Consider the following 115,343-nt stretch of genomic DNA (forward strand, 5'->3'; position numbering starts at 1 on the left):
TGAATATCGCTGCGACACACCACGATTCGCGGGTCGGCGGTCGCCGGCTGGTCTACGGCGGGCACACCATCGGGCTGGCGCTCGCGCAGGCGAGCAGGCTGCTGCCCAATCTGGTGACGGTCCTGAACTGGCAATCCTGCGACCACACCGGCCCGGTGCACGAGGGCGACACCCTGTACAGCGAGCTGCACGTCGAGTCCGCCGAGCCGACCGAGCACGGCGGCGTGCTGGGCCTGCGGTCGCTGGTGTACGCGGTCAGCGACACCGCCGGTGAACCGGACCGTCCCGTGCTGGACTGGCGGTTTCACGCGCTGCAGTTCTGACCAGGCTTTGCCGGTCGCCGCGACGCCGCGCACCGCGCGCACAATGGGGGCGTGAGTTCGGCGTCGTCAGTGGGGGAGTCCCGGCAGGTCAAGGAGTGGGGGAGCAGCGGGCTGGCCTACTTGACGGGCCTGCCCGACGGTCCCGCCGACTTTTCCCGCGCCGGCGTGCTGACCCGCGCCCGCGACGTCGCCGCGGCCACCGCTGACCGGCTGGGCATCGACGTCGACGCGGCGAGCCTGCTGACGGGGCGGGCCGCCTTGCTGGGGCTGACCCGCGGCGGGCGGGTGTCGCCGGGCGGCGCCACCCGGCTGCTCGCCGCCCGCGACGGCCGCTGCGCGCTCACCCTGTCCCGCGCCGACGACCTCGACACCGTGCCGGCGCTGCTGCAGGCCGACGAGGTGGCCGACAACCCATGGCCGGAGCTGCAACGCTGGGCCGCCACCCGCCCGGTGGCCGAGATCGTCGACCGGGCCGGGCTGCTGGACATTCCGGCGGCGGGCCTGGGTGAGGCGGCGCCCACACCGCCGCGGGTGCGCGCGATCGGAGCACCGGCGGCGCCGCGGACACCGCGGCAACTGCTGGTGGCCGATCTGTCCTCGATGTGGGCGGGACCGCTGTGCGGGCGGCTGCTGGCCCGCGCGGGCGCGACCGTCGTCAAGGTCGAAAGCCCCCGCCGCCCGGACGGCACCCGCGGCGGACACCCGGCCTTCTTCGACTGGGTCAACGGCGAAAAGCTCAGCTATGAAATCGATTTCGACCGCCAGGCCGACGAACTGGGTGAACTGCTGGCGGTCAGCGACATCGTCATCGAAGGCTCGCGCCCGGCGGCGCTGGCGCGCCGAGGCCTCGGGCCCGACGACGTCGCGCCGCGAGCGGGCCGAATCTGGTTGCAGATCACCGGATATGACGGCCTGCGCCCGGGATTCGGCGATGACACCGCGGTGGCCGGTGGCCTGGTGGGCACCAGCGCCGAGGGACCGGTGTTCTGCGGTGACGCCATCGCCGACCCGCTGAGCGGGCTGGAAGCCGCGCTGGCGGTGGGCGAATCGCTGGGCCGCGGCGGCGGCGAATTGATCGGCCTATCCATGGCCGGGGTCGCCGCGACCTACGCGGCCCTGCCGGTCGAGCCGTCGGCATCGTCGGCGCCGGTATCGGCGCCGACGGCCCCGCCCGCGCCGCATCCGGCGTCCGCGCCGGGCGCCGACAACGAGGCGGTGCGCCACCTGGTCACCCAAAGACGGCTGCTGCCATGCTGATTCAGCGGGCAACCTTGCTGGACGGCACCACGACAGACATCCGGGTGGGCGCTCTGATCGAGGAGATGGCGCCGCCGGGCGAAGGTCTGGTGCCGCGGGCGGGGGAGGGCGTGCTGTACGCGGGCGGCGGCGCGGTCCTGCCCGGGTTGCACGATCACCATGTGCACCTGCGCTCGGCGGCCTCGGCGCTGGATTCGTTCTTCGTCGGACCGCCCGGGGTCAGCACCGAGTCCCAGCTCACCCAGCTGCTGGCGAACGCCACACCGGGCCCCGACGGATGGATTCGCGCTGTGGGATACCACGATTCGGTCGCCGGCGAACTCGATCGGGGCGCCCTGGACGCCATCGTTCCGCACGTTCCGGTGCGCATCCAGCACCGCAGCGGGGCGCTGTGGATCCTGAATTCCGAGGCGCTGGGACGGGTCGGCCTGGCCGAGCATCCCGACGGGCGGCTGCGCAGCGCCGACCGCGGCTGGTCGCTGGCGCTGCAGCGACGCGAAACCGACCTGGCCGAACTCAGCCGCCGGATCACCGCCACCGGTGTCACCGGCGTCACCGACGCGACCCCCGATCTCGACGCCGGCGACATCGAGTCGCTGACGACCTCGCACGAGTGCGGCGAGTTCCGGCCCCGGCTGAGTTTCCTGTCGCCGGGCAAGAAGATCCTGCACGACGACCACCTTGACCTGGACGGCCTCACGGAATGGATTGCGCGCCAACACGACAGCGGGCAGCCGGTTGCCGTGCACTGCGTGACCGCCGCCCAGCTGGTGGTGACCATCGCGGCCCTGCGCGCGGCCGGCGGCCATCCGCGAGACCGCATCGAACACGCCGCCGTGGTGCCCGACGACAACCTGGCCGACCTCGCCGAGCTCGGGATCACGGTGGTGACGCAGCCCAACTTCGTCGCCGAGCGCGGCGACCAGTACCTCGCCGAGGTGCCCGCCGCCGAGCACGATCAGCTGTGGCGCGTCGCCTGCCTGCGTGACGCGACGGTGCCCGTCGCGCTGTCCACCGACATGCCGTTCGGCCACGGCGACCCGTGGACGGCGATGCGCGCCGCGGTGCACCGCACCACGCCGCAGGGCGCCGTGCTGGGCCCGCGCGAATGTGTCTCCGCGCGAGAGGCTTTGACGATGTTTCTGGGCCGGCCGGATCAGCCCGGCCGGCCGCGCACCGTGGAGGTCGGGCAGCCGGGGGACCTGTGCGTGCTGAACGAGCCGCCCACGATCGCACTCGCCGCCCTGGACGCGGGGCTGGTGGCGGCCACCGTCATCGGCGGTGAGCTGGTGTACTTCGCGATGTGAGGCGGATCAAGCGGTGGGCGCCAGCGCCGCGCGTAGGCTGTCGCATTGGCTCTCGAAAAACCGCCGAGACACTTGGGCTTTCGGCAACACCAGGTCGAAGCCGTGAAAGGCGCCCGGAATGGTTTCGACCTGGCACGGCACCCCGGCGGCCCGAAGTCGTTCGGCGTAGGCCAGGTCTTCGTCGTGGAACAGGTCGTGCGTGCCCACCCCGATCCAGGCCGGCGGCAACCCGCTGAGGTCGTCGCGGCGCCCGGGGACGGCGACCTGCGGGTCGGCGTTGCCGAGATACGCCGCCCAGCCAAACCTGTTGCTGCGGTTGTCCCACAGCCGGTAGTTCGGGCTCGGCGCGGTGGCCGAACTGCGGTCGTCCAGCATGGGATAGGTCAGCAACTGGAACGCCGGGCTCACCTCGGCGCGGTCGCGGGCCAGCAGGGCCAGCGCCGCCGCCAGCCCGCCGCCGGCGCTGGCGCCGCCGATCGCGATGCGGTAGCGGTCCACCGACGGCAGCCCGGCCAGCCACGTCAGCGCCGAATAGCAGTCCTCCAGCGGTGTGGGATATGGATGTTCGGGCGCCAGCCGGTATTCCACCGACGCGACGGTGATGCCCAGCCGCCTGCTGAACCCGCTGCAAAGCTGGTCGTCCTGCTGGGCGGTGCCGATGACGTAGCCGCCGCCATGGATCCACAGCAGGGCGGGCGTGGTCTCGGTGGGCCCGGCGGGACGGAACAGCCGGACGCCGGCCCCCGAATCGAGGGTGAGCGCCTCGACGTCGGCGACAGGCTTGCCGAGGCGCCCCCGCCACGCGATTCCCGCCCGCATGAGCGGCAGGGTCCGGGGGCCGACGAGCCGGCGCGGGGCGAAGCGGGCAAATCGCTGCAGGTCAGGATGAACATCGTTGTTCGTCACCGGACAAGTATCACCGACACGGAAAATCGGGGGGACGGCGATGCGGGATCTGCCGTGCGCCCTACGACGTCAGGAGGCAGCGTGACCGTCGACAAGCCCATGCTGGATTCGCGCTCGGTCCAGACGGCCCTCGGGACGATCCGGGTTCAGCTGAGCGCGGGTACCGGGCCGGCCGTCCTGATGTGGCCCAGCCTGTTGATGACCGGCGACCTGTGGGCCGGCCAGGCCGCGCACTTCGGCGAAACCCATCGCCTGGTGCTCATCGACCCGCCCGGCCACGGCGGCAGCGCGCCGCTGCGTTCGATGTTCAGCTTCACCGACTGCGCGCGGTGCGTCGTCGACCTGCTGGACGGCCTCGACATCGACCGGGCGCACTTCGTCGGCAATTCGTGGGGCGGGATGATCGGCGGCACCTTCGCCGCGCTGTATCCGGACCGGCTCGACCGCGCGGTGCTGATGAATTGCACGGCGTCGAAAGCCGGTGTCGCGCAGAAGATGCAGTATGCGGCCCTGGTGCGGTTGGCGACCGCGCTGGGTGGGATCCGGCCGCCGCTGACGCGCTCGGCCATCCGCGCTTTCCTGGGGCCGACGACGTTGCGCACCCGCCCCGACGTGGTCGACACGGTGCGGGCCAACGTGCGCTCGGTGAACACCGATTCGGTCCGCTGGGCGGTGCGCAGCGTGGTCTCGGCGCGACCGGACCAGCGCGCGCTGCTGGCCCGCGTCACGTCCCCGGTGCTGGTGGTCGCCGGCGCCGAAGACGCCACGTTCCCGGTGGCCGAAACCCGCGTCATGGCCGACTCGATTCCGGGGGCGTCGTTCACGGTGCTCGACGGCGTCGCGCACCTCGCGGCGCTGGAGGATCCGGCACGGGTGAACCAGCTGCTGGACGCGTTCTTGTTCGGCTGAAATGCCGGGCAGATCACCAGGATTGAGCCGCATCCGGTTCCCCGTCGGGGGTGGCGCCGGCGCCCGGAGGCCGCCGCTTAATGAACCATGCCGGGCGCCGCACCGTAGCCGCAGGAAGAGAAATGGATTAGTCGAGCCACGATCGGGGTATCGGAGCAATGCTGACGCGCGAACTTGGCGTCAGCTTGTTGTGTTTGCCGGTGCGTCGCCGCGACGTCCCGCACGGGACCGAGCGCCGCCGCGTCGCCCGATCGGCCAGGACGCGAGGGACGTGGAATGCTGGGGCAACTTTACGATCGGGCACTGGGCGGGGAGCGATGTTGGATCCGTCATGAGGACGGCGAACTGCGGCCACTGCCGGCGCACCGATGGTTGGGTGCGCGATGTCCCGGTGATGGATCTGGTGACGCCTTCGACGAGGTCTTCGACGAAGCCGTCACGCAGATGTGCACCGGGCCCACGATCGAGCTGGGCTGCGGTCCAGGCCGTTTGGTGGCCAGGCTGATTCAGCGCGGCATCCCCGCCCTCGGCATCGACCGGTCCGCGACCGCCATCCAGCTGGCGGGCCGGGGTGGCGCGCCAGCCCTGTTGGGCGACGTGTTCGAGCCGCTGCCGGGAACGGGTCTGTGGCAGACGGTTCTGCTGGTCGACGGCAACGTCGGGCTCGGCGGGGACCCGCGCCGAATTCTGGGGCGCGCCTTCGAACTGCTGGCCCGCGGCGGCCGTTGTATCGCCGAATTCGACGCCGAGGCCATCGGTATCTGTTCGCGATGGGTGCGGCTGGAGGCGGCGGGCGAGGTCGGGCCCTGGTTTCGCTGGGCATCCGTGGGAGTGGACGCCGCCGCCGCCCTGGCCGCGCAGGTGGGGCTGACGCTGACCAGCGTCAGCCTGGTCGGCGGTCGGGTGATCGCCGACCTGACGGCCCGCTAAGCGTGTCGCACACAGCAAAATTCGCCGAACTCAGCGAACCGCGAAAAACGGTTCAAACAGCGTAGATATCGAACTCAGCGAGCGGGCCGGGCAAAGCGATTTCGCCACGTTCGCCCGTTCTGCGGAAACGTCAGTTTGCGAATCCCCGCGAGGGGTACAGTCCCCTGCATGACGGTGAGTGGACCGGGCGTTACCGATTGCGTGAAATGGTTGCTGCGGGCCCGCGCCGGCGACTATGCGCTGGCGTTGAGTGTCGCCGGGGCTTCGCTACCCGTAGTCGGCAAGCACCTTGAGCCGTTGGGCGGTCTGACCGCCATGGGCGTGTGGGGCGCGCGGCACGCCCCGGAGGCGTTCTCCGCGGCGACCAAGGATTGGTTCACGCCAGGGATCAACGACGTCCGGCGCCGCGACCGGGAAAGCACCCGAGAGGTCTCCCTCGCCGCGCTGCGCGGGGTCGTTTCGGCCGCAGACCTCGAGACGGACTGGCCGGTCGCCGAGAAGACGCCGCCGATCTGGGACGGTCTGCGCCAGCGCCGCTACCTGTACCGCCGCGCCGTCCACTACGGCGACCACCCCGATCAGGTGCTCGACGTGTGGCGGCGCAAAGACCTGCCCGCGCAGCCCGCGCCGGTCCTGATCTTCCTGCCGGGCGGCGCCTGGGTGCACGGCAAGTGCATGGGCCAGGGGTCGGCGCTGATGTCCCGGCTCGCCGAGCAGGGCTGGGTGTGCCTGGCGGTCAACTACCGCGTCTCGCCGCACCACCGCTGGCCGCGCCACATCATCGACGTCAAGACCGCCATCGCGTGGGCCCGCGCCAACGTCGACAAGTTCGGCGGCGACCGCGATTTCGTTGCGATAGCGGGTTGTTCGGCCGGCGGCCACCTGTGCGCGCTGGCCGGGCTGACGCCCGACGACCCGCAGTTCCAGGCGAAGCTCCCCGAGGGCGCGGACACCTCGGTGGACGCCGTCGTCGGGATCTACGGCCGCTACGACTGGGAGGACCGCTCGACGCCGGAGCGCGAACGGTTCGTCGAGTTCCTGGAGCGGGTCGTGGTCAAGAAGTCGATCGCCCGTCGCCCCGAGATCTTCCGCGACGCGTCCCCGATCGCGCGCGTGCACCGCAACGCGCCGCCCTTCCTGGTCATCCACGGCAGCAAGGACACCGTCATCCCCGTCGAGCAGGCGCGCAGCTTCGTCGAGCGGCTGCGGGCGGTGTCGCATTCGATGGTCGGCTACCTCGAATTCCCCGGGGCCGGCCACGGGTATGACCTCATCGACGGCGAGCGCGCCGGCGCCGCAGCGCACGTCGCGTCGCTGTTCCTCAACCAGATCTACCGCACCAAGACACGCGTCGGGGCAAAAGAGGTTATCTGAACTGCCGGCGCTGAGTATGGTCCCTCTATGGGTAAGGGGCAGCGGTGAAGAGGCTTAGCGGGTGGGACTCTGTACTGCTGTACAGCGAAGCGCCGAACGTGCACATGCACACCATCAAAGTGGCCGTCATCGAGCTCGACGCCGACCGCCGATCGCTGGACGTCGACTCCTTTCGTGAAGTCATCGCCGGGCGGCTGCACAAGCTCGATCCGTTCTGCTACCAGCTCGTCGAGGTGCCGCTGCAGTTTCACCACCCGATGTGGCGGGAGAACTGTGAACTCGACCTGAACTATCACATCCGTCACTGGCGGGTGTCGCCGCCGGGCGGCCGCCGCGAACTGGACGAGGCCATCGGGCAAATCGCAAGCACGCCGCTGGATCGCAGCCGCCCGCTGTGGGAGATGTACTTCATGGACGGCTTGGCCAACAACCGGATTGCGGTCGTCGGCAAAATCCACCACGCCCTCGCCGACGGTGTTGCGTCGGCGAACCTGCTGGCCCGGGGCATGGACCTGCAACCCTGCCCGGAGGACAAGCCGTACCTTTGCGACCCGGCTCCCACCACCCGGCAGCTGATGGCGTCGGCGTTCGCCGACCACCTGCGCCACGTCGGGCGGCTGCCGCACACCATTCGCTACACCGCCCAGGGGCTGGGCCGGGTGCGCCGCAGCGCGCGCAAGTTCTCCCCGGAACTGACGCGGCCCTTCGAACCACCGCCGACCTTCATGAACCACAAGATCACCGCGGAACGGCGGTTCGCCACCGCCACGCTGGCGCTTGCCGACGTCAAGGAGACCGGCAAGCGGCTCGGGGCCACGATCAACGACATGGTGCTGGCCATGGCGTCCGGCGCGCTGCGCACCCTGCTGTTGCGGTACGACGGCCAGGCCGTGCCGCTGCTGGCGTCGGTGCCGATGAGCTTCGACTTCTCGCCCGAACGGATCTCCGGCAATCGCTTCACCGGCGTGCTGGTGGGCCTGCCGACCGATTCCGACGATCCGCTGGAGCGGGTGCGGTGCAGCCACGAGAACGCGATCGCCGCCAAGGAAAGCAACCAGCTGATGGGGCCGGAGCTGGTCAGCCGGTGGGCGGCCTACATGCCGCCCGCACCCACGCAGGCCTTCTTCCGCTGGGCGTCCGGGCGCGACGGGCACAACAAGATCCTCAACCTGAACATCTCCAATGTGCCCGGCCCCCGGGAACGCGGCCGGGTGGGCGGCGCGCTGGTCACCGAGATCTATTCGGTCGGCCCGCTGACCGCCGGCAGCGGCCTCAACATCACCGTGTGGAGTTACGTCGATCAGCTCAACATCTCGGTGCTCTCCGACGGGTCGACGCTCGAGGATCCGCACGAGGTTTCCGAGGCCATGGTCGCCGACTTCATCGAAATTCGCAGGGCCGCAGGGCTTTCCGAGGAGCTGACGGTCATCGAGGCCGCGATGGCTCCGGCATGATCGATCGGAATCACCTTCGGCGGTAAGCGGGATCTCGGGGCACGTTAACGCCATTTCCGCCGACCGTTACCATCGGTCCGATAGCGGGCACCCCCTACCGAAGGAGCTGTGCGGCACGTGAGCACTGGGAACGACGACGCCAACGAACCCGAAGTTCTGGTCGAACAACGGGATCGAATCCTCATCATCACGATCAACCGGCCGAAGGCCAAGAACGCGGTCAACTCCGCGGTGGCCAACGGCCTGGCCGCCGCCGTTGATCGGCTCGACAACGAGACCGGCCTCTCGGTGGGCATCCTCACCGGGGCGGGCGGCTCGTTCTGCGCGGGCATGGATCTCAAGGCGTTCGCCCGCGGCGAGCTGCCGATCGTCGAGGGCCGCGGCATGGGCTTCACCGAGCGTCCGCCGGTCAAGCCGCTGATCGCTGCCGTCGAGGGCTACGCGCTGGCCGGCGGCACCGAGTTGGCGCTGGCCACCGACCTGATCGTGGCCTCGAAGGACTCGGCGTTCGGCATTCCGGAGGTCAAGCGTGGCCTGGTCGCCGGCGGCGGCGGCCTGCTGCGGCTGCCGCAACGCATCCCGTCCGCGATCGCCATGGAACTGGCGCTGACGGGTGACAACCTGAGCGCCGAGCGCGCGCACGCGCTGGGCATGGTCAACGTGCTGGCCGAACCCGGGGCGGCGCTGGACGCCGCGATCGAGCTGGCCGAAAAGATCGCGGCGAACGGGCCGCTCGCGGTGGCCGCCACCAAGCGGATCATCGTGGAGTCCCGCGGCTGGAGTCCCGAGGAGATGTTCGCCGAGCAGAACAAGCTGCTGACGCCGGTGTTCTCCTCCAACGACGCCAAGGAAGGCGCGATCGCCTTCGCCGAGAAGCGCCCACCCAAGTGGACGGGCACCTGAGCCTCTGCGATCGCCGCTAGGCGGCCCGATCCTGTTCTGCCGCTGAGCCTTCCGCGTCCGCGCTGTCCTCGGCGGTGACGGGCCCGCCACCTTCGATGCGGCATCGATGGTCGGCAGCGGGGCCAGACCCGGCTCCGGGGTGAGCAGCATCGTCGCGCGCGCGTCCAGCACGTGGCCGATGAAGAAGTCGTAGAGGAAGATCCCGATCACGGCGCCGGCCAGGGGGCCGACGATCGGGATCCACCAGTACTGCGTGGTGCCGCCGTAATCGCCGGAGAAGGCCAGCTTGCCCCAACCCATGACGTAGGTGAACGCACGCGGTCCCAGGTCGCGTGCGGGGTTGAGCGCGTAGCCCGCGTTGGTGCCGTAGGAGCATCCGATCACCGCGACGACGAAGCCGATGATCAGCGGCGCCATGTTGCCCGCCGGCGCCTGGTTGCGATGGTCGATCAGCGCGGCGATCAGGGCCACCAGGATGGCGGTGCCCACCAGCTGGTCCACCAGGGGACCCAGATAGCCGCCGTGGAAGTACTGGGCGGGGAACGTCGCGAAGATCGAGTAGGTGTCCTGCGACTCCGGTCTGCTCAGGTGGTTGGCCGCGTTGTAGTTGTCGATGGCCGGGCCGTAGACGGCGTACACCGCCGCAGCGGCGCCGAACGCGCCGAGCAGCTGGGCGATCCAGTACGGAATGACGTTGCGCCAGTGGAACTTTCGCGCCACGGCGAAGGCCAGCGTGACCGCCGGATTCAGGTGCGCACCGCTGATGCCGCCGGCGACGTAGGCCGCGAGCATCACCGCGAACGCCCAACCGAACACGATGATCAGCCAGTTCGCCGGGCCGAACGGCACCGTCTGCCGGCCCGACCCGGGCAGGCCGACGACGTTGAGGGCGCAGGTGCCGAGTCCGAGCAGCAGCAGGATGAAGGTGCCGAAGAACTCGGCGAGCATGGCGCCGGGCAACCCGGCGCGCAGTCTGGTCACCGTGTCGGCGGTGACCCGGGTGTGTTCGGCAGGGCTTGTCGATGTCGATTCCACGTGCTTCCCAACTAGGTCGGCGGTCTACGCCGCCGGGCGCCTGCAACGGCGGCCCGATCGGGCTTCGAGGTGGGTTAACCCACCGCCAGCTGGGGGTAAACCTCGCCGGCACGCTCGGGTGATGTGGCGGGCTGACGGTGCTGGGCAGCAAGATAGTTGCGTGATCTAAACTACAGTCGAGCATGACACTTTTGGCCAGCTTTGTAACGTGTTGATACCGGAGAAAGATCGAGGATGAGCATTTCGCTGCTGCTCGAGATGGCCGCGTCCGGCGACGCCGAGCGCACCGCGGTGGTGTCGGGAGACCTGCGGCTGACGACGCAACAGCTCAGCGATCTCGCCGACGGCGGTGCGGGCGTCATCGCCGGATCGAACGCCAGGCACGTCGCGTATGTCGGCACCGGCGGCGCGATGCTGCCGGTGCTGATCTTCGCCGCGGCGCGCGCCGGGGTGGCCTTCACGCCGATCAACTACCGGCTCTCCGCCGAGGGAATCCAGGCGCTGATCCAGCGGCTGCCCGAGCCGTTGGTCATCGTCGACAGCCGCTACCGCGAGGCGGTCGGCGACGTGTCGGACCGGGTGATGATCTCCGACGATTTCCTTGCGGCCGCGCGCGCCGCCGAACCGGCCACCGAAGGTCTCGCGTTTCCCGACCCGGACTCCGTCGCGATCGTGCTGTTCACCTCGGGCACCACGTCGCAGCCCAAAGCCGTCGAACTCTCGCACAACAACCTGACCAGTTACGTCACCGGGACCGTCGAATTCGGGGCGGCCTCCGGCACCGACGCCGCCCTGATCTGCGTGCCGCCCTACCACATCGCCGGGGTCAGCGCCGCGCTGTCGAATCTGTATGCCGGCCGCAAGATGGTGTACCTGCCGAATTTCGATGCGCAGGAATGGGTTCGGCTGATCAACACCGAAAACGTCACCACCGCGACGGTGGTGCCGACGATGCTGGACCGGATCATCACCGTGCTGGAGAACGGCGACGGGCCGCCCATCGAGCTGCCGTCGCTGCGCAACCTGGCCTACGGCGGCTCCAAGGTCGGGCTGCCGCTGGTGCGCCGCGCGCTCGAGCTGCTGCCCAACGTCGGCTTCGTCAACGCCTACGGCCTGACGGAGACCAGCTCGACGATCGCGGTGCTGACGCCCGACGACCATCGCGCGGCGCTGGCGGGCGCGACCGCCGACGTCGCCCGCCGGCTGGGCTCGGTCGGCCAGGCGGTGGCGGGCATCGAGCTGCAGATCCGCGACGAGGCCGGCAACGTGCTGCCGCCGGGCGAGACCGGCGAGCTGTTCGTGCGGGGCGAGCAGGTGTCGGGCCGCTATACCGGGATCGGCTCGGTGCTCGACGAGAACGGCTGGTTCCCCACCAAGGACATCGCCATGCTCGACGACGACGGCTATCTGTTCATCGGCGGGCGCAGTGACGACACCATCATCCGCGGCGGCGAGAACATCGCGCCCGCCGAGCTGGAAGAGGTCCTGGTCGAGCATCCCCACGTGCGCGACGTCGCCGTGGTCGGTGTCGAGGATCCGCAGTGGGGCCAGGCGATCGTCGCGGTGGTGGTGCCGGCGGCGGGCACCGACCCCGACCCCGACGAATTGCGGGAATTCGTCCGCAAGAGTTTGCGCGGTTCGCGCACCCCCGACGAGGTAGTGTTTCGCGACGAGCTGCCCACCACCGCCACCGGCAAGGTGCTGCGGCGGGAGATCATCCAGACCCTCACGGGATTGCGCGCCGCACCGGCCCAGCAGTAAGCGATCAAGGACGGAAATTCAATGATCAAGAACGGAACTCGTCTCGCCAGCCAGGTCTGTGACACGCAGGTGATCGTGGTCAGGAGCGCCGACAGCCTGGACGACCTGCGCTGTGGCGGTGCGCCGATGGTGCCGGTCGGCGGCGAGCGCTCGGGTGAACTGGACCCGGCATTCTCCGACGGCACGGTCATGGGCAAGCGCTACGTCGACGACGCCGGCGCCGAGGTGCTGGTGACCAAGCCGGGCGCGGGCAGCCTGAGCATCGGGCAGACCGCCCTGCAGCTCAAAGAGGTCAAGCCGCTACCGGCCAGCGACTGAGCGGGTCACTGCGCGGCGTCCTGCTTGCCCGGGATCTTGTTCCGCGCCACGAATTCCTTTGCCTTGATCAGGAATTCGAGCTGTTCGCCCACCTGGTGTAGCGGACCCGCGTTGCGGGTGGAGCGGGAGAGCACGACGGCGCCTTCCAGCGCGGCGATCGACATCACGGCCAGCGACGCGGCGTCGGCGTCGTCGAACCCGTCGTTGACGAACGCGCGGCTGAGCGCGGTGCACCAGCGGTCCAGGATGGCGCCGGCCTCGGTGGACAGCCTGGGGCCGTCGTCGTCCGAGCAACCGATCGCCGCGGCTACCACCGGGCAGCCGGCGGTGAATCCGCCGTCGGTGAGCAGCCGCTCCCAGAAGTCGACGAACTCCTGCAGCAACACCCGGGCGCCGCGACCGGCGGCGTCGTCGATCATGGCGGTGATGGAGTCGCCGGAGTAGCGCAGCGCCTCGGTCAGGATCTGGTTGCGTCCGTCGGGAAAGTGGTAGTACACGGAGCCGCGTGGTGCGCCGCTGCGGGCGAGCACCGCGTCAATGGTGACGCCCGCCGCGCCGCGCTCGCGCATCACGTCGGCCGCGCTGGCCAGCATCTTGGTCCGGGTGCTCCCGCGTTTCGCCGGGGCTGCCTCACCGGTGGTCGGCATGGGCGTACCTCCGATGGCCGGGGTCATGCAGCGTGCGAGTGCCGCAACGCCGGCCAGTGCATATGACGTGGGCTGAAACGGAAAGTGCGGCGCCGCAAGTCTGGCATCTCGCGGGTGAACTGATAGCCGGCGACGTTGAGCTCGATGATCCACATGATGTTCTCCCGGCCTATGTACGGCCCTTGATTATGCTATGAACCATATAAGACATCCGTAAATTAAGCAATTTCTCAGGCAAAGTGTGACGCATACCGCATAAATGGGCGCCGGATCTGGTCGGCAGCCGCAGTTACGGCCGCGTCAACCGCCGTAAATTATGCTGTATTGCATAATCTCTACAACTCCGCTTCACTGGGCGGATGGTCAGCAACCCCGAGAACTCGCCGCCCGCCCTGCCGGGCCTGGAGACCGTGTCGCTGCAGCGCGACGGCCATGTCCTGCTCATCGGCCTGAACCGGCCGCACAAGCGCAACGCGTTCGACCGGGCGATGCTCGCCGACCTGTCGCGCGCCTACGGCCTGATGGAGTCCGATCCCTCGGTGCGGGCCGGGGTGCTCTTCGCCCACGGCGACCACTTCACCGCCGGTCTTGACCTCCTCGACGTCGGCACCGGCATCGCCGCCGGGGAGCTCTCCTTTCCCGACGACGGCCGCGATCCCTGGCGCCTCGACGGCGCCTGGACCACGCCGCTGGTCGCCGTCGCGCACGGCTGGTGCATGACGCTGGGCATCGAGTTGCTGCTGGCCGCCGACATCCGCATCGCCGCGACCGGCACCCGGTTCACCCAGCTGGAGGTGCAGCGCGGGATCTATCCGTTCGGCGGCGCGACGATCCGCCTGCCCAGGGCCGCCGGCTGGGGCGACGCCATGCGCTGGCTGCTCACCGGCGACGAATTCGACGCGGCCGAAGCGCACCGCATCGGGCTGGTCCAGGAGGTGGCCGAGGACGCCGCGGCGGGTCTGGCCAAGGCTCGCGACATCGCGCACACCATTGCCGATCGCGCCGCGCCGCTGGGCGTGCGGGCGACGCTGGCTTCGGCTCACCTGGCGGTCGAGCGCGGGGACGCGGCCGCCGTCGAACGGCTGCGGCCCGCCGTCGCCGAACTTTTCGCCACCCAGGACGCCGCCGAGGGTGTGAAGTCGTTCGCCGAACGCCGGCCGGCCCGCTTCGTCGGGTGCTAGCCCACCGAGCGTGACGGCACAGTCACGCTCGGTCTCGAACGTGACGGCACAGTCACGTTCGAGCGTTAGGCGTCGACGGTGTAGCCCATCGGCATCAGCACGCTCTTCTGCTGCGTGAAGTGCTCGACGCCCTCGGGCCCGTTCTCGCGGCCGATGCCGGAGTTCTTGTAGCCGCCGAACGGACAGCACGGGTCGAAGGCGTACCAGTTGATGGCGTAGGTGCCGGTCCGGATCTTCTCCGAGATGGCGATGCCCTTGGGGATGTCGGTCGTCCACACGCTGCCGGCCAGCCCGTACGCCGAGTCGTTGGCGATCTTGATCGCGTCCTCCTCGGTGTCGAACGGGATGATGCTCAGCACCGGCCCGAAGATCTCCTCCTGGGCGATCGTCATCTTGTTGTCGACATCGGCGAAAACCGTGGGCTGGACGAAGAATCCGTTGTCCAGGCCCTCGGGGCGGCCGCCGCCGCACACCAGCCGGGCGCCTTCCTCGATGCCCTTGGCGATGTAGCCCTCGACGCGGGCGCGCTGCTTCTCCGAGATCAGCGAGCCGATCTGGGCGGCCGGGTCCGACGGCGGGCCGACCGGCAGCGCCTGCACGAATTCGCTTACCGCGTTGACGATTTCGTCGTACCGCGAGCGGGGCGCCAGGATGCGGGTCTGGCCCACGCAGGCCTGCCCGGTGTTCATGATCCCGGAGAACACCAGCATCGGGATGGCCGAGGCCAGGTCGACGTCCTCGAGGACGATCGCGGCCGACTTGCCGCCGAGCTCGAGCGTGCACGGCTTGAGCATTTCCGCGGCGCGACGGCCGATCTCCTTGCCGACGCCCGAGCTGCCGGTGAAGGTGAACAGGTCGACGTCGGGGTTGGAGGTCAGCGCCTGGCCGGTCTCGATGCCGCCGGGCACCACCGACAGCACACCCTCGGGCAGGCCGGCCTCGGCGAAGATGTCCGCCAAAGCGTTTGTGGTCAACGGCGTTTCGGCGGCCGGCTTGAGCACCACGGTGCAGCCGGCCAGCAGCGCCGGGCCCAGCTTGTTGACCGCCAGGAACAGCGGCACGTTCCAGGCGACGATCGCGCCGACGACGCCGATCGGCTCGCGGTGCACGATGGTCTGCCCGTAGGAGCCATTGCGGATCTCGCGCCACTTGACCTGGTCGACGGCCGGGCCGGCGAAGAAGTTCATCGCGCCCATCGAACCCATCCAGTGCATCGTCTCGATGGTGGTCGGCGGCTGGCCGGTTTCCCCGGCGAGCAGCGCGCTCAGCAGTTCCTTGCGCTCCTCCATCAGCTTGGCCGCGTTGGCGATGACGGCCGCGCGCTCCTTGGGCGGCGTCGTGGGCCAGGGGCCGTTGTCGAACGCGGCGCGCGCCGCGGCGACCGCGGCGTCGACGTCCGCCGCCGCGGCCAGCGGCGCCTTGCCGAAGTATTCGCCGGTGGCCGGACAGTGCACCTCGATCACCTCAGAGGTTGACGGCTCCGTCCACTTGCCGCCGATGAAAAGCTTGTCGTATTCGGTCTTGATGTCGGTCATGTTCCGCCGCTCCTCCTACCCGTTGGGATTGCACTGCCCTGCTTATCGTCACCGGCGGGCATGGGCGCCACCCTACCCAAGCCGACGCAAAACGAGAACACGTTTCACTATTGGGGTTGCAGGACCAGCACCAGATTGCTCACCAGGAACTCGCGCAGCAGCGGCACGCGGGTCAGCCACCACGCCCATTGTGGGTGGTAGCGGGGAAATGCGGCCACCAGCGCGCCGGTGTTCTCGGCCCAGCGCAGTCCGTCCGCCGCCGACACCGCGAACAACGACGACCCGTAGTGGTTTTTGGCCGGATGGCCGTGCTTGCGGATGTAGCGGGCCGCGGCGCGCTCACCGCCGAGGTAGTGGGTCAGGCCCATCTCGTGGCCGCCGAACGGGCCCAGCCAGACCGTGTAGGACAGCACGGCCAGCCCGCCCGGCTTGGTCACCCGCAGCATCTCGGCGCCGAGCTGCCAGGGTCGCGGCACGTGCTCGGCGACGTTGGAGGACAGGCAGATGTCCACCGACCCGTCGGCGAACGGCAGCGCCATTCCCGAGGCGCGGACGAAGGTCCCGGTGTCATCGGCACCGGTGGGCCCGGCGGCGTGCATCTCGCTCGGGTCGGGTTCGACCCCGACGTAGCGGACGCCGGCCTCGGTGAAGGCCGTCGCGAAGTAACCCGGCCCGCCGCCGACGTCGAGTAGCGTGCGGCCGGAAAGGGGCTCGGCGCGGGCGGCCCGCCACAGGTCGCCCACCATCGCGGCGGTGTCCGCCGCCAGGGCGCCGTAGAAGCGGGCCGGATCCGGCTGCTCGTAGCGAAATTCCGACAGCAACCGCACCGAGCGGGCCAGCGTCGCCCGGCGCGCGAAGAGCTCGGTGACCGCCACCGGCCACACCCTACGGATGTCCGGCGCTGCCGGACGCACATCATCGCCGGTTAGGCTGACCCTCGATGTCTTCCTTGCGCTCCGTGCTGCTGCTGTGCTGGCGCGATACCGGGCACCCGCAGGGCGGTGGCAGCGAAGCCTATCTGCAGCGCATCGGCGCGCAGCTGGCCGCGTCCGGCGTCGCCGTCACGCTGCGCACCGCCCGCTATTCCGGCGCGGCGCGCCGCGAGGTCGTCGACGGGGTGCGGATCACCCGGGCCGGGGGCCGCTACACGGTGTACATCTTCGCGCTGCTGGCGATGGCCGCGGCCCGGCTCGGGGTCGGGCCGCTGCGCAAGGTGCGGCCCGACGTGGTGATCGACACCCAGAACGGCCTCCCATTCCTGGCCCGGCTGATCTACGGCCGCCGGGTGGTGGTCCTGGTGCATCACTGCCACCGCGAGCAGTGGCCGGTGGCCGGGCCGGTGCTCGGCCGGCTCGGCTGGTTCGTCGAGTCGACGCTGTCGCCGCGGGTGAACCGGCGCAACCAGTACGTCACGGTGTCGCTGCCGTCCGCCCGCGACCTGGTCGCCCTTGGCGTCGACGGCGCCCAGATCGCCGTGGTGCGCAACGGCCTCGACCGGGCTCCGGCGCAGTCGCTGTCGGGCCCGCGGTCGGCCGCGCCGCGGGTGGTGGTGCTGTCGCGGCTGGTGCCGCACAAGCAGATCGAGGACGCCCTGGAGGCGGTCGCGCGGCTGCTGCCGCGGACACCGGGTCTGCACCTGGACATCGTCGGTGACGGCTGGTGGCGCGAGCGGCTCGTCGAGCACGTGCAGCGGCTCGGCATCAGTTCGGCGGTGACGTTTCACGGTCACGTCGACGACGTGACCAAACACCATGTCCTGCAAGGGGCCTGGGTGCACCTGCTGCCGTCGCGCAAGGAGGGCTGGGGCCTGGCCGTCGTCGAGGCCGCCCAGCACCGGGTGCCGACCATCGGCTACCGATCCTCGGGTGGCCTGTCGGACTCGATCGTCGACGAGGTGACCGGGATCCTGGTGGACAGCCACGCGGAGCTGGTGGATCGGCTCGACGAGCTGCTCGCCGACCCGGTGCTGCGCGAGCAATTGGGCGCCAAGGCGCACACCCGCAGCGGCGAATTCTCCTGGGCGCAAAGCGCCGACGCGATGTGCGGCGTGCTGGAAGCGGTGCAAGCCGGCCGCACGGTCAGCGGGCTAGTCACCGGCCGGGGCTGAGCGGGCCCCGCGGCGCCACGCGCCGACCATCGCGCCGGCGCCGCCGCCGACCAGCATCGCCAGCCACGCCAGATGCGCGACCGTCGTCGCCGCCCGCCGCCACGACGCCACCCCGCCGGTGTGCCCGCCGATGCGGTACAGCGCAATCTCGTGGTCCCGATAGACCGGGGCCAGCGCGCTCAGGGTGCGCGCGGCCGCCCCCATGTCGCCGGCGCTGTCGGATTCGACGACCAGCCAGCCCACCCCGGCCGCGGCCAGCGCCGCCGGATCGGGCCCCGACAGCAGGAGCTCCTGCACCGCGCGGGCGTGCGCGCCCTCCCCGGCGATCGTGGTCCCCGAGATCACCAGGTCACCGGTGCTCAGCACGTCGGCGCGCACCCAGCGCGGCAGCGGGTCCAGTACCGGCACGGGGCCCGACCAGGAGAACAGCCGCATGGTGCCGGCGGGCAACACCGCTATCGATCCTGGATCCCCGCCCGGTTCGTTGATCGCCGCGGCGACGGCGGTCCAGCCGCGCGGATACCGCACCGGAGCCACCTTGCCGAACACACCCCAGGCCAGGTCGGGCAACGCCAGCAGCAGCACGAGGCAGCAGACGAACGCCGGGACCGCGGTTCCCGACAGCCGTAGCCACCGGCGCAGCGTCACCGCCGCGCCGGCCCCCGCCAGTGCGTAGCCCGGCATCGCCAGCGCCACCCATTTCTGGCCGTCGCGCAGCAGCCCGAAGCCGGGCACGGTGTCGACCACAGTGCTGAGCAGCTGCAGGCCCGGGCCGGTCGCCAGCGCCGCCGGGACCAGCACCGACACCGCCGCCAGCACCAGCAGTGGGACCGCACCCGGCCGCCGCGCGGCGGTCGGCAGGCCCACCGCCACCACGCCCAGCAGCACCACGGCCGAGCACACCGCGAAAAGCGTGGTGCGCGAACCGGGCACCGCGTCGCCGTTCCAGATGCCGCCGAGCCCGGCCAGGCTGCCCAGCGTGCCCAGCCCGGGCTCGGCGCGCGGCGCGAAAGCCTCGACCCCCAGCCGGTTGGCCGCCGTGTGGGCGGTCAGCGACGAACCCATCGCCGACGCCGTCAGCCAGGGCAGCGCCGCCACCAGCGCGGCGCCCGACGCGGCCGCGGCGCACCACCCGCGCGCGGTGCCGCCGCCCGGCGCCACCACGCAGACCAGCGCCACCGTCGCGGCCAGCAGCAGCCCGGTCGGGGTCAGCCCGGCCAGCGCGATCCAGAACGCCAGCCCGGCGAATCCGAACCGGCTCGCGTCCGTCGTGCGCAGCGTCAGCATGGCCGCGGCCACCCAGGGCAGGCAGCCGTAGCCGACCAGCAGGCTCCAATGGCCCTGCAGAAGCCGTTCCGCGACATAGGGATTCCAGATCGCCACGGTGGTGGCGACGAACTGGCCGGGCGCGCCCGCGCGCGGCAGCGCGACGGCGACCAGGCGGGCAGCGCCCCATCCCGCCAGCCACAACCCGAGGACCAGCAGGGTCTTCACCACGACGCCGCCGTCGACCAGACGGGACGCCAGCGCCACCGCGAAATCCTGGGGGGTGGCGCGCGGCGCCGACGTCAGCCCCAGCGCGGTGTCGGACAGGTACGACCGCGGCGTCGACACCGCGTCGCGCAACAGCAGGTATCCGGGCGCCAACAGCGGCCCCACCACCAGCAGCGCCAAGACCAGTGCGTACCCGGGCCGGGTCCAGCGCACGGTTAACGCACCCGGGCCGGGCTATTCCCGGTCGTGCGGGCCGGGCGGATGGGGCTCGGCCGGCCCCGCCTCGGTGGGCTCGTCCGGGCCCGGCGGGTCGGAGGCGGGCGTACCGCCCTCCTGACGCGCCTCGGGACGCTGGGTGGGCAGTTTTTCGGTCTCGGCTTCGGCGCCGGGCACCGGTTCCTCGAGGCCGCTGCGGCCGAAGAAGTCCTGGTCGCTGCGGTCCAGGCCGGGGTCGGTCAGCGCGCTTTCGCTGCGCAGGCTGAACGAGGCGAGCAGCCCGCCGCCGATCAGCGCGATCAGGCCGACCGCGGTGAACGTGATCGGCAGCACCCGCGACCACAGCGCCAGCCGGTCACGCTCGTCGCGGGCCGCGTTGATCTGGGACTCGACGGTGTCCTCGTTCGAGGTGACCTTGTAGTCGGCCAGCGTGAGCTCCGGCTTGAGCGGGTCGCGGGCGAAGTAGTGGTCGGCGCGCTCGGTCTGTTTGACGATGGTGCCCGACACCGGGTCCACCCAGAAGGTGCGCTGCGCCGCGTAATAGCGGGTCATGGTGATCTGCTCGTTCGGGTCGCCGCCCTGGACTCCCCACATCGAGGCCGACGTGGTCTGCTTGGCGTCCTCGTTGCCGGCCAGCAGCGACGGGTAGGCCACCGGCGCCACCAGCTTGCCGTCGGCGTTGAAGCCGATGTTCTGGGTGAACTTGTAGGTGGTCAGCCCGTTGACGTCTTCCTCGGTGTCGTAGTTGACGTCGAACGCCTTCTGCGCGATCGGATCGAAGTAGGGATAGGTCTTCTTCTCGGTGTGGAACGGGAACCGGTAGGACAGCCCCTCGTGCCGCAGCGGCATCGCGGTGGGCGGGTTCTCGTCGTTGACCGCGCGCGGCTTCTGGACCGAGCCGCCGGCATGGGTGTCGTCGGAGACGGCCAGCGCGGTCTTGCGGTTGAGCGTGACGGTGTCCACGATCGCCAGCAGCAGGCCGCTGTCCTTCTGCTTGTCGGTGCGCCGCAACGAACTTCCGACCTGGAGCGTGACCACGTCGGCGTTGGCGGGCGACTCGACGCTGATCTGCTGCTGGGAGACCAGCGGCACGTTCTGGTTGACGACGACGTGGTCGGTCGAGAGCGACCCCGAGTCGAGGGCGGTCCCGGTGCCGTCACTGACCAGCGTGGCGTCGACGTCCAGGGGGACCTTGGTGATCCTGCTGGTGGTGTACGTCGTCAAAAGCAGCGCGGCGATAAGCAGGGCAGCTCCGAGGCCGATGATCCCGCATGCGGCGAACCGCAACATGACTGCTCGGTTCACGTCGCTGTGCCCTCCTCAATTCCTTGCTTCATCAGCCGCGACCCGACCCGAGCGAGCTGCCCGGGGCAAACTCGTTTGACCCTAACAGCACAAAGTAAGGCGGCGACTTACGAACCTGTCGCTCGCGGGACGGGTCCATCGGGTGTACCCATTCGTCGGCAACGCAGCACAGGCAGACTGTGGTGGTGAGCGATGACCAGCGGGTGGGCGGGGTACGCAGCTTCCTGCCGGCCGTGGAGGGGATGCGCGCCTGCGCGGCCATGGGCGTGGTGGTCACGCACGTCGCGTTCCAGACCGGGCACTCCAGCGGCGCCACGGGCAGGTTGTTCGGTCGCTTCGACCTGGCCGTGGCGGTGTTCTTCGCGCTGTCGGGTTTTCTGCTGTGGCGCGGGCATGCCGCGGCGGCAAGGGATCTGGGGCCGCGTCCGCGCACCGGCCATTACCTGCGGTCGCGGGTGGTCCGCATCATGCCCGCCTATGTGGTGGCGGTCGTCGTGATCCTGACGCTGCTGCCCGACGCCGACCACGCCAGCCCGACGGTGTGGCTGGCCAACCTGACGCTCACCCAGATCTACGTGCCGCTGACACTGACCGGCGGGCTGACCCAGATGTGGAGCCTGTCCGTCGAGGTCAGCTTCTACCTGGCGCTGCCGATTCTCGCGCTGCTGGCCCGCCGCCTGCCGGTGCGGGCCCGGGTGCCGGCGATCGCCGCGTTGGGGGCCCTGAGCTGGGCGTGGGGCTGGGTGCCGCTCGGCGGCGAGTCCGGAATCAACCCGCTGAACTGGCCGCCGGCCTTCTTTTCCTGGTTCGCCGCCGGCATGCTGCTGGCCGAGTGGGTGCACAGCGGCGTCGGGTTGCCACACCGCATCGCGCGCCGGCGGTTGGTGATGGCCGCCGTCGCGGCGGTCGCCTATGTGATCGCGGCGTCCCCGCTGGCCGGTCCCGAAGGCCTGGTGCCCGGCAGCCCGGCCCAGTTCGCGGTGAAGACCGCGATGGGCTCGCTGGTCGCCTTCGCCCTGGTCGCCCCGTTGGTGCTGGATCGGGTGGACACGCCGCACCGCATCTTGGGCACCACCGCGATGGTGACCCTGGGCCGCTGGTCCTACGGGCTGTTCGTGTGGCACCTGGCGGCGCTGGCGATGGTGTTCCCGGTGCTCGGGACGTTCCCGTTCACCGGCAACATGCCGACCGTATTGGTGCTGACGCTGATCTTCGGGTTCGCGATCGCCGCCGTCAGCTACGCGCTCGTCGAGTCGCCGTGCCGAGAAGCGTTGCACCGCTGGGAGAAACGCGAGAGGCCAGCCGAGGCGGCGCAGGCCGTCGATGCCGAGGCGGACGCGATCGCGCCCTAGGAGGTGCGGGCGGGCGGGGGGTATACGGCCTCCGGCGGAAGCAGGTTCAGGGGGTACTCGTTTAGCGAGAGGACGAGCAAGTCGGCGGGTTCGGAGATGTCGACATAGTGGTGGCCCGAGCCGGGGTGATCATGCATTTCGGTCAACAGCTCGATGATTTCCGCGGCAACGGCTGCGTCCAATCGCCACACCACGGTGCCGTCGCGGAATTCGATCTCGGCCGCCCCCGGTTCGATGACGAACTGGTGAATCGTTGCCCCGTGGTCCAGCCGGGCCGAACCCTTTTGTGTGGCGTCAGTCAGCACCGCAAGGACAGTGTCGACGCCAGCGGCATCCATCGCCAACAACACCGCATCGTCGCCCATGTACAGCTTTTCGGCCAGTTCGGCGTGTATCACGCTCATATGCACCACGCTTTCTCACCATCGAGCATGAGGGTAATGGCCAGAGGCCGTTGGCTGCAGCGCTAGTACCCGGCGTGACGGTAGCGCAGTAGTGGGGGTTGGCCAGGCTTGATCGCCGGTGAGCTTTTCGCTCTCGCAAGTAGACCATCAGTGGCTACCGGCTGGGCCCTCCTCCCATTCTTCGATGTTGGTTTCACCGAGCCAATGTTGATGGGCATGCGTAGGCGGGACCACTTGCGGTCCGAAAGAAGGCCCGCCGCCGATCATCGGTCCCTCGCTGAGCTTGGGCGCTGGCGGCTTAGGCGCAGGAGTTGGGGGTTGTGGGACGACGGGTGGGGTGCCGACTGTGCCCGAGCGCGGTGGTGCTGCAGCTTGCGTATGGGTTGGAAGGCCGTTGATCCCGACGTTCCCCCACCTACTGTTAGGCGCGTTATGCGGGTTGTAGTCCCAGTGCGGGTAGTGATAACGATCCTGGCCAGGGTCGTATCGCCACTCGCCGCCGTTCTTGTCCCACAAGCTCTGGCCGCCCTTGGCCTCGATACTCGGCTTACTAGCTGGCCCGACGGTTACCGGGCCGTCCACAGGCGGGCGAAGGCCTTCGGGTGGCAAGCCCGGGCCTACGGGCTTCCCTTGTGGGTATGGCGGCGGCGGTGGTTGCCATGGCTGGGGGGCTGGATCGTCTTTGAAGGTGTGATTGTCGACGGTGTGGACGTGGCTGTCCTTCGGAGGCCTGTCGAGGGCCGGGCGTTGCGGGAAATTGTCGCCGATACCGGCCACCGCGGCGGTGATCTTGCTGGCGACCTGCTGGTCCAGGGCAACCAGTTGGGCGGCGCGCCAGCGGATGTCGCCGGCGAGGGCTTGCGCTTGTGCCTGGCGAGCGGCCCGTTGTGCTGTCGATCCGCCGCTCATGCGATCGGTGACCGAAAGGTCTTCGCCCACTTGATATCCGGCTGCCTGGGCATCTTGTATGGCGTAGCGGACTCGGGAGCGGGCTGCATATAAATCCGAGGCCCCGTTGCGCGCGACACGGGCGGCCGCCTGCAGCTGGTCGGCTGCTGAGCTGGTGGTTTCCATGTCAGCGTGCGTCGCGACGCGAAGCGCCGCGGCGCCGTCGCCTCGCCAATCGACGGACGCTGCGTCGCGCCACACCTGGTGAGAAAGCGCATAGCTGCGCTCGGCCACGGTCTCCCAATGGGTGGCCGCTTCCGTGAGATGGTCTGTGGGCCAGGTCAACAGCGCCGACGCGCCAGGAACCCCTGCGACCGCGGCCATCGCTACACGCTAGTCACGGGCTGCGCCACAGAGGCCAGCTGATGAGCCGATCGGGTCTCGTTGGCAAGGTAACGGATGTCTGCTTCAGACACGTGGGTAGCGGTAGAGCCTACCCGCGCGGCCAACGTCGCGGTGAAGGCCGTGACTTCGGCGTGGGCGGCGTTGACTGCCGTCGCGCTGGGCTGCCACGAAAAGCCGAGATTGGTCGGCGAAACTGTTGCGTTTAAATCGTCAGCAGAGGTGGCCCAGCGGGTGGCCATCGCGTGCACACCCACGGTATTCACCCGCAACGTCTCTTGCACAAGCGAAGTGTAGGCAACTGTGTCGGTGCGAGCCATTCACCGCGACCGCTCCGGCTTTGCCGCCTCGAAGCGCGGCGCGCCGGAAACTTTCCCGTCACTAAGCAGTGCAAGCTCAACTACTCAGTTGGTTGTGGCGGCTTCCGCACGGCCCGCCGCTACTGCGGCCGGCCGAGGCGGCGCAGGCCGTCGATGCCGAGGCGGACGCGATCGCGCCCTAGGAGGTGCGGTCCATCCACTCTTCGAGCGCGTCCGCGGACGGCAGGCTGACGGCCTGCTCGATCTTGGTGAACAGGTCGCGGCCGTACTCGACGGCCGATTTGATCAGGCTGCCCAGCGCCTCGAGGTGGATGCCGTCGCTGAGCAGGTAGGCGTTCTCACCCACCACGCTGACGTGGCTTGGTCGGGCGGTATCGCGCACGAAGGCCTTGGGCCAATGGGTGTCGCGGTTCCAGTCGTTCACCAGTTCCATCAGGCGTGGGCGTTCGGCTGCCGGGTAGTAGCCGGCCGGGCTGATCGAGATCTCCAGCAGGTCGCGCCGTACGCCGTCGATCCGCACGGTGATGTGCAGCCTGCCGCGCTCGTAGTTGGACAGCAGCAGGAATTCCTCGCCGTCGTCGCTGCGGAAGAACCGCAGCCGCCGCGACTGCAGGCAACGTTCGATCAGTTCGGTAGTCAACGGCTCGATCTGCATGACGCTGACGATGGGGCCGCGCCCTTGGAGGATCCTTGGCGTCTGCGATGCCCGCGGATCAGCCGGCTTCCGCGGCCGCCAGGCGCTCCAGGATCTGTTCACGCACCGCCGAGCGGCGGGCCTTGCCGGCGTCGTCGCGCAGCGGGGTGTCGACGAACTCGACGGTGTGCGGCACCTTGTACCCCGCCACGTGGTCACGCAGGAAAGCTTGCACACCAACGCAATCCAGCTCCGAGCCGTCGATCGGATGCACGAGCGCGTACGGCACCTGGCCGAGATCTTCGTGGGGCACGCCGACGACCAGACAGGACAACACGTCCGGGTGCGCCGAGAGCGCGTTCTCGATTTCGGCGGGGTAGACGTTGCGGCCGCCGACGGTGAACATGTCGACCCGCCGGTCCGAGAGGTACAGGAACCCGTCGGCGTCGAAATAGCCGAGGTCGCCCAGCGAGTCCCAGCCGTCGCGGCTTTTCGCCGTGGCGCCGACGTAGCGGTAGGTGGGCGCGGTGTCCGGGCCGGGCCGCATGTAGATCTCGCCGACCACGCCGGGCGCGCAGGGGCTGCCGTCGTCGTCGAGCACCTTCATCTCCCCGGCGACCACCACACCGACCGACCCACGGTGCGTCAGCCACTGGTCGCCGGAGATGAACGTCAGCGCCTGTAATTCGGTGCCGCCGTAGAGCTCCCAGACTTTCTCCGCGCCCAGCAGGTCGATCCACGCCTGCTTGATGGCCGGCGGGCAGGGCGCGCCCATGTGCCAGAGCCGCCGGATGGACGTCAGGTCGTAGGCGCCCGGGTTGGCCTGGTAGACCGGCAGCGTCCGCTGCATGATCGTGGGCACCGTGGTCAGGAAGCTGACGCGATGGTCGGTGATCAGCCGGAGAAACCGCTCGGGGTCGAACCGGCTCATCAGCACCAGGTGATGGCGCATCAGTAACGCGATCGTCGCGGTGCTGAAGCCCGTGTTGTGCGACAGCGGAATCGGCACCAGGGTGGTATCGCCCTCCTGGGCGCCCAGCGGATAGCCGATCGCCGCGGGTATCCGGCTGTCGCCGCCGGATTCGATCAGCTTGGGCCGGCCGGTGCTGCCGCCCGAACCCATCGCCTTCCATACCGGCGACACCGCCTCCGGCAACGCGCCGTCAGACAGCCCCGGATCAGGCGTGAAACCCATTGGCACGCTGGGTATCCCGTGATGTTCACGCCCGACCAGCAGTGCGGGAGGCCGCAAGTCCACCAAGCCCTGCAGCTCCGCGTCGGGCAATCGCGCGGACAGCGGCTGCGGCACGGCGCCGAGTTTCCAGCACGCCACCGCGACCTGGATCCACTCGATCGAGTTGGGCAGCGCAAAAGTCACGTAGTCGCCGACGCCCACGCCGCGTTCGGCGTAGGCGCGGGCCAGCCGGTTCGTCGAGCGGTCGAGCTGGGCGCGGGTCAGGGTAATGCCGTCGCAGGTGACCGCCGGCTCGTCGGGGGCGAGTTCGGCCAGCGCCGAAATCTGCGTGCCGATCGGCGGGATCGGCTCACTCATACGCGCCCTGCCGCTCGAAGATGCGGCGCGGGTTGTCCACCAGCATGGTGTGCAACTGTTCGTCGGTGACGCCGCGCTCCTTGAGCGCGGGGATGACGTCGTTGTGGATGTGCAGGTAGTGCCAGTTCGGCAGCATCTGCGACCCCAGCTCCTCGGGAATCGCGTCGAAGTAACAGTTGGCATCGTGCGAGAGCACCATCTTGTCGGCGTGACCGCGCTCGCACATCTGCACCACCGTGTTCACCCGATCCTCGAAGGGCAGGAACGCGTCGATGCCGAAGCGGTCCATCCCGAGGTAGGAGCCGGCGGCGATGAGCTCTTCAAGGTAGCCGATGTCGGTGCTGTCACCGGAGTGCCCGATGACCACCCGGCTCAGGTCCACGCCCTCCTCTTCGAAGATGCGCTGCTGCTCGAGCCCGCGCCGCAACCCGGCGTGGGTGTGCGTCGAGATCGGCACCCCGGTGCGCTTGTGCGCCTGGGCGACCGCGCGCAGCACCCGCTCGACGCCCGGTGTGACGCCGGGTTCGTCGGTGGCGCATTTGAGGATGCCGGCCTTGATGCCGGTGTCGGCGATGCCCTGCTCGATGTCGCGCACGAACATGTCGGTCATGATCTCCGGGCCGCCCGCCAGTGCGCCGGGGCCGAGGTAGTGAAAGTACATCGGTACGTCGTTGTAGGTGTAAAGGCCAGTTGCCACAACGATATTCAGTTCGGTCTGGGCCGCGACCCGGGCGATCCGCGGGATGTAGCGGCCCAGGCCGATCACGGTGAGGTCGACGATGGTGTCGACCCCGCGGGCCTTGAGTTCGTTGAGCCGGTTGACGGCGTCGGCGACGCGCTTGTCCTCGTCGCCCCACGCTTCGGGATAGTTCTCGGCGATCTCGGTGGTCATGATGAATACGTGCTCATGCATGAGCGTGACGCCGAGATCGGCGGTATCGATGGACCCGCGAGCGGTATTGAGTTCTGACACGCCACTGATGCTAAGGCGACGGGCACCCGACCAACAGGGTCGTTTTGTTCCGGTCGCCCCGACGGCCGCGGGATTGCAGTACCGTCACCCTCGTCTTGGTCGAGAACCCGCTGGGAGTCACGTCATGTTGCTCAATCCCAACCACCTGCAACGCCAGTACCCGGACCGCCGCTCGGCGGAGATCATGGCCGCGACGGTGGACTTCTTCGAGTCGCGGGGCAAGGCCCGGCTGAAGGCCGACGACCACGAACGAGTGTGGTACTCGGAGTTTTTGGACCACGTCGGCCGGGAGCGCATCTTCGCCTCGTTGCTGACCCCGAGCGGCTACGGGGCAGACGACTGCCGCTGGGACACCTACCGGATCAGTGCGTTCGCCGAGATCGTCGGCTTCTACGGGCTGAACTACTGGTACCCCTTCCAGGTCACCGCCCTGGGCCTGGGTCCGATCTGGATGAGCGCCAACGAGGACGCCAAGCGCAAGGCCGCCGCGCTGCTCGAGGCCGGCGAGGTGTTCGCCTTCGGCCTGTCGGAGCAGACGCACGGCGCGGACGTCTACCAGACCGACATGAACCTGACGCCGGCGCACCAGGGCTGGGTGGCCAATGGCGAGAAGTACTACATCGGCAACGCCAACGTGGCCCGGATGGTCTCGACCTTCGGCAAGTTCGACGGCACCGACGAGTACGTCTTCTTCGCCGCCGACTCGCAGCACGAGCGCTACGAGCTGATCAAGAACGTGGTGAACTCGCAGAACTTCGTCGCCAACTACGCGTTGCGCGGCTACCCGGTCACCGAGGCCGACATCCTGCACCGCGGCCCGGAGGCCTTCCACGCCGCGCTCAACACCGTCAACGTGTGCAAGTACAACCTGGGCTGGGGTGCGGTCGGCATGTGTACCCACGCGATGTACGAGGCGGTCACCCACGCGTCCAACCGGATCCTGTACGGGACCGTCGTCACGGACTTCACCCACGTGCGTCGCCTGCTCACCGACGCCTACGCGCGGCTGGTCGGGATGCGGCTGGTCGCCACCCGGGCGTGCGACTACATGCGCAGCGCGTCGGCCTCCGACCGCCGCTACCTGCTCTACAGCCCGCTCACCAAGGCGAAGATCACCAGCGAGGGCGAGCGCGTCATCACCGCGCTGTGGGACGTCATCGCCGCCAAGGGCGTGGAGAAGGACACCATCTTCGAGGCGATGACCCGCGAGATCGGCCTGCTGCCAAGGCTGGAGGGCACCGTTCACATCAACATCGGGCTGTTGGGCAAGTTCATGCCGAACTTCCTGTTCGCCCCCAACAGCGCGCTGCCGTTGATTCCCCGCCGCGACGATGCGGCCGACGACACCTTTCTGTTCGCGCAGGGGCCCACCGGCGGCCTGGGCAAAGTGCGCTTCCACGACTGGCGGGCGCCGTTCGACAGCTTCGGGCACCTGCCCAACGTCGCGCTGCTGCGCTCGCAGATCGACGTGCTCGCGGACATGCTGGCCGCCGCCACCCCGGATGCCGCGCAGCAGAAGGACATCGACTTCGCCTTCGCCGTCGGGCAGTTGTTCGCGACCGTGCCCTACGCCCAGCTCATCCTCGAGGAGGCCGGGCTGTCGGGTGTCGACGAGGGATTGATCGACGAGATCTTCGCCGTGCTGGTCCGTGACTTCAACGCCTACTCCGTGGAGCTGTCCGACAAGCCGGCGACGACGGACGAGCAGGCCCGCTTCGCGTTGCGGATGATCCGCCGGCCCGCGCACGATCCCGCGCGCTACGACCAGATTTGGAAGGACCACGTGCTGCCGCTCGGCGGCGCGTACCAGATGCGACCCTGAGGCTGGGCCCACCCCGCGAACGTGACGCTGCAGTCACGCTGGGGCTCGAGTGTGACTGTGGCGTCACGTTCGACACGAAGCGGGCGCTGCTACTCAGCGGCGGCGATTTTCACCTGCGATTCGGCCCGGATGAGCCCGCTGCCGACACCGTGCGCGATCATGCGCGGGTTTGATACGCCTTCCAGCGATCGGGGTCGTCTTCGAGCGCGGCGCGGTCCCAGCCGGCATGCACCGCGGCCGCTTCGTAGGTGTCTTGGAGAAACCCCAGGAGCGTCCGGTCGGGGTCGGCCGACCGCCGCACCGCCTCGTAGGGCAACAGGTATTCACCGAGATCCTTGTCGTAACCCGCCTCCTCGGGACCGACGGGATGGTCGGCGAAGCCATCGGGTTCGGGATAGGCGTAGGCATAGAAGGCGCCTTCGTCGCCCCCACCGGGAAAGAATCCGCAGCTGCTCAGTTCTCGCGAGTAGCCCTCCACCATCACCCAGTCTCCGCAATTGGGTGCGCCGCCCGGGTGGCGGGGCGCACCGCGCCCGGAGAATCTGGTGCACGCGAGATCCATTGCCCCCCAGAAGAAATGGACGGGACTTACCTTGCCCATGAACCGGGACCGAAACTGGCCGAGCACGCGGCTTGCCGCAATCAGCTGACGCCAGAACAGGTTTGCCGCATCGGGATCGTATGACGCGTGCTCGACGTCTTCGGCGAACGGCACGGCCGGGTCTACCTCGTTGGGGTGCGCTTGGATCCGCGTGGGGAAACCCAGCTCGTCGAGCGCCCGCATCGTCTGCGCGTAGAAGTCGGCCACCGACTTCGGTTCCAGGCGCACGCCGCGGGTCGCACCGGTGCTGCTGCGGATCATCAGCACGTGGTCGATGAAATCGAACTCGATGTCGAAGATCGCCGTCCCGTACGGGATCGCCGATGTCGTCAAGCCGCGCGGGGTCACATACGAGGTGACCTGCCACCAGTGGTTGACCAACGGCGAATGGGCCAGCCTGACCTTTCCGACAATCTGTGCCCACATGTGCAATGTCTGCCTCGTTGCGGTCCAGTCGTCTACCCGCAGGCTGGGCCACGCCATGCTGTCGTGGTGCGTCGTCACGATCACTCCTCGGCTCAGGTCGGCGTCCGGCTTTCACCGGGTCGGTATCACCGATAGTGCTCGCTTGCCAGGTTTCTCGCCCGGCATTCCGGCTGCCCGCTCAGCACCGGCGGCGCAGGCCGATGCGCCCTTGACTGTGGCGTGGCTCACAGTAGGATGACCAGTGGTCATTCACCGAAGGAGGGGCATTGCCAACGGTCACCTGGGCACGTGTGGATCCCGCTCGTCGCGCCGCGATCATCGAGGCCGCGGAGTCGGAGTTCGGGGCCCATGGGTTCTCCCGCGGCAGCCTGAACGTCATCGCCCGGCGCGCCGGGGTCGCCAAGGGCAGCCTCTTTCAGTACTTCGCGGACAAGCGCGACCTGTACGCGTTCATCGCCGACATCGGCAGCCAACGGGTGCGGGCCTACATGGAGGACCGCATCCGCGAGCTCGACCCCAGCCGGCCTTTCTTCGACTTCCTCACCGACTGGCTCGACGCGTGGGTGGCCTACTTCGCGGACCATCCGCACGAACGCGCGCTGCACGCCGCGGCGACCCTCGAAGTCGACACCGAGGCCCGCGTCAGCGTGCAGCACGTCATCCACCGCCACTACCTGGAAGTGATGCGCCCGCTCGTGCGTGACGCGCACGTCCGCGGCGACCTGCGCGCCGATTCCGACACCGACGCGCTGTTGTCGTTGCTGCTGTTGATCTTTCCGCACCTGGCCCTGGCGCCCTACATGCGCGGCCTGGACCCGATCCTGGGGCTCGACGAGCCCACACCCGAACAGCCGGCGCTGGCCGTGCGCAGGCTCGTCGCGGTGCTGGCGGCCGCATTCTCGGCTGCGCCGAAAACCCCGCCAATCAGCTCAGCCCCCAAACGATCTGAGGAGGTCACATGAATCGCACCCGAATCGCCTCGATGGCCGAGGGCGGCCTGAATTGGGACAGCTTGCCGCTCAAGCTGTTTGCGGGCGGCAACGCGAAATTCTGGAATCCGGCCGACATCGACTTCTCTCGCGACCGCGAGGACTGGGAACGGCTTACCGACGACGAACGCAGCTACGCCACCCGGCTGTGCGCCGAGTTCATCGCCGGCGAGGAGTCGGTGACCCAGGACATCCAGCCGTTCATGGCCGCGATGCGGGCCGAAGGCCGGCTCGGTGACGAGATGTATCTGACGCAGTTCGCCTTCGAGGAGGCCAAGCACGTCCAGGTGTTCCGCATGTGGCTCGACGCGGTCGGCATCACCGAGGATCTGCACTACTACTTGGAGGACGTCCCGACCTACCGCACGATCTTCTACGAGGAACTGCCGGAGTGCCTGGACGCCTTGACCGTCGATCCGTCGCCGGCCGCCCAGGTGCGGGCGTCGGTGACCTACAACCACATGGTCGAAGGCATGCTGGCGCTGACCGGCTACTTCGGCTGGCACAAGATCTGTGTGGAACGCGGCATCCTGCCCGGCATGCAGGAGTTGGTGCGGCGCATCGGCGACGACGAGCGGCGGCACATGGCGTGGGGCACCTTCACCTGCCGGCGCCATGTCGCCGCCGACGACGCCAACTGGGGCGTCTTCGAGACGCGGATGAACGAGCTCATGCCGCTCGGCCTGCGCCTGATCGAGGAGGGCTTCGCCCTCTACGATCCGATGCCGTTCGGCCTGTCGCTGGACGAGTTCATGCAGTACGCCTCCGACAAGGGGATGCGGCGCTTCGGCACCATCTCCAGCGCCCGAGGCCGACCCCTGAGCGAGATCGACCTCGACTACTCGCCGGTACAGCTCGAGGACACCTTCGCCGAGGAGGACGAGAAGCTGCTGGCGGGGGCCTCCGCCTAGCGTCGGCCCGCTGCGCCCGGCTACGCCGCGCTTGCGACCGCCGCGCCGCCTAGCGTCGGCCCGCTGCGCCCGGCTACGCCGCGCTTGCGACCGCCGCGCCGCCTAGCGTCGGCCCGCCGCGCCCGGCTACGCCGCGCTTGCGACCGCCGCGCCGCCTAGCGTCGGCCCGCTGCGCCCGGCTACGCCGCGCTTGCGACCGCCGCGCCGCCTCGCTGTCGGCGGCTTCAGGTCACAACGCTCACTCGACCTTGCTGTCGCCGGCCGAGGAGCCGCCCTCGGTTTCGCCCACCCACACGGTCTTGGCGTTGACGAACGCGCGGATGCCCAGGCCGGCGAGCTCGCGTCCGTACCCGGACCGCTTGACGCCGCCGAACCCCAGCTCGGGATAGGACACCGTCATCCCGTTGATGAAGACCTGGCCCGCCTCGATGTCGTCGATGAAGCGCTGCTGCTCGGCCTCGTCGTTCGTCCAGGCGTTGGATCCCAGGCCGAACGTGGTGGCGTTGGCGATCTCGATGGCCTCGTCGATGTCGGCCGCCCGGTACATCGACGCGACCGGCCCGAACACCTCCTCGGTGTACAGCGCCATGTCCTTGGTGATGTCGGTGACCACCGTCGGCGGGTAGTACCAGCCCGGGCGGTCGAGGGGCTTGCCGCCGAGCCGGACCTTCGCCCCCGCCGCGGCCGCGTCGTCGACCTGCTTGGCGATCTCGTCACGGCCCGACTCGGTGGCCAGCGGGCCCACATCGGTGTCCGGGTCGGTCGGGTCGCCGACGGTCAGCGCCTCCATCTGCTTGGTGAACTTGTCGACGAACGCGTCGTAGATGTCGGTGTGCACGATGAACCGCTTTGCGGCGATGCAGGACTGGCCGTTGTTCTGCACCCGGGCGGTGACCGCGGTCTTGGCGGCCTCGTCCAGGTTCGCCGAGGGCATCACGATGAACGGGTCGCTGCCGCCGAGCTCGAGCACGGTCGGCTTGATCTCGTCGCCGGCGATGGCCGCCACCGACTGCCCGGCCGGTTCGCTGCCGGTCAGGGTGGCCGCCGCGACCCGGGGATCGCGCAAAATGCGCTCCACCGCGCTGGAGGACACGAGCAGCGTTTGGAAACACCCCTCGGGGAAGCCGCCGCGGGCGATCACGTCCGCCAGGTAGAGCGCACTCTGCGGGACGTTCGACGCGTGCTTGAGGATGCCGACGTTGCCGGCCATCAGCGCGGGCGCGGCGAAGCGCACGGCCTGCCACAGCGGGAAGTTCCACGGCATCACGGCCAGCACCACCCCGAGCGGTTGGTGCCGGGTGTAGGCCTTCTTCGCGCCCACCGCCTCGGCGTCGGCGGCCTCGTCGGCCAGCAGCCGCTCGGCGTTTTCGGCGTAGTAACGAAAACCCTTGGCGCACTTGAGCGCTTCCGCCTTGGCCGACTTCAGCGTCTTGCCCATCTCCAGCGTCATCATGGCGGCGACGTCGTCGGCCTCTTTCTCCAGCAGGTCCGCGGTCGCGTTTGCCCACTGTGCGCGCTGGGCAAACGTGGTGTTGTGGCGATAGTCGAGGAAGCGTTCGTAGGCACGGGCAATCGCGGCGTCGACTTCTTGGTCGGTGGCCGGGGTGAAGGTCTTCACTGTCTCGCCGGTAGCCGGGTTAATCGTGGCGATGGGCACGTCGGCCCTCCTTCATCGGGTTGGTGTTGCTTAGCGGCTGAAAAGTCCAACATCTAGCCTGCCACTATCGTTCCCCTAAGGGAGGTGTCGGATGAGCAAAGCCGCTGAGCTGATCGTCAAGTGCCTGGAAAACGAGGGTGTTTCCGTCGTGTTCGGGGTGCCCGGCGAGGAGAACATCCGGTTCGTGCAGGCGCTGGCGTCCTCGACCATCCGCTACGTGCTGACCCGGCACGAGCAGGCGGCGTCGTTCATGGCCGAGATGTACGGCAGGGTCACCGGGCGGGCCGCGGTGGTGTCGGCGACGTTGGGGCCCGGCGCGATCAACATGCAGCTCGGCACGGCCGACGCCACGACCAACAGCACCCCGCTGGTGGCCATCTCCGCGCAGGTGGGTCACGACCGGGAGTTCAAGGAGTCACACCAGTACGTCGACCTGGTGTCGATGTTCGCCCCCATCACCCGGTGGTCGGCGGGCATTCCCACCGCGCGCGCCATCCCCGAGATGGTCCGCAAGGCGTTCAAGCTGGCCGAGTCCGAGCGCCCGGCCGCGGTCTACCTTGCGGTGCCCGAGCACATCGACGCCGACGAGACCGACTACGACCTGGGACCGTTGCCGCGCAACGTCGTCCGCGCCGATGCCCCGGCCCCGCGCCAGGTGGCGCGCGCCGTCGACGTCCTGCGCAACGCGAAGCGCCCGGTGCTGCTGGCCGGGCACGGCGCCGCCCGCGCCGACGCCACCAAGGCGCTGGTGCGCTTCTCCGAAGAGTTCGGCATCCAGGTGGCCAACACCTTTCACGGCAAGGGCGTCATGCCCGACGACCACCCCAACAGCATCGGCACGCTGGGCTTCATGCGGCACGACTACGTCAACTTCGGGTTCGACCACGCCGACGCCGTCATCGCCGTCGGCTACGAGTTGCAGGAATTCGACCCGGTGCGGATCAACCCGCAGGCCGACAAGAAGATCATCCACATCCACCGGTTCCCCGCCGAGGTCGACGCGCACTACTCGGTGGACGTGGGGATCATCGGCGACATCAGCGATTCGCTGAACGCCCTCACCGACGCGCTGTCGGGCCACACCTTCAACCACGCCGCCGAGGTGCCCGGCTCGGGCCTGCTGACCGAGGAATTCGCCCGGGGCCAACAGGATTCGCGCTACCCGCTGGCGCCCGCGCGGGTGGTCGCCGACACCCGCGCCGCCCTGGGCCGCAGCGACGTCGTCCTGGTCGACACCGGCGCCACCAAGATGTGGATGGCCCGGCTGTACCCGACCTACGAGCGGAACACCTGCCTGATTTCAAACGGATTGTCCACCATGAGTTTTGCGCTGCCGGGGGCGCTGGGCGTCAAGTTGGCGCAGCCGGAGGCCAAGGTGCTGGCGGTGGTCGGCGACGGCGCGTTCCTGATGAACTCGCAGGAGATCGAGACGGCCGTGCGCGAGCGCATCCCGCTGGTGGTGCTGATCTGGGAGGACGGCGGTTACGGCCTCATCGAATGGAAGATGGATCTCGAGCTCGGGGCGCACTACTACGTGAAGTTCAATAATCCCGACGTGGTGAAGTACGCGGAAAGCTTCGGCGCCAAGGGATATCGGATCTCTCATGCCGAGGAGTTGCTGCCGACGCTGCGGACCGCGCTCGACGACGACGGTGTCTCGCTGATCAGCTGCCCGGTCGACTACTCCGAGAATCTGCGGTTGACCGACCGCCTCGGGGAGCTGGACGAAACCCTGTAGCGGCGGCGGTACCGGTCAGGACGACTGCTTGATCTGTATCTGGTCGGTGTAGGAGTAGCCCGCCGGGTGCCCGCAGGCCGGGATGAGATACGTGTGGTCTGCCGTGCCCGCGAGCGTGCTCGGGTCCCACGTCAAATGCGAGCTGGTGGCGTAGAGGATGTAGGCGCCGTCGGAGCAGGTGACGTTGTCCATCGTGTCCAGGACCCATTGACCGTCGACCAGCCGCGCCTGGCTGCCGCCCACCCCGGCCTTGATGTAGACGCATCCGTCGCCGCAGGAGTTGACCGTCCAGGAGGTGTTGAAGGTCTTGCCCGACGGCGTTGTCGCCGTCTCGGTGTAGTTGCCGTTCATCGTCGGTGCGTCGGCCCACGCCGCGGCGGCGGTACAGACAGCTAAGCCGGCGAAGACAGCGGATGTCACAAAACCCCGCGCGAAAGCCATGACCGTGTTTCCTTCCGTCGAGCTCACCCAGGTGCCGAGCGTTCATGATGGTGTATCACAGGTTGCGGTTCGCCGCGATTCGGCAAACTTTTCCGCCGTGGGCGGTGTGGTTGGGGCATGCGCAGGGTGTCGGCCGGGGCGGTGAAATCCTCCTGCTGGCAACGGAATTGACAGGCCGCCAAGCGGGTCGGCACCGCGGCCCCGCAGTGGTAGAGAGCTGCGACCGGGCGTCGTGCCGGTGAGTGAATGAGGGCGCCACAGTGCGGTATTCGTCGAGGTTGTGCTCGGGACAGCGGGACGGGTGATGATGGATAGATGGCGCAGCGTGATCGCGACGAATCGGGCCGGCCGCGAAATGCCCGACCACGCGACGCTCTGGGCCGGCCACTTCCGCCCGGCAGCGCGGGTGTGCCACGCGTTCCGGATGACCTGGTGCTGGACCCGGCCGAAACACTCGCGTATGCCCAGGATCTGCTGAATCGAGGTCTCGCATTCAACGCTCATGAGGTTTTGGAGTCCGCGTGGAAGAACGGCCCAGCCAACGAGCAGGCACTGTGGCAAGGCCTGACGCAGCTCGCGGTGGGGATCACCCACATCCAGCGCGGCAACCCCAAGGGGGCAGCCGCGTTGCTTCGCCGCGCCTGCGACCATCTTGCCCGCGCGGACTTACCCGCGCCGCACGCTGTCGACGTCGCCGGGTTGGTGGAGTACGTCAACTCGCTGATCGACGATCTTGCTGCCGGCGTTCATGTCACCGCGTCGCGGCTGGTGCCCCGTCTCGTGGTCTGATGTGTCCTTGCTGGCGTCGGTCGCTCATGGTGGCGTCGTGCTCGCTAGTCGATCTTCGCCAAGGCGTCGCCTTTGTGCATCGCGATGTGGTCGGTTTTGTCGCTTCTGATTTCGTATTGCGGGTCGTCCTTGGTGCAATGCCGTTTGTGGCCTTTGTACTCGGTGTCGCGGGTGTGCTTTTTCACGATGACGCCGCTGACCTGGCCGGCTTCTGAGTTCCATCTGACGTGATCTCCGACCTCGAATTGCTTCGTCACTGTGCGTCTCCTTCGCATCCTGCTTGGTGTGACCAACCATGGCTGCCTGTCCGCGGCCACCAGGACGGGTACCCGGTCGCGGCCGGCGACATGATCGAATGGCACATGCTGTTCCGTCAGCTGGAGTACTTCGTCTCGCTCGCCCAAGAGCGTCACTTCGCGCGCGCCGCGAGGGCCTGTTACGTGTCGCAGCCGGCGCTGTCGGAAGCCATCCGCAAGCTCGAATCGGAGCTCAACGTCCCGCTGGTGCGGCGCGGTCAGAAGTTCGAGGGCCTCACCCCGGAGGGCGAGCGGCTGGTGCCGTGGGCGCGGCGCATCCTGGCCGACCGCGACTCCCTCAAGCAGGAGGTCACCGCGCTGCGGGCCGGCCTGACCGGCGAATTGCGGCTGGGCGTGGTGCCCGCCGCCTCGACCACCGTTGCGCTGCTGACAGACCCGTTCTGCGCGGCTCACCCGTTGGTGCGCGTCCAGCTCGAGGTCAACCTGCGCTCGGCGGGGATCGTCGAACGGGTCCGCAAGTTCGAATTGGACGCGGGCATCCTGTATCCGGATCAACAGGACACCGCCGATCTCTTGGTCACCCCGCTGTATCACGAGCAGCCGGTGCTCATCGCAGCCGCCGAATTGCTTGGCGGCGAAGCGAAAACGATGGCGTGGTCGGACGCCGTGCGGTTGCCGCTGTGCCTGCTGACGCAGGGCATGCGGGGCCGCCGGGTCATCGACGACGCGTTGGCCACCCATGGCCTGCAGGTCACCCCGCAGCTGGAAACCGATTCCGTGGCCGCGCTTTTCGCGCACGTCCGCACCGGCCGGTGGGCGAGCATCGTGCCGCAACCGTGGATCCACACCCTGGGGGCGCCGGCCGGGGTGAACGTGCTGCGGCTGCGGCGCCCTTCGGTCACCGCGTTGATCGCGCTGGTGACCAACCGGGCGGAACCGGGCTCGCTGCTGGCGCGCGCGTTGCGGCGGACCGCCCGCGAGGCGCGCATCGGCGCGACCCTCGGCGAACTGTCCTAGCCGCGCTGATCGGCGCCGCCTATCAGCCGGTCGGAATCTCGTCTTGGACAGCGCGGTGGGCGCGCTCCGAGACTGGCCTGAGCGCCGGTTTAAGGAGAACTGATGGCCAAGTGTGTGATGGTGCTCTATCCCGACCCCGTCGACGGGTACCCGCCGAACTACGCCCGCGACAGCATCCCGACCATCCGGGGATACCCCGACGGCAGCACCGTGCCGACCCCGTCGAAGATCGACTTCACCCCCGGCGAACTACTCGGCTGTGTCTCGGGCGCCCTGGGGCTGCGCCAATTCTTCGACGACGCCGGCCACGAACTGGTGGTGACGTCGGACAAGGACGGCCCCGACTCGGAATTCGAGCGTGAGCTGGCCGACGCGGAAATCGTGATCTCACAGCCGTTTTGGCCGGCCTACCTGACCGCGGAACGCATCGCCCGCGCCCCCAGGCTCAAGCTGGCCCTGACCGCCGGCATCGGCTCGGATCACGTGGACCTCGACGCGGCGCAGCAGCACGGGATCACGGTGGCCGAGGTGACCTACAGCAACAGCATCAGCGTCGCCGAGCACACGGTGATGCAGATCCTGGCGCTGGTGCGCAATTTCGTGCCGTCACACCGGTGGGCCGCCGAAGGCGGCTGGAACATCGCCGATTGCGCGGGGCGCGCCTACGACCTGGAAGGGATGGACGTCGGGTTGATCGCGGCCGGCCGGATCGGGCGTGCCGTGCTGCGGCGGCTGGCACCGTTCGACGTCAACCTGCACTACACCGACACCCGCCGGCTGGCGCCGGAAGCGGAGAGGCAACTCAACGTCACGTACCACCCCACCGTCGAGTCGCTGGTGCGGGCGGTCGACGTGGTGTCCATCCACTCGCCGCTGTACGACGACACCCGGCGGATGTTCAACGAGCAGCTGATCGCGACGATGCGCAGAGGCTCCTACATCGTCAACACGGCCCGCGCCGAGGAGACCGTCCCGGAGGCGATCGCGGCGGCCCTGGAATCCGGTCAGCTGGCCGGCTATGCCGGAGACGTCTGGTATCCGCAGCCGCCGCCGCCCGACCATCCCTGGCGGACCATGCCGAATAACGCTATGACGCCCCATGTTTCGGGCACCACCCTGTCCGCCCAGGCGCGCTATGCGGCAGGCACCCGGGAGATCCTGGAGAGCTGGTTCGCCGGCACGCCCATCCGTCCCGAGTACCTGATCGTGGAAGGCGGCAGGCTGGCGGGCACCGGGGCGCTGTCCTACCAGAAGTAGGGGCGACGTCGGGACTCAGTTGGCGCTGGTCGCCCTCGACAGGGCCATCGGCGGCACGTAACCGCCGATCAGGGCGCGATGCCACCACGCCCGGTCGCGGCGCAGCTCGGCCGGGGTGGTGAAGCGGTACTGGTAGAGCTGCGCCCGCACGTAGCGGGGCGGCGAATCGGGAAACGGGTTGTGGCGCAACAATCTCAGGGTCGTCCGGTCGTTTTCCAGCAGCCGCTGCAGGAACGGCCTAAGCCACGGCTGCGCGTAACCCGGCGAGATCGCGGCGAACCACATCAGCCAGTCCAGGCGCAGATGATAGGGGGCCCACTGCCGCGGCAGCCGCCGCGGCGCCCCGGCTTGCCCTTGAATTCGTATTCCTTCCAGACGGTTTGGCCGGTGATCTCTGCCTCGTCGGTGCCTTCGATCACCACCTCCCGCCGGACCCGCCCGATGCTGCCGAACGCGCCATAGGTGTTCACCAGATGAAATGAGTTGAACGACATATTCATTCGCTGCCGCGAGGACAACATGTTCGCCAGCGGCCAGTAACTCATGAACAGCACCGCGGCCGTGACGGCGGCCACCAGCCCGACGAACCACAGCGGTGCCGCCGCCAGGCCCGGGTGCGCAGGGACGAGACCTTTCGGCAGGACCAACGCGAACGACGCGTCGTCGATGGCGCTGAACGCCAACACGATCGTCACCCAGTTCAGCCACGCGAAATTGCCCGAGGCGACCAGCCACAACTGGGTGACGACGATGATCGCGGCGGCCACGCTGGCCACCGGCTGCGGCGCGAACAACCCGAACGGCACGATCAGCTGCGCGAAATGGTTACCCGCCACCTCGATCCGGTGCAGCGGCTTGGGCAGATGGTGGAAGAACCAGCTCAACGGCCCCGGCATGGGTTGCGTCTCATGGTGGTAGTACAAACACGTCAGGTCGCGCCAGCACGGGTCGCCGCGCATCTTGATCAGCCCCGCGCCGAACTCGACCCGGAACAACAGCAGGCGAATCATCCAGATCGTCAGCACCGGCGGAGCCACGTCGTGATTGCCCACAAAGATCATCAGGAACCCGGTCTCGAGCAGCAGCGATTCCCAGCCGAACGAGTACCAGGTCTGCCCCACGTTGACGATCGACAAGTAGAGCGCCCACAGCACCAGCCACATCGCCATCGCGGCCCACAGCGGCACCGCGTCGGCGGCGCCGGCGACGATCGCTGCCGACAGCGTCGCACCGAACCAGGAGACGGCCGCAAACAGCCGGTCGGAATAGCGCAGGTGAAACAGGCTCGGCGTGCGCCAAAAGGATTGCCTCGCCAAGAACTGCGGGATGGGCAGGATGCCGCGCTCGCCGATGAGCGCGCGGAACTGGATCGCGGCGGCGACGAAGCCGATCAGGTAAATCGCCGCGGCACCACGCTGCAGCACCAGTCTGCCCACCCAATACTCGGGTGCGGAAAACCAGTCCATGGCGCTAACTCCTCAGTCGATGACGGTTACGCCAACCCGCATATCCAGTCAATCAGCCGGTAAACGGGTAGCCAATAGCCCGGCCGACTATTCGCCGCGCGGCCTCCGCGCGCGTTCGGGGAGCGCAACCACCGAAGCGGCAAGCACCGCAAGCGAAATCAGCGCCAGCAGCTGGACGGCGGCGGAATGGCCGGCGTAGCCGTCGGGCGAGCGCCAGGGGTGCCGCGACAGCACGGCGCCGGCCAGGATCAGGCCGCCGGCGCTGCCCACTACGCTCAGGCGCTCCCAGGCCTCGCGGCGCAGCGCGTACCGCAGCCCCAGCGCCGCCCCCAGCACCGCGACACCGCCCAGGCCGGCGATCACGCCCGCCGCGGCTAGTGCCGGGACGGCCGCCCACGGGCCGGGCCGCCACGGCCGCGCGGGCTCGTCGCCGTCGTCCTTTCTCCGGCTGCGCCAGAGCGCGAGCATCGCCAGCAGCGGCAGCAGCGCCAGACCCACCGCCAGGCCGGCGCGGTAGAGCGAGTTGGAGGCGAACGTCAGGGTGATGGTGCCGGGGTCGCCCGCGGGCACCAGCCAGCCCTGCTGCCACCCGTTGACGACAATCGGCGTCAGGCGGGCGCCCGTGCTGGTGCGCGCCACCCAGCCCGGGTTGATGCTTTCCGGGACGACCAGCACCCTCGAATTCGGCGAGGCGGGTGCCTGCACTTCGCGACGATCCGGACCCCAGGCCCGCCAAGGCGAAACACGCAGCGGCCGTGCGACATCGGTGGCAGCCCGGGCGGTCAGCTCGGCTCCGTCCACGACGAACTGGGCGCCGGGGCTGATCAGCAGCTCCTGTTGGCCGGCCGGCAGCGCGATCGGCTCCCGCTCGCAGGGCACCGCGGCGACGGGCGCGTCGTCCAGGATCGCCCCGACGGTGGTGTGGATCGCGGTGTGCACGAACCGGCCCGCGACCGCGACGACGGGCCCGCGGTCGCAGCCGACGCTGATCTCCCGGGTGCGGTTGCGGGCCGCGTCGGCGGGCGCGATCGGCTTGCCGTCGGCGCCCAGCGCCGCGACCTCGGCCAGGCCGGGCGGCTTGAGCTGATCGAAACCCAAAGCGTTGCGGTCGATGACGTCCTGCCAATTCAGCAGGCTGATCGTCACGGTGTCGGTCACCCGGGGCCTCAGCGGCACCGTCTGCGCGCCGTCGGGTTTCAGCGCGGCGGCCTGCGGGCCATCGCCCAGATTGACGGCCACCATCGTCGGGTGGGTAGGCAACGCCGACCGGCTCGGCGTCAGCCGCACCCCGGTGACCTCGGTGGGGCGGGGCAGCGTGAGCGTCAGGGTCGGCGGGGTCTTGTGCTGCACCACCCGCTGCGGCGCCGTCCAGGCGGTGGCCGGGTCGCCGTCGGCGGCGGCATACGCCGAGCCCAACACATCGACGGTGTCCGAATCGCCGTGGGCGACGGTGGTATTCGGCTCGGTGATCAGGTCTGCCAGCTTGGGACCCTGGCGTGGGCGCACCCACACCGTCGGGGTCACCGACATCGGCGCCGGCACGGTCAGCGTCCGGCTGAAATTGACCGGTTCCTCCGGGGCCAGGGCCATCGACGGCGCGCAGCGCACACCGTCGGGCGCGGCGGCGCAGCCCGGCCTGCCCAGTAGCTCCGAGCCCAGGTCCCACCCCGCGATCGGCGAGCCCGGCGGCGGCCCGGGCACCCGCACGGTGTGCCGCAGGTCGACCTGGTGCGCGAATCCGGAGGCGTCGTATTGGGTGATCGACAGGTCGGTGATGCCGAACTGCACCCCGGCGGAGCCGTCGTCGGTGCCCGCGGCGGTGATCCGCACCCACGGGGTCTCGCCGTACGGGAGCGCCGCGGCCAGCGGTTTGCCCGGCTCGTCGAATCGCAAAGTGGTGCTGCCGGTGGCGGTTTCGATCAGGATGCGGCGCACCTGGGCGCCGACGGCGGTGGCGCTGGGCGTCAACGTGATCGCCGCGTTGGTCACCGGGTGGTCGAAATCGATCCGCATCCACTGACCGACGGCGGCCTGCAGCGAGTTGGACACCCAGGCGGTCGCCGAGTCACCGTCGATCGCGGCGGCCGGCGAGGTCGCGGGTGCGACGTCGGGCATCGCGGTGGAATCCGATGACGAGCTCGATACCGTGATCCGGCCGCCGGTCCACGCGCCGGTCACCGGGTCGGCGCCGGGGACGGGGTAGTCGGGCACCCGGTTGTAGGTGTGCCGCGCGTCGCCGGGGGCCCGGATCGCCGACGAATGTTGGTCCACCCGGCCGTAATCCGTCTCGCGGGCCACCGGGGTGTCGGTGATGGTCACCGCGGCGTCCGGCGGCAGCCCGGCGCCGCGCGCGTCGGCGGCCAGCAGCGCCGGCCCCAGCGGCGGCTGGCCCAGCAGCCGTCGCCGCTCGTCAAGACGCAGCAGCGCCTCGGGCCCGCCGTCGACCCGGGCCAGCCGGTCGGTGTCGACGAAATACGGTGTGCCGGGGTCACTCTCGTCGCCGACCCGATAGATCTCGACCGCCGGATACCGAGGCCGCAGGCCGCTGTCCGCGACGAAACCGGCGAGCGTGCCGGGCCCCACCGGCGCGCCGAACTGTGCGACCTTGTGCAGTCCGGGTGACCCGTCGATGGCGCGGTGCACCAGGATCGGGCGCGCCGACCGCGACGTGTCGGGATCCAGGTCGTTGCGCAGCGCTACGTAGGAAATGCCTTGGCGGGCAAGGGTATCGGCCAAGCCCGCGGAGGGACGGCCGGCGGCGAACAAGCGCTGCACCGAATCGAGCGCCCGGATGGTCTGAGGCGGGGTCAGCGGGATGGAATCGCGCACCCCCCACGGGCTGGATCCCAGCACCTGCAGTGGCTCGTCGTGGCTGGTGCCCCACACCTGGGTGGCGAACGGCGCCCCCGGGACCACGAGCACCCGCCCGGGGGGAGGCGTCCCGGCCCTGGAAGCGTTGTGCTCGGTGAGCCAGTCGGCGGCCTCGTGCCAATACTGCGGGATCGCGGTGAAGGTGCCCGGTGGGGCCAGCCGACCGGTCCAGGCCAGCGACGTGCTGACCATCAGCGCCGTCACGACCACGATCGCGGTGGCGAGCCGTTTGTCACGCTCGGGGTGCGCGAAGGCACGCAGCCACACCGGCATCGGCGCGCTGCCCGGCAGCGGTATCCGGCCCAGCAGCTGCGCGAGGCCCAGCACCACGGGGATCCTGATCACCGATCCCAGCTTGTGCACGTTGCGCAGCGGGGCGCCGCCGGCGTCCAGGAACGCCTGCACCGCGTGCGCTACCGGCGACCCCAGCCCGCCGCTGTATCCGGCGGCCATCAGCACCACCCCGACCAACAGCATCGTCACCAGCCGCCCGCGCGCGGGCGTGGCCCGGCCGGCCAGGCCCGCGAGTCCGGCCGCCGCGACCAGGCAGGTGCCCAGTACGGCCGCCGACCCGGTCACCAGCGGAGCGCCCGCGGTGGCGGTCGGCGCCACGTACGGGGTCCAGCTCTCGGTGCCGCGCAACATCTCGACCAGTGAGGACCACTGCGTCGTCACGCCGGAGGATTCGATGAAGTCCAGGAAGGGAGGGCTGATCGCGCGCAGCATCACCAGCGCCATCACCCACCACAGCGTGGCCAGCACCAGCGCCACCAGCCACCACCCGGTGTAGCGCCACCACAACCGGTTCGGCCGGTGGCACGCCCACCAGATCACCGCCGGCAGGCAACCGGCCGCGGTCGCGATGGCGTTCACCGCGCCCATCAGCGCGATCGCCAGGCCCGCCTGGCCGGCCAGCGCGCGCACCGAGCGGCCGCCGCCGGCCCGCAGGGCCAGGATGGTGGGCAGCAACACCCACGGCGCCAACATCATCGGCAGGGTTTCCGACGAGATCGAGCCGAGCGTGGTCAGCACTCGCGGCGACAGCGCGAACGCGGTCGCGGCGAGCAGCCGCGACGCCGGGCTGCCGATCCGCAGCGCCTCGGCGACCCGCAGCAAGCCCCAGAAACCGACGGTGAGCAGCAGCGCCCACCACAGCCGCTGGGTGATCCAGCCGGGCACGCCCAGCGCGTGGCCGACCAGAAAGAAGGTGCCGTGCGGAAACAGGTATCCGTAGGCCTGGTTCTGCGCCTGGCCGAACGGCAGCTCGCTGTTCCACAGATTGGTCGCCCGGGACAGGAAGCGCAGCGGGTTCGCGGTCAGGTCAAGCTTGGTGTCCGGGGAGATCCGTCCGGGGGATTGGGCGAACGTCAGGGCCAGCGCGATCGCACCGACCAACCACAACCACCGCCGCGACACCGGCCCAGCCGTCGAGCATGAGACCGGCGCTCCGGCCCCTGTCCGCGACTGGCTAGCTACGGTTGCCGTACTCGACCCGGTTGAGCACTGACGACTGCGGATCGCCCCCGGGGAGTGGCGGCTTCGTGTCTTGCTGGACCATCAGGGTGATCCCGAAGATCGCGGCCGCGCCGAGCAACAGGCCAACCACAACGCTCGCTGCGGCGGGCGCAACGATCCGGTTCATCGAAGGCTCCTGAGTGTCGGCTTGCGGTCCTGCTTTCGACCTAGCGCCAACCTAGCAGAAGGGCGCCCGGCCAACGGGGGCGCTGCTCACCAGTGCAGACAGTGCCCATGGAAACAGCGGTCGCCGTATTCCACCTGATAGGGACCGGCCGGAAGCGCAGGGCGCTGCAGGCTCGGCACCTGCACCAGGCTGTGGTCGGCCACGGCGAGCGTGATCCCGACGGTCGTCGCCACCCCGGCGGACAACCCGACCGCGACGCTGACCGCGGCGGCCAACGCGAAACCGTTAATCGCTGGCTCCTCCCTGCCAGTCAATGGGCGCCCCGACCAGCCCCAGGCCCCTGATCAGCAACGTACCGTTGATGCCCCCTGGAGCCCGGCGCGAAACGCCCGCCGTGAAAGCATGGCCCGATGGCATTTTCGCGCACCTTGGCCGTGCTCGCAGCCGCGTCGGCGCTGGTGGCCGGCTGCGGCCACCACGACGCGCACCCACCCAGCAGGTCCACGTCGACGTCGAGCAAGCCGGCGGCCGCTCCGGCGCCGCCGGTGTGTGCCGACCCGTCGGCGGTTCCGGCGACCCTGGGCATCCGCGACAAGCTCGCGCAACTGCTGATGGTGGGCGTGAAGAACGCCGACGACGCCCGGGCCGTCGTCAACGGCTACCACGTGGGCGGCATCTTCATCGGCAGCTGGACGGACCTGTCGATCTTCAAGGGGCCGCTCGCCGACATCGCCGCCAAGGCGGGCCCGCTGCCGCTGGCGGTCAGCGTCGACGAAGAGGGCGGCCGCGTCTCGCGGCTGAAGTCGTTGATCGGGACCTCGCCGTCGCCGCGCGAGCTGGCGCAGACGCAGACCGTCCAACAGGTGCACGACCTGGCCGCCGACCGCGGCAAGAAGATGCACGACCTCGGCATCACCGTCGACTTCGCGCCCGTCGTCGACGTCAGCGACGAGCCCGACGACGCCGTGATCGGCAACCGTTCCTTCAGCGCGGATCCGGCCACGGTCACCGATTACGCCGGCGCCTACGCGCAGGGGCTGCGCGACGCCGGGCTGCTGCCGGTGCTCAAGCACTTCCCCGGCCACGGGCACGGCTCGGGCGATTCGCACACCGGGGGCGTCGTCACGCCGCCGCTGGACGCTCTGCAGAACAACGACCTGGTGCCCTACCGGACCCTGGTGACCACGCCGCCGGTCGGGGTCATGGTGGGCCACTTGCAGGTTCCCGGCCTCACCGGCGACGACCCGGCCAGCCTGAGCCCCGAGGCGGTGCAGCTGCTGCGCAACGGCGTCGGCTACAAGGGCCCGCCGTTCACCGGGCCCGTCTTCAGCGACGACCTGTCCAGCATGGCGGCCATCTCCGACCGGTACGGGGTGGCGGAGGCCGTGCTGCGCAGCCTGCGGGCGGGCGTCGACGTCGCGCTGTGGGTCACCACCGACGAGGTGCCTGCGGTCTTGGACCGGTTGCAGCAGGCGGTGGCGTCCGGCGACCTGCCGGCCAAGCAGGTCGACGATTCGCTGGTGCGGGTGGCGACCATGAAGGGTCCCAGCCCCAGCTGCGGTCACTGATGGGCGTGACATCCCACCGCATTGCTTACTCTTGAGTCAGATATACGGGCTGAGAGGCAAGCGATGGCGGGTGGTACCAAGCGGCTGCCGCGTGCCGTTCGCGAGCAGCAGATGCTCGACGCCGCCGTGCAGATGTTCTCCGTCAACGGCTACCACGAGACCTCGATGGACGCGATCGCCGCCGAGGCGCAGATCTCCAAGCCGATGCTGTACCTGTACTACGGCTCCAAGGAGGACCTGTTCGGCGCCTGCCTGAACCGCGAGATGGGCCGGTTCATCGACGTGGTGCGCGCCGACGTGGATTTCCAGCAGAGCCCCAAAGACATGCTGCGCAACACCATTGCGTCGTTCATGCGTTACATCGACGCCAACCGGGCGTCATGGATCGTGATGTACACCCAGGCCACCAGCTCGCAGGCGTTCGCCCACATGGTCCGCGAGGGACGCGAGCAGATCATCGACCTGGTGGCAGGGCTGATGCGGGCGGGCAGCCGCAACCCGCGCTCCGAGCGCGAGCACGAGATGATGGCCGTGGCCCTGGTGGGCGCCGGCGAGGCGGTCGCCAACCGGCTCAGTACCGGCGACGTCGACGTCGACGAGGCTGCCCAGCTGATGATCGACCTGTTCTGGTACGGCCTCAAGGGCTCACCGGCCGAGCGGGAGGCCGCCGCGGCCCACCCCGACGCGGGCGGCTCGGACGCCGCCGCCGACTAGGCCTACATTCGTTCAGGTGGCCCGCAGGAGCGCCCCGGCTCGGACCGCGGCACCCTCGACTTCTTCTGCGCGGTAATCGTCGTCGGGTTGCTCGCCGGAGTTGCCGGCTTGGCGACGACCTATGTGCTGCGCCTCGTCCAGCACGCCACCTACAACTACAGCTTCGGCGCGCAGCTGGCCGGGGTGGCCGCCAGCAGCCAGATACGGCGCGTGGTGGGCCCGATGATCGGCGCCGCCGTGGCGGGCCTGGGGTGGTGGCTGTTGCGGCGCCGGGCGGCGGTACCTCCACTGGCGCAGACCATCGCCGCCCGCGAACCGGTGCCGCGGCTTTCCTGGAGCATCGACGCGCTGCTGCAGGTGCTGCTCGTCGGATCGGGGGCATCGCTGGGCCGGGAAGGTGCGCCACGCCAATTCGCCGCGGCGCTCAGCGATTTGGGCACCGGATGGCTCAAGCGGCTCTCACCGCGCGATCGTGAGGTCCTGCTCGCCTGCGCGGCGGGCGCCGGGCTGGGCGCGGTGTACGCGGTGCCGCTGGCCGGCGCGTTGTTCTCGATCAGGATCCTGCTCACCACCTGGCAGCCGCGCGCGGTGGGCGCGGCGTTCCTGTCCTCCGGCCTGGCGGTCGCCGTCGGCTCGGCGATCACCCGCGATCAGCCCAACCTGCAGTGGCCGGTCGAGGAGTCGACGTACCTGCTGACCGCGCACGGATTGCTGCTGGCGCCGGTGGCTCTCGCGGTGGGGCTGGCCTTCAACTGGTTGATGACCGTGGCACGCCCGCCCCGCCAGATGCGGACTCCGCTGCTGATCCCCGCGCTCGCCGGAGCGGGATTGGTGATGGGGATCTGTTCGCACTGGTGGCCCGAGCTGCCCGGAAACGGCCGCAGCATCCTGACGGTCAGCCTGGCCAGCGGCATGACCCTGCTGTCGGCGCTGGCGATCCTGGCGCTGAAACCCCTACTGACCGCACTGTTTCTGCGCGCCGGCGGGGCCGGGGGATTGCTGACGCCCTCGCTGGCCACCGGCGCCGCCGCCGGGGCGGCGCTGGTCTTGACGATCAACTGGGCGACCGGCGCGCACCTGCACGTGCCCGCGGTGTCGCTGGCCGGCGCGGCCGGCGTGCTCGCGGTGACGCAGGGCTCACCGATCTGGGCGGCGATCTTCGTGTGGGAACTCGCCCGGCCGCCGCTGTGGCTGTTCCTGCTTTTCCTGCTGACCGCGACCAGTGCGTACGGCCTGAAACTGCTTGCGCAGGGCCGCAGTTCGACGCAGGCGGGCTAGTGGCGGGCCGCCGGGGGCGCTAGAGCGCCCGGACCGTGCCGGTCAGGTGCGGGTAGCCCTTGGCGATGTTGCGCAGCGAGATGTCCCAGCCGCCGTCGTGCTCGTCGATGTAGAGCCCCGTCGTCGCGGGCAGCACCACCGGCTTGCCGAAGCGTACCGAATACCGGACCGCATCGGGAATCTGCGCCTCGATGTTGGCCAATACGGCTGCCGCGCTGAACATTCCGTGCGCGATCACCGTCGGGAACCCGAACAGCTTGGCCGCGACGGAGTTGGTGTGGATTGGGTTGTGGTCGCCCCCGACGTCGGCGTAGCGCCGGATCAGCCCCGGGCTGATGCGCAGCACGGTGGACGGCGGCGGCAGCTTGGGCTGCTTCTGCGGGGGCGGCTTGGGCTCGTCGGACAGGCTGGTCCGCTGCTGATGCAGGAAGGTCGTCACCTGATGCCAGGCGGTGTCGTTGCCCACGCTGACGTCGGTCACCAGATCGACCAGCAGCCCCTTGCGGTGCTCGCGCAGGTTCTCGGCGTGCACGCGCACGCCGACGGTGTCGGTGACCGCGATCGGGCGGTACTGCGTGATGTGGTTTTCGGTGTGCACCGATCCCATTGCGGCGAAAGGGAAGTCGAAACCGGTCACCAGCGACATCAACGCCGGAAAGGTCAGCGCGAACGGGTACGTCAGCGGCACGTGATTGCCGTAGCGCAGGCCGGTGACCCCCGCGTACTCGGCCACGTTCGCCCGGTCGATCGGCAGTTCCTCGATGGTCACCGAGCGGGTGGGCAGGTCGCTCCCGCGGGACACCACGGGCAGGGCCCCGGCCGCCGCGCGCAGCATGTTCTTCAGGCCGCTTGGCTGATTCATGACGTTCTCCTATGCGCCCAGCATGGCCTGGCCGCAGACACGAATGACGTTGCCCGTCACCGCATTCGAAGCCGGGCTGGCGAAGTAGGCGATGGTTTCCGCGACGTCGACGGGCTGCCCGCCCTGCAGCAGCGAGTTCATCCGGCGTCCGACCTCGCGGGTGGCCAGCGGGATGGCGGCCGTCATCTGGGTCTCGATGAATCCCGGCGCGACGGCGTTGATCGTGATGCCCTTGCCGTACAGCTCCGGGGCCAGCGACTGGGTGAGGCCGATCATGCCGGCCTTGGTCGTCGCGTAGTTGGTCTGGCCGCGGTTGCCTGCGATGCCGGCCATCGACGACAGGCCGATCACCCTGCCGCCCTCGCCGATGGTGCCGTTGGACACCAGCCCTTCGGTAAGGCGCAGCGGCGCAAGCAGATTGACGGCCAGGACGGCATCCCAGCGGGCGTCGTCCATGTTCGCCAACAGCTTGTCGCGGGTGATGCCGGCGTTGTTGACCAGCACGTCGGCGTGGCCGCCGTGGTGTTCGCGCAGATGCTCGGTGATCTTGTCGACGGCGTCGGGGGCGGTGACGTCGAGCCACAGCGCGGTGCCGCCGACCCGGCTGGCCGTCTCGGCGAGCGCCTCGGCGGCCGACTCCACGTCGATCGCGACCACGCGCGCGCCGTCGCGGGCGAACACCTCGGCGATCGTCGCACCGATACCGCGGGCCGCGCCCGTGACGATGGCGACCTTGCCGTCCAGCGGGCGGTCCCAGTCGGCCGGGGGAGTGGAGTCCGCGTCGCCGACGTAGAAGACCTGGCCGTCGACGTAGGCGGACTTGGCCGACAGGATGAACCGCATCGTCGATTCCAGGCCCGTCGCGGCGGGTTTGGCGTCCGGGGACAGATAGACCAGCGCCACCGTGGCGCCGTTGCGCAGCTCCTTGCCCAGCGAGCGGGTGAAGCCCTCGAGCGCCCGCTGCGCGATCCGCTCGTGCGGGGTGGCGGCGGCGTCGGGAGTGGTGCCGACCACGGCCACGCGCGCGGAATGGCCCAGATTGCGCAGCAGGGGAGTGAAGAACTCGTACAGAGCCTTCAGCCCCTCGGGCGTGGTGATGCCGGTGGCATCGAACACCAGGCCGCCGAATTTGTCGGCCCACCGACCGCCCAGGTTGTTACCCACCAGGTCGTAGTCGGCGTCCAGCGCCGCGCGCAGCGGTTCGACGACCCTGCCCTCCCCGCCGATCAGCAGGGCCCCGGCCAGCGGCGGATCACCGGCTCGGTAGCGACGCAGCGTCTCGGGTTGGGGAACGCCGAGCTGCTTGGCGAGAAATGATCCAGGACCGGAATTGACGATCTGAGAGAACAGATCGGACGAAGCCTTGGGAGCCACCGGAGCTACCTTCCATGTTCTTTCGAAGTCGGGGTATGCCTACAGCACAACCGTATCGAGGACGAACTTACTGCAGAGTAAGAACAGTGAGTAGTATGGCCCCAGACGGGCGATTCCCAAACCGATAGACCGCAGAAACACGGAGAAGAATAGTGGCCCCTGCAAGCTCTGACGCAAGCAAACAGCGCAGTTCCGAGCGGCGGCGCGTGGCCGTCCTGGGCGGCAACCGCATCCCGTTCGCCCGGTCGGACGGGGCTTACGCGGAGGCGTCCAACCAGGACATGTTCACCGCGGCCCTGGGCGGGCTGGTGGATCGCTTCGGCTTGGCCGGCGAACGGCTGGGCGTGGTGGTCGGCGGCGCCGTGCTCAAGCACAGCCGGGACTTCAACCTCACCCGCGAATGCGTGCTCGGGTCCCAGCTGTCCTCCTACACGCCCGCATTCGACCTGCAGCAGGCCTGCGGAACCGGGCTGCAGGCGGCCGTCGCCGCCGCCGAGGGCATCGCGGCCGGGCGCTACGAGGTGGCCGCCGCAGGCGGCGTGGACACCACCTCCGACGCTCCCATCGGCCTGGGCGACAACCTGCGCCGCACCCTGCTCAAGCTGCGCCGGGCCAAGTCCAACGTGCAGCGGCTGAAGCTGGTCGGCACGCTGCCCGCGACCCTGGGCGTCGAGATCCCGGTCAACAGCGAACCCCGCACCGGGCTGTCGATGGGGGAGCACCAGGCGCTCACCGCCAAGAAGATGGGCATCTCCCGGGTGACCCAGGACGAGCTGGCCGCGGCCAGCCACCGCAACATGGCCGCCGCGTACGACCGCGGCTTCTTCGACGACCTGGTCACGCCGTTCTTGGGGCTGTACCGCGACGACAACCTGCGGGCGGACTCGTCGGCGGAGAAGCTGGCGAAGCTGCGTCCGGTGTTCGGCGTGAAGGCCGGCGACGCGACGATGACGGCCGGCAACTCGACTCCGCTGACCGACGGGGCGTCGGTGGCCCTGCTGGCCACCGACGAGTGGGCGGCCGCTCATTCGCTGACCCCGCTGGCCTACCTGGTCGATTCGGAGACCGCGGCGGTCGACTACGTCAACGGGCGCGACGGCCTGCTGATGGCCCCGACTTACGCGGTGCCGCGGCTGCTCGCCCGCAACGGCCTGAGCCTGCAGGACTTCGACTTCTACGAGATCCACGAGGCCTTCGCGTCGGTGGTCCTGTGCCACCTGCAGGCCTGGGAGTCCGAGGAGTACTGCAAGGAGCGGCTCGGCCTGGACGCCGCGCTGGGCTCGATCGACCGGGCCAAGCTCAACGTCAACGGGTCCTCGCTGGCCGCCGGCCACCCGTTCGCCGCCACCGGCGGGCGGATCCTGGCGCAGGCCGCCAAGCAGCTCGCGCAGCGCAAGGCCGAACAGAAGGGCGGCGGCACCGTGCGCGCCCTGGTCTCGATCTGTGCGGCCGGCGGTCAGGGTGTCGCCGCCATCCTGGAGGCGTGACGGGTCGTCCGCACGTCGCCGCCGGTGACTCGGCCCGCTTCATGAGTTGGGTCACATCCGGTTAGCCAGCTGGGGGTGCGGGTATCCGACCCACCGGATGGCCCCGTGTTGTGGTCTGACCCCCCGACCCCGACGGCAATACGGGGCATCCCCCGAATGCGAGCGCTGGTCCGTTTCGGCGGACCGGTGTACGAAAAGGGCCGCCGCTGGAGTGAGGGGATCCAGCGGCGGCCTTTTTGACTGTCGACCTGCTTTTCTGCGTTCCGTGAAGCGACAAATCCCCCGCTTCGCGGGCGAAGCGGGGGATTTGCGCCTGTCGCTCGCGTCGGCCTAGAAGGCGGCCTCGTCGAGCTCCATGATGTCGTTGTCCAGCGTGTCGATGACCTCACGAGTGCTGGTCAGCAGAGGCAGGAAGTTCTTCGCGAAGAACGACGCCACCGCGATCTTGCCCTCGTAGAAGGACCGCTCCTCGCCGCTGGCGCCGGCGTCCAGCGCCGCCACGGCGACCGCGGCCTGACGCTGCAACAGCCAGCCGATGACCAGGTCACCGACGCTCATCAGGAAGCGCACCGAACCCAGACCCACCTTGTACAGGCTGGTCACGTCCTCCTGCGCCGCCATCAGGTAGCCGGTCAGCGTCGCCGCCATCGCCTGCACGTCGCTCAGCGCCTTGGCCAGCAGCTCCCGCTCGGTCTTCAGGCGGCCGTTGCCGGACTCGCTGTCGACGAACTTCTGGATCTGCTCGGACACGTGAGCCAGCGCCACACCCTTGTCGCGGACGATCTTGCGGAAGAAGAAGTCCTGCGCCTGGATGGCGGTGGTGCCCTCGTAGAGCGAGTCGATCTTGGCGTCGCGGATGTACTGCTCGATCGGGTAGTCCTGCAGGAAGCCGGACCCACCGAAGGTCTGCAGGCTCTCGGTGAGCTTGGCGTACGCCTGCTCCGAACCCACACCCTTGACGACCGGCAGCATCAGGTCGTTGACCTTGACCGCCAGCTCGGCGTCCACACCGTGCAGCGCCTCGGCGACGGCCGAGTCCTGGTAGGTCGACGTGAACAGGTACAGCGCGCGCAGACCCTCGGCGTAAGCCTTCTGGGTCATCAGCGACCGGCGCACGTCCGGGTGGTGCGTGATGGTCACCCGCGGCGCGGTCTTGTCGGTCATCTGGGTCATGTCGGCGCCCTGCACGCGGGACTTCGCGTACTCCAGCGCGTTCAGGTAACCCGTCGACAGGGTCGCGATGGCCTTGGTGCCCACCATCATGCGGGCCTGCTCGATGACCTCGAACATCTGCGCGATGCCGTTGTGCACCTCGCCGACCAGCCAGCCCTTGGCGGGGACGTCGTGCTGGCCGAAGCTCAGCTCGCACGTCGCCGATACCTTCAGGCCCATCTTGTGCTCGACGTTGGTGACGAAGACGCCGTTGCGCTCGCCCAGCTCACCGGTCTCGAAGTCGAACAGGAACTTGGGCACGAAGAACAGCGACAGGCCCTTGGTGCCCGGTCCGGCGCCCTCGGGGCGTGCCAGCACCAGGTGGAAGATGTTCTCGAACAGGTCGTCGGAGTCGGCGGAGGTGATGAACCGCTTCACACCGTCGATGTGCCAGGAACCGTCCTCCTGCTGGACCGCCTTGGTGCGCCCGGCGCCCACGTCGGAGCCGGCGTCCGGCTCGGTGAGCACCATGGTCGAACCCCAGCCGCGCTCGGCGGCCAGCACGGCCCATTTCTTCTGCTCTTCGGTACCGAGGTGGTACAGGATGTTGGCGAAGCCCGCGCCACCGGCGTACATCCACACGGCCGGGTTGGCACCCAGGATGTGCTCGTGCAGCGCCCACAGCAGCGACTTGGGCATCGCGACGCCGCCGAGGGCCTCGTCGATGCCGACCTTGTCCCATCCGGCCTCGATGACGGCGTGGACCGACTTCTTGAATGATTCGGGCAGCGTCACCGAGTGCGTCTTCGGGTCGAAGACCGGCGGGTTGCGGTCGCCCTCGACGAACGAGTCGGCGATCGGCCCTTCGGCGAGCCGGCTCATCTCGTTCAACATTTCGCGGGCCGTGTCGACGTCCAGATCGCTGTATTCGCCTTGGCCCAATGCCTTGTCAACGCCCAGAACCTCGAACAGGTTGAATGCCTGGTCGCGGACGTTGCTCTTGTAGTGGCTCACTACGGTCCTCCTCGTTGAGAATGCCACTTGTGGTTGGGTACTAGGTCTAAGTTACCCACCAGTAACAAGACCTAAAATATCGCTCGCGTCAGTGGTATGCAAGTCAATGTGAGCTAGATTTCATTGCCTAATTAACCAACCGGTTGGGAAGCTGCTGGTCATGCCGTCGGAATCCGATCTACCTGCGGCGATGGCGGGCGCATGACCGGTGTGCGTGGCGTCACTGCGCCTATGGAGCTGCCGACCGTGGACCTGCGGGCCGAGCCGGGCCCCCTGCGCGACGGTCTGCGCGAGGCCGGCCACCAGGTCGGCTTCTTCTACCTGACCGGTCACGGCGTGCCGCCGGACCTGGTGACGCGCGTCCTGGACGCGGCGCGCCGGCTCTTCGCGCTCCCGCAATCTGAGAAGGACGACGTCGCGATGGTGCGCAGCCCGCATTTCCGCGGGTACACCCGGCTGGGCGGCGAGCTGACCCGCGGGCAGGTGGATTGGCGCGAGCAGATCGACGTCGGGCCGCAGCGCCCGCCGATCGGCGGCCTGGACAAGACCGACTACCGGTGGCTGCAGGGCCCCAACCAGTGGCCGGCCGCCCTTCCCGACCTGCCCGGGATCGTCGAGGAATGGGATGCCGCGCTGTCCGCGGTGGCCCGCACCCTGCTGCGGCACTGGGCGGCCGCGCTGGGCAGCCCGTCCGACGTGTTCGATGCGGCCTTCGCCGAGGCGCCGGCCACGCTGATCAAGATCATCCGCTATCCGGGCAGCGCCGCCAGTGCCCAGGGCGTGGGCGCGCACCGCGACTCCGGCGTGCTCACCCTGCTGCTGGCCGAGCCGGGCAGCACGGGTCTGCAGGTGCGGCCGGCCGGAAATCCGGCGGACGCTTGGATCGATGTGCCCCCGCACGAGGGGGCGTTCATCGTCAACATCGGTGAACTCCTGGAGGTGGCCACGCGCGGCTACCTGCGGGCCACCGAGCACCGGGTCAACCTGGCGGGGCCGGCGCGCGAGCGCATCTCGGTGCCGTTCTTCTTCAACCCGCGCCTGGACGCGCGGATACCGGTGCTGTCGCTGCCCGACGAGCTCGAGGCGCGCGCGCAGCGCGTGGATGACCCATCGGATCCGATCTTCGCGGTCTACGGGCGCAACGCCTGGAAGAGCAGACTGCGGGCCCATCCGGATGTGGCCGCGGCGCACGGATATTCGGCAGAGCGCTGAGAAAACGGGTGAGGCTGGCCGTGCCGGGGTGACCGGCGCCGGGTAGGGTCGTTTCCGACAAATCCCGTCTCCGGCACTAGGGGCGAACAAGACCGGTGAACTCGAACAACAAGCTGACAGCGTCGTCACTTCGTGAGGCCTTCGGTCATTTCCCGTCCGGCGTGGTGGCCATCGCCGCCGAGGTGAACGGAACCCGGGAAGGCCTGGCGGCCAGCACCTTCGTCCCCGTCTCGCTGGACCCGCCGCTGGTGTCGTTCTGCGTGCAGAACACCTCGACCACGTGGCCCAAGCTCAAGGATCGCCCGATGCTGGGCATCAGCGTGCTGGGCGAGGAGCACGACGAGGCCGCGCGCACGCTGGCAGCCAAGACCGGCGACAGGTTCGCGGGTTTGGAGACGGTGTCCCGCTCGACGGGCGCGGTGTTCATCAAGGGCACCGGCCTGTGGCTGGAGAGCGCGATCGAACAGCTCATCCCGGCCGGTGATCACACCATCGTGGTGCTGCGGGTCAACGAGGTCACGGTGGACGCCGAGGTGGCGCCCATCGTGTTCCACCGGAGCGTTTTTCGCCGGCTCGGCGCGTAGTCGCCTCGGCCGGCGGCCGGCCGGCTAGGGGCGGTGGCTCAGCTCGTCGCGAAAGCCCTGGATGCGGCTCTCGAGTTCGGCGGCGTCGCTGTACCGGCCTTCCTTGTTCGCGAGCTGGGCGCGGACCGACAATTGACGAATCGCGGTGCGAATGTTGTTGATGCTGGCGGTTTCTCGCCTGGGTTCCATGGACTGCCTTTCCGGTCGTGGCTAGCTGGCCGCACGCGGCGGCCCGACAGGATGCAGTGGGGTTACCCGGGTCTCGCCACGGCCTAACGTGCCGTGACGGGATCGGTCCGGATCAGCGCGGCGTAAATCTCAGCGACGGAACAGCTTGTTGCCGAGCCACACCACCGGGTCGTACTTGCGGTCGGCGACCCGCTCTTTCATCGGGATCAGCGCGTTGTCGGTGATCTTGATGTTCTCCGGGCAGACCTCGGTGCAGCACTTGGTGATGTTGCAGTAGCCCAGGCCGTGCTCGTCCTGAGCGTCGTTGCGCCGGTCGCGGGTGTCCAGCGGGTGCATCTCCAGCTCGGCGATCCGCATCAGGAAGCGGGGCCCCGCGAACGCCTTCTTGTTCTCCTCGTGGTCGCGGACCACGTGGCACACGTTCTGGCACAGGAAGCACTCGATGCACTTGCGGAACTCCTGGGAACGCTGCACATCCTCCTGCGCCATCCGGTACTCGCCGGGCTGCAGGTCCTTGGGCGGCGCGAAAGACGGGATTTCGCGGGCCTTTTCGTAGTTGAACGAGACGTCGGTGACCAGGTCGCGGATCACCGGGAACGTCCGCAGCGGCGTGACGGTGACGACCTCGTCCTCGGCGAAGGTGGACATCCGGGTCATGCAGAGCAGCCGCGGCTTGCCGTTGATCTCCGCCGAGCAGGAGCCACACTTGCCCGCCTTGCAGTTCCACCGGACGGCCAGGTCGGGCGTCTGGGTCTGCTGCAGGCGATGGATGATGTCGAGGACGACCTCGCCCTCGTTGACCTCGACGGTGAAGTCCTGCAGACCGCCGTCGGCGTCGTCGCCGCGCCACACCCGCATCGTCGCGTTGTAGGTCATTTGCCACTCCGTCCTGGGTGCCCGGCGAGTTCTTCGTCGGTGTAGTACTTCTCCAGCTCACCGATTTCAAACAGCTCCAGCAGATCGGGCCGCATCGGCGTCTGCTCCTTCTTCGTGATGGTGATGTCGGGAATCACCTCGTCGCCGCCGGCCGCCTCGCAGACCAGCAGCACCTTGCGCCACGACGAGTCCATCGCCGGGTGGTCGTCGCGGGTGTGCCCGCCGCGGCTCTCGGTGCGCTGCAGCGCGGCCTTGGCCACGCACTCGCTGACCAGCAGCATGTTGCGCAGGTCGATGGCCAGGTTCCAGCCCGGGTTGTACCGGCGCTGCCCCTCGACGTGGAGGTTCTTGAACCGCTCCCGCAGCTTGTCCAGCCGCGCCAGCGCCTCCGCGACCTCGTCGGCGTTGCGGATGATGCCGACCAGGTCGTTCATCGACTGCTGCAGTTCCAGCTGCAGGGTGTACGGGTTCTCCGGGGTGCCGCTGGCCGGCGCCTCGAAGGGGGACAACGCCCGCTTCGCCGCCGCGTCGAGGGCGCCTTCGGCGACCGTCGGGCGGCTGCTGAGGGCCCGCACGTAGTCGGCCGCGCCCAGCCCGGCCCGCCGGCCGAACACCAGCAGGTCCGACAGCGAGTTGCCGCCGAGCCGGTTCGAGCCGTGCATACCGCCGGAGCATTCGCCGGCGGCGAAGAGCCCGGGCACGGTGGCCGCGCCGGTGTCGGCGTCCACCTCGACGCCGCCCATCACGTAGTGGCAGGTGGGCCCGACTTCCATCGGCTCCTTGGTGATGTCGACCCCGGCCAGTTCCTTGAACTGGTGGTACATCGACGGCAGGCGGCGGTTGATCTCCGCCGGCGTCAGCCGCGAGGCGATGTCCAGGAAGACGCCACCGTGTGGGCTGCCGCGGCCGGCCTTGACCTCCGAGTTGATCGCGCGCGCGACCTCGTCGCGCGGCAGCAGGTCCGGAGTGCGGCGGGCCGAGTCGTTGTCCTTGAGCCACTGGTCGGCTTCTTGTTCGGACTCGGCGTATTGCCCCTTGAACACCGACGGGATGTAGTCGAACATGAACCGCTTGCCGTCGGAGTTCTTCAGCACCCCGCCGTCGCCGCGGACACCCTCGGTGACCAGGATCCCCTTTACGCTCGGCGGCCAGACCATGCCTGTCGGGTGGAACTGGACGAACTCCATGTTGATCAGCGACGCGCCCGCCCGCAGGGCCAGGGCGTGGCCGTCGCCGGTGTACTCCCAGGAGTTCGAGGTGACCTTGAACGACTTGCCGATGCCGCCGGTGGCCAGCACCACCGCGGGCGCCTCGAACAGGATGAAGTTTCCGCTTTCGCGGATGTAGCCGAACGCCCCGGCGATCGCGTCGCCGTCCTTGATCAGCTCGGTGATCGTGGTCTCGGCGAACACCCGGATCCGGGCCTCGTAGTCGCCGAGCTCGGCGTGATCCTCCTGCTGCAGCGAGACGATCTTCTGCTGCATGGTGCGGATCAGCTCCAGCCCGGTGCGGTCACCGACGTGGGCCAGCCGCGGGTAGGTGTGCCCACCGAAGTTGCGCTGGCTGATCTTGCCGTCCTTGAGGCGATCGAACAGCGCGCCATAGGTTTCCAGCTCCCAGACGCGGTCCGGAGCCTCCTTGGCGTGCAGTTCGGCCATCCGCCAGTTGTTGAGGAATTTCCCGCCGCGCATCGTGTCGCCGAAGTGGGTCTTCCAGTTGTCCTTCGGGTTGGTGTTGCCCATCGACGCCGCGCAGCCACCCTCGGCCATGACCGTGTGGGCCTTGCCGAACAGGGACTTACACACCACCGCGACCCGCAGACCCCGTTCGCGCGCTTCGATCACCGCACGCAGTCCGGCGCCGCCGGCGCCGATCACGACCACGTCGTACGTGTGCCGCTCGATTTCAACCATGAAACCCTCGCTAGCTAAATTCTGATTATTTCGAGATGGCTTGTCAGCCAACAAATCTCAGGTCAGGAATGGTGCCAGAGGCGACCAGTGCGATGTAGAAGTCGGTGAGCATCAGGGTGCCCAGCGTGATCCACGCGTACTGCTTGTGCCGGGTGTTGATTTTGCTGACCTGGGTCCAGATCCAGTACCGCACAGGGTGCTTGGAGAAGTGCTTGAGCCGCCCGCCGGTGATGTGCCGGCACGAGTGGCAGGACAGCGTGTAGACCCACAGCATGATGACGTTGCCGACCATGATCACGTTGCCCAGGCCAAACCCGAATCCGCCGGGCCCGCTGTCGGAGTGGAACGCGACGATGGCGTCGTAGGTGTTGATCACCGAGATGATGCCGGCGATGTAGAAGAAGTAGCGGTGTGAGTTCTGAATGATCAGCGGCAGTTTGGTCTCGCCGCTGTAGTGCACGCGGGGCTCGGCCACCGCGCAGGCGGTGGGCGACTGCCACACCGTACGGTAGTAGGCGCCGCGGTAGTAGTAGCAGGTCAGCCGGAACAGCAGCAGGAACGGCAGTGTCAGCGCCGCGAACGGCAGCCACCAGACGTTCGGCAGGATTTGCGGCCAGAAGTCGCTGGCGCCGCCGCAAGCGTTGCTGAGACACGGTGAGTAGAACGGCGTCAGGTAGTGGTATTGCGCGACGAAGAAGTCACCCCGCTGGAACGCCCGGGCCGTCGCATAAATAATGAATGCGGCGAAGCCGAGATCGATTCGCAGCGGCGACATCCACCACCGGTCGGTGCGAAGGGTGCGTTGCTGGATACGGGCGCGCGTGGGTGAAAAGACACCGGACGCAGGACGGTTCGCCGTAGGTGCGCTCATTTAGTGTGTTCCTCTTCGAACGGGCTGTAGGTCGAAGGGTACACAGAACCAAGCCCCCCTTTTCTGGGGGGCTTAGGTTGTTCAGGACCTGTTCTGACCGCCGACACCCTCGTCGTCGACGTCGCGCCAGAATTCGCTGTCGTACTGGGTGTCTGGAATGACGATCTTCTCGCCGGACTGCTGCACGGTGGCGCCGGCCAGGTCCAATTCGGACACATCGGTGTCGAGCAGGTCGACGTCGGACATGATCCGGTCGGCGTCGATGACGATGCGCCGCATGGCCGGGCTGTCACCGTAGCGGGACCGCAGCGAGCTCACGCAGCGCCGCAGCCCGCCGATGAGGTCGTGCAGCTCGGCGAATTCGGTCGTGCCAGTCGCGCTCGTCGTGCGAGTCAATGGATCTCCTCGGCAGTGTTTCGGATCACAGTACGCCCTCGATACTATCCACGGCACACGCCGGACGTCAGTCCGCCCGAGCCCGGATGCCGAGGGAGCAAACACGTATGACGGGACCCACCACGCCTGCCGAGCGCGCCGCCACGCTGCTGGAACTGCACCGGCCGGGCAACCCTGTCATCCTGCCGACCGTGTGGGATGCCTGGTCGGCGCGGCTGGCCACCGGCGCCGGATTCGCCGCCCTCACGGTGGGCAGTCACCCGATGGCGGACTCGATCGGCAAACCCGACAACGAGGGCATGTCGTTCGACGACGTCCTCGCCCGGGTCGGGCAGATCACCGCCGCGGTCGACGTCCCGGTGTCGGTGGACATCGAATCCGGCTACGGGCAGCCGGCGGGCCGGCTGATCGAGGGCCTGCTGAGCGTCGGGGCCGTCGGGCTGAACATCGAGGACACCGTGCACTCGGAGGGCAAGCGATTGCGGACCGCCGACGAACACGCGGAGTTGGTGGGCGAGCTGCGGTCGGCCGCCGACGCGGCGGGGGTGCATGTCGTGATCAACGCCCGGACCGATCTGTTCCTGCGCCAGGACGGCGAGGCGTCCGACCGGGTCGACCGCGCGGTGGCTCGCCTGAATCAAGCGGCGGCCGCGGGCGCCGACGTGCTGTATCCGGTGGGTCGTCACGACCCCGACACGTTGCGGCGCTTGACCGCCGAGCTGGAGCTGCCCGTCAACGCGATCGCGCTGCCCGACCAGGACGACCCGGCGTCCTTCGGCCCGCTGGGCGTGGCGCGGATCAGCTTCGGGCCGTTCCTGCAGGCGGCGCTGACGGCCCGGGCCAAGGAGCTGCTGGCCCGCTGGGGCTGATGCGCCGAATCCGGCGAAGCCGTTGCGGCTCCGCCGGATTCAACTGCCTACCTCCGAACTGGCCGGAGGTTATTTGGTGATCTCGATGCGCTGCGCCTGGCTGCCGGCTGGATCTTTCAAGGCACCGGCGACCCGCACCGTCAGCACGCCGGCGTCGTAGGTCGCAGTGATGGCGTCGCCGGTGACGTGGGTGGGCAGCTGGAACGACCGGCGGAACGATCCGTACCGGATCTCCCGCAGCGTGCGGCCTTCCTTCTCTTGGGCGCGCTGATCGCGGTGCTCGCCGTGGATGACCAAGCGCCCGCGGTCGACCTCCACGTTGACGTCCTGGTCGACGTCAACGCCCGGGAGCTCGACACGTACGATCGCGTCGTCGCCGTCCTTGACGATCTCGGCGGCGGGCTTGAAACCGCTGGTCGCCGGGGTGTTCCAGTCCGCCGCGGCGGCGGGGCCGAAAAAGTCGCGCAACCACCGGTCGGTGTCCCAGGCCGGTCGCGACCACAGTGCGAGGTTACTCATGGCGCTTCCCTTCTAATTCCTTGAGCTTGATTGTGAGATTCCTGTGACCGGCGCCCGTGCGACCGGCTACTAGTAGAAACATGAGTCGACCACGCTAAAGTTCCACCTCGTCGTTCGCCGGCAGCGAACGACCACTCACAGGCCTTCCTGTGAGTTGTGAGATCCTCGTCATAGGACCGTCACATTGCGCGAAAAGAACGTAATTTCTGGCCGTTACTCTCAAAGCCATGTCTGCAGACGGGATTTCGCGCGCCAGCTGTGCGCCTCGTCACATCATCGTAGTCGGACATGGCATGGTGGGGCACCGGTTCGTCGAGGCGCTACGCGCTCGTGACACCGAGGGGCTGTGGCGCATCACGGTTTTCGCCGAGGAGACGGACGCGGCCTATGACCGCGTGGGGCTGACCTCCTACACCGAAAGCTGGGATCGCAAGCTACTGGCATTGCCCGGCAACGAATACGAGGGTGACGAGCTGGTTCGGCTGGTGCTCAACCAGCGGGTGACCGAAATAGACCGCGCCGCAAAGACGGTGGTCACCGCCGACGGCCAGCGGCACGGCTATGACACCTTGGTCCTGGCGACCGGGTCGTACGCCTTCGTGCCGCCGGTGCCGGGCCACGATCTGCCCGCCTGCCACGTGTACCGCACGCTGGACGACCTCGACGCCATCCGCGCCGACGCCCGCCGCACGGTCGAAACCTCGCACGCCACCGCGGGTGTCGTGATCGGCGGCGGCCTGCTCGGGCTGGAAGCCGCTAATGCGCTGCGCCAGTTCGGGTTGCAGACCCACGTCATCGAGATGATGCCGCGGCTGATGGCCCAGCAGATCGATGAGGCGGGCGGGGGCCTGCTGGCCAGGATGATCGGCGAGCTCGGCATCTCGGTGCACGTCGGCACGGGCACCGAATCGATCGAGGCCGTTGACCATCCGGACGGCACCACCTCGGTGCGGGTAAGCCTGACCGACGGGCAGGTCATCGACGCCGGCCTGGTGATCTTCGCCGCCGGCATCCGGCCGCGCGACGAGTTGGCCACCGCCGCCGGGCTGGCGCGCGCCGAGCGCGGCGGGGTGCTCACCGATGTGGCTTGCCAGACAAGTGATCCCGACATCTACGCGATCGGTGAAGTCGCCGCGATCGACGGCCGCTGCTACGGCCTGGTGGGGCCGGGTTACACCTCGGCGGAGGTGGTGGCCGACCGGCTGCTCGACGGCGTCGCGGAGTTCGGCGAGGCGGACCTGTCCACGAAGCTCAAACTGCTGGGCGTCGACGTGGCCAGCTTCGGCGACGCGATGGGGACGACCGAGAACTGCCTCGAGGTCGCCATCAATGACGCGGTCAATCGGACCTACGCCAAGTTGGTGCTCTCCGATGACGCCAAGACGCTGCTCGGCGGCGTGCTGGTCGGCGACGCCTCGTCCTACGGGGTGCTGCGGCCGATGGTCGGCAGCGAGCTGCCGGGTGACCCGCTGGCGCTGATCGCGCCCGCGCAGTCCGGCGGCGGTGCGGCGTTGGGCGTTGGGGCGCTGCCGGATTCGGCACAGATCTGTTCGTGCAACAACGTCACCAAGGGCGACCTGAAGTGTGCGATCGCCGAAGGCTGCGCGGATGTCTCCGCGCTCAAGGCGTGCACCTCGGCCGGCACCTCGTGTGGATCGTGCGTCCCGCTGCTCAAACAGCTGCTGGAAGCCGAGGGCGTGGAACAGTCCAAGGCGCTGTGCGAACACTTCAGCCAGTCGCGCGCCGAGCTGTTCGAGATCATCTCGGCCACCGAGATCCGGACCTTCTCGGGTCTGCTGGAGCGTTTCGGCCGCGGAAAGGGTTGCGACATCTGCAAACCCGTGGTCGCCTCCATCCTGGCGTCCACCGGCTCGGAGCACATCCTGGAAGGCGAGCAGGCCTCGCTGCAGGATTCCAACGACCACTTCCTGGCCAACATCCAGAAGAACGGCAGCTACTCGGTGGTGCCGCGGGTCCCCGGCGGCGACATCAAGCCCGAGCATCTGATCCTGATCGGCCAGATCGCCCAGGACTTCGGGCTTTACACCAAGATCACCGGCGGGCAGCGGATCGACATGTTCGGCGCCCGGGTCGACCAGCTGCCGGAGATCTGGAAGCGCCTGGTCGACGGAGGCATGGAATCCGGACACGCCTACGGCAAGGCGTTGCGCACGGTGAAGAGCTGCGTGGGCACCGACTGGTGCCGGTACGGGCAGCAGGATTCGGTGCAGCTCGCCATCGATCTGGAGCTGCGCTACCGCGGACTGCGCGCGCCGCACAAGATCAAGATGGGCGTCTCGGGTTGCGCGCGCGAATGCGCCGAGGCCCGGTCCAAGGACGTCGGCGTCATCGCCACCGAAAAGGGCTGGAACCTCTACGTCGGCGGCAACGGTGGCATGACACCCAAGCACGCGCAGCTGCTGGCCAGCGACCTGGACACCGAAACGCTGGTCCGCTACGTCGACCGGTTCGTCATGTACTACATCCGCACCGCCGACCGGCTGCAACGCACGGCGCCGTGGGTCGACTCGCTCGACGGCGGGCTCGATCACGTGCGCGAGGTCGTGTGCGAGGACTCGCTCGGCCTGGCCGAGGAATTCGAGGCCGCAATGGAGCGGCATGTCCAGAACTACAAGTGCGAATGGAAGGGCGTGCTGGACGACCCGGACAAGCTGTCGCGGTTCGTGTCGTTCGTCAACGCCCCGGACGCCGTCGACTCGACGGTGGCGTTCACCGAGCATGCCGGCCGCAAAATCCCTGTGTCCATTGGCATGCCGCGGGTCCGTTCAGCGACAACTCCGGAGGAATGAGGAAGGGATCATGACACTTCTCAACGACATTGCGGTGTGGACCAGCGCGTGCGCTTACGACCACCTCATTCCGGGTCGCGGCGTCGGCGTGCTGCTCGACGACGGCTCCCAGGCGGCGTTGTTCCGGCTCGACGACGGCTCGGTGTATGCGGTCGGCAACGTCGACCCGTTCTCCGGTGCCGCGGTGCTCTCCCGCGGAATCGTGGGTGACCGCGACGGCCGCGTCACGGTGCAGTCGCCGATTCTGAAGCAGGCGTTCTCGCTCGAAGACGGTTCCTGCCTGGACGATCCGACCGTTTCGGTGCCCGTGTACCCGGTGCGGATCACCGATGACGGCTACGTCCAGGTCGCGCGCGACTACCAGCCGCGGGCTGCCTGAGCCCGGCCTCCGGGTTCACCGGGTGATGTCGCCGACCAGGTAGCGCTGCATCGTCGGCCCGATCGCGTCGACGAGGGCATCGACCGACATCGAGTGCAGCGGCTCGGAGCGGATGCCGTAGCGCATGATGCCCAGGCCCACCAATTGCGAGGCGCACAACGAGGCCCGCAGGGCCACCTTGTCGGCGCCCAAAATCTTCAGCACCGGGCCAAAGACCGGGCCGATGAACATGCCCTGCACGATTTCGGCGGTCTTCGCCATCCCCGTTGACGCGATGGCGCTGGCCGCGAACGGGCCGCCGCCCGCGGCGTCCCACGTCGTGATCAGCGTGCGCAAGGTCCGCCGGCCCACCTGGTTGACCCCGCCGGTGACCATCCGGTCGATGAATTCCGGTGTGCCAAAGGGCAACCGCAGCATCTTGGCGACCGGGTCGAGGATCCCAGGCGAGGGCTCTTCGCGGCGGGGCATGGTGCCAGGATCACCCGTCCGCGACCAAAGATCAAGGAACGCGGACACCGGCGCGCCTCGCCGGCAGGCGTTTTGCGCTAGGACGCGGACCGGACGGTGCGCCCGTGAGCCAGCTGGTGTGGGCTCGACCGGCGCGACGAGCGCCGGGCGGTGGGGGCGAGGACCGGCGGCAGAGCCCGCCGAAATCGGTTCGCGACCAACCGTGCCAACCAGGGATGGGTGCCCAGCGGCTCACTGACCAGATCGGCGCCGCAGCCGTGCAGCCGTTGCTGGAACAGGCCGTCGGCCAATAGGTATGAGGCCACGACGACGCGCCCTCCGCTACGGCGCGCCCGATCCACCGCCTCGGGCAGCTGCGGATCGCCGGTGGCCGCGAACGCCAGGCTCACCCGCGATCCGGTCAGCGCCGACACCAGCGTCGCGGTGGTGTGCAGGTCGGCGCGCGCCTTGACGTCCGAGGTACCCGCCGCCGCGAGGATTACCGAATCACCGGGTCGCCAACCGCATTTGAGCAACTGGTCGCCGACGATCCGGGCGATGTGCCCACTCGGGCCCAGCGCAGGGGTGACGATCGCGTTCGGGTGCCCACTGATCTCGACGTGCGCGGGCAGATCGGTCCGGACGTGATAGCCGCGCGACAGGAACGCGGGCACCACGATGGCGGGGCGGTCGGCTGCCTTGGCGCGCATCAGGACTTCGCTGGGGGTGGGCCCCAGCACGTCCACGAAGGCAACGTCCACGGTGCGCCGCATCAGTGTACTCACCTGTGCCGCAAGGTCTTCGATCATCGTCACGCCACCCGCCCTGCGGGTGCCGTGTGCGACCAGAATCAGTGCCATGGGGAATCTCCCGAATGGTCGATCGCCAGCCGGTAGCCGCGCTTGACCACCGTCGCGATGATGTTCTTGTCGCCCAGGGCCGTTCGCAGCCGCAGCACCGCGGTATCGACGGCGTGTGGGTCGTTGCTGTTGCCGGGAAGCACCCGTAGCAAGTCGTTGCGCGCCACGACGTCGCCGGGGCGCTGAGCCAGCGCGCGCAGGGTTGCCATGCCCGATCCCGACAGCGCCTTCACCGAACCGTCGACCAGCACGCAGGTTCCACGGATCTCGATGTCGTGACCGGCCGCGCGGATGGTGCACGACCGCAGCGGCGGCAGCTCCTGGGCGATATGACGGGCCAACGCCCCCAACCGCATTCGCTCGGGCGACGACGTCGGGATGCCCGCGCGGATCAGCGGCTGCGCGGTGACCGGGCCTACGCACATCGCATGCACGTCGCTGCGAAGCGCTTGCAGCAGTTGGTCTTCGATGCCCAGCTCGCGGCTGCGCTCCAGCAGCGCCGCCCCGGCGGGCGCCGAGGTGAAGGTCACGGCGTCGAACTGCCGCCGCGCGACCGAGGCGACGAGATGGTCGAAGTCGCCGCCGGCCGGCGTCGGCTTCCAGCGGTATACGTGGATGGGAACCACCTGCGCGCCCGCCGCGCGCAATCCGTTGATGAACTCCGGAAACGGGTCCCACCCGTCGGCCGCGCCGTGCAGCTGGACGGCGATCCGCTTACCGGCGACATCCGATTCGAGCAGGTAGCGCAGGACTTCACGCGACGATTCGGATTTGGGTGACCACTCCTCATGCAACCCGGCGGCGCGCAGCGCCCCGGTCGCCTTCGGCCCGCGTGCCACGATCCGCGACTTGGCCAGCGACGCCAGCAGTTGGGTGGCCAGCCCCCAGCCGTCGGCCGCGGCGACCCAGCCGCGGAAGCCAATGCCGGTGTGCGCCACCAAGATATCGGGCGGATCGGCAATAACCGCTTCGGTGTGGCTCTGCAGTTCGTCGTCTTCGGGCAGCGCGATGATGTTGATGGCCGCGGCGCTGGAGACCTCCGCGCCGTTACGGCGCAGCAACGCGCACAGCTCCTCGGCGCGGTTCGCCGACGTGACGGCGATCCGGTAGCCGGTCAGCGGCGCGGAGTCTGGTGGGGCCAATTGCGGGGCCATATGAACTGTGTATGCCTGCGACGTTTCGGTTGCGTTACCGGTCAATTGCTGTGGCATTGCCCGTGTTGCGAGTCCGCTCACACACGCGCGGCCTCGGTTTCCGGCGCCGCCGCGGACAGGCCCGGAGCCGTCGCGGGACGGCGCACATAGACCGCCCAGGTGATGACCGCCGCGACGACGTAGGAGGCGAGAAACGCCCAGTATGCCGTCGTTTCCGTGCCGGTGCTCAGGTAGGACTGGCGTAGCGCCAGGTTGATGCCGACGCCGCCCAGCGCCCCGACGGCCGAACAGATGCCGATCAGCGATCCCGACATCGCCCGGGCCCAATGACGGCGTTCGTCCTCGCTCATGTCTAGCGAGCGGCTGCGCGCCTCGTAGACCGAGGGGATCAGCTTGAACACCGACCCGTTGCCCATGCCGGACAGGATGAACAGCACCATGAAGCCGGCCACGTAGCCGATCATGCTGGTGGCGTGCGACGCGGCGTGGTGATCGTCGAACGTGCTGATGGTGACCAAAAGTCCGGCGCCCAGGGTCATGCCGGCCAGCACGCCCAGGGTGACGCGGCTGCCGCCGATGCGGTCGGCCAGCCGGCCGCCGTAGATGCGCGCCAGCGAGCCCAGCAGGGGTCCGATGAAGGCCAGCTGCGCGGCGTGCAGCGCCGCATGCTTGGGGCTTTCCCCGCTCTCCGCGAAGTTGACCTGCAGCACCTGCCCGAAGGCGAAGGAGAAGCCGATCCACGAGCCGAACGTGGCGATGTAGAGCAGCGAGATCACATGGGTGTCGCGCTCGAACAGGATCGAGCGCATCGTGCTCAGCTGGGTGCCGTGGTTGACGTTGTCCATGAACAGCGCGGCCGCGATGCCCACCACGACCAGGAACACCAGGTACACGGCGCAGACCCAGTAGGGCGCCTCGTGCCCGGCGGTGGCCAGCACCAGCAGGCCCACCAGCTGGATCACCGCGACCCCGAGGTTGGCGACGCCGGCGTTGACGGCCAGCGCGGCGCCCTTGAGCCGCTGGGGGTAGAACGCGTTGACGTTGGCCAGCGAGGCCGCGTAATTGCCGCCGCCCAGCCCGGTCAGGGCCGCGCACAGCACGAACGGCCACAGCGGCAGGCCCGGGTTGGCCAGCAACACGATCGTGCCGGCCGTCGGAATCAGCAGCACGAACGCCGAGAACGCCGTCCAGTTGCGGCCGCCGAAGGCGGCGATGCCCAGCGTGTAGGGGATCCGCGCGCACCCGCCGACCAGGGTGGCGACCGCGCCCAGCAGCAGCTTGTCGCCGGCGGAGAAGCCGTAGACGGACCCCGGCATGAACAGCGCCATGACGGGCCACAGGGTCCAGATCGAAAACGCCACGTGGTCACCGGCGATGGTGCACAGCAGGTTGCGCCGGGCGATCTTCTTGTTGCCGGCCTCCCAGGCCACCGGGTCTTCCGGATTCCAGTCCGCGATCCGGTGGTTGCGCCCAGGCCGGCCATTGCCCTTGTTGTCGCTCATGCGCGGCCCCTCATCGCGGAAACCGCTTGCTTCCCAACGACATCAATCCGATTGATGTGCATACAGCTCCCTCTAGTCAGGCCCCACGAACCGCCGCATCCGGCCGCCGCCACGCCAGGGGTCACCGCGCTCGCCCGGTAACGGGAAAGCTGTTCGGAGGCTGGCTTTCGACGCTTGGGCGCCCCGAATGAGGGGGCGTGCCCCGTCGCACGGTCCGATGCTCACATTTACGACGTGAGCGGGTCAACCGGAACGGACCGAAATCGCCTGCTAGTTCTTTACCAGTTGTCTGGTAAATGCCTGAGGGGCAACCGGTTCGCGGACAGGAAGCTCATCGGGCCCGAATGCGAGCCGCCGTCAAGTGATTTCACACATACGCTCGGGCCCGTGTGAGCTGGAATACATCGCGCTGCGGCGGCGACGAAACCGCGCACGAATTGCGTTAGGAAACGGGCCAACTCGCGGCGCCGGCGTGCGCGCCCACCAACGCCCTGGGCCGCGCCCAGTGCAGGCGCACCGTCTGGCCGGGCCGCACCTGGGCGAGCTTGTCGACGTCCTCGTCGACCACCACGCCAACCACCGGGTAGCCGCCCGTGACGGGATGGTCAGGACCCAGAATCACCGGTAAACCGTTGGGCGGCACCTGAATTGCGCCGCGTGTGGCACCCTCACTGGGCAGCTGCCGGTCAGGGTAGCAGTGCTGCAGTGGCCGCCCCATCAATCGCATCCCCACCCGGTCGCTGCGATCGGAGACCACCCAGTCGGTGCGCACCAGGACGTCGGGATCGACGAACCAATCGTCGCGCGGCCCGGGAACCACGAAGACATCGACCACATGGGTGGTGAGGGCAGCCACCGGCGCCTGGTCCAGTTCGGGGTAGGCGTCGGTGTGCTCGCCGATCGGGAGCCGGTCCCCGGCCTGCAGCGGCGCCGGGCCGATGCCCGACATCACGTCGTAGCTGCGCGAGCCCAGCACCGGCTCCACGCAGATACCACCGCGGATCGCCAGGTAGCTGCGCAGGCCGGCGCGGGGTAAGCCCAACGAGATCACCTCGCCGTCGCGGACGTGATGAATGCTGTTGGTACCGAACTTGATTCCGTTGACGGAGGGATCGGCGTCGGCGCCCGTCACCGCGATGTCGACGTCACCGCCGGACACCCTGGCCGCGAAACCGCCGAATGTCACCTCCACGGTGGCTCGGTCGTCGGGGTTGGCCACCAGCCGGTTGGCCAGCCGGTGGGCGCGGCGGTCGGCGGCTCCGGACCGGCTCACCCCCAGATGGGCCAGTCCCGGGCGGCCGAGGTCCTGGACGACGGCGAGCGGCCCGGTGCGGAGGATCTCCAGGATTGCCACGCTTGTCTCCCTTTCTCTGGTGGCGACCCGCTTTGCCCGGCTGCGCCGCGCTCGCGATCGCCACCGGCTAGACGGCCCGGAACTGAACCCACATGCCCTGCGTCAACAACGCCGGGTCGGGCCGCTGCAGGTCCCAGAGCACCGCGTCGGTGCGGCCGATGAGTTGCCAGCCACCGGGGGATTGGCGCGGGTATACCGCGCTGAAGTCGCCGGCCAGGGCCACGGAGCCGGCCGGCACCGAGGTCCTCGGCTCGGCGCGGCGTGGCACCCGCAGCCGCGGGTCTCCGTCGACCAGATACGCGAAACCGGGTGCGAATCCACTGAATCCGACCCGCCACAGCGTGGAAGTGTGGGCGTCGATCACGCCGGCGATGGTCAGGCCGGTATGCCCGGCGACCTCGGCCAGATCCGGACCGTCGTACACGACGTCGATGACGACGTCGGCGCTCCGGTCCGCCGCGGGATCGGGGGTGGCGGTGACATCCATCTTGCGCAGCCGCTGGTGGATGGCGCCCTGGTAGCGCGGGCCGTCCAGCTTCACCAGCACCGTGCGGGCCGCGGGGACGACGTCGACCACGCCCGGGATCGCCGCCGCGCGCAGCGCGTCCGTCCACGCCAATACCTCAGCGGTACTTCCGCATTGCACCATCAGCGCGCGGTCGCCGTAGTCCACGACGGTGTTGCCGACGAGCTCCGTCGGCAGGTTGTGGGCCAGGTCGCCGCTAAGGTCCGTCACGCTCATTACTCGACGGTAACCCCGGGATCGGGGCATGTGCGAGGGGCGCCGACGGATTTTCGAGCACTGCCAGAGCTGCCTTAGCAAACGCTCAAACAGCCCCGGCATGCCCGCGCGGTCAGCCCAGGATCTTCGTGATCAGCGGCGGCAGTTGATCGGCGATGACGGGGTAGCTCAGCGGCGACGCGAACGCGATCGCGCCGGCCTGGTCCTTGGTGGTGAAGATGTGCCGGTTCTGCGCGGTGGTCAGCGAGCCCGCCACCTCGGGGTCGGCGAGTATCGCCTTCTGATCGTCGGGGCTCTGCGTCGTCCAGATCACCACGTCGGCCGACTCGAGCACCGATTTGATGTGATCGCGCGGGATGACGGCGCGCTGGTCGGTGCCGAACGGCTTGATGGTGTCGGAGATGACCAGTCCCATCTGATTGAGAAAGTCCGTCCGCCAGCCCGCCATGGTCGCGACGACGGTGCCGTGCCACAGCGCGCCGTGCATCAGCAGCGCCTTCTTGCCGGTCCACTGCTGATTCTTTTTGCCGATGTCGGTGAACTTCTGGTCGACGCCGTCGATCAGTGATTTCATCTGGTCGGACTTGAAGACCGCCTGCCCGACGGTGGTGGCCTGCTCTTTCCAGGGCTCGAAGAAGGCGTCGCCGTCCGATTGCGCGACGGTCGGGGCGATCGCGGACAGTTTCTGATACGTGTCGGCGTCCAGGCCGGCGTTGACGGCCACGATGAGGTCCGGCTTGAGGCCGGCGATCTGGTCGACGGGAATGCCGTTGTCCAGGTTCAACACCGTCGGCTGCTCGCCGCCGAGTTTGGGTGTCGCCCAGGGCCAGACGGCGGAGGGCTGGTCACCGAACCAGTTGGTCACCGCGATCGGCACCACGCCGACTGCGAGCAGGTCGTCCTGCTCGGTGTAGCCGGCGCTGACGACGCGTTTGGGTGGTTCCTTGATGACGGTCTCACCGAACAGGTGGGTGACCGTCACCGACCCCGGGGTGGCTCCCGGAGCCGATTTGCGTGACGAGCATCCCGAGGAGAACGCGGTCGCACCGCCGATCGCGGCAACCCCGGCAGCCCCTGCGAGCTGCAAGAATCCCCGTCGATTCCATCCCTGTCGCATCGCGTGAGAGTATCGCGTTCCGCCCGCTCAGATGCATCGCCGCGCTGTTGAGCCCCGTCAGCCCAGCGGCATGCCGGCGTCCATGAAGTCCAGGGCGCGAAAGATCGTGTCGGTGGTCTTCGGTGCGTTGTCGAAGGCGGCCATCATCGCGCCCGTCAGCGCCCCCGCGCACACCCGGACCTCGAAATCGTCTGCGGCACGGCCGATCCGGTGCGCGATCGCCTCGGCGACCACGGTCACGGTGCGGTAGTACTCGTCATACATTGCCGCCTTGAGCTCGGGTATCGAGAACATCAGCCGCTGTCGGGTGCTCTCGAACTCCAGCTGGTCCTCCGGGAGCTCGGCGAGGACGGCCTCGTAGGCGCGGCGGAAGGCCTGCGCCAGGGACAGGTTGAGCGGCTGGACCTTCAACGCGTCGAGGATCAGCGGATCCAGGTCGTCGGCGAGCAGCAGCGATTCCTTGGACGGGAAGTAGCGGAAGAAGGTGCTCGGGGACACGTCGGCGGCCTCGGCGATCTGTTCGACCGTGGTCGCGGCGTAGCCGTTCTCCTCGATGAGGCGAAACGCCTCGCGCCTGATGGCGCGGCGGGTCTTGATCTTTTTGCGCTCCCGCAGGCCCAGGGGAGCATCAGTCACCTGCATGGCGCCGATTGTCGCGCATCCGCCGCCGCCGTGCGGTCGAAGCGTCGTTGCGTTGCCGACTTCTGACAAACGAGACCGGGCCGTTGCGATTTCTGCGTATCGCCCACGTAACTGTGCACACCCAGTCCGGTAACAGTGCGTCTTTAGCGTCGAGTGGTCACTGTCCGCGCCCCCATTCACCTCAGGAGTCCCACCAGATGACCACGACCATCAGCCCCGCATCGCAGCCCGCGCCGCCGCGCGAGCGTCATGCGGGACGGCACTGGATCGACGACTGGCGGCCCGAAGACCCCGAATTCTGGGAGACGACCGGAAAGCCGATCGCCCGCCGGAACCTGATCTTCTCGATCTTCGCCGAGCACGTCGGGTTCAGCGTGTGGATGTTGTGGAGCATCGTGGTGGTTCAGATGACGGCCGGCGCGCACGGGCATCCCGCCGCGTCCGGGTGGGCGCTGACCGCCAGCCAGGCCCTGTGCCTGGTCGCCGTGCCGAGCGGTGTCGGGGCGTTCCTCAGATTGCCCTACACCTTCGCGGTGCCGCTGTTCGGCGGCCGGAACTGGACGACCATTTCGGCGGCGCTGCTGCTCATCCCGTGCGTGCTGCTGGCGTGGGCGGTGAGCCATCCCGGCCTCCCGTTCGGCGCTCTGGTGGCGATCGCCGCGACCGCCGGCTTCGGCGGCGGCAACTTCGCTTCGTCGATGGCCAACATCTCGTTCTTCTACCCGGAGAAGGACAAGGGCTGGGCGCTGGGGCTGAACGCGGCCGGCGGCAACATCGGCGTGGCGGTGGTGCAGAAGATCATTCCGCCCATCGTCATCGCCGGCGGCGGGGTCGCGCTGTCGCGCGCCGGACTGTTCTACGTGCCGCTGGCCGTGGTGGCCGCGGTCTGCGCGTTCCTGTTCATGAACAACCTCACCGAGGCGAAGGCGGACGTGAAGCCGGTGCTGGAGTCGCTGCGCCACCGCGACACCTGGATCATGTCGCTGCTGTACATCGGCACCTTCGGCTCGTTCATCGGTTACTCCGCCGCGTTCCCGACGCTGCTCAAGACGGTGTTCGGGCGCGGCGACATCGCCCTGACGTGGGCGTTCCTGGGCGCCGGCATCGGATCGGTCATCCGGCCCCTCGGCGGCAAGCTCGCCGACCGGATCGGTGGCGCCCGCATCACCGCGGCCAGCTTCGTGATGCTGGCGGTCGGGGCGGCTGCGGCGCTGTGGTCGGTCAAGGCGGTGAACCTGCCGGCCTTTTTCGCCAGCTTCATGTTCCTGTTCGTCGCGACCGGGATCGGCAACGGCTCGACCTACCGGATGATTTCGCGGATCTTCAAGATCAAGGGCGAGCTGGCCGGGGGCGAGCCCGACACCATGGTCGCCATGCGCCGTCAGGCGGCCGGGGCGCTGGGCGTCATCTCGGCGGTGGGGGCCTTCGGCGGGTTCGTGGTTCCGCTGGCGTATGCGTGGTCGAAGTCGGAGTTCGGCAGCATCGAACCGGCGCTGCGGTTCTACATCGCGTTCTTCCTCGGCCTGCTCGGCGTCACCTGGTACTGCTACCTGCGCAAGCACAACGCGATCACGCGGGTAGGGATCTAGGCGCGGGCGACGTCAGGTCGACGGCTTCTGTTTTCCGCCGTATCCCTCCCAAGGGCTGTAGTCGGCGATCAGCTCTTCCTGAGGTGGGCGCTGATCTTCGGGGACGTGCTGCAGATTGATCCGGATCCGGTACCAGATCGAACTGGGCCCGCGCATCCCGTCGACCAGGATGTCGACCGGCTCCAGCCGGCGGGCCGCCGCGGGATAGCGGTCGCGCCACACGTCCAGCGCGGCCCACGCCTCGTCCTTGGTCTTGGTGCGGGCGATCTCGATCAGCGGCATCGTGGACTGGCGCCTGCCGTCGGAACGCTTGCCTGACCCCTTCGGCGCGCGCTCGGGCGGTCCCATCTCCTCGGCCAGCACCAGCAGCCGGTCCAGCTCGCCGACGGCGTCGTCGATCCCCGCCCAGGGGTCGCCGATCTCGGCAAACCGGGCGGGCACGGTGTCGATGGTGAACGCCCCGGGGTCGCAGCCGGCGACCTCGTCCCACTGCAGCGGCGTCGAGACCCGGGCGTCGGCCGTCGCCCGCACCGAGTACGCCGAGGCGACGGTCCGGTCCTTCGCGTTCTGGTTGAAGTCGACGAACACCCCCTCGCGTTCTTCCTTCCACCAGCGGCTCGTTGCCGCCTCGGGCACCCGCCGCTCGACTTCGCGGGCCACGGTCTGCGCGGCCAGCCGCACCTGGCGGAACTCCCAGCGCGGGGCTATGCGCGCGTAGATGTGAAAGCCGCGCGATCCCGACGTCTTCGGCCACGCGGTCAGGCCGTAGTCCTCGAGCACCTCGCGCGCCACCAGCGCGACGTCCACGATGCGCCGCCACGAGACGCCGGGCATCGGATCCAGGTCGACCCGCAGCTCGTCGGGGTGATCGAGGTCGTCGGCCAGCACCGGATGCGGGTTGAGGTCGACGCAGCCCAGATTGACCGCCCAGGCCAGGCCCGCGGCGTCGTGGATCACCGCCTCGGCCGCCGAAGTGCCTCGCGCGTAACGCAGTTCGGCAACATCAACCCAGTCCGGCCGCTTGGCCGGCGCCCGCTTCTGGAAGACCGCCTCTTCGGTGATGCCCTTGACGAAGCGCTTCAGGATCATCGGGCGGCCGGCCACACCGCGCAGCGCGCCGTCCGCCACTGACAGGTAATAGCGGACCAGGTCGAGCTTGGTGTACGGGCCCGAAAACGTGCCAGTGGTTTCGCCGGTGCTGGCGCGGGGGAACACCACCTTGTCCGGATGGGTAATGGTGACCTGGCGCCCGGCCACCTCCAGCGAAACCGGACGGGTCATGCGGTTCATGCTAATTCGCCAGAATTTCTGGCCGTACTGAGACGGACGTCACATAAGGTGGATTTCATGCCTAACCTCCTCGGCCTGCCCGGTCAGGCCGCCGCAAAAGTTCAGCAGTACGTCGAGCGTGGCTCCGCTGAACTGCACTACGTGCGCAAGATCTTCGAGTCGGGCGCGTTCCGGATCGAGCCGCCGCAGAACTACGCCGCGATGGCCGCCGACATCTACAAGTGGGGGGAGTTCGGCATGCTGCCGTCTCTCAACGCGAGACGCCACCCCGACCGCGCCGCGTGCATCGACGAGGAGGGCGAGTTCTCCTACCGGGAGCTCGACGAGGCGGGGCACGCCGTGGCGCACGGGTTGCTCGAGAAGGGCATCAAGGGTGGGGACGGCATCGCCATCCTGGCCCGCAACACCCGCTGGTTCCTGGTCGCCAACTACGGCGCCGCCCGGGTGGGCGCCCGGATCATCCTGCTCAACAGCGAGTTCTCCGGCCCGCAAATCAAAGAGGTGTCCGAGCGCGAGGGCGCCAAGCTGATCATCTACGACGACGAGTACACCAAGGCCGTCAGCAAAGCCGAGCCGGAGCTGGGGAAGCTACGGGCGCTCGGCACCAACCCGGATGCCGACGAGCCGTCCGGCAGCACCGACGAGACGCTGGCCGAGCTGATCGAGCGGAGCAGCAAGGACCCCGCCCCCAAGGCGGCCAAGCACGCCTCGATCATCATCCTGACCAGCGGAACCACCGGCACCCCGAAGGGCGCGAACCGCAGCACCCCGCCGACCCTGGCGCCGGTGGGCGGCATCCTGTCGCACGTGCCGTTCAAGGCCGGCGAGGTGACCTCGCTGCCGGCGCCGATGTTCCACGCGCTGGGTTACCTGCACGGCACCATCGCGATGTTCCTCGGGTCGACGCTGGTGCTGCGCCGCAAGTTCAAGCCGCCGCTGGTGCTGGAAGACATCGAGAAGCACAAGGTCACCGCGATGGTCGTCGTCCCGGTGATGCTGTCGCGGATCCTCGAAGCGGTCGAGAAGATGGACAGGAAGCCCGACCTGTCCAGCCTGAAGATCGTGTTCGTCTCGGGGTCGGCGCTGGGCGCCGACCTGGCCGAACGGGCGCTCAAGGACCTCGGCCCGGTCATCTACAACATGTACGGCTCGACCGAGATCGCGTTCGCGACCATCGCCGAGCCCAAGCACCTGGAGTACAACTCGTCGACGGTCGGCCCGGTGGTCAAGGGCGTGCGCGTCAAGATCTACGACGACAACGGCAAGGAGCTGCCGCAGGGCGAGGTCGGCCGCATCTTCGTCGGCAACGCCTTCCCGTTCGAGGGCTACACCGGCGGGGGGAAGAAGCAGATCATCGACGGGTTGTTGTCCTCGGGCGACGTCGGTTACTTCGACGAGAACGGGCTGCTGTACATCAGTGGCCGCGACGACGAGATGATCGTCTCCGGCGGCGAGAACGTCTTCCCGGCCGAGGTCGAAGACCTGATCACCGGCCATCCCGACGTCGTGGAGGCCACCGCGATCGGCGTCGAAGACAAGGAATGGGGCCACCGCCTGCGCGCCTTCGTGGTCAAGAAGGACGGCGCCGACCTCGACGAGGACACCGTCAAGCACTACGTGCGCGATCACCTGGCCCGCTACAAGGTGCCGCGCGAGGTGGTCTTCCTCGACGAGCTGCCGCGCAACCCCACGGGCAAGATCCTCAAGCGCGAGTTGCGCGAAATGGACGTCGACTAGCCCGTTCGGGCTGGCGGGTCACGCCTGATGGGCGGGATCAGCGGCGATCTTTGATGGCGCGGGTGATCTGTGCCGTCAGCTTGGGGTCGACAAGAAGTTGATCGATGAGCGCGGTGAGGACCTCTTGCCCGGTCACCCGGGCGACGCCCAACCGGTCGGCCGCCTCGCGCTGCCAGATGTCGAGGGCCCGGTGGGTGGCCGCCGGCAGGTCGACGGTCCGGCGCGTCCGCTGGGTGCGTCCCTGCTGGCCGGCGGTCGGCTGGCTGGCGATCCGTTGGCCGCCCTGGTGCCCGAGACTGGTGAGACGCTCGGTGGGGGCGGCGTCCCCGGAGGGCCCGGCCGACCTGGCGGCGCGAAAGGTTCCGGCGCTGGGTCCGCTGTGGCTGTTGTTGAAGTTCACTTCGGTGTCTTCCTCCGTGAGTGCCAATCAGTAAATCAGCGCTCGGTGCCGTTGTGTCAATACTGATTCTGTCACCGACGCCAGCGTAAGTCGCGTCGCCGGGCCGCCCACCTCCCGGTCGGCGGCCCCACGGCTGGGAACGCAGTTGCGCGGCTGCGCGCCGCCTCGCCCCGCAGATCGTGCCGCAAATCGACCAAAGTAGCTGCCTGGCCTGGAATGCTCCTTTTGGTGAAGGGAAATGGCGCGGCTTGGGGCGCCTGAAAACGGGGGGAAGTCAACATTTCCTGCAATGCGCAAAGCCGGACATCAGTAGGTACGTGATCCGTAGGCCAGTAGATCAGTAGACAATGTTTGAGCTGCGGTGATTGCTGGGCTGCAGGCTCCCGCATCAGTATTTGCAGATAAATGAATTACGGAAATACGGGCAACAACGACTGGATTATTAGCGTGGTTCAACGCCGTTGTTATGCAATTCACAATAGCCAAATAGCGAATTGATCTTGTTTGCTCGGAAATGTCCAACTAACGTTTTTGCTATCGGTGGTAAGTGGTTGGAAAGGAAAACTTTGATGATCCTCGGGCGATCATTATGCGGCGCGGCCGCAGGTGTCCTAGGTGCCGGGGCTGTGGTCGGCGCGCTGCTTTTCGGCGGCGCCCCCACTGCTCAGGCCGCTCCTGCGCCCGCTGCCACCACCAGCTTCGCCAGTGCTGGGCCGCACAGCGGACCGGGCTTCATCCCCGATCGCCCCGGCGGTCGCGGATGGGGCGGCCATGATGGTCGGGGAAATGGCAATTGGGGGCACGGCAATTGGGGCCGTGGCGGTGGCTACTGGGGCCCCCAGCACTGGTGGAACTGGTGGTGGTGACCACCATCTCCGCGCGGTAGGGCCATCGCCGACACGCCAACCCTCGGGATGGCCGACCGCGTAATGGGGGGATCCATGCCGGCCTGACTTAGTCAGGTCGGCATGGCCCTGTCTGGGGCCCTTTTGCCTTACGGGTCGCGGGGCAGGCCCAGCAGCCGTTCGGCGATGATGTTCAGCTGCACCTCGGAGGTACCGCCGTAAATGGTGGTGGCGCGGCTGGCCAACAGGTATTCGCCCCATTTGCCGGCTGATTGGTCGGGGTCGCCGATCGCGGCGTCGGTGCCGAACGACGAGACCGCGAATTCGGCGTATCCCTGGCCGGTGCGCATGGACAGCAGCTTGGAGATCGCCGCCGACGGCATGGCGTCCCCACCGGCCAGCGTCAGCAGCGTCGAGCGCAGGTTGAGCACCTTGGCCGCATGGCCCTCGGCGATCAACTGGCCGGCTCGGTGCTGGGCGATCTGATCGAAGTGCCCGTCACGAACGAACTCGACGAACTGGGCCAGCGTGGCCAGGAAGTTGGCCTCGCTGCTGCCGATCGACACCCGCTCGGCGGTCAGCGTGTTGCGGCTGACCTCCCAGCCCCGGTTGACCTCACCGAGCACACACTCGTCGGGCACGAATACGTCGTCGATGTAGACGGTGTTGAACATGGCGTTGCCGGTGAGCTCACGCAGCGGCTTGACCTCGACGCCCTCGCTCTTCATGTCCAACAGGAAATAAGTGATGCCGGCGTGTTTCGGGGCACTGGGATCCGTCCTGGCCAACAGCGCGCCCCACTGCGAGAACTGCGCGGCGGTGGTCCAGATCTTCTGGCCGGTGATGCGCCAGCCGCCGTCGGTCCTGGTGGCCTTGGTGGTGAGGCCGGCCAGGTCCGATCCGGCGCCAGGCTCGGAAAACAGCTGGCACCAGATCATTTCGCCGCGGAAGGTGGCCGGGAGGAACCGCTGTTTTTGCTCCTCGGTCCCGAACGCCACGATCGACGGGACGATCCAGGTCGCGATTCCCGTCTGCGGCCGCTTGACCCGCCCGGAGGTGAACTCCTGGGCGATGATGATCTGCTCCACCGGGCTGGCGGCCCGGCCCCACGGCTTCGGGAGATAGGGCAGTACCCAACCACCCTCGGCGATCGCGACCTTGCGCTGCTCCCGCTCCATCTCCTTGAACGCGGCAACCTCGGCGCGGATCTCCGCCCGCAGCTTCTCGGTGTCGGGATCGAGGTCGATGTCCACCGCGCGCATCCCGGTGGTGGTGGCGGTGTCGACGACCTTCTGCGGGTAATCCGAACTGCGGCCGAAGGAGGCGGCCAGCATCAGCGCCCGGCGGTAGTAGACGCCTGCGTCGTGCTCCCAGGTGAAGCCGATTCCGCCGTGCACCTGAATGCAGTCCTGGGCACAGCGCTGGGCGGCCGCGGGCGCCAGCGTCGCCGCGACGGCGGCTGCGAAGTCGACGTGCGAACCGACTGTGTCCCAACCATTCTCGCGGGCCTCGTCGATCGCGCGGGCCGCGTCCCACACTGCCGCGGTGGCCCGCTCGGTGTCGGCGATCATCTCGGCGCACTTGTGCTTGATGGCCTGGAACTGGCCGATCGGGCGGCCGAACTGCTCGCGGACCTTGGCGTAGTGCGAGGCGGTGTCGGTCGCCCAGCGCGCCACCCCGGTCGCTTCGGCGGACAGCAGCGTGGTCATCAACGCGTGGGCCGTCGCCATGCTCAGGTTCGTCAGCACGACGTCCTCGCCGACCTCGACGGCGTTGGCCCGGACGTCGGCGATGGGCCGCAGCGGATCCAGGCTTTTCACCGGCTCGATCTCGAGCTGGTTGGCGCGCAGCACCACCCACGCCTCGCCGCTGTCGATCGCGACCGGCAACACCAGCAGCGTGGCCTGCGCCGCGGCGGGGACCGCACGGACCTCGCCGCGGATCACCAGTGAGTTGCCCTGCCGGGTGGCGGTCAGCGCGCAGCAATTCAGGCCGTAGGCGGCGATTTCGGCGCCGGACGCCAGCTCGCAGAGCACCTTCGCGTCGGGGTCGTGCGCGGAGATCAGGGCGCTGGCGATCGCCGAGGGCACGAACGGCCCCGGCACCGCCCCGTAACCGAATTCGGCCAGCACGATGGCCAACTCGAGAATGCCGAAGCCCTGCCCGCCGACCGACTCGGCGAGATGGACGCCGTGCAGTCCCTGGTCGGCGGCGGCCTGCCAATACGGCGGCGGGTTCTCTACCGGCGTCTCCATGGCCGCGTGCAGCGTCTCGGACGGCGCGATGCGCGCCACCAGCGAGCGCACGGAATCGGCCAGGTCTTGATGCTCGGGATTGATCGCGATCGGCATTGGTCGCCTTCCGTTGCTGCAGGAGGCCGTTTCGGCCCAGTACCTTCCAAGCTAACAACCAGTCGGTTGGTTGACGATAGGGGCTAGCGGCCGCCCGCCGCGGGCGGCCGGACGACGTCGGCGCGCACTGTCAGCGCCACCGCTTGCCGATCCATTGGGTGATGATGTCGGCCTGCTCACCGCGTGCCCCCGGGGTGGTGAAGTAGTGATCGGTGTCCACCGAGGCCCGTGTCTTGTCGGTGCCGGCGAGGGCATCGAAAATGCGTTGGGCGTCAGAGGGAAACACCCCGGTGTCGGCCTCGGCGTTGATCACCAGGGCCGGACAGCTGATCCGGGCCAGGTGCGGTTCCGCGCGGGTTTGCGCCACCCGCAGGCTCCACATGCTCAGCCAGTTGCGCAGCGTGCAGGCCGCCGCGATCCCGTGCGCCGAGCGGTTCGCCTTGGCCGGCACGCCCGCGTAGCACATGTTGGGTTGTCGCTTGGTCGGCTCGATGCCGGGGTCCACCATGCGGGGATCGGCCCAGGTCCGCATCACGCTGAACGGGCGATCGGAAAAGCCTGCCGCCCGAACGCGTTTGAGCTCGGTTTCGGCCCAGTCGGTGATCGCGTGGTTGCGTGCCGTCTGCGCGGTGCGGTAACGGGCGAGGAACTCGGCGGAGAACGGCGGGCCGTTGCGCTCGTTGAACAGGTCGAGGTCGGCGTCGGTGGCCACCGGGTCGTTCTCGTCGACGACGGCGGCGTCCATCCAGGCGGTGAGCACCTCCGGGCGCCCGGGGTGGGCGGCGGTGGCGACGTAGCCGTCGGCCGGTGGCAATTCGGTCAGCCCGGCGGCCGGGCGCATCCCGTCCAGCGGAGTGACGTTCGGTGAGACCGCCTGCGACTGGTAGGCGGCCATCAACGAGCCGCCACCCGAATTACCCAATAGCACCACGGTATCCACGCCCTGGGCCTCACGTAGCCAGCGGACCCCGACGCCGATGTCGACCAGCGCGTGGTCGAGCAGGAAGCTGCTCTCGAAGCCGCGAAACCTGGTGTTCCACCCCAGGAAACCGACGCCGCGCGTGGCCATGTAGTCGGCGAGGTAGTGCTCGGAGAAGTCGATCTGATAGTGCGTGGCGATCATCGCCACCTTGGGTTTGCGCCCCACCCCCCGGTGGTACAGGCCCTGGCACGGGTGCCCGCCCGCGCCGGCGCGCCCCGCGGTGGGCGACGGCACCCCGATGAATTCGCGGATCACGCCGGCACCGGTACGACGAGTCAATTCAGCTGTCCCCCTTACGCATAGATGGCCCGGTAGTAGATGTTGGCGAGGGTCTGGATGCAGGCCTGATCGTCGGGTTGCGACGCACGCGCCCCGCCGAGCTGCACGTAACAGAACTGGTTGAACATCGCCACGATGGCCTCGGCGATCAGCCGGGGATCGTCGCCGCGGCAATGGCCCTCGGCCTGGGCGCGCCGGACCGATTCGGCGATGAAAGAGATTGGTATCTCGCAGATCTCGGCCCAGTACTGGGCGAAGTCGTCATTGATCATCGCCAGCTGCGACACGCTGATCACCTCGGCGAGCCGGTGCCGGTAGGTGTGCCAGTGCGCGGCGGCCGCGGCGTGGGCCCGCTCCCGGTCGGACAGGCCGTGTTCGGTCACCGACAGCGCTCGCTCGTTGGCCTCGTCGCGGAAGCGCAGCGCCCACTGGCGCACCATCGCCTCTTTGGACTCGTAGTAGTTGTAGAACGACGCAGCCGACCGTCCGGCCTCGGCGGCGATGTCGGCGATGGTCGTGGCGAGGACGCCCTTGCGCGCGATGACGGTGCGGGCGGCCAGGTCGATGGCGGCCTGCGTGCGCCTGCCGCGAACGGTGGGCAGTTCCGCGGGCCGACTGGTCCGGTCGGCAGGGGACGCCGCGGTCGACACCTGCGCACCTCCCTGGGCCAAAACTGAAACTGATGTTAGATTCAGATTTGGATCTTGGCCAGGATCGTCAATCCGGGGACCGAGGGGAGCCACCAGATGATCAAGCCGCACAACACCAACACGGAATTCGAACTCGGCGGGATCAACCACGTCGCCCTGGTCTGCTCGGACATGGCGAAAACCGTGGACTTCTACAGCAACATCCTCGGCATGCCGCTGATCAAATCGCTGGACCTACCCGGCGGTGCAGGCCAGCACTTCTTCTTCGACGCCGGCAACGGCGACTGCGTCGCCTTCTTCTGGTTCGCCGACGCCCCCGACCGGGTGCCGGGCATCTCGTCGCCGGGCGCCATCCCGGGCATCGGCGACATCACCAGCGCCGTCAGCACCATGAACCATCTCGCCTTTCACGTACCGGCCGAGAAGTTCGACGCCTACCGCCAGCTCCTCAAGGACAAAGGGGTGCGGGTCGGGCCCGTGCTCAATCACGACGAAAGCCCCATGCAGGTGTCCGCGACCGTGCATCCCGGGGTCTACGTGCGCTCGTTCTATTTCCAGGATCCAGACGGCATCACCCTTGAATTCGCCTGCTGGGTGAAGGAATTCGAGAGCGGCGACGCCCGGGCGGTGCCCAGGACGGCGGCCGACCGGCGGCCCTCGGTGGGCGCCGCCCACTGATCCGACCGGATCGAGCCGGAGGATGTTTTCATGACCGACGGCATTCTGACCGACGCGCAGATCGCGGCGCTGACGCCCGAGCAGCGGCGGGATCTGATCACCCGGCTCGAGCAGCCGCTGGGCGACGTCATCGACCCGGAGTTCCTGGCGCGGGTGCGGCGGATCCGACTGAGCCTGATGGTCGGTGGCTCCATGGCCATGGTCCCGTGGCTGGGTTATCTGTCGGTGACGCTGCCGGAGAACTACGTCGCGCACAACTGGCCCGTCACCTGGGTGGGTTTCGACGTGCTGCTGGTGGGGTTCATGCTGACGACGGCGGTGCTCGGGTACCTGCGCCGTCAGTTGCTGGTGCTCGCCGCGTTCACCACCGGGGTGCTGCTGATCTGCGACGCGTGGTTCGACCTGATGACCGCGGGGCCGAAGGACATCTGGCTGTCGGTGATCACGGCCCTGCTGATCGAGATGCCGCTGGCCCTTTTCATGATCACCAGCGCGGTACGCATCATGCGGCTGACGATGATGCGGTTATGGCTGCTGGATCCCGGCATGCGGCTCTGGCACCTGCCGCTGTTTCCCTGATGCGCCGCGGATTTGGCCCGAGCCGCTGGGGTTCGGGCCCACGCCGGCCCCGCGGGCTGGCCGAACAATGGTATCCCGAGTTCTCGACGCGGACGGGCGAATCGTGAACAAACCGTCCATCATTCGATACTTTTTGGTACGCACGAGCCACTCGCCGGGCCGGCTACGCGACCGGTAAGCGAAACAGGCTACCGCCGCGGAGACGATCGCGCGGGAGAATGCGAGTCTTCGCAAAACCGCGAAATCGTCGCCTCCGTCAGCTAGCGTCCTGAGCAGCGACATAGGGGGTGTAAGCGACGCGGTAGTTCAGCCGAAACAGGCGGAAAGTACGTCGCGAAATTCGAGCGCGAGACCAACACGAGATGCGCCAAAAGCCAAGCGCTAAATGCACTTTCACCACCCCCCAGACCGCACAACAGATGTCGGTATCTCACAGCACAAGGACTCGACGAATGGTCGCACTCGGAAGCATCAACGAATGGCAACCGCCACATGGCCCGGTTACCATGTGGATGGCCGCGCCCACGGCGCTGGAAGCGGCACGCGCCGCGCGGCGAAGTGAGCTGGCACCGAGTTATCAACAGAACCAACACCTCTGGGCCTCGTACCACGGCAAGAACCTGAACCGGCAGCTGCCCCGGCTGATGATCGTCGCGTGGGACATTCCCGGCACCTGCGACATCGAGGCGATGACCGCGACGATCAACGCCCATGTGCGCCGCCAGGACACGTATCACTATTGGTTCGAATTCGACAACGGAATGTTCGTGCGCCGCGAAATCGAGAATCCCGAAGACATCGATCTCGTCCCGGTGGCGCTCGGGGAGATGACCCCGGAGCAGGTGCGCAACCACGTCCTGACCGCGACTCCGGGGACCCTGGAATGGGGCTGCTTTACCTACGGAATCGTCCAGCACGCGGACTATTTCACGTTCTATGCCAGCGTCGACCATCTGCACATCGACGGCCTGTCCGCCGCCCTGATCTTCCTCGACATCCACCTGATGTATCAGGAAGTGGCGCAGAGCGGGCACCGGGCCGCCACGCTGCCCGAAATGCGGAGCTATCGCGCCTACGTTGCGCGGCAGCGCGAGAAGGCCGCGGCCCTGGACCTGTCGTCGCCCGAGATCCAGGACTGGATCGCCTTCGCGCGTGACACCGACGGCGACTGGCCGAGTTTCCCACTGCCGCTGGGCGATATCTGGGCGAGCACCAAGGGGGATCTGCTGACGGTCGAACTGATGGACGCCGCCGCGACCGAGGCCTTCGACGCCGCCTGCGTCGCGGCCGGCGCCCGGTTCATCGGGGGAGTCCTGGCGTGCGCCGGTTTCGCCGAGCACGAATTGACCGGCAAGGACACCTATCACGGGTTCACGGCCAAGGACACCCGAAGCGCCGGCGTGGACACGATGACCGTGGGGTGGTTCGCCAGCCTGATCCCGATCACCGTGCCGACCGCCGGCGAGACGTTCGCACAGGCGGCCAGGGCCGCGCAGAAGTCGTTCGACGACGCCCAGCGCCTCGCCGACGTGCCCGTCGAGCGGGTCCTGGAATTGGCCACACCGGACGAACTGGGCATCAAGCTGCCCACGCAGCTGCCGATGATGCTGTCCTTCCTCGACTTCCGCAAGATCCCGCTCAACGGGTTGTGGGCGGAGACCAGGTTCGGCACCTACGGTGACAGCCTTTCCCACGGTGGGATCAACATGTGGATCAACCGGCAGGCCGAGAACACCACGGTGACGATGTCTTTCCCGGACAACGCCATCGCACGCGAGTCGGTGCTGCGCTACATCGCGACGCTCACCCAGGCGTTCGTGCGCGTCGCCATGCCCACCGCCGACGAGTCTGTCAGGGTTGCGCCCCAGGCGAATTCGGAAGATTCCTACTCGCTCGCGCCGGACGCGGACGATCACGAAGCGGCATAAAGATGAGCAACGTGCTGGACCTGGCCGACCAGACCCTCTTCCTCGGCGAGCGGGCGACGGGAGCCACCAGCCTGCTGCAGTGTGTGTGGGTGTATGACCACGCCATCGACATCGACGGAGTGCGCGAATTCCATCACCACCTGGGGAAGGGCCGCTTGTCGCGCCGGATCGAGCGGTCTCCCTTGCCATTCGGCCGGCATCGCTGGGTAGCTCCGAACGACCGGTGCGCCCTCGAGATCGTCGGCGCGCCGCGGCGACGCGACGAGATCGATGCGTGGCTGGCCGAGCAGGCCACCAAGCGGCCGGACGCCGAGCACGGACCCGGCTGGCACCTGGCGCTGCTCCCGCTCAGCGGCGGCGGCGCGGCCGTCAGCCTGGTCACCACGCATTGCCTCACCGACGGCGTCGGGCTGTGCGAGGCGTTGGCCGACGCGGCGTGCGGGCGTGCCGACGCGCTTCGCTGGCCGGCAGCGGCGGCACGCGGGCGGTGGCGGGCGGTGCGTGAGGACGCACGCCAAACCGCGCACGACGCCGGCGATGTCGGTCGCGCCATCGGCGCGGCGGTCCGGATACTCCGGCAGGGCCGCGACGCCGTGCAAGCGGCATCGGCCGAGAAGCCGGCCGCGCCGGCCCCCGCGGGGGACGACCGCATCACCCTGCCGATGACGACGTTCTTCGTCGATGCTGACGAGTGGGACCGCCGCGCCGGCGCCCTCGGCGGAACCAGCAACGCGCTGCTCGCGGGACTGGCGGCCCGGCTCGCCCAGCGGGTGGGGCGCGTCGCCGCGGACGGCTCGGTCAACGTCGGTATGCCACTCAACGAGCGCATGCGGGGCGACACTCGCGCCAATGCGGTCACCAACGTCGATGTCACGCTCGGGCCCTCGGCGATCGACACCGACCTGCGGGAGATCCGGGCCGTGATCAAGAGGGCGTTGATCCGTCATCAGGACGTGCCGGACGAGCGCTGGGCGTTGCTGCCGCTGGTGCCGCTGATCCCCAAGCGGCTGTTCCGACGACTGATCAGCGTGGTCACCGGCGGCGCCACCACCGTCGTATCGTCCAACCTCGGTGTCATCGACCCGGCGGTGAACCGCCCGGACGGCAGCGACGCCGACTATTTCGCGATGAAGTCGGTGTACCCGGGCGTGACCGGCGCGACGATGCACCGCACCAATGGAGCGCTGGCGTTGTTGTCGGGGCGGGTGCACGGCCGGGTATTCGTGTCGGTCCTCGGCTATCAGTTGGGTCGCCGAAACTCGAATGAAGATCTGCGGCGAGCCATCTCCGGCGTACTGGGCGATTTCTCGCTGAGCGCCACCACTGGCTGGCGCACCTTCAGCCGGGTGTAAGTCCGAGGTGCTAGGGCACTGGAACGTGTTGCAGTGAGACGTCATCGGTTTGTCGGCGAGCTAAGTGGCGCCGAGGACCAGATCCTCCGCAACTCTCGAATCCACGCGCTTCTCCAAGTCAGAAGTTTGGCTGCGACCGATCGGCAAACAAGTCACGGCGTGGCGGACCCAGCTGTACTGTGACGATCATCACAAGTGGGCTACGTTTGTGACCTAATTCGACTAGCGTCAACTTCCGCGACACAGGGGGCGCATAGCAACGCGGCAACTCAGCCCAACATGCCGTGACATGCCGTCAAGGTTCCTGTTAAGGAATTGATGCTGCGCGAAGGGCCATCGGCCGGCGGCTGATGACTAATTCGCTGTTCCCTTGCTGCGCAACAAATGTCGGTATCAACGGGAGGGACGACTTAAGCAGATGGTCGCACTCGGCAACATCAGCGAATGGCAACCACCGAGCGGTCCACTGACGATGTGGACGCCCGCGCCCGCGTCGCATGACGCGGCCCGCGCCGCGCGCCGCTCTGAGCTGGCTCCGAGTTACCAACAGAATCAACATCTTTGGGCCGCCAACATCGGTAAGGCGATGAGCAGGCAGCTACCCCGCCTGATGGTCGTGGCGTGGGACATCCCAGGTTCCTGCGACATTGCGGCGATGACGGCGACCATCAACGCGCACGTCCGTCGCCAGGACACCTACCACCATTGGTTTGAATTCGAGGACGGCCACATCGTGCGCCGCACGATCGACGATCCCGCCGTCATCGATCTGGTCCCGGTGCCGTTCGGGCGGATGAGCGCCGACGAGGTGCGCACCCACGTACTGACGACCACCCCGGAGACGCTCGAATGGGGTTGCTTCACATTCGGTGTCGTCGAGCACGCGGACTATTTCACGTTCTATGCCAGTGTCGACCATCTGCACATCGACGGCTTGTCCGCCGGGCTGATCTTCGTCGACATCCACCTGACCTATCAGGAACTGGCGCAGGGCGGACATCAGCATCCGCCCCAGCTCCCCGAGGTCAGGAGCTATTCCGGCTACTCCGCGCGGCAACGCGAGAAGGCCGCGATGTTGGATCTGTCCTCTCCCGAGATCAAGGACTGGATCGCATTCGCCCGCGACACCGACGGCAACTGGCCGAATTTCCCACTGCCGCTGGGCAATACCTGGGAGAGCAGCAAGGGCGACTTGATAACGATGGACTTGTTGGACGGCGCCGAGACCGAATCGTTCGACGCCGCCTGCCGGGCGGCCGGCGCCCGCTTCATCGGCGGCGTCCTGGCGTGCACGGCCCTGGCCGACCACGAATTGACCGGCAACGAGACCTATCACGGGTTCACGGCCAAGGACACCCGGATGCCGGGCGTCGACTCGATGACCGTCGGCTGGTTCGCCAGCCTGATCCCGGTCACCGTGATGACCGGCGGCGCCTCGTTCCGCGAAGCGGCCCCCGCGGCCCAGAAGTCCTTCGATGCCGCGAAGGGGCTCGCCGACGTCCCGTTCGAGCGGCTGTTGGAGCTGGCGACACCGGACGACCTCGGGATCAAGCTACCGACGCAGCTGCCGATGATGCTGTCCTTCCTGGACTTTCGCAAAATTCCCCTCGCCGGACTGTGGGCCGAGACGAACTTCGGCACCTATGGGGACAACCTGTCGGCCGGTGGCATCAACATGTGGATCAACCGGCACGCCGAGAAGACCACGGTGACAATCTCGTACCCGGACAACGAGATAGCGCGCGAGTCCGTGCACCGCTACATCGCGACCTTGACCGAAGTGTGTGCCGGCGTCGCCCACAGCACCGACGTCGACGCGGAAGGTGCTGCACCCCGGGAGGATTCGGGTACCCAGCAGGGCTTCGCCGACGAAGACGACACCGAGGCGGCCTAGGCATGAACAACGTGCTGGACCTGGCCGACCAGGCCCTCTTTCTAGGGGAGCGGGCGACGGGCACCACCAGCCTGGTGCAATGCATCTGGGTCTACGACAGACCCGTCGACATCGATGGCCTGAAAAGGTTTCATCACCACCTGGGCAGGGGGCGGTTGGCGCGCCGAATCGAGCGGTCCCCGTTGCCGTTCGGCCGGCACCGCTGGGTGTCGCCGGGCGAGCTGCCCCGCCTCGAGATCGTCGCGACGCCCCGCCCGCGCGAGGAATTCGACGACTGGTGCACCGAGCAGGCCAGTCGGCGGCCGGACGCCGAGCACGGACCCGGGTGGCACCTCGCGGTCCTCCCGTTCACCGACGGCGGGGCGGCGGTCAGCTTGGTCATCACCCATTGCCTCAGTGACGGCGTCGGACTCTGCGAGGCGGTGGCCGATGCGGCATCCGGCCGCGACACGGCGGAGCGCTGGCCCGCCGCGGCGGCACGGCGGCGGTGGCGGGCGGTGCGCGAGGACGCACGCCAAACCGCCCGTGACACACCGGATATCGGTCGCGCAGTCGCCGCGGCGGCGCGCATGGCCCGCGCCGGTCACCCGGGTGGCGGAGCCGTCGCCCCGCCGGCCGCAAAGCGGCGCGCGCCGTCGGCCGGACCGGACCAGAGCATCACGCTTCCCGCGGCGACGTTGTTCATCGACGCCGACGAATGGGACGCGCGCGCCCAGGCGCTCGGGGGAAGCAGCAACGCGCTGCTGGCGGGCATGGCGGTCCGGCTGGCCCAGCGAGTGGGGCGGGTCGCCGCGGACGGTTCGGTCAGCGTGGGGATGCCGGTCAACGAGCGCACCCCGGGCGACACCCGGGCGAACGCCGTCACGAATGTCGACATCACGATCGAGCCCGCGCACGCGATGGAACTGGGCGAGATCCGCGCCGCGATCAAGCGCGCACTGGTTCGCCATCAGGATGTCCCCGATGAGCGCTGGGCGTTGCTGCCGCTGATTCCGTTGATACCCAAGCGGATCTTCCGCCGGCTGATCAGCGTGGCCACCGGCAGCGCAGGGGCCGTCGTGTCGTCCAACCTCGGCGCGCTCGACCCGGCGGCCAACCGCCCGGACGGCACCGACGCCGACTACTTCGCCATGAAGTCGCTCTACCCGGGCGTCACGCGTGCGACGATGCAGCGCACCAACGGGGTGCTGGCATTGCTGTCGGGACGGATACGCGGGCAAGTCTTCGTCTCGGTGCTCGCCTACGAGCCGGGCGGAGACAACTCGGACGCCGGCTTGAGACAACATATTTCGAACACGTTGTCCGACTTCTCGCTGACCGCCACGACGGGATGGCACGCGGTCAGCCGGGTGTGAGGCCGTGCTCGGACGCTACGCGCCGGCTCGTGTTTCGGTGAGGCGGTACAGGTTTGGCTCGGCGAGCTCGTCGAGCAGCGCCGCCAGCTGATCGACGAGCTGGTCCGGTTCGAGTTGGACGTCACCGGCCAGCCAGGCGCTGATGGTCTGACCGACGCCGCCGACCACGAAATGCGCGGCGGCCTTGATGCGCTCGTTCGCCGGGACCTGTAACGCGTGGCCGACGTGCTGGCCGGACAGCATGGCGAACAGCGCGCTGGACTCGGCGCGTTTGCGCACGATCACCGGATCGGCCAGCTGGGTGCTGAACAACAGGCGCCCCACGCGGGGGTTCTCGGTGATGGTCCGGACGATGTTCGCCATGCCCGCGCGGGTTTGCTCACCGGCCGGCACCGCGGCCACCGCCGCCTGCGTGGTGGCGGCCAGTTCGGCGACCACCCAGTCGAATACGCACGCGACGAATTCGTCCTTGTCGGCGAAGCTCTCGTAGAAGTACCGGGCGGCCAGGCCGGCGGCGCGACATACGCCACGGACGGTGACCGCCGAGATGTTCTGCTGCTCCGCCCCGAGCAGGTCCAGGCCCGCGGCGAGCAGCCGGCTACGGCGGGTGGCCAGGCGATCGGCGGCCTCGACCCCGCGGTACGGCCGCGCGCTGGGCGTCTCGCTCATGGCAACCATCTTGACACTTGCGCCCGGCCACGACAATATCGGGAAACAAGCGTTCGCACATTAGCGGACATGCGCTGCGGAGGGACCTGACGATGGCAATTCACGAGCCGGTGCACCAGCCGATCGGGCATGTCGAGCGCCGAGCCGCCGACCCGCCCCGCCCGCAGCGGCGCCGGCGGCGGCGGGAACTGGGGATCGACGAGGGTCTGATGGGCGTCGCATTGCTGGCGGGCCCGGCGAACGTGATCATGCAACTGTCCCATCCCGGCGTCGGGTACGGCGTGATGGAGAGCCGCGTCGAAAGCGGCCGGGTCGACCTGCACCCGATCAAGCGCGCCCGCACCACCTTCACTTACCTGGCCGTCGCGACCAACGGCAGCGACGCGCAGAAGGACGCCTTCCGTCGCGCGGTGAACCGCGCCCACGCACAGGTGTATTCGACCCCGGAGAGCCCGGTGTCCTACAACGCTTTCGATCCCGAGCTGCAGCTGTGGGTGGGGGCCTGCCTGTATAAGGGCGGGCTCGACATCTACCGCATGTTCATCGGAGAACTCGACGGCGAGGACGCCGATCGCCACTATCGCGAGGGCATGACGCTGGCCACCACACTGCAGGTGCCGACGCAGATGTGGCCCGCCGACCGCGCGGCGTTCGACCGTTATTGGGAAGAATCGCTGGCCAAGGTGCACATCGACGATGCCGTGCGCGAGTATCTGTTTCCCATTGCGGCCAATCGGATCCGGGGCGTGAGGCTGCCGCGCGCGCTGCAGCGCCTCTCGGACAACTTCGCACTGCTGATCACCACGGGGTTCCTGCCGCAGCGGTTCCGCGACGAGATGCGCCTGCCCTGGGACGCGACCAAGCAGCGCCGCTTCGACCGGCTGATCGCAGTGTTGGCCACGGTGAACCGGTATCTACCGCGGTTCGTTCGGCAGTTCCCCTTCAACGTCTTGCTGCACGACCTGGACCGCAGGATCAAAAAGGGCCGTCCACTGGTGTAGCGCGCGAGCGGCAACCCGCGGCTGTTTGAAAACGACAATCATATTCATTAAGCTCCTCAGTCTGGTAACCCTTCCAGCCTGAGGAGTGCCTATGACGGCGCCAATTTGGATGGCCTCGCCACCCGAACTACATTCCGCGCTGCTCAGCAGCGGCCCCGGACCCGGACCGTTGCTGGCCGCGGCCGGCGCCTGGTCACAACTGAGCGCCGAATATTCCACTGCCGCAGAAGAATTGAGCACAATGCTGGCCGGAGTCCAGGCCGGCGCATGGCAAGGACCCACCGGTGAGTCCTACGCGGCCGCACACGCGCCATACCTGGCCTGGCTGGCGAAATCGAGCGCCGACAGCGCCACGGCCGCCAGCCGGCACGAGGTGGCCGCCGCGGCGTACACCGCAGCCCTGGCCGCCATGCCCACGCTGCCGGAGCTGGCCACCAACCACGTCGTGCACGGCGCGCTGCTGGCGACGAATTTCTTCGGGGTCAATACGGTTCCCATCGCGGTCAACGAGGCCGACTACGCGCGCATGTGGACCCAGGCGGCCGCCACGATGTCCACCTACCAGGCGGTGTCCACCGCCGCGGTCACGTCGGCACCGTCACCGGATCCCGCGCCGCCGATCGTGAAATCCGATGCCTCAAGCGGTGATTCGTCGAACCCGGACCACGACCCGACGATCGACAATCCGTTCAACGACTTCATTGCCAACATCCTGAAGAACTTCGGGATCAACTGGGATCCCGCCCAGGGCACGGTGAACGGGCTGGACTACGACGCCTACACGAACGCCGGGCAACCCATCTTCTGGGTGGTGCGCGCCCTGGAACTGCTGGAGGATTTCGAGCAGTTCGGCTATTACCTGGTGCACAATCCGGCGTTGGCCTTCCAGTATCTGGTCCAGCTCGCACTGTTCGACTGGCCGACTCACATCCTCGAGATCTTCACCAGCCAGCCGGAGCTGCTGGCTCCGGCGCTGCTCCTGGCGGCCGCTCCGTTCGGCGCCGTCGGCGGTTTCGCGGGGTTGGCCGGCCTGGCCGCCATACCCCATCCCGCGGCCGTCCCGGTGCCGGCGGCTCCCCCCGCTCCCGCGCCGCCCGCCTTGCCCGCCGTCGCCGCGGCGCCCAGCCCCGTCGCACCGGCTGCGGCTCCGGCCCCGGCCCCGGCGCCCGCGCCCACCGCCACGACGAGCACGGTGGCCGGTGCCCCACCGGCACCGCCCGCGCCGGCCGCGCCCGCACCCGGATTCTTCCCGCCCTATGTCATCGGCCCGCCGGGAATGGGGACCGGTTCGGGCATGGGCGCGGGCGCCAGCTCAAGCGCCCAAAGAAAAGCACCAGAACCGGATAGCGCCGCAGCCGCGGCGGCCGCCGGCGCGCGAGAAGCAGCCCGCGCGCGCCGGCGCCGGCGTGCGACACAGCGCGGGCACGGCGACGAGTTCATGGACATGAACGTCGACGTCGATCCGGACTGGGACGCCTCGCAGGCTTCGGAGCACGGCGCCGGCACGCTGGGATTCACCGGGACCGCCCCGCGGGAGACCGCCGCTGCGGCGGCCGGGCTGACCACCCTGAGCGCTGACGAGTTCGGCGGCGGCCCAACGCTGCCGATGATGCCCGGCACCTGGGACCGGGACGGCGCCGGCCATCGCGGGCCCGGCGGCGACGGCTAGCCCGAGCGCCCCGCCGGCCTCGTCGATTCGTCGCGGGGTCCCGCGCTGGTGGGCGCTGCGATAATGGCGCGGTGGAGACGCTGAGGACCGGGCGCAGGGTGCGGCTGGGGTCGATGGAAGTGCTGGTGGCCGTCCTGTTGGCCTGCGCACTGGCCGCGACGACCCTGCGCAATGCCGTCTTCAACAGCGCGGCGCTTTCCACGATGGGCACCGTGTTCTGCGGGGTCTTCGTGCAGGCGGTGCCGTTCCTGGTGCTCGGGGTAGTGGTCAGCGGCCTGATCGCGACATTCGTGTCGCCGCAGCGGTTGGCGCGCTGGTTGCCGCGGCGGCCGGCCCTGGCCGTGGTGGCCGCCGGTGTCGGCGGCGTCGCGCTGCCGGGCTGTGAGTGTGGGTCGGTTCCGTTGGCGCGGCGGCTGTTCGGTGAAGGCGGCGCGACGGGAGCCGCGGCGTTGACGTTCATGCTGGCCGCGCCGGCGATCAATCCGGTCGTGCTGGTCGCCACGGCGGTGGCGTTTCCGGGCGCACCCAGGATGGTCTTCGCCCGCATGGGGGCGTCGCTGCTGACCGCTGTCGTCATGGGCTGGGCGTGGTCGCGGTGGGGTCGCCCGGAATGGATCACCCGCCGGCTGCCCGCCGCGGCAACGCAGACCGAACCGAGATGGGTGGTGTTCACCGAGGCCGCCCGCCACGACTTCCTGCAGGCCGCATCGTATTTGGTCCTCGGCGCGGCCGCGGCGGCCCTGCTGCACGTAGTGGTGCCGCAGTGGGTGTTCGCGCATCTGGCGAGCGACCTCGTCCTCGGCGTCGCGCTGATGGCGACCCTGGCGGTGGTGCTGGCGCTGTGCTCGGAGGCGGATGCGTTCGTGGCGGCGAGCATGACGATGGTGCCGCTGGTGCCCCGGCTGGTGTTTCTCGTCGTCGGTCCTGCCGTCGACGTCAAGCTGTTCGCCATGCAGGCGGGTATGTTCGGCCGGGCGTTCGCCGCGCGCTTCGCGCCCTGCACTTTCGTGGTGGCCACCGCGAGCGCCTGTGCGATCGGGCTTTTCGTGTTGGGAGCCCGTTGATGAGCCGCGAGGCCGAGAACACCGTGCTCCTGCTGGTGGGCATCAGCATCGCCATGATCGCCGGGTCGGGCGTGTTCACCCGTTACGTCAAGCCCGGGCTGCTGCCGTGGCTGATCGTGTCGGCGGTGGTGCTCATCGGTTTGGCGCTGGTGGCGATCGTCGGCGACATTCGCCGGGGCGGCCCGCGGACGAGTGAGTCGGATGCCGATCACGGCCACGGGCATTCCCACCGGAGCGGCATCGTCTGGATGCTCGTGGTCGCGGTCCTGGTGCTGATGTTCGTGGCGCCTCCCGCGCTGCGGCCCTCGGCGGCCGCCCCGTCGGTGACGTCGGTATCCAATGAGGTTCTGAACAAGGCATTTCCGCCGCTGCCGCCCGGGCCGAACCCGGACGTCTCGCTGCCTGAGGTGCTGATGCGCGAGGCGCACGACACGACCGGATCGCTGACGAACCGGCCGATCAGCGTCACCGGCTTCGTGCTCAACGAAGCACAGGGCGTCGACCTCGGTCGCATCGTCATCATCTGCTGCGCGGCCGACGCTCAGCTGGCCCGCATCCACCTGCGCGGACCGGCGGCCGGGGCCGCGGCCGGGCTTCCGGACAACACCTGGATCCGGGTCCAGGGCCAGGTCATACCCGCACCGCGGCAACCGGATTCGCCCGCGATTCCCACGCTGCAGGCCACCGCGGTCACCCGCATCGACGCCCCACCCAACCCGTACGCCTATCCGCGCTGAGCCATCAGTTGCGTCGGCCGGAGCCACGCGTAAAGCGCTCATGCCGCCCGAGTTGGCTTGGGACGGGCGTGTTTTCCCACTGCCCACGCTCCAGCCAATCGCGAAGTTCGGCGGCCGCGGCGCTGTCGGTGATAGGCCCTATCCAATGGGCCGGCCCGCAGGCCACCCGGTCGTTCGTGCAGGGTTGTACCACGGCCATGACGCCGCCGCCGGTCGGTCGGGATGCGCAGGTGAGCGGCCCGAGCATGCAGCCGGCCGAGACCAGCATGGAGTGCGGACAGCGCCGGATGGTCGGGCGCAGTTCGTCGATCATCGACAACTCGCAGCCGACCGCGCAAGCGGCGCAGACGATCACGGTGAAGGGGCGATCGGTGCCGCGGGGCGGAGGCGTCATCGCGCCGAGTGCCGGCCGGGGTAGGGCAGCAGAGCCATTTCGCGGGCCGTCTTGATGGCCGTGGCGACCTGCCGCTGTTGCTGAACGGATAGGCCGGTGACGTGGCGCGACCGGATCTTGCCGCGTTCGGAGATGAACACGCGCAGCGTCGCGGTGTCCTTATAGTCCACCGCGTCCAGCCCCAGGCTGTGTAGCAGATTTCTTTTCGGTGAGGGTCCCGGCGGTGGCGCGGGCCGGCGGGTGCGCGCGGATTTCCCGGCCATCACCAGCTCGCCTTCCGCACGCCGGGAAGCTGCCCGGCATGTGCCAATTCCCGAACGCGCACCCGCGACAGCCCGAACTTGCGCAGGTGGCCGCGGGGACGACCGTCGACGGCGTCGCGGTTGCGCACCCGGACCGCACTGGCGTCGCGGGGTTGGCGCGCCAGCTCGTCCTGGGCAGCGGCCCGCTGCGCGGCGGTGCTCGCCGGTGAGCGGATGGTCTCTTTGAGTTCGGCTCGGCGTTCGGCGTAGCGCGCCACGATCGCGCGGCGGCGGTAGTTCTTGACGACCTTGGATTTCTTGGCCATGTCAGCGGTCCTCGCGGAACTCGACGTGGCGGCGGATGACGGGGTCGTACTTGCGCAGCACGAGGCGGTCGGGGTCGTTGCGCCGGTTCTTGCGGGTGATGTAGGTGTATCCGGTTCCGGCGGTGGAGCGCAGCTTGACCAGGGGGCGAATTTCGTTGCGTGCCATCAGATTCGCTGCCCCCGCCGGCGCAGCCCTGCCACCACCGACTCGATGCCGTCGCGGTCGATCACCTTGATGCCCTTGGCGCTGACCCGCAGGCGGATCCGGCGGCCCTCCGAGGGCAGGTAATAGGTCTTGAGCTGGACATTGGGGTTGAAGCGCCGAGACGTTCGGCGGCCCGAATGCGATACGGCGTTACCGAAACCCGGTCGCCGTCCGGTCACCTGGCAATGAGCGGACACCGCGCACCTCCGTTGCAGCTTATCGAAAATGGTTGTCGATAAGGCCCGTCATGAGCGTAGCGTATGGGGAAGCTAGATGAAAATGATTACCAATAAGGAGTGGCAATGCGGACGCCAGTCATCCTGGTCGCCGGCCAGAGGGACACCGACCCGGTCGTAGGTGCGTTGTTGCGCGCCCGAGGAACGCTGGTGGTAGAGCACCGGTTCGACGGTCAGGTGGTGCGCCGAACGACCACCACGCTCTCCGGCGGCGTCCTGGCGTCCAACGAGACCGGCCTGGAACTCGCGCACGGCTGCGTCTCGTGCACCATCCGCAACGACCTGATGGTGTTGTTGCGCCAGCTGCATCGGCGCGACGACGTCGACCGGATCGTCGTCCACCTGGCGCCCTGGCTGGAGCCCGAGCCAATCTGCTTGGCGATCAATCACCTTCGGGTGCGCGTGGCACCGGGCTACATCGACGGTCCCGCGGCCCTGGATGTGTCGATCGCCGCCGTGGTGACCTGTGTCGATTCATCGGCGTGGCTGAACCAGGCCCTGGGTGAGGACGAACTGGACGACGGGCGCACCGAGGCTCAGGTGGTGATCGGCCAGGCCGAATTCGCCGATGTGGTGGTGCTCAATCAGCCCAACCCGTTCGTCGCCGCGGTACTGCGCCGCCTGTCCCCGCGCGCCCGCGTTCGGGTGGGCGCCGACGGCATCGAGGACGCGCTGAACGATCTGTATCGCGACGCGCGCCGCGGCCGCAGCGACGACCCACACGGTCCGCTGCTGGCCGGTCAGCCCCCGCTGGAGTCCCGCGGGCCAATCAGCTTGGTGGAGTTCAATTCCCGGCGCCCATTCCATCCGCAGCGCCTGCACGCGTGCCTGGATCTGCTGCTCGATGGCGTGATACGGACCCGCGGGCGGCTCTGGCTGGCCAGCCAACCGGACCGGGCGATGTGGTTGGAATCGGCCGGCGCCGGGCTGCGGGTCAGCTCGGCGGGCAAGTGGCTGGCCGCCCTCGACGACCTCGAGCTTGACGGCATCGACACGGAGCGAAGGGCTTTCGCCGAACTGAGCTGGGACGACCGGCACGGCGACCGGCACACGGCGATGACCATCCTAGTGTGCGGCGCCAAACCCGCCGACATTCTCGACGCCCTGCACGGCGCGCTGCTCACCGACGAGGAGATGCGGCGCCCGCGCGACTGGATCGACTACGACGACCCGTTCGGCGACTGGCACGAGGAGCCGTGCGCGGACCGGACGGAGGCCGCCGACAACGCGGCCCGCCATACCCGGCAGGACGGAGATTTCTCATGAAGCCCGGCGCCCATCCCGACTACCACCCCGTCGTCTTCCAGGACGCCACCACCGGTGCGATGTTCCTGACCCGATCGACCCTGACCAGTTCGCGTACCGTCGGATGGCAAACGCCGCACGGCACCCGCACCTATCCACTGGTCGTCGTCGAGGTCACCTCGGACTCGCACCCGTTCTGGACCGGCGGCCGTCGCATCGTCGACAGCGCCGGCCAGGTGGAGAAGTTTCATCGCCGCTACGGCCGCAGATGACAGCGACGTGCGCCATTGCCCTTGCGCGACACCGGAAAAGGCGTGTCGGTGGCGCGGCGTACTCTGGATCGGGTGCGTAGCGAAGGCGATACCTGGGACATCACCACAAGTGTTGGTTCGACCGCGTTGTTCGTGGCGACCGCGCGGGCATTGGAGGCGCAAAAGCCCGAACCGCTGGCCGTGGATCCGTACGCGGAGGTCTTCTGCCGCGCCGTCGGCGGGTCGTGGGCCGACGTACTCGACGGCAAGGATCCCGACCACCAGCTGAAGACGGCCGACTTCGGCGAGAACTTCGTGAACTTCCAGGGCGCGCGCACCAAGTACTTCGACGAGTATTTCCGCCGCGCCGCGGACGCCGGTGTGCGTCAGGTGGTCGTCTTGGCGGCGGGTCTGGATTCGCGCGCCTACCGCCTGGACTGGCCGGCCGCGACGACGATCTTCGAGCTTGACCAGCCGCAGGTGCTCGAATTCAAGCGTGAGGTGCTCGCCGGCGCCGGCGCCCAACCGCGTGCCGAGCGGCGTGAGATCGCCATCGATCTGCGTGAGGACTGGCCGCAGGCCTTGCGCGACACCGGCTTTGACCCCGCCAAGCCGTCGGCGTGGATCGCCGAGGGGCTGTTGATCTATCTCCCGGCGAAGGCCCAGGAGCAGCTGTTCACCGGTATCGATGGCCTGGCCGGCCACGGCAGCCACGTCGCCGTCGAGGACGGTGCCCCGCTGCCCCCGAGGACTTCGAGGCCGCCGTCGCGGAAGAACGCGCGGCCGCCGAGCAGGGTGACGGGCGGGTGTTCTTCCAGCTGGTCTACAACGAGCAGCACGAGCCGGCCGCCAAATGGTTCGGCAGGCACGGCTGGAATGCGGTCGGCACTCCGTTGGCCGACTACCTCCGGCAGGTCGGCCGCCCGGTGCCGGGGGCGGAGACCGAGGCCGGCCCGATGATCGCGCGCAATACCTTGGTGAGCGCCGTCCGGGCCTGACGGGGAATAACCGGCCGCGATCGCGGCCCGCTTTCGATGAGTTCTGCCCGAATCGGCTCCCCGCCGGAACTTCTTCGGGCCGCCGCCCGACTACTACCGGGCTCATCCTTGTGCCGCCGACAGCCCCGGCGGTCAGTGACATCGCCCGGCGAGGAGTCTCCGGCATGGCGGCACGCGTTTTTCCCTATCGCACGGTCGCGCCGCCGCCCCCGGGGGAGGGGACATGACCGCACCGATCTGGATGGCGTCCCCCCCGGAAATCCACTCGACGCTGCTGACCAGCGGACCGGGCCCGGCCGGCCTCCTGGCGTCGGCCGCGTCGTGGAGCTCGTTGAGCGAGACGTATGCGTCGGCGGCCGACGAGCTCAGCGCGACGTTGGCCGCGACGCAGGCCGGGTCGTGGGAGGGGCCCACTGCCGAGCGGTATGTGGCCGCGCACCTGCCCTACCTCGCCTGGCTGGAGCGGGCAAGCGCCAACAGCGCGGCGGTGGCCGCCGAGCAGGAGACCGCGGCCACCGCTTACACGACGGCGCTGGCCGCTATGCCGACCCTCCCGGAACTGGCCGGCAACCATGCCACGCACGCGGCACTGGTGGCGACCAATTTTTTCGGGATCAACACCGTGCCGATCGCGGTCAACGAGGCCGACTATTCGCGGATGTGGGTCCAGGCGGCGACCACCATGTCGACCTATCAAGCGGTGGCAGGCACGGCCGTGGCGGCGGCACCGCAGACCGACCCGGCGCCACCGATCGTGAACTCCAGCGACAGCAGCGGCGAGGACAGCGACGATACCGGCATCGTCGACAATGACGCCGGCAACCCGTACCAGCTGAGCTGGTGGGTCAACCGCTTCCTCGAGATTTTCCAGACCATTGGAAAGGACTTGGCGGAATTTCCCGAGGACCCGGCCGACGCACTCGAGGATCTAGCAGAGGACATTTTCGGGCCCGCCGGACTCATCGCGGACGAGTTCACCCACCTGGGCGAGGCCCTTCAGGCGTTCCCCCAGCTTGCTGCCGTTCCGCTCATCGTGCCGGGCGGATTCGCGGGAGGCATAGCGGGCTTGAGTCTGATGGCAAGGATCCAGCCAGCCCCGACTCCGGCGCCCGCCGCTGCGCCCGCACCGATGCCAAAGGCGCCCACTGCGCCTGCTGTCAGCGGCGCGCCGGTCGTCAGCGCTGCTCCCGTCGCCGCGCCGGCGCCGTCACCGGTCTCCACTCCCGCTCCGGCGCCCGCGCCGGCCTCGGCCCTCCGCCCGCAGCGCCAGCGCCGCCGCCCGTGACCGGCGGCGAGGCCGTCGCCTTTCCCTATTTGGTCGGTGGGCCCGGTATCGGCACCGGCGCCGGCCTGGGCAGCGGCGCCCAGCGCAAAGCGCCCGAGCCTGATCGGACCGCGGCAACGGCGCCGGCTGCGGCATCCGTCGCGGACAGGCAGCGCGCCCGACGCCGCCGTCAGGCGGCGATGAACGACCACTACCGCGGCTACGAATACGTGGATCTGGAACCGGACGCCGGCCCGATTCCCGACCCCGGCCGGCCGGAGGCATCGGATCGCGGTGCGGGATCGCTGGGCTTTGCCGGAACCGCGCCCGTAGAGAAAACCAAGGCCGCGGGGCTCGCCACGCTGGCCGGTGACGAGTTCGGCGACGCACCCTCGACGCCGATGTTGCCGCGCGGCTGGGAGAGGGGTTAGGGGTGGAACTTTTTCGGCATGCCGGCCGACTAGTGGCTGCGTGAACGTTCCGACGGCTGCGGCCGCGGCGGATGTTTCCGGGGCGCGCGAGCCGAGTTGATAATGAAAATGATTTTCATTAAGGTGGGGCCTTGCTGTGAGACCGCCCGACGTGCGGCTGTGAGTATGCCGGAAATGCGGAGAATCCCTACCGGAAACATCCTCAACAGCGGTAAAAGAAGGGCAGTGCAGTGGTGAGCCGGACGGGCCCAAACGCCTCGACAGTTAGCTTATGCAATGCTAACTTCAGGCAGTTAGGTTAGGGGAGACTACATACATGAAAAGACGCGGCCGTGGAACTCGGTGACACCGGCATGCTCACAGCTCAGCCCGTTAATTCGCGGGTGGACGCGCGGGTTGACGAGGACGTCGTCAGCCGGTTCGCGACATGCTGCCGCGCGCTGGGCATCGTCGTCTACCAACGCCAGCGCCCCGCCGACCTGGCCGCCGCGCGTTCCGGTTTCACCGCGCTGACCCGCGTCGCCCACGACCAGTGCGACGCGTGGACCGGCCTGGCCGCCGCAGGCGATGCGTCTTTGCGTGTGCTCGAGGCGGTATCGCGCAACGTCGCGACCGCGGGCACGCTGCAGCGCCAGGTCGATCTGGCGCCCGGATCGCTGGGCTTCCGCTACGACACCGGTCTGTATTTGCAGTTTCGCGCCGCGACGCCGGACGACTTCCACCTCGCCTACGCTGCCGCGCTGGCAACGGCCGGACGATTTGCTGAGGCCGATGCGATCGTCACCGGCCTGACCGCCGGCCGGCCGAGCTGGCGCGAGGCCCGGTGGGTGTCGGTCGTCATCAACTACCGCGCCGAGCGCTGGTCGGACGTCGTCAAGCTGCTGACCCCGATCGTCAACGACGCGGACCTGGACGAGGCCTTCTCGCACGCCGCCAAGATCGCCCTCGGCACCGCGCTCGCCCGGCTGGGCATGTTCGCCCCGTCGCTGTCGTATCTGGAGGAGCCCGAGGGCCCCGTCGCGGTGGCCGCCGTCGACGGCGCACTGGCCAAGGCGCTGGTGCTGCGCGCGCACGTGGACGAGGACTCGGCGAGCGAAGTGCTGCAGGATCTGTACGCCGCGCATCCCGAAAACGAACAAGTCGAACAGGCCCTGACCGACACCAGTTTCGGCATCGTGACCACCACGGCGGCCCGCATCGAAGCCCGTACCGATCCGTGGGACCCCGAAACCGAGCCCAGCGCCGAGGATTTCGTCGACCCGGCCGCGCACGAACGCAAGGCCGTGCTGCTGCACGAGGCCGAGCGCCAGCTCGCCGAATTCATCGGACTCGACGAGGTCAAGAACCAGGTGTCGCGGCTGAAGAGTTCGGTCGCCATGGAACTGGTCCGCAAGCAACGCGGCCTGGCGGTCGCGCAGCGCGCCCACCACCTGGTCTTCGCCGGCCCGCCCGGAACCGGTAAGACCACCATCGCCCGCGTCGTCGCCAAGATCTATTGCGGCCTCGGGCTTTTGAAGCGAGAGAACATTCGCGAGGTCCACCGTGCCGACCTGATCGGCCAGCACATCGGCGAGACCGAGGCGAAGACCAACGCGATCATCGACAGCGCGCTCGACGGCGTGCTGTTCCTCGACGAGGCCTACGCGCTGGTCGCCACGGGCGCCAAGAACGACTTCGGCCTGGTGGCCATCGACACCCTGCTGGCGCGGATGGAGAACGACCGCGACCGCCTGGTGGTCATCATCGCCGGATACCGCGCCGACCTGGACAAGTTCCTGGACACCAACGAGGGCTTGCGTTCCCGGTTCACCCGCAACATCGACTTTCCTTCCTACGCACCGTCGGAGCTGGTCGAGATCGCGAACACGATGGCCGAGCAGCGCGACAGCGTTTTCGAGCCGGCCGCGCTCGAACACATGGAGGCGTTGTTCACCAAGTTGGCAACCGAGTCCACCCCGGACGCCAACGGAATCTCGCGACGCAACCTGGACATCGCCGGTAACGGCCGGTTCGTCCGAAACATCGTCGAACGCTCCGAAGAAGAGCGGGAGTTCCGGCTCGACCATTCGGAACACGCCGGGACCGGCGAATTCAGTGACGAGGAGCTGATGACGATCACCGACGACGACGTCGAACGGTCGGTAGAGCCGCTGCTGCGCGGCCTTGGCCTGTCGGTGCCGGCATGACCTCCAACCACGAGTCCGACGAGCGCCGTTCGTTCACCTCTCGCACCCCGGTCAACGACAACCCCGACCAGGTCGAGTACCGCCGCGGTTTCGTCACCCGCCACCAGGTCACCGGCTGGCGGTTCGTGATGCGCCGCATCGCCTCCGGCATCGCCCTGCACGACACCAGGATGCTCGTGGACCCGCTGCGCACACAGTCGCGCGCGGTGGCCATGGGCGCTGTCCTGCTGGTCACCGGCCTGGCGGGTTGCTTCGTGTTCTCGCTGATCCGGCCCAGCGGCACGGTGGGTACCAACGCGGTGCTGGCCGACCGGTCGACCGCGGCGTTGTACGTCCGGGTCGGTGACGACCTGCACCCGGTGCTCAATCTGACGTCGGCGCGGCTCATCACCGGCCACGCCGTCGACCCCACCATGGTGAAAAGCAGTGAGCTGGACCGCTTTCCGCGTGGCAACCTGATCGGCATCCCGGGTGCGCCGGAGCGCATGGTGCAAAACCCCTCGCACGACGCGAACTGGACGGTGTGCGACGCCGTCAGCGAGCCCGCCCAGGGTGGGCACGCCGCCCACAGCACCGGCGTCACGGTGATCGCGGGCCGGCCGGACAGCAGCGGTGCGCGCGCGGCGACGATCGCGTCGCAGCAGGCGATCCTTGTCGACCGAGACGGCAGCACCTGGCTGTTGTGGGACGGCAAGCGTTCGCAGATCAACCTGACCGACCACGCGATCACGAACGCACTTGGGTTGGGGCAGAACAACTCCGAGGTGCCCGCGCCCCGGCCCATCGCGCTGGGCTTGTTCAACGCGATCCCGGAGGCACCGCCACTGACGGCGCCCGGCATCCCGAGCGCCGGCGCCCCGGCCCCGTTCAGCGTGCCCGCTCCGATCGGCGCGGTGGTGGTTTCCTACGCCCTGGAGCAGAGTTCCTCGGGCACCCCGCGCTACTACGCGGTGATGCCCGACGGCCTGCAGCAGATCTCACCGGTGCTCGCCGCCATCCTGCGCAACACCAATTCCTATGGGCTGGACCAACCGCCGCGGCTGGGTGCCGACGCGGTAGCCAAGCTGCCCGTATCGCGGATGCTGGACACCGCAAGGTATCCGGATCAGCAGGTCAGCGTGGTCGACGCGGCGAAATCGCCTGTCACGTGCGCCTATTGGAGCAAGCCTGCCGGGGCGGCGACCAGCTCGCTGCGCCTGATGTCGGGCTCCGCGCTGCCCATCCCCGAATCGATCCGCACCGTCGACCTGGTCGGCGGCGCCGCGACGAACGGATTGGTGGCCACCCGTGTAGCCCTGGCGCCGGGCACCGGCTACTTCACCCAGACCGTTGGCGGCGGCCCGGACTCGCCGGGCACCGGGTCGCTGTTCTGGGTCTCTGACACCGGTGTCCGCTACGGCATCGACAACGAGTCCGAGCACTCCGCCGCCGGACACGGCAAAACTGTTGAGGCTCTTGGCCTTAACGGATCGCCGGTCCCCGTTCCTTGGTCGGTGTTGTCGCTGTTCGCGAATGGTCCGACGTTATCGCGCGCCGACGCGCTGCTGGCTCATGACGGGCTGACGCCCGATCAGAAGCCCGGCCGTGTGGCCGCTGCTAGGGAAGCCGAGGGAGCCCCCCGATGAGCCGACTGATCTTCGAAGCGCGCCGCCGCCTGGCGCCGCCGGTGACCCGCAAGGGCACCATCGCCATCGAGGCGCCACCCGAGCTGCCGCGGGTGATCCCGCCGTCGTTCCTGCGCCGCGCGATGCCCTATGTGCTGGTGATCCTGATCGTCGGCATGATCGTCGCCCTGTTCGCCACCGGGATGCGGCTGATCTCTCCGCAGACACTGTTCTTCCCGTTCGTGTTGTTGCTCGCCGCGACCGCCATGTACCGCGGCAACGACAACAAGACACGCACCGAGGAGGTCGACGCCGAGCGCGCCGACTACCTGCGTTACCTGTCGGTGGTGCGGGACAACATCCGCACCCAGGCCACCGCGCAGCGCGCCGCGGCGCAGTGGTCTCACCCGGAGCCGTCCGCGCTGGCCACGGTGCCCGGATCGCGCCGCCAGTGGGAACGTGACCCGCACGATCCCGACTTCCTGGTGCTGCGGGCCGGCCGCCATCACGTGCCGCTGGCCACCGCCCTGCGGGTCAACGACACCGCGGACGAAATCGATCTGGAGCCGGTGTCGCACAGCGCATTACGCAGCCTGCTCGACACCCATCGCACCGTGCGCGACGTGCCGACCGGAATCGACCTGACCAAGGTCTCCCGGATCACCGTGCTGGGCGAACCAGACGAGGCAAGGGCGGCGCTGCGCGCCTGGGTCGCGCAGGCGGTGACCTGGCACGACCCGACCGTGCTCGGGGTCGCGCTGGTCACCCCGAACCTGGAGAGCCCGGACTGGTCCTGGCTGAAGTGGTTGCCGCACATCGACGTTCCGGGCGAGCTCGACGGTGTCGGGCCGGCCCGCTTCATGGCGACCAACGCCGACGACCTGGTCGCCAGCCTGGGCTCGGCCCTCCTCGACCGTCCGGCGTTCACCGGCGAGGCCGCCGATGCCCTGCGTCACCTGCTGATCATCATCGACGACCCCGACTACGACCTCACCGCGTCCACGCTGGCGCTGGGCCGGGCGGGCGTCACCGTCGTGCAGCGCAGCGTCACGGCGCCGAACCGTGAGCAGTATTCGGATCCGGAAAAGCCGATCCTGCGCGTGTCCGGCGGCGCCCTCGAGCGCTGGCAGACCGGTGGTTGGCAGCCCTACATCGATGACGCCGACCAATTCGGCGCCGACGAGGCCGCGCACCTCGCGCGTCAGTTGTCGCGGTGGGACTCCAACCCGACCCACACCGGCCTGCGCTCCGCGGCCACCCGCGGCGCCACGTTCACCACGATGCTGGGCATTTCGGATGCCTCCCAACTGGATGTGCCCACGCTGTGGGCGCCGCGCCGCCGCGAGGACGAGCTGCGGGTTCCGATCGGCGTCACCGCCACCGGTGAGCCGTTGATGTTCGACCTCAAGGACGAAGCCGAGGGCGGCATGGGCCCGCACGGCCTGATGATCGGCATGACGGGGTCCGGTAAGTCGCAGACCCTGATGTCGATCCTGTTGTCGCTGTTGACGACCCATTCGGCCGACCGCTTGATCGTCATCTACGCCGACTTCAAGGGCGAGGCGGGCGCCGACAGCTTCCGTAACTTCCCGCAAGTCGTCGCCGTCATCTCCAACATGGCCGAGAAGAAGTCGCTGGCCGATCGCTTCGCCGACACGCTGCGCGGCGAGGTGGCCCGCAGGGAGACGCTGCTGCGGGAAGCGGGCCGTCGGGTCCAGGGCAGCGCGTTCAACTCGGTGGTCGAATACGAGAACGCCATCGCGGCGGGACACGACCTGCCCCCGATCCCGACGCTGTTCGTGGTCGCCGACGAGTTCACCCTGATGCTGGCCGATCACCCGGAATACGCGGAGCTGTTCGATTACGTTGCGCGTAAAGGCCGCTCGTTCCGCATCCACATTCTGTTCGCGTCGCAGACGCTGGACGTGGGCAAGATCAAGGACATCGACAAGAACACCTCCTACCGCATCGGTTTGAAGGTCGCCAGCCCCAGCATTTCCCGCCAGATCATCGGTGTGGAGGACGCTTACCACATCGAGTCCGGCAAGGAGCACAAGGGCGTGGGCTTCCTGGTGCCCGCCCCGGGCGCGACGCCGATCAAGTTCCGCAGCACCTACGTCGACGGCATCTACGACCCGCCGCAGAAGGCCAAATCCTTTGTCGTGCCGTCGATCCCGGAGCCCAAGCTGTTCACCGCCGGGCGCGTCGAACCGGATCAGGACACCGTGATCACCGCCCCCGAGGAAGACGAATTCACCGGGCCGCCGCGCAAGCTGATCGCCACCATCGGCGACCAGCTGGCCGGCTACGGTCCGCGCGCGCCGCAGCTCTGGCTGCCGCCGCTGGACGAGCCGATCCCGTTGAGCGCCATGCTGGCCCGCGCCGGCGTGCCGCCCCGGCAGTGGCAGTGGCCGCTCGGCGAGATCGACAAGCCGTTCGAGATGCGCCGCGATCCGTTGGTGTTCGACGCCGCCTCGTCGGCCGGCAACATGGTGATCCACGGTGGCCCGAAATCGGGTAAGTCGACCGCGCTGCAGACGTTCATCCTGTCCGCGGCCAGCCTGCACTCGCCGCGCGAGGTGACCTTCTACTGCCTCGACTACGGCGGCGGCAAGCTGCGGGCGCTCGAAGACCTGGCGCACGTCGGCAGCGTCGCCTCGGCGCTGGAGCCCGAACGCATCCGGCGCACCTTCGGCGAACTCGAACAGCTGCTGCTGTCGCGGCAGCGCCGAGAGGCGTTCCGGGACAAGAACGGTGCGGCCCCCGACGACGGGTTCGGCGAGGTGTTCCTGGTCATCGACAACCTCTACGCGTTCGGCCGGGACAACACCGACCAGTTCAACACCCGAAACCCGTTGCTGGCCAGGGTCAGCGAGCTGGTCAACATCGGTCTCGCGTACGGCATCCATGTCGTCATCACCACCCCGAGCTGGCTCGAGGTTCCGTTGGCCATGCGCGACGGCCTCGGATTGCGGCTCGAACTCAAGCTGCACGACGCGCGGGACAGCAACGTCCGGGTGGTCGGCGCCTTGCGCCGCCCCGCCGAAGCGGTGCCGCACGACCAGCCGGGACGCGGATTGACCATGGCCGCAGAGCATTTCCTGTTCGCCGCACCCGAGCTGGAGCAGATCGGCGCGCTCAATGCGCGCCACCCGGGCGTCACCGCGCCGCCGGTGCGGCTGCTGCCGACCAACCTGGTGCCGGAAGCGGTCGGGTCGCTGTATCGCGGGCCGGAGCAGGTCGTCATCGGCCAGCGCGAGGAAGACCTCGCGCCCGTGGTGGTCAACTTCGCCGAGAATCCGCTGCTGATGGTGTTCGGCGACAGCAAGTCCGGGAAGACCACGCTGCTGCGTCATCTCATTCGCACGGTGCGGGAGCACTCCACGCCGGATCAGGTGGCCTTCACGGTGCTGGACCGGCGGCTGCACCTCGTCGACGAGCCGCTGTTCGCCGACAACGAGTACACCGCCAACATCGACCGCATCATCCCGGCGATGCTGGGGCTGGCCAACCTCATCGAATCGCGCCGGCCGCCGGCCGGTCTCTCACCGGGCGAGCTGGCCCATTGGCGCTACGCGGGCCACACCCACTACCTGATCATCGACGACGTCGACCAGATACCGGATTCACCCGCGATGAGCGGCCCCTACGTCGGGCAGCGGCCATGGACCGCGCTGATCGGATTGCTCTCGCAGGCGGCCGATCTGGGGCTGCGCGTGATCGTCACCGCGCGTGCCACCGGCTCGGGGCACGCGCTGATGACCAACCCGCTGCTGCGCCGGTTCAACGACCTGCAGGCGACCACGTTGATGCTGGCGGGCAACCCGCAGGACAGCGGCAAGATCCGCGGCCAGCGGTTCGGCCGGTTGCCTGCCGGGCGGGCGATTCTGCTGGGCGACAGCGACGCCCCGACGTACGTGCAGTTGGTCAACCCGCTGGTCGGGGAGTCCGTGATAGAGGGCGCTACAGACGGTTTCGCCCACTGATGTTTATCCAAGTCCGAAAAGGACCAGGAAAGGAGTAACCATGACCCTACGAGTGGTTCCCGAAGGTCTGGCCGCGACCAGCGCGGCGGTGGAGGCCCTGACGGCGCGGCTGGCGGCCGCGCATGCGGCGGCGGCTCCGGCGATCACCGCGGTGGTGCCGCCGGCGGTCGATCCGGTGTCGCTGCAAACGGCGGCCGGATTCAGCGCTCAGGGCCAGGAACACTCCGCCATGGCCGCGCAGGGCGTCGAAGAGCTCGGCCGCGCCGGCGTCGGCGTCGGGCAGGCGGGCGCAAGCTATCTCGCGGGCGACACCGCGGCCGCTGCGACGTTCGGAATCGCGGGCGCCTGAGCATGACATCCCCCTTAGGACCCATCTGGATGGCGTCGCCACCCGAGGTGCATTCGGCGTTGCTCAGCGCCGGTCCAGGCCCCGGGCCGCTGTTGGCGGCCGCCGGGGCGTGGACATCGTTGAGCACCCAATACGCCTCGGCGGCAGCCGAACTCAGTGGGTTGTTGGGGGAGGCCCAGGCCGGCGCCTGGGAGGGGCCGAGCGCCGAGCAGTACGTGGCGGCGCACCTGCCGTACCTGGCGTGGCTGCAGCAGGCCAGCGTCGACAGCGCGGGTGCCGCCGCGCAGCAGGAAGTCGCGGCGACGGCGTACACGGCCGCGTTGGCGGCCATGCCGACGCTGGCCGAACTGGCCACCAATCACACCGTGCATGCGGTGTTGGTGGGGACGAATTTCTTTGGCATCAATACCATTCCGATCGCGGTCAACGAGGCCGACTATGCGCGGATGTGGGTCCAGGCCGCCACCACCATGGGCACCTACCAGGCCGTGTCCGGCTCGGCTTTGGCCGCGGCGCCGCGCACCATGGCGGCGCCCGCGATTGTGAATCCCGGCGGCCAGATCAACAGTCTCGCGTCCAACGCGACGCAGAACAGCCCCGGGGATTGGTGGCAGAACTTCATCCAGCAGCTGTCCAAGTTCTTCCAGGACTTCTTCCAGAACATCCAGCAGATGTTGCAGAACTTCTTCTCGAATCTGCCGGCGTTCCTCGCCGCCAACGGGCCGCTGCTGTTTTTCGTTGCCTACCAAGTGTTTTTCAACGCCGTCGGCTGGCCGACCTGGGGTGCGATCCTGACCGCACCGTTCCTGATCCCGCTGCTGCTGGGCATCGGGCTCAGTTCCCTGCTCACCACGCCCGTCGAGGCCGCGCCGGACGCCGCCCCCACCGTCGTGGCCCCCGCGCTGACGTCGACCAAGCCGCCGTCCATGCTGCCGGCGGTCGCGCTGGCCCCGACGGTGGCGACTCCGGCCGGGGCGCCGGCCACGACGGTCGCCGCGGGCTCCGGTGCGCCGGCCGCGCCTGCGCCGGCGGCAGCGGCGAGCAACTTCGCCTACCTGATCGCCATGGGCGGTGACCCGGATGCCGGTGTCGGCCCCACGCTCGGTGGTCGCGGCGGGGCCAAGGCTCCCGCGGCGACCATCCCGGCGGCGGGCGCGGCGGCGGCCAGCCGGGCCGAGTCGCGGGCCCGGCGCCGGCGGCGGGGCGCGCTGCACGACCACGCCGACGAGTTCGCGGACATGGACTCCGATTTCGGTGTCCCACCGGACTTCGGCGACGAGGAGGAGCTGGCTGCGGCCGTCGCGTCCGCCCAGGGCGCCGGGACGCTGGGGTTCGCCGGAACCACGCAGCGGCAGAAGGCGTTTCAGGCGGCCGGGTTGACCAAGCTGGCCGACGACGATTTCGGCGGCGGCCCACGCATGCCAATGGTGCCCGGCACGTGGGAGCACGAAGCCGGTAACGGGGCGGGCCCAATCGAGCCGGGGAAAGGGGGGTAAGGCACTCAGTCAAATGACCGTGAATTACCGAAACCCCAACGGACGCAACAGAAAGGAATCAACATGAGTATGTTGGACGCTCACATTCCGCAGTTGGTAGCCGCGCAGTCGGCGTTCAGCGCCAAGGCGGCGTTGATGCGCAGCACGATCAGCCAGGCCGAGCAGGAAGCGATGTCGGCGCAGGCGTTCCACCAGGGTGAGTCCTCCGCCGCCTTCCAGGCCGCACACGCGCGGTTCGTCGAGGTCGCCGCGCGGGTCAACACCCTGCTCGACATCGCCCAGGCCAACCTCGGGGACGCCGCCGGGACCTACGTGGCCGCGGACGCAGCCGCCGCGTCGGGCTACACCGCGTTCTGATCTCACCGCTAGCAACCGCGAAAGGACTTGTCATGTCGCAGATCATGTACAACTACCCGGCGATGTTGAGCCACGCCGCCGACATGTCCGGCTACGCCGGCACCATGCAGGGGCTCGGTTCCGACATCGCCAGCGAGCAGGCCACGTTGTCCAACGCCTGGCAGGGTGACACCGGAATGACCTACCAGGTGTGGCAGGCCCAGTGGAACCAGGCGATGGAAAGCCTGGTGCGCGCCTACCAGTCGATGGCGAGCACCCACGAGGCGAACACCATGTCGATGCTGGCGCGCGACCAGGCCGAAGCCGCCAAATGGGGCGGTTAGTCCTCAGCTGAATGAACGCATCACCCAACGCCGTCGAACTGACGGTCGATCACGCTTGGTTCATCGCGGAAACGATTGGGGCGGGGAGCTTTCCCTGGGTATTGGCCATCACCTCGCCCTATCGTGATGCCGCGGAACGCAACGCGTTCCTCGACCGTCAGAAGGCTGAGCTGACCGAACTGGGTCTGGTCTCAGAAGGCGGACTCGTCAACCCCGCGGTCGCCGAGTGGATCAAAGTGGTGTGTTTTCCCGAGCGGTGGCTGGACCTGCGTTATGTGGGCCCTCCCAGGGAAGCCGGCGAGGGCGGCGCCGAGTTGCTGCGCGGCGTCGTCGCGCAGCGCACCGGTGTGACCGGCAAGCCATCGCTGACGGTCGTCGCGTTGCGCAGCGCGCAGCTGATCACGTTCACCGCCATGGACATCGACGATCCGCGCGCGCTGGTGCCGGTGCTCACCGTCGGCCTGGCGCAGCGCCCGCCCGCCCGGTTCGACGAGTTCAGCCTGCCGACGCGGGTCGGTGCAAGAGCCGACGAACGGCTGCGTTCGGGCGCTCCGCTCGCCGAAGTCCTTGATTACCTGGGTATTCCGCAATCGGCACGAAGGGTGGTGGAATCGGTGTTCAACGGACCGCGCAGCTACGTCGAGATCGTCGCCGGCTGCCACCGCGACGGCCGGCACTCCACCACCGAGGTGGGGATGAGCATCGTCGACGCGCGCGAGGGGCGGGTGCTGGTCAGTCCGTCCCGCGCCTTCGACGGCGAGTGGGTTTCGACGTTCGCGCCCGGCGCCCCGTTCGCGATCGCCGTCGCGATCGAACAACTGACCGCCCTGCTGCCAGACACCGGATGGTTCTCCGAGCACCGGCTGGCCCGAGACTTTTCCCCTTCAACCCTGTCCGTCCAACATAGTAAAAGAGAAGAGAGCACGATGTTCGAGCAACGGCCACAACATGTTTCGAGGGTCCGGTGACGTCCGGAACCGTCATGCCGATCGTCCGCGTGGCAATCCTCGCGGACAGCAGGTTGACGGAAATGGCCTTGCCCGCGGAGCTGCCGCTGCGCGAAATCCTGCCCGCCGTACAGCGTCTGGTGGTTCCCGCCGCAACCAACGGTGACTCGGGGGACGGCGCCGCCGGGCGCGGTGCCGCCGAGATCGGCGCGGCGACCCAGCTGAGCCTGGCCCCCATCGGCGGTGCGCCGTTCAGCCTGGACGCCAGCCTGGACACGGTCGGAGTTGTCGACGGCGACCTGCTGGCGCTGCAAGCGGTGCCGGTCGGCCCGGCCGCGCCCGGCATCGTCGAGGACATCGCCGACGCGGCCATGATCTTCTCGACCTCCCGGATCAAGCCTTGGGGCGCAACGCATATCCAGCGTGGCGCCCTGGTCGCGGCGATCGCGGTGGCGTTCCTGGCCACCGGCCTGTCGGTCACCTACCGGGTGGCCACCGGCGCGCTGCTGGGACTGGTCGCGGTCAGCGCGGTCGCGGCGTTGACCGCGATCGTCGGCCTGCTGGTCACCGCGCGCTCGGCGCGCACCGGAATGGCGCTCTCGATCGCCGCGCTGCCTCTGATCGCCGCCGCACTGGCGCTGGCCGTGCCGGGCCGATTCGGCCCCGCCCAGGTGACGCTGGCCGCCGCCGGCGTCACCGCGTGGTCGCTGATCGCCTTGATGGCGCCCAGCGCCGAACGGGAACGCATCGCCGGTTTCTTCACCGCGACCGCGGTGGTGGGTGCCGGGGTGCTGCTGGCCGCCGGCGCCGAATTGCTCTGGCACCTCACGCTCATCGCCATCGGTTGCGGGCTGATCGTGGCGGCGCTGCTGGTCACCATCGAGGCGCCCCAACTGTCCGCGCTGTGGGCGCGGTTCCCGTTGCCGGTCATCCCGGCGCCTGGGGATCCCACCCCGTCGGCGCCGTCACTGCGGGTGCTCGAAGACCTGCCGCGCCGGGTCCGGATCAGCGACGCGCATCAGAGCGGCTTCATCGCCGCCGCGGTGCTGCTCAGCGTCCTGGGCTCGGTGGCGATCGCGCTGCGGCCCGAGACCCTCAGCGGCGCCGGCTGGTACGTGGTGGCCGCCACCGCCGCGACGTCCGTGCTGCGCGCCCGGGTCTGGGATTCGGCCGCGTGCAAGGCGTGGCTACTCGCCCAGCCCTTCCTGGCCGCCGGCACGCTGCTGGTGCTCTACACCTCGACCGGACGCTACGCCGGCGCCCTGGGCGCGGCGCTGGTGCTGCTGGTGCTCGTGGCGGTGTGGATTGTCGTGGCGCTGAACCCGGGCATCGCTGCGCCGGAGAGCTATTCGCTGCCGGTGCGCCGGCTGGTGGGCTTCGCCGCAACGGGACTCGACGCCTCGCTGATTCCCGTGATGGCCTTCGTGGTCGGTCTGTTCGGCTGGGTGCTCAATCGATGATTCGGCCGGCATCAGCCTGCTGCGCGGCGGCATTGGCGTTGCTGCCCGCCGCCGCGACGTGGACGAGTCCGCCGGCATCCGCGATCAGCCCGCCGACGGTCGATCCCGGCGCGCAACCGCCCAGCGGGACACCGGGGCCCGGGCAGCCGATGGAGCAGCGCGGGCCGTGCAGCACGTCCGGGGTCGTCCCCGGCAGCGATCCGGGTGCCATCACGCCAAGCCAGTCGATGCTGAATCTGCCTGCGGCATGGCGCTTCTCGCGGGGTGAGGGCCAGCTGGTGGCGCTGCTCGACACCGGGGTGCGCCCGGGCCCGCGGCTGCCCAACGTCGAACCCGGTGGTGATTTCGTCGAGACCACCGACGGGCTGACCGACTGTGACGGGCACGGAACCTTGCTGGCCGGGGTCATCGCCGGCCAACCCTCGCCCGACGACGGGTTCTCCGGCGTTGCGCCCGCGGCGCGGGTCGTGTCGATCAGGACGGCATCGGCCAAGTTCTCACCGCGGACGCCGGGCGGCGATCCGCTGATGGCGCGCGTGTCGGCCGAGGTGTCGACCCTCGCCCGGGCGATCGTGCACGCCGCCGACCTCGGTGCCCGGGTGATCGACATCGGCTCGGCCACCTGCATGCCCGTGGACCGGCCCGTCGACCAGGCCGCCCTCGGCGCCGCCGTCCGCTACGCGGCGGTGGACAAGGACGCGGTGATAGTGGCCGGCGCCGGGGACAGCGGGCCGACCG

At 68.8% G+C, this 115,343-nt stretch carries 100 protein-coding genes and 5 pseudogenes (2 of these 105 only partly in view); 55 read left to right on the plus strand and 50 right to left on the minus strand.

Annotation, left to right across the window (positions count from 1 at the left end; all coding sequences use genetic code 11):
* The 3 genes in view from B9D87_RS20670 to B9D87_RS20680 are tightly spaced (at most 51 nt apart) and all read left to right on the plus strand, a layout consistent with a single transcriptional unit that may run on beyond the window.
* A protein-coding gene (locus B9D87_RS20670) for a MaoC family dehydratase (RefSeq protein ID WP_007769089.1) crosses the window boundary here: on the plus strand, positions 1–323 show its final stretch. 694 nt of this gene lie to the left of the window's left edge; 323 of the gene's 1,017 nt are visible here — the last part of the coding sequence; the start codon falls outside the window, past its left edge; it ends in the stop codon at positions 321–323.
* A gap of 51 nt (positions 324–374) precedes the next feature.
* On the plus strand, positions 375–1,580 hold the full coding sequence (locus tag B9D87_RS20675; RefSeq protein WP_238553372.1) for a CoA transferase: 1,206 nt from the start codon (positions 375–377) through the stop codon (positions 1,578–1,580).
* On the plus strand, positions 1,574–2,887 hold the full coding sequence (locus tag B9D87_RS20680; RefSeq protein WP_007769086.1) for an amidohydrolase family protein: 1,314 nt from the start codon (positions 1,574–1,576) through the stop codon (positions 2,885–2,887). Before B9D87_RS20675 ends, B9D87_RS20680 begins: the two co-directional genes overlap by 7 nt.
* Positions 2,888–2,893: 6 nt before the next feature.
* Here the strand turns inward: B9D87_RS20680 and B9D87_RS20685 are convergent, their stop codons facing one another.
* Complete coding sequence (locus B9D87_RS20685) at positions 2,894–3,793, minus strand: alpha/beta hydrolase (protein ID WP_007769084.1); 900 nt, start codon at positions 3,791–3,793, stop codon at positions 2,894–2,896.
* 99 nt (positions 3,794–3,892) lie between these two features.
* Here B9D87_RS20685 and B9D87_RS20690 point away from each other — a divergent pair, with 99 nt between their 5' ends.
* The 5 genes from B9D87_RS20690 to B9D87_RS20710 all read left to right on the plus strand — a co-directional run bounded on the left by B9D87_RS20690 (position 3,893) and on the right by B9D87_RS20710 (position 9,363).
* Entirely contained in the window at positions 3,893–4,702 is an 810-nt protein-coding gene (locus tag B9D87_RS20690) for an alpha/beta fold hydrolase (RefSeq protein ID WP_174320883.1), read from the plus strand.
* Between the two features lie 276 nt (positions 4,703–4,978).
* Positions 4,979–5,632 (plus strand): class I SAM-dependent methyltransferase, encoded by a 654-nt coding sequence (locus B9D87_RS20695; RefSeq protein ID WP_007769080.1) that lies wholly within the window; start codon positions 4,979–4,981, stop codon positions 5,630–5,632.
* Between the two features lie 168 nt (positions 5,633–5,800).
* Positions 5,801–7,006, plus strand: coding sequence for an alpha/beta hydrolase (locus tag B9D87_RS20700; RefSeq protein WP_040629429.1), 1,206 nt, complete (start codon positions 5,801–5,803; stop codon positions 7,004–7,006).
* A gap of 44 nt (positions 7,007–7,050) precedes the next feature.
* Positions 7,051–8,460: a WS/DGAT/MGAT family O-acyltransferase gene (locus B9D87_RS20705; protein WP_007769074.1), complete on the plus strand. Its 1,410-nt coding sequence runs from the start codon at positions 7,051–7,053 to the stop codon at positions 8,458–8,460.
* A 108-nt stretch (positions 8,461–8,568) separates the two neighbouring features.
* A complete protein-coding gene (locus B9D87_RS20710; protein WP_411431577.1) occupies positions 8,569–9,363 on the plus strand; it encodes a crotonase/enoyl-CoA hydratase family protein in 795 nt (264 codons plus the stop codon).
* A gap of 249 nt (positions 9,364–9,612) precedes the next feature.
* On the opposite strand, the pseudogene B9D87_RS27845 reads toward B9D87_RS20710, so the two are convergent.
* A pseudogene (locus B9D87_RS27845) lies at positions 9,613–10,311 on the minus strand (MIP/aquaporin family protein); the annotation flags it as partial.
* A gap of 321 nt (positions 10,312–10,632) precedes the next feature.
* Between B9D87_RS27845 and B9D87_RS20720 the strand changes: the two are divergent.
* Positions 10,633–12,159 (plus strand): class I adenylate-forming enzyme family protein, encoded by a 1,527-nt coding sequence (locus B9D87_RS20720; RefSeq protein ID WP_007769066.1) that lies wholly within the window; start codon positions 10,633–10,635, stop codon positions 12,157–12,159.
* 21 nt (positions 12,160–12,180) lie between these two features.
* Entirely contained in the window at positions 12,181–12,477 is a 297-nt protein-coding gene (locus tag B9D87_RS20725) for a hypothetical protein (RefSeq protein WP_007769062.1), read from the plus strand.
* Positions 12,478–12,482: 5 nt separating this feature from the next.
* On the opposite strand, the gene B9D87_RS20730 is transcribed toward B9D87_RS20725, so the two are convergent.
* Both B9D87_RS20730 and B9D87_RS27735 read right to left on the minus strand, forming a co-directional pair.
* The gene (locus B9D87_RS20730; RefSeq protein WP_007769059.1) at positions 12,483–13,124 is read right to left on the minus strand and encodes a TetR/AcrR family transcriptional regulator; all 642 of its coding nucleotides are present in this window, start codon (positions 13,122–13,124) and stop codon (positions 12,483–12,485) included.
* Between the two features lie 23 nt (positions 13,125–13,147).
* A complete protein-coding gene (locus B9D87_RS27735) occupies positions 13,148–13,279 on the minus strand; it encodes a hypothetical protein (protein WP_003874074.1) in 132 nt (43 codons plus the stop codon).
* Between the two features lie 204 nt (positions 13,280–13,483).
* On the opposite strand from B9D87_RS27735, the gene B9D87_RS20735 reads away from it, so the two are divergent.
* Positions 13,484–14,305 (plus strand): crotonase/enoyl-CoA hydratase family protein, encoded by an 822-nt coding sequence (locus tag B9D87_RS20735; RefSeq protein WP_007769055.1) that lies wholly within the window; start codon positions 13,484–13,486, stop codon positions 14,303–14,305.
* Between the two features lie 65 nt (positions 14,306–14,370).
* Here the strand turns inward: B9D87_RS20735 and B9D87_RS20740 are convergent, their stop codons facing one another.
* Positions 14,371–15,840: an aldehyde dehydrogenase gene (locus tag B9D87_RS20740; RefSeq protein ID WP_007769050.1), complete on the minus strand. Its 1,470-nt coding sequence runs from the start codon at positions 15,838–15,840 to the stop codon at positions 14,371–14,373.
* Between the two features lie 107 nt (positions 15,841–15,947).
* A complete protein-coding gene (locus B9D87_RS20745; protein ID WP_007769047.1) occupies positions 15,948–16,715 on the minus strand; it encodes a class I SAM-dependent methyltransferase in 768 nt (255 codons plus the stop codon).
* Between the two features lie 65 nt (positions 16,716–16,780).
* Here B9D87_RS20745 and B9D87_RS20750 point away from each other — a divergent pair, with 65 nt between their 5' ends.
* Positions 16,781–17,947, plus strand: coding sequence for a glycosyltransferase family 4 protein (locus tag B9D87_RS20750; protein WP_007769045.1), 1,167 nt, complete (start codon positions 16,781–16,783; stop codon positions 17,945–17,947).
* Here B9D87_RS20750 and B9D87_RS20755 read toward each other — a convergent pair.
* Complete coding sequence (locus B9D87_RS20755) at positions 17,927–19,654, minus strand: MmpA family trehalose lipid delivery protein (protein ID WP_040629426.1); 1,728 nt, start codon at positions 19,652–19,654, stop codon at positions 17,927–17,929. The genes B9D87_RS20750 and B9D87_RS20755 overlap by 21 nt on opposite strands.
* A 21-nt stretch (positions 19,655–19,675) precedes the next feature.
* A complete protein-coding gene (gene pgfA, locus B9D87_RS20760; protein ID WP_167540298.1) occupies positions 19,676–20,962 on the minus strand; it encodes a cell envelope lipid trafficking protein PgfA in 1,287 nt (428 codons plus the stop codon).
* Positions 20,963–21,112: 150 nt separating this feature from the next.
* Between pgfA and B9D87_RS20765 the strand changes: the two are divergent.
* Positions 21,113–22,314, plus strand: a pseudogene (locus tag B9D87_RS20765) (acyltransferase family protein).
* Here B9D87_RS20765 and B9D87_RS20770 read toward each other — a convergent pair.
* From B9D87_RS20770 to B9D87_RS20795, 6 genes are all read right to left on the minus strand, one after another.
* Complete coding sequence (locus B9D87_RS20770; RefSeq protein WP_007769041.1) at positions 22,311–22,718, minus strand: hypothetical protein; 408 nt, start codon at positions 22,716–22,718, stop codon at positions 22,311–22,313. The pseudogene B9D87_RS20765 and the gene B9D87_RS20770 sit on opposite strands and share 4 nt — an antisense overlap.
* Before the next feature lie 147 nt (positions 22,719–22,865).
* A complete protein-coding gene (locus B9D87_RS27615) occupies positions 22,866–23,990 on the minus strand; it encodes a hypothetical protein (RefSeq protein ID WP_238553371.1) in 1,125 nt (374 codons plus the stop codon).
* Between the two features lie 2 nt (positions 23,991–23,992).
* Positions 23,993–24,292, minus strand: coding sequence for a hypothetical protein (locus B9D87_RS20780; protein ID WP_040629587.1), 300 nt, complete (start codon positions 24,290–24,292; stop codon positions 23,993–23,995).
* Positions 24,293–24,506: 214 nt separating this feature from the next.
* Positions 24,507–24,983: a type III secretion system chaperone family protein gene (locus B9D87_RS20785; RefSeq protein WP_007769038.1), complete on the minus strand. Its 477-nt coding sequence runs from the start codon at positions 24,981–24,983 to the stop codon at positions 24,507–24,509.
* A gap of 58 nt (positions 24,984–25,041) precedes the next feature.
* A complete protein-coding gene (locus tag B9D87_RS20790) occupies positions 25,042–26,514 on the minus strand; it encodes an AMP-binding protein (protein WP_007769036.1) in 1,473 nt (490 codons plus the stop codon).
* Complete coding sequence (locus B9D87_RS20795) at positions 26,507–27,487, minus strand: phosphotriesterase family protein (protein WP_007769034.1); 981 nt, start codon at positions 27,485–27,487, stop codon at positions 26,507–26,509. The genes B9D87_RS20790 and B9D87_RS20795 overlap by 8 nt, the downstream gene beginning before the upstream one ends.
* 124 nt (positions 27,488–27,611) lie before the next feature.
* Here B9D87_RS20795 and B9D87_RS20800 point away from each other — a divergent pair, with 124 nt between their 5' ends.
* The gene (locus tag B9D87_RS20800) at positions 27,612–29,309 is read left to right on the plus strand and encodes an acyl-CoA dehydrogenase family protein (RefSeq protein ID WP_007769032.1); all 1,698 of its coding nucleotides are present in this window, start codon (positions 27,612–27,614) and stop codon (positions 29,307–29,309) included.
* Positions 29,310–29,466: 157 nt separating this feature from the next.
* On the opposite strand, the gene B9D87_RS20805 is transcribed toward B9D87_RS20800, so the two are convergent.
* Positions 29,467–30,393: a DUF5996 family protein gene (locus tag B9D87_RS20805; RefSeq protein WP_040629583.1), complete on the minus strand. Its 927-nt coding sequence runs from the start codon at positions 30,391–30,393 to the stop codon at positions 29,467–29,469.
* 209 nt (positions 30,394–30,602) lie between these two features.
* Between B9D87_RS20805 and B9D87_RS20810 the strand changes: the two genes are divergently transcribed.
* Both B9D87_RS20810 and B9D87_RS20815 read left to right on the plus strand, forming a co-directional pair.
* A complete protein-coding gene (locus B9D87_RS20810; protein WP_007769028.1) occupies positions 30,603–31,298 on the plus strand; it encodes a TetR/AcrR family transcriptional regulator in 696 nt (231 codons plus the stop codon).
* Positions 31,295–32,236 (plus strand): R2-like ligand-binding oxidase, encoded by a 942-nt coding sequence (locus tag B9D87_RS20815; protein WP_007769027.1) that lies wholly within the window; start codon positions 31,295–31,297, stop codon positions 32,234–32,236. The genes B9D87_RS20810 and B9D87_RS20815 overlap by 4 nt, the downstream gene beginning before the upstream one ends.
* 238 nt (positions 32,237–32,474) lie before the next feature.
* Here B9D87_RS20815 and B9D87_RS20820 read toward each other — a convergent pair whose 3' ends face one another.
* Complete coding sequence (locus B9D87_RS20820; protein ID WP_007769025.1) at positions 32,475–33,893, minus strand: NADP-dependent succinic semialdehyde dehydrogenase; 1,419 nt, start codon at positions 33,891–33,893, stop codon at positions 32,475–32,477.
* A 91-nt stretch (positions 33,894–33,984) separates the two neighbouring features.
* On the opposite strand from B9D87_RS20820, the gene B9D87_RS20825 reads away from it, so the two are divergent.
* On the plus strand, positions 33,985–35,631 hold the full coding sequence (locus tag B9D87_RS20825; RefSeq protein ID WP_007769023.1) for an acetolactate synthase large subunit: 1,647 nt from the start codon (positions 33,985–33,987) through the stop codon (positions 35,629–35,631).
* A 15-nt stretch (positions 35,632–35,646) separates the two neighbouring features.
* On the opposite strand, the gene B9D87_RS20830 is transcribed toward B9D87_RS20825, so the two are convergent.
* The gene (locus B9D87_RS20830) at positions 35,647–36,072 is read right to left on the minus strand and encodes a hypothetical protein (RefSeq protein ID WP_007769021.1); all 426 of its coding nucleotides are present in this window, start codon (positions 36,070–36,072) and stop codon (positions 35,647–35,649) included.
* A gap of 315 nt (positions 36,073–36,387) precedes the next feature.
* Here B9D87_RS20830 and B9D87_RS20835 point away from each other — a divergent pair, with 315 nt between their 5' ends.
* On the plus strand, positions 36,388–36,861 hold the full coding sequence (locus B9D87_RS20835) for a DUF309 domain-containing protein (protein WP_007769019.1): 474 nt from the start codon (positions 36,388–36,390) through the stop codon (positions 36,859–36,861).
* A 44-nt stretch (positions 36,862–36,905) separates the two neighbouring features.
* Here B9D87_RS20835 and B9D87_RS20840 read toward each other — a convergent pair whose 3' ends face one another.
* Positions 36,906–37,118 (minus strand): hypervirulence associated TUDOR domain-containing protein, encoded by a 213-nt coding sequence (locus B9D87_RS20840; protein ID WP_007769016.1) that lies wholly within the window; start codon positions 37,116–37,118, stop codon positions 36,906–36,908.
* A 105-nt stretch (positions 37,119–37,223) separates the two neighbouring features.
* Here B9D87_RS20840 and B9D87_RS20845 point away from each other — a divergent pair, with 105 nt between their 5' ends.
* Both B9D87_RS20845 and B9D87_RS20850 read left to right on the plus strand, forming a co-directional pair.
* Positions 37,224–38,135, plus strand: coding sequence for a LysR family transcriptional regulator (locus B9D87_RS20845; RefSeq protein ID WP_040629581.1), 912 nt, complete (start codon positions 37,224–37,226; stop codon positions 38,133–38,135).
* A 102-nt stretch (positions 38,136–38,237) separates the two neighbouring features.
* Positions 38,238–39,392 (plus strand): NAD-dependent formate dehydrogenase, encoded by a 1,155-nt coding sequence (locus tag B9D87_RS20850; RefSeq protein WP_007769011.1) that lies wholly within the window; start codon positions 38,238–38,240, stop codon positions 39,390–39,392.
* Positions 39,393–39,407: 15 nt separating this feature from the next.
* On the opposite strand, the pseudogene B9D87_RS20855 reads toward B9D87_RS20850, so the two are convergent.
* The 4 genes and pseudogenes from B9D87_RS20855 to B9D87_RS20870 all read right to left on the minus strand — a co-directional run bounded on the left by B9D87_RS20855 (position 39,408) and on the right by B9D87_RS20870 (position 45,661).
* Positions 39,408–40,858 (minus strand): annotated as a pseudogene (locus B9D87_RS20855) (lipase maturation factor family protein).
* Positions 40,859–40,945: 87 nt separating this feature from the next.
* Positions 40,946–45,145, minus strand: coding sequence for a DUF3367 domain-containing protein (locus B9D87_RS20860; protein WP_007769007.1), 4,200 nt, complete (start codon positions 45,143–45,145; stop codon positions 40,946–40,948).
* Positions 45,146–45,197: 52 nt separating this feature from the next.
* Complete coding sequence (locus B9D87_RS20865; protein ID WP_007769006.1) at positions 45,198–45,371, minus strand: DUF2613 domain-containing protein; 174 nt, start codon at positions 45,369–45,371, stop codon at positions 45,198–45,200.
* 86 nt (positions 45,372–45,457) lie between these two features.
* Positions 45,458–45,661 (minus strand): DUF2613 family protein, encoded by a 204-nt coding sequence (locus tag B9D87_RS20870; protein WP_040629580.1) that lies wholly within the window; start codon positions 45,659–45,661, stop codon positions 45,458–45,460.
* Positions 45,662–45,781: 120 nt separating this feature from the next.
* Between B9D87_RS20870 and B9D87_RS20875 the strand changes: the two genes are divergently transcribed.
* From B9D87_RS20875 to B9D87_RS20885, 3 genes are all read left to right on the plus strand, one after another.
* Positions 45,782–46,939 (plus strand): glycoside hydrolase family 3 N-terminal domain-containing protein, encoded by a 1,158-nt coding sequence (locus B9D87_RS20875; RefSeq protein ID WP_007768997.1) that lies wholly within the window; start codon positions 45,782–45,784, stop codon positions 46,937–46,939.
* A gap of 63 nt (positions 46,940–47,002) precedes the next feature.
* Positions 47,003–47,653, plus strand: a complete 651-nt coding sequence (locus B9D87_RS20880; RefSeq protein WP_007768995.1) for a TetR/AcrR family transcriptional regulator — start codon at positions 47,003–47,005, stop codon at positions 47,651–47,653.
* Positions 47,654–47,659: 6 nt separating this feature from the next.
* Positions 47,660–48,931: a chloride channel protein gene (locus tag B9D87_RS20885; RefSeq protein WP_085382824.1), complete on the plus strand. Its 1,272-nt coding sequence runs from the start codon at positions 47,660–47,662 to the stop codon at positions 48,929–48,931.
* A 19-nt stretch (positions 48,932–48,950) separates the two neighbouring features.
* Here B9D87_RS20885 and B9D87_RS20890 read toward each other — a convergent pair whose 3' ends face one another.
* Positions 48,951–49,793: a MaoC/PaaZ C-terminal domain-containing protein gene (locus tag B9D87_RS20890; protein ID WP_007768990.1), complete on the minus strand. Its 843-nt coding sequence runs from the start codon at positions 49,791–49,793 to the stop codon at positions 48,951–48,953.
* Between the two features lie 9 nt (positions 49,794–49,802).
* On the minus strand, positions 49,803–51,167 hold the full coding sequence (locus B9D87_RS20895; protein WP_007768988.1) for a 3-oxoacyl-ACP reductase: 1,365 nt from the start codon (positions 51,165–51,167) through the stop codon (positions 49,803–49,805).
* Positions 51,168–51,319: 152 nt separating this feature from the next.
* Here B9D87_RS20895 and B9D87_RS20900 point away from each other — a divergent pair, with 152 nt between their 5' ends.
* Positions 51,320–52,654, plus strand: a complete 1,335-nt coding sequence (locus tag B9D87_RS20900) for an acetyl-CoA C-acetyltransferase (protein WP_040629422.1) — start codon at positions 51,320–51,322, stop codon at positions 52,652–52,654.
* A gap of 330 nt (positions 52,655–52,984) precedes the next feature.
* Here the strand turns inward: B9D87_RS20900 and B9D87_RS20905 are convergent, their stop codons facing one another.
* Entirely contained in the window at positions 52,985–54,820 is a 1,836-nt protein-coding gene (locus B9D87_RS20905; RefSeq protein WP_007768977.1) for an acyl-CoA dehydrogenase, read from the minus strand.
* A 201-nt stretch (positions 54,821–55,021) separates the two neighbouring features.
* Here B9D87_RS20905 and B9D87_RS20910 point away from each other — a divergent pair, with 201 nt between their 5' ends.
* Together B9D87_RS20910 and B9D87_RS20915 are read left to right on the plus strand one after the other, a co-directional pair.
* The gene (locus B9D87_RS20910) at positions 55,022–56,032 is read left to right on the plus strand and encodes an isopenicillin N synthase family dioxygenase (RefSeq protein ID WP_052002408.1); all 1,011 of its coding nucleotides are present in this window, start codon (positions 55,022–55,024) and stop codon (positions 56,030–56,032) included.
* A gap of 95 nt (positions 56,033–56,127) precedes the next feature.
* Positions 56,128–56,616, plus strand: a complete 489-nt coding sequence (locus B9D87_RS20915; RefSeq protein WP_007768974.1) for a flavin reductase family protein — start codon at positions 56,128–56,130, stop codon at positions 56,614–56,616.
* 24 nt (positions 56,617–56,640) lie between these two features.
* Here B9D87_RS20915 and B9D87_RS27110 read toward each other — a convergent pair whose 3' ends face one another.
* From B9D87_RS27110 to B9D87_RS20935, 5 genes are all read right to left on the minus strand, one after another.
* Entirely contained in the window at positions 56,641–56,805 is a 165-nt protein-coding gene (locus B9D87_RS27110; RefSeq protein WP_007768972.1) for a hypothetical protein, read from the minus strand.
* A 129-nt stretch (positions 56,806–56,934) separates the two neighbouring features.
* On the minus strand, positions 56,935–57,681 hold the full coding sequence (locus B9D87_RS20920; protein ID WP_007768969.1) for a succinate dehydrogenase/fumarate reductase iron-sulfur subunit: 747 nt from the start codon (positions 57,679–57,681) through the stop codon (positions 56,935–56,937).
* Positions 57,678–59,594: a fumarate reductase/succinate dehydrogenase flavoprotein subunit gene (locus B9D87_RS20925; RefSeq protein WP_007768968.1), complete on the minus strand. Its 1,917-nt coding sequence runs from the start codon at positions 59,592–59,594 to the stop codon at positions 57,678–57,680. The genes B9D87_RS20920 and B9D87_RS20925 overlap by 4 nt, the downstream gene beginning before the upstream one ends.
* A 43-nt stretch (positions 59,595–59,637) precedes the next feature.
* Positions 59,638–60,465 carry a succinate dehydrogenase subunit SdhC gene (gene sdhC, locus B9D87_RS20930; RefSeq protein WP_007768966.1) on the minus strand — a complete coding sequence of 276 codons (828 nt, stop codon included), beginning with the start codon at positions 60,463–60,465 and terminating at the stop codon, positions 59,638–59,640.
* A gap of 81 nt (positions 60,466–60,546) precedes the next feature.
* On the minus strand, positions 60,547–60,861 hold the full coding sequence (locus B9D87_RS20935; RefSeq protein WP_007768965.1) for an Rv0250c family protein: 315 nt from the start codon (positions 60,859–60,861) through the stop codon (positions 60,547–60,549).
* A 107-nt stretch (positions 60,862–60,968) separates the two neighbouring features.
* Between B9D87_RS20935 and B9D87_RS20940 the strand changes: the two genes are divergently transcribed.
* Positions 60,969–61,730, plus strand: a complete 762-nt coding sequence (locus tag B9D87_RS20940; protein ID WP_007768964.1) for an isocitrate lyase/PEP mutase family protein — start codon at positions 60,969–60,971, stop codon at positions 61,728–61,730.
* 69 nt (positions 61,731–61,799) lie between these two features.
* Here B9D87_RS20940 and B9D87_RS20945 read toward each other — a convergent pair whose 3' ends face one another.
* Complete coding sequence (locus B9D87_RS20945) at positions 61,800–62,249, minus strand: Hsp20/alpha crystallin family protein (RefSeq protein ID WP_007768963.1); 450 nt, start codon at positions 62,247–62,249, stop codon at positions 61,800–61,802.
* Between the two features lie 227 nt (positions 62,250–62,476).
* On the opposite strand from B9D87_RS20945, the gene nirB reads away from it, so the two are divergent.
* Together nirB and nirD are read left to right on the plus strand one after the other, a co-directional pair.
* Positions 62,477–65,059 carry a nitrite reductase large subunit NirB gene (nirB, locus tag B9D87_RS20950; protein WP_052002406.1) on the plus strand — a complete coding sequence of 861 codons (2,583 nt, stop codon included), beginning with the start codon at positions 62,477–62,479 and terminating at the stop codon, positions 65,057–65,059.
* A gap of 10 nt (positions 65,060–65,069) precedes the next feature.
* Positions 65,070–65,438 carry a nitrite reductase small subunit NirD gene (gene nirD / locus B9D87_RS20955; RefSeq protein WP_007768959.1) on the plus strand — a complete coding sequence of 123 codons (369 nt, stop codon included), beginning with the start codon at positions 65,070–65,072 and terminating at the stop codon, positions 65,436–65,438.
* 15 nt (positions 65,439–65,453) lie between these two features.
* Here nirD and B9D87_RS20960 read toward each other — a convergent pair whose 3' ends face one another.
* The 8 genes from B9D87_RS20960 to B9D87_RS20995 form a co-directional block, all read right to left on the minus strand.
* A complete protein-coding gene (locus B9D87_RS20960; RefSeq protein WP_007768957.1) occupies positions 65,454–65,906 on the minus strand; it encodes a TetR/AcrR family transcriptional regulator in 453 nt (150 codons plus the stop codon).
* Positions 65,907–65,983: 77 nt separating this feature from the next.
* Positions 65,984–66,745 carry a sirohydrochlorin chelatase gene (locus tag B9D87_RS20965; RefSeq protein WP_007768955.1) on the minus strand — a complete coding sequence of 254 codons (762 nt, stop codon included), beginning with the start codon at positions 66,743–66,745 and terminating at the stop codon, positions 65,984–65,986.
* Entirely contained in the window at positions 66,736–67,887 is a 1,152-nt protein-coding gene (locus B9D87_RS20970) for a uroporphyrinogen-III synthase (protein WP_007768952.1), read from the minus strand. The genes B9D87_RS20965 and B9D87_RS20970 overlap by 10 nt, the downstream gene beginning before the upstream one ends.
* Before the next feature lie 89 nt (positions 67,888–67,976).
* Positions 67,977–69,401 (minus strand): nitrate/nitrite transporter, encoded by a 1,425-nt coding sequence (locus B9D87_RS20975; RefSeq protein WP_007768943.1) that lies wholly within the window; start codon positions 69,399–69,401, stop codon positions 67,977–67,979.
* A gap of 442 nt (positions 69,402–69,843) precedes the next feature.
* Positions 69,844–70,755 (minus strand): 5-oxoprolinase/urea amidolyase family protein, encoded by a 912-nt coding sequence (locus B9D87_RS20980; protein ID WP_007768941.1) that lies wholly within the window; start codon positions 70,753–70,755, stop codon positions 69,844–69,846.
* A 67-nt stretch (positions 70,756–70,822) separates the two neighbouring features.
* Positions 70,823–71,497 carry a 5-oxoprolinase subunit B family protein gene (locus B9D87_RS20985; protein WP_040629418.1) on the minus strand — a complete coding sequence of 225 codons (675 nt, stop codon included), beginning with the start codon at positions 71,495–71,497 and terminating at the stop codon, positions 70,823–70,825.
* Between the two features lie 112 nt (positions 71,498–71,609).
* Complete coding sequence (locus tag B9D87_RS20990; protein ID WP_040629415.1) at positions 71,610–72,614, minus strand: ABC transporter substrate-binding protein; 1,005 nt, start codon at positions 72,612–72,614, stop codon at positions 71,610–71,612.
* Between the two features lie 57 nt (positions 72,615–72,671).
* The gene (locus B9D87_RS20995; RefSeq protein ID WP_007768935.1) at positions 72,672–73,256 is read right to left on the minus strand and encodes an acyl-CoA-like ligand-binding transcription factor; all 585 of its coding nucleotides are present in this window, start codon (positions 73,254–73,256) and stop codon (positions 72,672–72,674) included.
* Positions 73,257–73,453: 197 nt separating this feature from the next.
* Between B9D87_RS20995 and B9D87_RS21000 the strand changes: the two genes are divergently transcribed.
* Complete coding sequence (locus B9D87_RS21000; RefSeq protein WP_007768933.1) at positions 73,454–74,845, plus strand: MFS transporter; 1,392 nt, start codon at positions 73,454–73,456, stop codon at positions 74,843–74,845.
* Positions 74,846–74,857: 12 nt separating this feature from the next.
* Here the strand turns inward: B9D87_RS21000 and B9D87_RS21005 are convergent, their stop codons facing one another.
* Positions 74,858–76,135 carry a DNA polymerase domain-containing protein gene (locus tag B9D87_RS21005; protein ID WP_007768931.1) on the minus strand — a complete coding sequence of 426 codons (1,278 nt, stop codon included), beginning with the start codon at positions 76,133–76,135 and terminating at the stop codon, positions 74,858–74,860.
* A 57-nt stretch (positions 76,136–76,192) separates the two neighbouring features.
* Between B9D87_RS21005 and fadD2 the strand changes: the two genes are divergently transcribed.
* Positions 76,193–77,872, plus strand: a complete 1,680-nt coding sequence (gene fadD2 / locus B9D87_RS21010) for a long-chain-fatty-acid--CoA ligase FadD2 (protein WP_007768929.1) — start codon at positions 76,193–76,195, stop codon at positions 77,870–77,872.
* Between the two features lie 37 nt (positions 77,873–77,909).
* On the opposite strand, the gene B9D87_RS21015 is transcribed toward fadD2, so the two are convergent.
* The 4 genes from B9D87_RS21015 to B9D87_RS21030 all read right to left on the minus strand — a co-directional run bounded on the left by B9D87_RS21015 (position 77,910) and on the right by B9D87_RS21030 (position 83,379).
* Positions 77,910–78,272 (minus strand): hypothetical protein, encoded by a 363-nt coding sequence (locus tag B9D87_RS21015; RefSeq protein ID WP_007768927.1) that lies wholly within the window; start codon positions 78,270–78,272, stop codon positions 77,910–77,912.
* 994 nt (positions 78,273–79,266) lie between these two features.
* Complete coding sequence (locus B9D87_RS21020; protein WP_007768925.1) at positions 79,267–81,468, minus strand: acyl-CoA dehydrogenase family protein; 2,202 nt, start codon at positions 81,466–81,468, stop codon at positions 79,267–79,269.
* A gap of 130 nt (positions 81,469–81,598) precedes the next feature.
* On the minus strand, positions 81,599–82,729 hold the full coding sequence (locus tag B9D87_RS21025; protein ID WP_085977774.1) for an alpha/beta hydrolase: 1,131 nt from the start codon (positions 82,727–82,729) through the stop codon (positions 81,599–81,601).
* A gap of 14 nt (positions 82,730–82,743) precedes the next feature.
* Positions 82,744–83,379, minus strand: coding sequence for a TetR/AcrR family transcriptional regulator (locus B9D87_RS21030; protein ID WP_007768921.1), 636 nt, complete (start codon positions 83,377–83,379; stop codon positions 82,744–82,746).
* 96 nt (positions 83,380–83,475) lie between these two features.
* Here B9D87_RS21030 and B9D87_RS21035 point away from each other — a divergent pair, with 96 nt between their 5' ends.
* The 6 genes from B9D87_RS21035 (at position 83,476) to B9D87_RS21060 (ending at position 91,165) form a co-directional block, all read left to right on the plus strand.
* The gene (locus tag B9D87_RS21035) at positions 83,476–84,057 is read left to right on the plus strand and encodes a VOC family protein (protein WP_007768919.1); all 582 of its coding nucleotides are present in this window, start codon (positions 83,476–83,478) and stop codon (positions 84,055–84,057) included.
* 30 nt (positions 84,058–84,087) lie between these two features.
* Positions 84,088–84,636, plus strand: a complete 549-nt coding sequence (locus tag B9D87_RS21040) for a hypothetical protein (protein WP_007768917.1) — start codon at positions 84,088–84,090, stop codon at positions 84,634–84,636.
* Positions 84,637–85,088: 452 nt separating this feature from the next.
* On the plus strand, positions 85,089–86,564 hold the full coding sequence (locus B9D87_RS21045) for a condensation domain-containing protein (RefSeq protein WP_007768915.1): 1,476 nt from the start codon (positions 85,089–85,091) through the stop codon (positions 86,562–86,564).
* 2 nt (positions 86,565–86,566) lie between these two features.
* Entirely contained in the window at positions 86,567–87,916 is a 1,350-nt protein-coding gene (locus B9D87_RS21050; protein WP_007768909.1) for a hypothetical protein, read from the plus strand.
* A 418-nt stretch (positions 87,917–88,334) separates the two neighbouring features.
* On the plus strand, positions 88,335–89,810 hold the full coding sequence (locus tag B9D87_RS21055; protein WP_007768908.1) for a condensation domain-containing protein: 1,476 nt from the start codon (positions 88,335–88,337) through the stop codon (positions 89,808–89,810).
* A 2-nt stretch (positions 89,811–89,812) separates the two neighbouring features.
* Positions 89,813–91,165, plus strand: coding sequence for a WS/DGAT/MGAT family O-acyltransferase (locus B9D87_RS21060; RefSeq protein ID WP_007768905.1), 1,353 nt, complete (start codon positions 89,813–89,815; stop codon positions 91,163–91,165).
* Between the two features lie 15 nt (positions 91,166–91,180).
* Here B9D87_RS21060 and B9D87_RS21065 read toward each other — a convergent pair whose 3' ends face one another.
* Positions 91,181–91,843 carry a TetR/AcrR family transcriptional regulator gene (locus B9D87_RS21065; RefSeq protein ID WP_040629412.1) on the minus strand — a complete coding sequence of 221 codons (663 nt, stop codon included), beginning with the start codon at positions 91,841–91,843 and terminating at the stop codon, positions 91,181–91,183.
* 83 nt (positions 91,844–91,926) lie between these two features.
* Here B9D87_RS21065 and B9D87_RS21070 point away from each other — a divergent pair, with 83 nt between their 5' ends.
* The 4 genes from B9D87_RS21070 to B9D87_RS21085 all read left to right on the plus strand — a co-directional run bounded on the left by B9D87_RS21070 (position 91,927) and on the right by B9D87_RS21085 (position 96,305).
* Complete coding sequence (locus B9D87_RS21070) at positions 91,927–92,835, plus strand: oxygenase MpaB family protein (RefSeq protein WP_007768889.1); 909 nt, start codon at positions 91,927–91,929, stop codon at positions 92,833–92,835.
* Between the two features lie 91 nt (positions 92,836–92,926).
* Positions 92,927–94,504: a PPE family protein gene (locus tag B9D87_RS21075; RefSeq protein WP_040629408.1), complete on the plus strand. Its 1,578-nt coding sequence runs from the start codon at positions 92,927–92,929 to the stop codon at positions 94,502–94,504.
* Between the two features lie 113 nt (positions 94,505–94,617).
* Positions 94,618–95,568 carry a permease gene (locus B9D87_RS21080; RefSeq protein ID WP_080598501.1) on the plus strand — a complete coding sequence of 317 codons (951 nt, stop codon included), beginning with the start codon at positions 94,618–94,620 and terminating at the stop codon, positions 95,566–95,568.
* Positions 95,568–96,305, plus strand: coding sequence for a TIGR03943 family putative permease subunit (locus B9D87_RS21085; protein WP_007768881.1), 738 nt, complete (start codon positions 95,568–95,570; stop codon positions 96,303–96,305). The genes B9D87_RS21080 and B9D87_RS21085 overlap by 1 nt, the downstream gene beginning before the upstream one ends.
* 4 nt (positions 96,306–96,309) lie before the next feature.
* Here the strand turns inward: B9D87_RS21085 and B9D87_RS21090 are convergent, their stop codons facing one another.
* The 5 genes from B9D87_RS21090 to rpmB all read right to left on the minus strand — a co-directional run bounded on the left by B9D87_RS21090 (position 96,310) and on the right by rpmB (position 97,669).
* The gene (locus tag B9D87_RS21090) at positions 96,310–96,618 is read right to left on the minus strand and encodes a hypothetical protein (RefSeq protein ID WP_248607688.1); all 309 of its coding nucleotides are present in this window, start codon (positions 96,616–96,618) and stop codon (positions 96,310–96,312) included.
* Between the two features lie 77 nt (positions 96,619–96,695).
* A complete protein-coding gene (rpsR, locus tag B9D87_RS21095) occupies positions 96,696–96,962 on the minus strand; it encodes a 30S ribosomal protein S18 (RefSeq protein WP_007768877.1) in 267 nt (88 codons plus the stop codon).
* The gene (rpsN, locus tag B9D87_RS21100; protein WP_007768875.1) at positions 96,962–97,267 is read right to left on the minus strand and encodes a 30S ribosomal protein S14; all 306 of its coding nucleotides are present in this window, start codon (positions 97,265–97,267) and stop codon (positions 96,962–96,964) included. The genes rpsR and rpsN overlap by 1 nt, the downstream gene beginning before the upstream one ends.
* A 1-nt stretch (position 97,268) precedes the next feature.
* The gene (rpmG, locus tag B9D87_RS21105; protein ID WP_007768864.1) at positions 97,269–97,433 is read right to left on the minus strand and encodes a 50S ribosomal protein L33; all 165 of its coding nucleotides are present in this window, start codon (positions 97,431–97,433) and stop codon (positions 97,269–97,271) included.
* On the minus strand, positions 97,433–97,669 hold the full coding sequence (gene rpmB / locus B9D87_RS21110; protein ID WP_007768863.1) for a 50S ribosomal protein L28: 237 nt from the start codon (positions 97,667–97,669) through the stop codon (positions 97,433–97,435). Before rpmB ends, rpmG begins: the two co-directional genes overlap by 1 nt.
* A gap of 105 nt (positions 97,670–97,774) precedes the next feature.
* On the opposite strand from rpmB, the gene mrf reads away from it, so the two are divergent.
* From mrf to mycP, 14 genes and pseudogenes are all read left to right on the plus strand, one after another.
* Complete coding sequence (mrf, locus tag B9D87_RS21115; protein WP_007768862.1) at positions 97,775–98,974, plus strand: ribosome hibernation factor-recruiting GTPase MRF; 1,200 nt, start codon at positions 97,775–97,777, stop codon at positions 98,972–98,974.
* On the plus strand, positions 98,971–99,225 hold the full coding sequence (locus B9D87_RS21120) for a type B 50S ribosomal protein L31 (RefSeq protein WP_007768861.1): 255 nt from the start codon (positions 98,971–98,973) through the stop codon (positions 99,223–99,225). The genes mrf and B9D87_RS21120 overlap by 4 nt, the downstream gene beginning before the upstream one ends.
* Before the next feature lie 72 nt (positions 99,226–99,297).
* Positions 99,298–100,202 (plus strand): annotated as a pseudogene (locus B9D87_RS21125) (class I SAM-dependent methyltransferase).
* 223 nt (positions 100,203–100,425) lie between these two features.
* Positions 100,426–101,897, plus strand: a pseudogene (locus tag B9D87_RS21130) (PPE family protein).
* 332 nt (positions 101,898–102,229) lie between these two features.
* Entirely contained in the window at positions 102,230–104,083 is a 1,854-nt protein-coding gene (gene eccA3, locus B9D87_RS21135) for a type VII secretion system ESX-3 AAA family ATPase EccA3 (protein ID WP_007768848.1), read from the plus strand.
* Entirely contained in the window at positions 104,080–105,708 is a 1,629-nt protein-coding gene (gene eccB, locus B9D87_RS21140; protein ID WP_007768847.1) for a type VII secretion protein EccB, read from the plus strand. The genes eccA3 and eccB overlap by 4 nt, the downstream gene beginning before the upstream one ends.
* On the plus strand, positions 105,705–109,673 hold the full coding sequence (locus B9D87_RS21145) for a type VII secretion protein EccC (RefSeq protein ID WP_007768845.1): 3,969 nt from the start codon (positions 105,705–105,707) through the stop codon (positions 109,671–109,673). Before eccB ends, B9D87_RS21145 begins: the two co-directional genes overlap by 4 nt.
* Before the next feature lie 40 nt (positions 109,674–109,713).
* Positions 109,714–110,022 carry a PE family protein gene (locus tag B9D87_RS21150; protein WP_007768842.1) on the plus strand — a complete coding sequence of 103 codons (309 nt, stop codon included), beginning with the start codon at positions 109,714–109,716 and terminating at the stop codon, positions 110,020–110,022.
* Positions 110,023–110,024: 2 nt separating this feature from the next.
* A complete protein-coding gene (locus B9D87_RS21155; protein WP_040629402.1) occupies positions 110,025–111,518 on the plus strand; it encodes a PPE family protein in 1,494 nt (497 codons plus the stop codon).
* Between the two features lie 63 nt (positions 111,519–111,581).
* Positions 111,582–111,875 carry a type VII secretion system protein EsxG gene (gene esxG / locus B9D87_RS21160; RefSeq protein ID WP_007768837.1) on the plus strand — a complete coding sequence of 98 codons (294 nt, stop codon included), beginning with the start codon at positions 111,582–111,584 and terminating at the stop codon, positions 111,873–111,875.
* A 32-nt stretch (positions 111,876–111,907) separates the two neighbouring features.
* Positions 111,908–112,198, plus strand: coding sequence for a WXG100 family type VII secretion target (locus B9D87_RS21165; protein ID WP_007768835.1), 291 nt, complete (start codon positions 111,908–111,910; stop codon positions 112,196–112,198).
* A gap of 11 nt (positions 112,199–112,209) precedes the next feature.
* Positions 112,210–113,166, plus strand: coding sequence for an ESX secretion-associated protein EspG (locus tag B9D87_RS21170; RefSeq protein ID WP_007768832.1), 957 nt, complete (start codon positions 112,210–112,212; stop codon positions 113,164–113,166).
* A 14-nt stretch (positions 113,167–113,180) separates the two neighbouring features.
* On the plus strand, positions 113,181–114,605 hold the full coding sequence (gene eccD / locus B9D87_RS21175) for a type VII secretion integral membrane protein EccD (RefSeq protein ID WP_085977784.1): 1,425 nt from the start codon (positions 113,181–113,183) through the stop codon (positions 114,603–114,605).
* On the plus strand, positions 114,602–115,343 hold the 5' portion of the coding sequence (gene mycP / locus B9D87_RS21180; protein WP_040629400.1) for a type VII secretion-associated serine protease mycosin. 665 nt of this gene lie beyond the right edge of the window; the window shows 742 of its 1,407 coding nt (coding positions 1–742); the start codon lies at positions 114,602–114,604; its stop codon lies off the right edge, out of view. Before eccD ends, mycP begins: the two co-directional genes overlap by 4 nt.

This window comes from Mycobacterium colombiense CECT 3035 (assembly GCF_002105755.1).
GTDB lineage: Bacteria > Actinomycetota > Actinomycetes > Mycobacteriales > Mycobacteriaceae > Mycobacterium > Mycobacterium colombiense.

Excerpts from the sequence above, each read along its gene's own strand:
- B9D87_RS21005 (WP_007768931.1), bottom strand. The coding sequence starts at position 76,135 with ATGAACCGCATGACCCGTCCGGTTTCGCTGGAGGTGGCCGGGCGCCAG.
- B9D87_RS20850 (WP_007769011.1), top strand. The coding sequence starts at position 38,238 with ATGGCCAAGTGTGTGATGGTGCTCTATCCCGACCCCGTCGACGGGTAC.
- mrf (WP_007768862.1), top strand. The coding sequence starts at position 97,775 with ATGCGGACGCCAGTCATCCTGGTCGCCGGCCAGAGGGACACCGACCCG.
- B9D87_RS20875 (WP_007768997.1), top strand. The coding sequence starts at position 45,782 with ATGGCATTTTCGCGCACCTTGGCCGTGCTCGCAGCCGCGTCGGCGCTG.
- B9D87_RS21045 (WP_007768915.1), top strand. The coding sequence starts at position 85,089 with ATGGTCGCACTCGGAAGCATCAACGAATGGCAACCGCCACATGGCCCG.
- B9D87_RS20830 (WP_007769021.1), bottom strand. The coding sequence starts at position 36,072 with ATGGCTTTCGCGCGGGGTTTTGTGACATCCGCTGTCTTCGCCGGCTTA.
- B9D87_RS20690 (WP_174320883.1), top strand. The coding sequence starts at position 3,893 with ATGCTGGATTCGCGCTCGGTCCAGACGGCCCTCGGGACGATCCGGGTT.
- B9D87_RS20975 (WP_007768943.1), bottom strand. The coding sequence starts at position 69,401 with ATGAGCGACAACAAGGGCAATGGCCGGCCTGGGCGCAACCACCGGATC.
- B9D87_RS27615 (WP_238553371.1), bottom strand. The coding sequence starts at position 23,990 with ATGGCCGCGGTCGCAGGGGTTCCTGGCGCGTCGGCGCTGTTGACCTGG.
- B9D87_RS21165 (WP_007768835.1), top strand. The coding sequence starts at position 111,908 with ATGTCGCAGATCATGTACAACTACCCGGCGATGTTGAGCCACGCCGCC.
- B9D87_RS20945 (WP_007768963.1), bottom strand. The coding sequence starts at position 62,249 with ATGAGTAACCTCGCACTGTGGTCGCGACCGGCCTGGGACACCGACCGG.
- B9D87_RS20960 (WP_007768957.1), bottom strand. The coding sequence starts at position 65,906 with ATGCCCCGCCGCGAAGAGCCCTCGCCTGGGATCCTCGACCCGGTCGCC.
- B9D87_RS20835 (WP_007769019.1), top strand. The coding sequence starts at position 36,388 with ATGGCGCAGCGTGATCGCGACGAATCGGGCCGGCCGCGAAATGCCCGA.
- B9D87_RS20825 (WP_007769023.1), top strand. The coding sequence starts at position 33,985 with ATGAGCAAAGCCGCTGAGCTGATCGTCAAGTGCCTGGAAAACGAGGGT.
- B9D87_RS20680 (WP_007769086.1), top strand. The coding sequence starts at position 1,574 with ATGCTGATTCAGCGGGCAACCTTGCTGGACGGCACCACGACAGACATC.
- B9D87_RS20725 (WP_007769062.1), top strand. The coding sequence starts at position 12,181 with ATGATCAAGAACGGAACTCGTCTCGCCAGCCAGGTCTGTGACACGCAG.
- B9D87_RS20730 (WP_007769059.1), bottom strand. The coding sequence starts at position 13,124 with ATGCCGACCACCGGTGAGGCAGCCCCGGCGAAACGCGGGAGCACCCGG.
- B9D87_RS21000 (WP_007768933.1), top strand. The coding sequence starts at position 73,454 with ATGACCACGACCATCAGCCCCGCATCGCAGCCCGCGCCGCCGCGCGAG.
- B9D87_RS20845 (WP_040629581.1), top strand. The coding sequence starts at position 37,224 with ATGCTGTTCCGTCAGCTGGAGTACTTCGTCTCGCTCGCCCAAGAGCGT.
- B9D87_RS20700 (WP_040629429.1), top strand. The coding sequence starts at position 5,801 with ATGACGGTGAGTGGACCGGGCGTTACCGATTGCGTGAAATGGTTGCTG.
- B9D87_RS21155 (WP_040629402.1), top strand. The coding sequence starts at position 110,025 with ATGACATCCCCCTTAGGACCCATCTGGATGGCGTCGCCACCCGAGGTG.
- B9D87_RS21080 (WP_080598501.1), top strand. The coding sequence starts at position 94,618 with ATGGAAGTGCTGGTGGCCGTCCTGTTGGCCTGCGCACTGGCCGCGACG.
- rpsN (WP_007768875.1), bottom strand. The coding sequence starts at position 97,267 with ATGGCCAAGAAATCCAAGGTCGTCAAGAACTACCGCCGCCGCGCGATC.
- B9D87_RS21120 (WP_007768861.1), top strand. The coding sequence starts at position 98,971 with ATGAAGCCCGGCGCCCATCCCGACTACCACCCCGTCGTCTTCCAGGAC.
- nirD (WP_007768959.1), top strand. The coding sequence starts at position 65,070 with ATGACACTTCTCAACGACATTGCGGTGTGGACCAGCGCGTGCGCTTAC.
- B9D87_RS21040 (WP_007768917.1), top strand. The coding sequence starts at position 84,088 with ATGACCGACGGCATTCTGACCGACGCGCAGATCGCGGCGCTGACGCCC.
- B9D87_RS20805 (WP_040629583.1), bottom strand. The coding sequence starts at position 30,393 with ATGGCGTGGCCCAGCCTGCGGGTAGACGACTGGACCGCAACGAGGCAG.
- B9D87_RS20865 (WP_007769006.1), bottom strand. The coding sequence starts at position 45,371 with ATGAACCGGATCGTTGCGCCCGCCGCAGCGAGCGTTGTGGTTGGCCTG.
- sdhC (WP_007768966.1), bottom strand. The coding sequence starts at position 60,465 with ATGAGCGCACCTACGGCGAACCGTCCTGCGTCCGGTGTCTTTTCACCC.
- B9D87_RS21060 (WP_007768905.1), top strand. The coding sequence starts at position 89,813 with ATGAACAACGTGCTGGACCTGGCCGACCAGGCCCTCTTTCTAGGGGAG.
- B9D87_RS20790 (WP_007769036.1), bottom strand. The coding sequence starts at position 26,514 with ATGAGTGAGCCGATCCCGCCGATCGGCACGCAGATTTCGGCGCTGGCC.
- B9D87_RS20695 (WP_007769080.1), top strand. The coding sequence starts at position 4,979 with ATGCTGGGGCAACTTTACGATCGGGCACTGGGCGGGGAGCGATGTTGG.
- B9D87_RS20990 (WP_040629415.1), bottom strand. The coding sequence starts at position 72,614 with ATGCGACAGGGATGGAATCGACGGGGATTCTTGCAGCTCGCAGGGGCT.
- rpsR (WP_007768877.1), bottom strand. The coding sequence starts at position 96,962 with ATGGCCGGGAAATCCGCGCGCACCCGCCGGCCCGCGCCACCGCCGGGA.
- B9D87_RS20925 (WP_007768968.1), bottom strand. The coding sequence starts at position 59,594 with ATGGTTGAAATCGAGCGGCACACGTACGACGTGGTCGTGATCGGCGCC.
- B9D87_RS20800 (WP_007769032.1), top strand. The coding sequence starts at position 27,612 with ATGTTGCTCAATCCCAACCACCTGCAACGCCAGTACCCGGACCGCCGC.
- B9D87_RS21065 (WP_040629412.1), bottom strand. The coding sequence starts at position 91,843 with ATGGTTGCCATGAGCGAGACGCCCAGCGCGCGGCCGTACCGCGGGGTC.
- B9D87_RS20750 (WP_007769045.1), top strand. The coding sequence starts at position 16,781 with ATGTCTTCCTTGCGCTCCGTGCTGCTGCTGTGCTGGCGCGATACCGGG.
- eccB (WP_007768847.1), top strand. The coding sequence starts at position 104,080 with ATGACCTCCAACCACGAGTCCGACGAGCGCCGTTCGTTCACCTCTCGC.
- B9D87_RS20965 (WP_007768955.1), bottom strand. The coding sequence starts at position 66,745 with ATGGCACTGATTCTGGTCGCACACGGCACCCGCAGGGCGGGTGGCGTG.
- eccD (WP_085977784.1), top strand. The coding sequence starts at position 113,181 with ATGCCGATCGTCCGCGTGGCAATCCTCGCGGACAGCAGGTTGACGGAA.
- B9D87_RS21035 (WP_007768919.1), top strand. The coding sequence starts at position 83,476 with ATGATCAAGCCGCACAACACCAACACGGAATTCGAACTCGGCGGGATC.
- fadD2 (WP_007768929.1), top strand. The coding sequence starts at position 76,193 with ATGCCTAACCTCCTCGGCCTGCCCGGTCAGGCCGCCGCAAAAGTTCAG.
- B9D87_RS21170 (WP_007768832.1), top strand. The coding sequence starts at position 112,210 with ATGAACGCATCACCCAACGCCGTCGAACTGACGGTCGATCACGCTTGG.
- B9D87_RS27110 (WP_007768972.1), bottom strand. The coding sequence starts at position 56,805 with ATGGAACCCAGGCGAGAAACCGCCAGCATCAACAACATTCGCACCGCG.
- B9D87_RS21020 (WP_007768925.1), bottom strand. The coding sequence starts at position 81,468 with ATGCCGATCGCGATCAATCCCGAGCATCAAGACCTGGCCGATTCCGTG.
- B9D87_RS21075 (WP_040629408.1), top strand. The coding sequence starts at position 92,927 with ATGACGGCGCCAATTTGGATGGCCTCGCCACCCGAACTACATTCCGCG.
- B9D87_RS20740 (WP_007769050.1), bottom strand. The coding sequence starts at position 15,840 with ATGACCGACATCAAGACCGAATACGACAAGCTTTTCATCGGCGGCAAG.
- B9D87_RS20785 (WP_007769038.1), bottom strand. The coding sequence starts at position 24,983 with ATGCAGATCGAGCCGTTGACTACCGAACTGATCGAACGTTGCCTGCAG.
- B9D87_RS20815 (WP_007769027.1), top strand. The coding sequence starts at position 31,295 with ATGAATCGCACCCGAATCGCCTCGATGGCCGAGGGCGGCCTGAATTGG.
- nirB (WP_052002406.1), top strand. The coding sequence starts at position 62,477 with ATGTCTGCAGACGGGATTTCGCGCGCCAGCTGTGCGCCTCGTCACATC.
- B9D87_RS21055 (WP_007768908.1), top strand. The coding sequence starts at position 88,335 with ATGGTCGCACTCGGCAACATCAGCGAATGGCAACCACCGAGCGGTCCA.
- B9D87_RS20910 (WP_052002408.1), top strand. The coding sequence starts at position 55,022 with ATGACCGGTGTGCGTGGCGTCACTGCGCCTATGGAGCTGCCGACCGTG.
- B9D87_RS20985 (WP_040629418.1), bottom strand. The coding sequence starts at position 71,497 with ATGAGCGTGACGGACCTTAGCGGCGACCTGGCCCACAACCTGCCGACG.
- B9D87_RS21150 (WP_007768842.1), top strand. The coding sequence starts at position 109,714 with ATGACCCTACGAGTGGTTCCCGAAGGTCTGGCCGCGACCAGCGCGGCG.
- B9D87_RS20770 (WP_007769041.1), bottom strand. The coding sequence starts at position 22,718 with ATGAGCGTGATACACGCCGAACTGGCCGAAAAGCTGTACATGGGCGAC.
- esxG (WP_007768837.1), top strand. The coding sequence starts at position 111,582 with ATGAGTATGTTGGACGCTCACATTCCGCAGTTGGTAGCCGCGCAGTCG.
- B9D87_RS21145 (WP_007768845.1), top strand. The coding sequence starts at position 105,705 with ATGAGCCGACTGATCTTCGAAGCGCGCCGCCGCCTGGCGCCGCCGGTG.
- B9D87_RS20995 (WP_007768935.1), bottom strand. The coding sequence starts at position 73,256 with ATGCAGGTGACTGATGCTCCCCTGGGCCTGCGGGAGCGCAAAAAGATC.
- B9D87_RS20880 (WP_007768995.1), top strand. The coding sequence starts at position 47,003 with ATGGCGGGTGGTACCAAGCGGCTGCCGCGTGCCGTTCGCGAGCAGCAG.
- B9D87_RS20720 (WP_007769066.1), top strand. The coding sequence starts at position 10,633 with ATGAGCATTTCGCTGCTGCTCGAGATGGCCGCGTCCGGCGACGCCGAG.
- B9D87_RS21085 (WP_007768881.1), top strand. The coding sequence starts at position 95,568 with ATGAGCCGCGAGGCCGAGAACACCGTGCTCCTGCTGGTGGGCATCAGC.
- B9D87_RS20920 (WP_007768969.1), bottom strand. The coding sequence starts at position 57,681 with ATGACCTACAACGCGACGATGCGGGTGTGGCGCGGCGACGACGCCGAC.
- B9D87_RS21050 (WP_007768909.1), top strand. The coding sequence starts at position 86,567 with ATGAGCAACGTGCTGGACCTGGCCGACCAGACCCTCTTCCTCGGCGAG.
- B9D87_RS20940 (WP_007768964.1), top strand. The coding sequence starts at position 60,969 with ATGACGGGACCCACCACGCCTGCCGAGCGCGCCGCCACGCTGCTGGAA.
- B9D87_RS20890 (WP_007768990.1), bottom strand. The coding sequence starts at position 49,793 with ATGAATCAGCCAAGCGGCCTGAAGAACATGCTGCGCGCGGCGGCCGGG.
- B9D87_RS21070 (WP_007768889.1), top strand. The coding sequence starts at position 91,927 with ATGGCAATTCACGAGCCGGTGCACCAGCCGATCGGGCATGTCGAGCGC.
- B9D87_RS21090 (WP_248607688.1), bottom strand. The coding sequence starts at position 96,618 with ATGATCGACGAACTGCGCCCGACCATCCGGCGCTGTCCGCACTCCATG.
- B9D87_RS20735 (WP_007769055.1), top strand. The coding sequence starts at position 13,484 with ATGGTCAGCAACCCCGAGAACTCGCCGCCCGCCCTGCCGGGCCTGGAG.
- rpmG (WP_007768864.1), bottom strand. The coding sequence starts at position 97,433 with ATGGCACGCAACGAAATTCGCCCCCTGGTCAAGCTGCGCTCCACCGCC.
- B9D87_RS27735 (WP_003874074.1), bottom strand. The coding sequence starts at position 13,279 with ATGTGGATCATCGAGCTCAACGTCGCCGGCTATCAGTTCACCCGCGAG.